Source organism: Pantoea latae (assembly GCF_002077695.1).
Lineage (GTDB): Bacteria > Pseudomonadota > Gammaproteobacteria > Enterobacterales > Enterobacteriaceae > Pantoea > Pantoea latae.
On the sequence record NZ_MWUE01000013.1, the window covers coordinates 57672 to 173014 of the forward strand.

A 115343-nucleotide genomic window follows, 5' to 3' on the forward strand; every position below is an offset into this window, starting at 1 on the left:
TCATCGCCCGCTATAAGCGTTTTCTCGCCGACGTGGTGACGCCGGAAGGGGAAACCCTGACCATCCACTGCGCCAACACCGGCGCCATGACCGGCTGCGCCACGCCGGGCGATACGGTGTGGTACTCCACCTCGGACAACCTGACGCGCAAATACCCACACAGCTGGGAGCTGACCGAAACGCAACAGGGCCACTGGATCTGCGTCAATACGCTGCGCGCCAACCAGCTGGTGAAAGAGGCGCTGGCGGCGGATCTCATCCCGGCGTTATCCGGTTATCAACGCTGCCAGGCGGAAGTGAAATATGGCGCGGAGAAAAGCCGCATCGATTTTCTGCTTCAGGCAGGCGACAGGCGCAACTGCTATATTGAAGTCAAGTCCGTGACCCTTTTACATCAAGGAAAAGGCTATTTTCCGGATGCGGTGACGGTTCGAGGCCAGAAGCACCTGCGCGAGCTAAGCGCCGTCGCGGCTGCCGGCCACCGGGCTGTTTTGCTGTTTGCGGTTCTGCACTCGGGGATTGAGGACGTTTCCCCCGCGCGCCACATCGACGCACGTTACGCAGACCAACTGGTCCAGGCGCAGCAGGATGGCGTAGAGATCCTGGCGTATCGCGCGGATTTATCGCCGGCAGGCCTGTTTCTGAAAATGCCGGTTACCGTAACCTTGTAATATCTTTTGCAAATTGTTGTGGTATGAATGGTTAACGCGAGGCGCCAAATACGCTGTTCCTCACAGGCTTGTCAAGGTGCGATCATCAATAATTGCCAACCTTGACTGCTTCTGTTATTTATAGCGGCCTGTTTTTCCCCGTAGGGGGATCGATGTACCCATTTGTGGCAACGCGGCGAAAGTTGCCAGGCAAAATGTAGCGCACTGACTACACTCAACCGCCTGACGCTTAATCGCCGTCGCTGAACCACAAAAGGTATAGTGCGTGTTATCCAGGAGAAACAACATGCAAGAAGGGCAAAACCGTAAAACATCGTCCCTGAGTATTCTCGCCATCGCTGGGGTGGAGCCATACCAGGAGAAGCCGGGCGAAGAGTATATGAACGAAGCCCAGCTGCAACATTTTCGCAAGATTCTGGAAGCCTGGCGCAATCAGCTGCGTGATGAAGTTGACCGCACCGTCTCGCATATGCAGGACGAAGCAGCGAACTTCCCCGATCCGGTTGACCGCGCCGCGCAGGAAGAGGAATTCAGCCTCGAACTGCGTAACCGCGACCGCGAGCGTAAGCTGATCAAGAAGATCGAGAAAACGCTGAAGAAAGTCGAAGATGACGACTTTGGCTACTGCGAGTCTTGCGGCGTGGAGATCGGCATCCGCCGTCTCGAAGCGCGTCCGACCGCCGATCTCTGCATCGACTGCAAAACGCTGGCTGAAATCCGCGAGAAACAGATGGCTGGCTAATGCCACGCCTGATCTCACCGCACTGCGGAACAGCATGCTGTCGCCCCGCTGTGCGGTGAACTTTACCGCCTATGTCTACGCTTCCCTGCATCGGGCGTTTCGCCCCCTCTCCGTCTGGCGAACTGCATTTCGGCTCGCTGATTGCCGCCCTTGGCAGCTATCTTAGCGCGCGCGCGCAGCACGGCCGCTGGCTGGTGCGCATCGAGGATATCGATCCGCCGCGTGAAGTCGCCGGCGCCGCCACGCGCATTCTGCATCAGCTGGAGCACTACGGCCTGCACTGGGACGGCGACGTCTTGTGGCAGTCGCAGCGCCATGCAGCCTACCGCGAGGCGCTCGCCTGGCTGCAGGCGCATCGCCAGAGCTACTACTGCACCTGCACGCGTCGCCGCATCCAGCAGATCGGCGGCTTTTACGACGGCCACTGCCGCGATCGCCAGCTGCCAGCGGACAACGCCGCGCTGCGTTTGCGCCAGCATGCGCCGGTTTTCAGCTTTGACGACCAGCTGCGCGGTCATTTGTCGGTGGATGCGCGCCTGGCGCAGGAAGATTTTATTATTCATCGTCGCGACGGCCTCTTCGCCTATAACCTGGCGGTGGTGGTGGACGATCACTTCCAGGGCGTCACAGAGATTGTGCGCGGCGCCGACTTAATTGAGCCGACGGTGCGGCAGATCGCGCTCTACCAGCAGTTCGGCTGGCCGGTGCCGGCATATCTGCATCTGCCGCTGGCGATCGCTGCCGACGGCAATAAGCTGTCGAAGCAGAATCACGCGCCGTCGCTGCCCGCTGGCGACCCGCGTCCGCTGCTGGTGCAGGCGCTGCGCTTTCTCGGGCAGCCGGTCGTGGCGGGTTGGGAGAGCGAAACGCAGGAGAAACTGCTGGAAAGCGCCATCTCACAGTGGAATATCGCTTTGATACCCCGTGAGAACGCCCTGAAACCGGCAGAGCCGACAACACCATTCCTAAATGATTCGCAACAGGCTATGATTAGCCGCTGATTTTATTTACACCACTTTACGTCGCTGTCGAGGTGTCCCATTTTTACCCGAGTTGCTAATTTTTGCCGGAAAGTCCTCATGCGTGATGAGGAGGCGCCCGTCGAGGTTGAAGCTGAGCGTCATCAGATGACCATTATCCCTCGTGAGAGCCATAACATCTCGCGCAAAGACATTAGCGAAAATGCCCTCAAGGTACTCTATCGCCTGAACAAAGCAGGCTATGAAGCCTATCTGGTGGGCGGTGGCGTTCGCGACCTGCTGCTGGGTAAAAAGCCCAAGGACTTTGACATCACCACCAACGCCACGCCAGAGCAGATGCGCAAGCTGTTCCGCAACTGCCGTCTGGTCGGGCGTCGCTTCCGTCTGGCGCACGTCATGTTCGGTCCTGAAGTAATTGAGGTCGCCACCTTCCGCGGCCATCATCAGGCCGAAGAGGATGCCGAAGAAGATCGCAATCAGTCGCAGCGCGCCCAGAGCGGCATGCTGCTGCGCGACAATATCTTCGGCAGCATCGAAGATGACGCCCAGCGTCGCGACCTGACCATCAACAGCCTCTACTACAATGTCGCCGACTTTACGGTGCGCGACTACGTGGGCGGCCTGCAGGATCTGCAGCAGGGCGTGATCCGCCTGATTGGCGATCCTGAAACGCGCTACCGCGAAGATCCGGTGCGCATGCTGCGCGTGGTGCGCTTCGCCGCCAAGCTGGAGATGTCGATCGCCGCAGAGACCGCCGAGCCGATCCCGCGCCTCGCCACGCTGCTGCGCGACATTCCGCCGGCGCGCCTGTTCGAAGAGTCGCTGAAGCTGCTGCAGGCGGGCTACGGCTACAGTACCTATATCAAGCTGCGTGAATTCCAGCTGTTCCAGCCACTGTTCCCCACCATTACGCGCAACTTCACCGATGAGGGCGACAGCTTTATGGAGCGTATGGTGGCGCAGGTGCTGAAAAACACCGACACCCGCATCCATAACGATATGCGCGTCAATCCCGCCTTCCTGTTCGCGGCGATGTTCTGGTATCCGCAGCTCGAAGCGGCGCAGCGCATTGCTCAAGAGAGCGGCCTGACCTATTTCGACGCCTTTGCCATGGCGATGAACGATACGCTGGATGAAGCCTGCCGCGCGCTGGCGATCCCAAAACGTATCACCACGCTGATCCGCGATATCTGGCAGCTGCAGCTGCGCATGTCGCGCCGTCACGGCAAACGCGCCTGGAAGCTGATGGAGCATCCGAAGTTCCGCGCCGCCTACGATTTGCTGGCGCTGCGCGCTGAAGTCGAGAACAACCCGGAGCTGATCCGCCTTAGCCACTGGTGGGGCGAGTTCCAGGCCGCCGCGCCGACCCAGCAGAAAACCATGCTCAATACGCTGGGTGACGACCCGGCGCCGCGCCGCAAAACGCGTCGTCCGCGCCGCCGTCCCGCCGCGCCGCGCCGCGACAGCCAGAACGCCTCGTGACCCGCGTCTACCTGGCGCTCGGCAGCAACCTTGCCGATCCGCTGCATCAGGTCGACGCGGCGCTGCGGGCGCTGGACGCGCTGCCTGACACCGCGCGCGTCGCCACCTCCGCTTTCTACCGCACGCCGCCTTACGGTCCACCGGATCAGCCGGATTACCTGAACGCGGCGGTGGCGCTGGAGACCGCGCTGACGCCGGAAGCCCTGCTGGATCACACCCAGCGCATCGAGCTGGAGCACGGCCGCGTGCGCAAAGCGGAGCGCTGGGGACCGCGCACGCTCGATATCGATATCCTGCTGTTCGGCGCGCAAATCATCAACACGCCGCGCCTGACCGTGCCGCACTACGATATGCACAACCGCGCCTTTATGCTGGTGCCGCTGCTGGCCATCGCGCCCGACGTGACGCTGCCAGACGGCCGCCCGCTGCGCGACCTGCTGGCGCGCCTCGACGCCAGCGCCATCTGTCCCTGGCACGGCTGACGCCGCACAGATTGATACGCAGGAGATTCCGCTCTCCCGCGCTATCCAGTACACTGCGCCCATCTGAAATACCTGAGTTGAGAGCGCAATGAAACCCACCACTATTTCTCATCTGCGTCAGTGGAAAGCCGCCGGACGTAAGTTCGCCACCCTGACCGCCTACGATTTCAGCTTCGCACGCCTGTTCGCCGACGAAGGCATTCAGGTGATGCTGATCGGTGATTCCCTCGGCATGACCGTGCAGGGCCATGAGTCGACGCTGCCGGTGACCGTCGCCGATATCGCCTATCACACCGCCGCCGTGCGTCGTGGCGCGCCGCAGGCGCTGGTGATGGCCGACCTGCCTTTTATGAGCTACGCCACGCCGCAGCAAACCTTCGACAGCGCCGCGCAGCTGATGCGCGCCGGCGCCAATATGGTGAAGCTCGAAGGCGGCGCCTGGCTGGCGGAGACGGTGCGTATGCTCACCGAGCGCGCGGTGCCGGTGTGCGGCCATCTCGGCCTGACGCCGCAGTCGGTGAATATCTTCGGCGGCTATAAGGTACAGGGCCGCGACGAGGCGGCCGCCGAACGGCTGCTGGCCGACGCGCTGGCGCTGGAAGCCGCAGGCGCGCAGCTGATGGTGCTGGAGTGCGTGCCGGTTTCGCTGGCGCAGCGCATCACCCAGGCATTGACCATTCCGGTGATCGGCATCGGCGCAGGCAACGTAACCGACGGCCAGATTCTGGTGATGCATGACGCCTTCGGCATTACCGGTGGCCATATCCCGAAATTCGCGAAAAACTTTCTCGCCGAGGCGGGCGACATCCGCGCCGCCATCCGTCACTATATCGCCGAAGTCGAAGCGGGAACCTATCCTGCGGCTGAACACAGTTTCCAGTAATAAGGGAGCCTTACCGTGCTGATCATTGAAACGCTGCCGATGCTGCGCCGTGAAATCCGTCGCTGGCGTCAGGCAGGAAAACGCATCGCGCTGGTGCCGACCATGGGCAATCTGCATGACGGTCATCTGACGCTGGTGGACGAGGCGCGCGAACGCGGCGACATCGTCGTCGTCTCTATTTTCGTTAACCCGATGCAGTTCGATCGCCCCGACGATCTGGCGCGCTATCCGCGCACGCTGCAGGAGGATTGCGAGAAGCTGAATCGCCGCAGCGTCGACGTGGTGTTCGCGCCAGCGCCTGCGGAAGTCTATCCGCAGGGGCTGGAGAACCAGACCTTCGTCGAGGTGCCTGGCCTCTCGTCGCTGCTGGAAGGCGCCAGCCGTCCCGGCCATTTTCGCGGCGTCGCCACCATCGTCAGCAAGCTGTTTAATCTGGTGCAGCCCGATATCGCCTGCTTCGGCGAAAAGGATTTTCAGCAGCTGGCGATTATCCGCAAAATGGTGGCGGATATGGGCTTCGATATCGAGATTGTCGGCGTGCCGACGGTGCGCGCCAAAGATGGTCTGGCCCTCAGCTCGCGCAACGGCTATCTCAGCGCGGAAGAGCGTCAGCTGGCGCCCGTGCTGGCGCAGGTGATGAACGGCATGGCGGCGCGCCTCGCCAACGGCGAACGCCATATTGAAGAGATTATCGAGGCCGCCGAGGCGGAGCTTAGCGAGAAAGGATTGCGCCCGGACGGGCTGGCGATTTGCGACGCCAGCACGCTGGAGCCGCTGACGGTAGAGAGCCGTCGCGCGGTGATCCTGATGGCCGCCTGGCTGGGCAAGGCGCGTCTTATTGATAATCAACAGGTCGACCTGACGCAGTAAGCGGGGTCGTTTTCAGGCAGAACAACAAGGTCTTCTGGTTATGATTCGTACCGTTTTACAAGGCAAGCTGCACCGCGTGAAAGTGACCCAGGCGGATTTGCACTATGAAGGTTCCTGCGCCATCGATCAGGATTTCCTCGACGCGTCCGGCATCCTGCAGTATGAGGCCATTGATATCTATAACGTCACCAACGGCCAGCGTTTCTCTACCTACGCTATCGCCGCCGAACGCGGGTCGAAGATTATTTCGGTGAACGGCGCCGCCGCGCGCTGCGCCTGCGAAGGAGATATCCTGATTATCTGCTCTTACGTGCAGGTGGAAGATGCAGAGGCGCGCCAGTGGCAGCCGAAGGTCGCCTATTTTGAGGGTGACAACGAGATGAAGCGTCTGGCGAAGGCGCTGCCGGTGCAGGTCGCCTGAGGGTAATGTGCTTACGTGGGCGACGTGAACCGATCGCAAAGACGCAAAAGACGGGATCCCTGCCCGCTCGGCACACGCCTTCCATGGCGTGGGACGCTTTGCTCTTCGGTTCACGTCGCCCACTTGTCAGGCTACTGAGCCGTCTGAAAAAAAAGCAGCCATCCGGCTGCTTTTTTTATCAGGTGCGCAGGCCGCGTCCGCGCTGGATCAGCGTGTAGACCAGTATGTAAAACACCAGGATAAAGGCGATCAGCACCGACAGGGTAAACACCAGCGGCACATCGTTGATGCCGAGGAAGCCGAAGCGGAAGCCGCTGATCATATAAACAATCGGATTCAGCTTTGACACCGCCTGCCAGAACGGCGGCAGCAGCGTCAGCGAGTAGAACACCCCGCCCAGATAGGTCAGCGGCGTCAGCACGAAGGTCGGGATCAGACTGATATCGTCAAAGGTGCGGGCGAACACCGCGTTCAGCAGCCCGGCCAGCGAAAACAGGATCGCCGTCAGCAGCAGCGTCAGCGCCACCATCGACCAGGAGTGGACGTGGAACGGCACGAAAAACAGCGAAATCGCCGTCACCAGCACCCCGACGCAGAGGCCGCGCGCCACGCCGCCGCCGACATAGCCAGCGATAATGATATGTGTCGGCACCGGCGCCACCAGCAGCTCTTCGATATTACGCTGAAACTTGGCGCTGAAGAACGACGAGGCGACGTTGGCGTAGGCGTTGGTGATCACCGCCATCATAATCAGACCCGGCACGATAAACTGCATATAGCTAAAGCCGTGCATATCACCGATGCGCGAGCCGATCAGATTGCCGAAAATAATAAAATAGAGCGTCATGGTGATCACCGGCGGCACCAGCGTCTGGATCCAGATGCGGGCGAAACGGTTAATCTCTTTGGCCCAGATGCTCTTCAGCGCCACCCAGTACAAATGCGTCATGCTCTCACTCCTTTGCCCTGCACCAGGCTGACAAACAGCTCTTCCAGGCGGTTCGCTTTATTACGCATGCTCAGAACCTGCACGCCCTGCGCGCTGAGCTGGCCGAACACGCTGTTCAGACCCTGCTCGCGCATCACTTCCACTTCCAGCGTCGCACCATCCACCAGTCGATACTGAAACCCTTCCAGCGTCGGCGGCGCGCTGCCCGGCGCGAGATCGAGAATAAAGGTTTCCGACTGCAGCTTGGCCAGCAGCCCCTTCATCGAGGTGTTCTCCACCAGCTCGCCGCTCTGGATAATGCCGATGTTGCGGCACAGCATCTCCGCCTCTTCCAGATAGTGCGTGGTCAGAATAATGGTGGTGCCCTTTTCGTTCAGCTCTTTGAGGAAGGTCCACATCGAGCGGCGCAGCTCGATATCCACCCCCGCCGTCGGTTCGTCGAGGATCAGCAGCTTCGGCTCATGCATCAGCGCGCGCGCGATCATCAGACGGCGCTTCATGCCGCCGGAGAGCATGCGCGCGCGCTCGTTGCGCTTGCCCCAGAGATCGAGCTGCGTCAGATACTTCTCCGCGCGCTGCTGCGCGTCGCGGCGCTCAACGCCGTAGTAGCCCGCCTGGTTAACCACGATCTGCAGCACGGTCTCGAACGGGTTGAAGTTAAACTCCTGCGGCACCAGACCCAGCTGGCGTTTGGCGTTGACCACCTCTTTCTCCAGGTCGTAGCCGAACACGCGCACGCTGCCGCCTGATTTATTCACCAGCGAACTGATAATCCCGATGGTGGTCGATTTACCCGCGCCGTTTGGTCCCAGCAGCGCATAAAAATCGCCGGCTTCGACGTTAAGATCTATGCCTTTCAGCGCCTGCACGCCGCCGGAATAGGTCTTGGTCAGCCGGGAAAGTTCCAGTGCATAAGTCATTCCGAATCCATATCCTGTTTTAATGTCGGTGTGTCGCGATGGACATAGCGAGCCGCTGGCTGACGCGATGTCGCCGCAACGTTGCTACTTATGATGAGCCACCCTGAGCGTAAAATCTTCCTGGATGGGCACTTTTTTGCGGAGGTGAAGGCTGAACTCCTGAATCGGAGCACAGCCTACACCAGGCCGACGCGGTCGGCCTTGGAAGATTGTGCGGTCAGGCTCAGGATTCGAGCGGCACCACTTTGCCGATATAGGGCAGATGACGATAGCGCTGGGCGTAGTCGATGCCGAAGCCGACCACGAACTCGTCAGGAATGGCGAAACCGACATACTCCACCTGCACCTCGACTTCGCGTCGCTCGGGCTTATCCAGCAGCGTGCAGATGGCGAGAGACTTCGGTTCGCGCAGGCGCAGGATCTCGCGCACCTTGCTCAGCGTGTTGCCGGAGTCGATGATATCTTCCACAATCAGCACATCTTTGCCGCGAATATCTTCGTCGAGATCCTTAAGGATTTTCACGTCGCGCGAGCTGGACATGCCGCTGCCGTAGCTGGAGGCGGTCATAAAATCGACTTCGTGGGGCACCTCGACGGCGCGGCAGAGATCGGCCATAAACATAAAGGAGCCGCGCAGCAGCCCGACCAGCACCATCTCGCTGCCGCTGTCGCGATAGCGCTCGGAAATCTCTTTACCCAGTTCGGCAATGCGCGTCGCGATCGCCTCTTCGGAAATCATCACTTCAACAGTATGTTTCAAAACCTGTACTTCTCGTTGATTTTAAAGGGATCGTTCATCCTCAGCAGCGGATGAACAGAGAGAACCCGCTCAGATCTGAGCGGGGCGATTCGCAGGAGAGTATCACAGCTTGCCAGACGCGGCGAGATGCGGCGCGACGCCGCGGGCGACCGCGGGGTGAGCGGAAGGTATAAACTTAGAACTTACCGGCCTTTAACAGAACAATTCGCTACGTGTTAGCCTGTGCTCAACATATCCTTACCTTACATCTGCCCTGAGCAGGAGATCCCATGTCCCATAACTCCAGTAAAAAAAACCATATTGGCGATCGCAAGCTGCATCCTGAAACCCAGATGCTCAACTACGGCTACGATCCGCGCCTGTCGGAGGGCGCGGTCAAACCGCCCGTCTTCCTGACCTCGACCTTTGTCTTCAATAGCGCCGAAGAGGGACGCGACTTCTTCGATTACGTGGCGGGACGCCGCGAGCCGCCGGAAGGCAAAAGCGGCGGCCTGGTCTATTCGCGCTTCAACCATCCCAACAGCGAAATCGTCGAAGATCGGCTGGCGATCTATGAAGAGGCGGAGAGCTGCGCCCTCTTCTCGTCGGGCATGTCGGCCATCTCCACCACGCTGCTGACCTTTGCGCGCCCCGGCGATGTGATCCTGCACTCGCAGCCGCTCTACGGCGGCACCGAGACGCTGCTGAGCAAAACCCTGCACAACCTGAATATCGAGCCGGTGGGCTTCAGCGACGGCACCGATGAGGAGAAGGTGCGCGCCGCCGCGCAGAAGGCGCTGAGCCTCGGCCGCGTCGCGCTGATCCTGATTGAAACCCCGGCCAACCCCACCAACAGTCTGGTGGACATCGCGCTGATTGCACGCATCGCCGACGAGATTGGCCAGCAGCAGGGATCGCGTCCGGTGGTCGCCTGCGACAACACGCTGCTCGGCCCGCTGTTCCAGCGTCCGCTGAATTTCGGCGCCGATATCTCGCTCTACTCGCTAACTAAGTATGTCGGCGGCCACTCCGACCTGATCGCCGGTGCGGCGCTGGGCAGCAAGGCGCTGATTAGCCAGGTGCGTTCGCTGCGCAGCGCCATCGGCACCCAGCTCGATCCGCACTCCAGCTGGATGATCGGCCGCTCGCTGGAGACGCTGTCGCTGCGTATGGAGAAGGCCTGGCAGAACGCCGAGGCGGTGGCCGCCTTCTTACGCGGCCATGAGAAGGTGGCGAAGCTGCAGTGGCTGCCCTACCTCGACGAAAACAGCGCCGAAGGACGCACCTTCCGCCAGCAGTGCAGCGGCGCCGGCTCGACCTTTTCGTTCGATATCGTCGGCGGACAGCCCGCCGCGTTCCGCTTCCTTAACGCGCTGGTGCTGTTTAAACAGGCGGTGAGCCTGGGTGGCACCGAGTCGCTGGCCAGCCATCCCGGCAGCACCACCCATTCCGGCGTGCCGGAGGCGGTCAGAGAGCGCATTGGCATCAGCGACGCCACCATTCGCCTCTCGATCGGCATCGAGAACGCCGGCGATCTGATAGAGGACATTCGCCTGGCGCTGGCGCAGGCCTGATCAGCCGACGCTGAAGCCCAGCATCATGCCGGTGTCTTCATGCTCCAGCAGATGGCAGTGCGCCATATAGGCGTGTTCGGCGGCGGCGCGGTGGTCAAAGCGCACCAGCACTTCGCTGCGCCAGCCGTCGACATTGACCATATCTTTCCAGCCCTGACGGTGCGGCGCAGGCGGCTTGCCGTTTTCCGACAGAATACGGAACTGCGTGCCGTGGATATGAAAAGGATGCAGCATCTTGTCGCCTTCGCCGGAGATGGTCCATTTTTCCAGCTGGCCGGGCGTGACGTTGAACATTGGCTTCGCCATGTTAAAGGCCTGGCCGTTGATCTTGTTGCCGTTGTGGAAGTCATAGCCTGCGCCGTGCGCGCTATGCATCCCCGCCATATCGTGGCCCGCCATCTTCATCGCGTCGCCGCCGTTTGACGACATGGCGTGATCGCCGTGCGACGCACCCATCGCTTTATCGCCGTAGCGCTGCATCAGCGCCGCCATGCCCTGCCGATCGAGCTGCGGATCCATCATCAGCTGCAGCCAGCGCGCGTTGGCGCCTTCCGCCGAAGGCACCGGCGGCAGCTTCACCAGACTATCTGGCAGCGTGGCGCTTGCCATCACGCGCAGCGGCAGGATCTGCACCAGCGGCAGCGGCTGGTCGAACGGCGCCAGCGTCATGCCCATCTGCTCGACCGGCAGCGTGACGATATCGAAGCTTTTGCCGTCGGAGGTATCGACCATCACCTCGAAGCGCTCGCCTGGCAGCAGCGGCAGCGAGGCGACCTTGACCGGCTCCGCCAGCAGGCCGCCGTCGCTGCCGATCACATAGAGCGGACGGTTGTCGCTGGCGGCGATATGCAGCGAGCGCGCGTTGCAGCCGTTCAGCAGGCGCAGGCGCAGCCAGCCGCGCGGCACCGCCTGCTGCGGATACTGCACGCCGTTGGTCAGCATCATGTCGCCGAACCAGCCTACCGCGGCGCTCATGATGTCGAGCTGGTAGTCAATGCGGCCGCCGTCCTGCGTCAGTCGCTTGTCCTGAAAAATCAGCGGTACGTCGTCCGAGCCCCACTGCGAAGGCAGCCGCAGCTTGTCGGTTTCCTCGTCCTGCAGCAGGATCAGCCCCGCCAGCCCCTGCGCCACCTGATGCCCGGTTTTGCCATGCAGATGCGGGTGGAACCAGCAGGTGGCGGCGGGCTGATCCGGGGTAAAACTCACCTGTCGCGTCGCACCGGGTTCGATACGCGCCATCGGCCCGCCGTCGACGTCGCCGGGGATCGCCAGCCCGTGCCAGTGCAGCGTGGTCGCTTCTGGCAGCCGGTTAAGGATATTGACCGTCGCCGGTTTGCCGCGCCGCAGCACGATGGCTGGCCCCAGCAGCGCGCCGTTGTAGCCCCACGTCGGCACATCCTTGCCCTGCCACTGGCTGGTGCCGGTCATGGCGGTGATCTGGATCTGCCCGCGCGGATCGGGCTCCAGCCGGGAAGGAACCGGCAGCAGCGGACGGCTGGCGGCCATCAGGGAGCGGCTCCAGAGCGGCAGCGCCCCGGCCGCGCTCAGCGCTGCGGTCAGTTTAAGAAAGTGGCGACGATGCATAGCTTATTCATCCGTGTGATAAGAAGCCTACAGCCTAAACCCTTCCCCTGCGGGAGGGTCAAGCCTTGATAGCGGAAACGCCTGAAAAAAGTGCTGGCGCGGGCGGCCGCGGCAAAATAATCGGAATCCTGCCAGTCACTGTGCTATCGTCACATGATGATTAATGAGTGAGAATAACTATGAAGAAAAGCATCAGGATCCTGTTACTGGCAGGACTCTTTGGCTTCTCCTCCACCAGCTTTGCCCTGAGCGAATCCGAAGCAGAAGATCTGGCCGATCTCACCGCGGTGTTCGTTTATCTGAAAAATGATTGCGGCTATCAGGATCTGCCTGATGCGCAAATCCGCAAAGCTCTGGTGTTTTTCGCCCAGCAGAACCGCTGGGATTTGAGCAATTACGCCACCTACAATATGAAGGCGCTCGGCGAAGCGAGCTACAAAGATTTGAGCGGCATCGCCATCACCAACGACAAAAAGTGCAAGTCGCTGGCGCGTGACTCCCTCAGCCTGCTCGCCTACGTTAAATAATCTGCGCCCCGCCTCTCTGCCGATCATTCGACCGTGCATGCACGGTCACTCCTGGTTATGATGTGCCGCTCTTTTTCATGGCGACGTCAGCAGAGAGGAGCCCACCATGGCGCACAAAGAAATGTGGTATGAAACCCTTCATGCCGGTTTCGGACAATATTTCACGGTCGACAACGAGCTTTACCGGGAAAAGACCGCGCATCAGGATTTGATCATCTTCGAAAACGCGCAAATGGGCCGCGTAATGGCGCTGGACGGCGTGGTGCAGACCACCGAGCGCGACGAATTCATCTATCACGAAATGATGACGCATGTGCCGCTGCTGGCGCACGGCGCGGCGAAGCGCGTGCTGATTATCGGCGGCGGCGACGGCGCGATGTTGCGCGAGGTGTCGCGTCATCAGCAGCTGGAAAGCATTACCATGGTAGAGATTGACGCCGGCGTGGTGACCTTCTGCCAGCAATATCTCCCCAACCATAGCCAGGGCGCGTATAACGATCCGCGTCTCAATCTGGTGATCGACGACGGCGTAAACTTCGTCAACCAGACGCAGGATAAATTCGACGTGATCATTTCCGACTGCACCGATCCTGTCGGTCCGGGCGAGAGTCTGTTCACCTCGGAATTTTACGCGGGCTGTAAAAAGGCGCTGAATCCCGGCGGAATTTTCGTGGCGCAAAACGGCGTCTGCTTCCTGCAGCAAGAGGAGGCGATCAACAGCCATCGTAAACTAAGCCACTATTTCAGCGACGTCAGTTTTTATCAGGCGGCGATCCCCACCTATTACGGCGGCATTATGACCTTCGCCTGGGCGAGCGACAATGCGGCGCTGCGTCAGCTCGATCTCGCCACATTGCAGACGCGTTTCGCTGAGGCTGGCCTGCCGTGCCGCTACTACAATCCAGCGATCCATGTCGGCAGTTTCGCGCTGCCGCAATACCTGCTGAACGCCCTTTATAAGGAGGTGAACCAAATTGCAAAAGCTTAAACTGCATGGCTTCAACAACCTGACCAAAAGCCTGAGTTTTTGTATTTACGATATTTGCTATGCGAATACTGAAGCCGAGCGCGATGGCTATATCGCCTATATCGACGAGCAGTACAACGCCAATCGTCTGACGGAGATCCTGACGGAGACCTGTTCGATCATCGGCGCGAACGTGCTGAATATCGCGCGCCAGGATTATGAACCGCAGGGCGCCAGCGTCACCATTCTGGTGAGCGAAGAGCCGATCGATCCCAAAGATATCGACAACTCGGAGCATCCTGGCCCGCTGCCTAATTCCGTGGTGGCGCACCTCGATAAAAGCCATATTTGCGTGCACACCTACCCGGAAAGCCATCCTGAAGGCGGACTCTGCACCTTCCGCGCCGATATCGAAGTCTCCACCTGCGGCGTAATCTCTCCGCTAAAGGCGCTGAATTACCTGATCCACCAGCTGGAATCCGATATTGTCACCGTCGACTATCGCGTGCGCGGTTTTACCCGCGACGTTAACGGCGTAAAACACTTTATCGACCATGAGATTAATTCGATCCAGAACTTTATGTCGGAAGATATGAAGGCGATGTATGACATGGTGGATGTGAACGTTTATCAGGAAAATATCTTTCACACCAAGATGTTGCTGAAGGAATTTGACCTGAAGCACTACCTGTTTAATACCCGCCCGGAGGATCTCAGCCCGGCCGAGCATAAGCGGATTACCGACCTGCTGTGGAAGGAGATGCGCGAGATTTACTACGGCCGCAATATTCCGGCGGTGGGGTTGAAGACGGTGTAATCGTGGGCGCGCGCAATGTGGGATAAGGATGCCGGGCGCGCGCCGTTTTGTTGGTTGGGATGTTAGGGTGAGTGTTAATCGCTTGCCGGGCTGTGGCCATGGGGTTGATGGGGTGCCTGTGCGGCAGAGTACTCCGGTTACATGCTCAAACCTGCTTTGTAGTTTTTTCTAAGCTGCCTGTACGGCAGTGCACTTCAGGCCAGTTAGATCCGGCTCATTCCCGTTTTTCTAAGCTGCCTGTACGGCAGTGAACTGTTACCTTACCAAACTAACCTACTCATATCTCGATAAAAAAACAGCACTATTGGCGCTATACCCCTTTTATTTGGTACGCACTTCCACACCTTATTTTTCAATAAGTTATATCCGGTCGCCAAAAAAGGGTTTGGAAAAGTATTCCGGATTAAAAACCCAAGCGGGAAATGCCTCTCACTCTCGCAAAAAAAGCAGGATTACCTTTGTCAGCGTCAGCGCTTAACCCCACTCACACGCGTAATATTCCCCGCGCATCTCTCTTATTGAGCTCAACCAGTGAAAAGCTGACGCAGCCCGTTCAGCAAACCTAATCCGTCAGCGTCAGCGCAATCCCGCGCTCGCGCAGCGTGCGGCACACCTCATCGTCTAAGCGGCTGTCGGTCACTACATCGGTCAGCTCATCCACCGGCGCGGCGCAGAACAGCGACCAGGAGCCATACTTGCTGCTATCCGCCAGCAGGATACGGCGCCCCGCATTCGCCAGCAGATCCCGCTTCAGCCCGGCCTTCTCTTCTGTCGGCGTGGTAATGCCGCGCTCCAGGCTCCAGGAGTTGCAGCTGACGAATGCGATATCGGGGTTAATGCTGCGCAGCAGACGACGCCCGTGCTCGCCGATACAGGACTGGCTAGAGTCGTCGATGCGGCCGCCGATGATGGTCACTTCAATCTGTTTGAATTCGGAAAGAAACAGCGCGATATGCAGATCGGCGGTGATCACGCGCAGCGGCAGATGCGTCAGCTGACGCGCCAGCTCCAGCATGGTGGTGCCGGCGTCCAGCACCACCGCGTCGCCCGACTGTACAAACGTAGCGGCGTGATGGGCAATCGCCTGCTTCTCTGCCAGATTACGCTGCATCTTCTCCAGCGTAGTGGGCTGCGCCGGAATAAAGCGATTCAGCGTGACGCCGCCGTGGCTGCGGCTAATCACCCCTTCCTTATCCAGCTTAATCAAATCACGTCGAATGGTTGCTGGCGAGGCGGAGATCGCACTCACCAGCTGATCAACAGTCACCAGATTATGGCTTTTCAGATAGTCCATAATCTGGTCAAGGCGACTTTGTCCCTTCATATTTCCCTATGCTAGCTGCATCGCGAGTTTAATGGAGATCGCCATGCTCTCAGACTTCGCTTTTCCTGTCCATGCGATATCAAAAGCGGTGCCGTGGTCCGCAGAGGTGCGGATAAACGGCAAACCGGCAGTGATATTGACGCCGTCGTAAAAGCCAAGCAGTTTCAACGGGATATGCCCCTGATCGTGATACATCGCCACCACAATGTCATACTGCCCTTCCTGACACTGCAGGAACACCGTATCCGGCGGACAGGGACCGAAAACCTCGATGCCCTGCTCCTTCATCGCCTTCACCGCTGGCGCGACGGTGGTGATCTCCTCGTCGCCGAACAGGCCGTTTTCGCCGGCGTGCGGGTTGACGCCAGCCACCGCGATACGCGGCTTTTCAAAGCCGACGCGGCGAAGGAAGGTGTCCGCCATGCCGATCACCGTTTTAATGCGCGTCTGGTTCAACGTGTCGAGGAACTTGCGCAGCGCGATATGGGTGGTGACGTGAATAACCTTTAGCTTATCGGTGTAGAGCACCATCGCGTAATCTTTGGTGTCGGTCAGATGCGCCAGCAGCTCAGTGTGGCCGGGATAGAGATGACCCGCCGAGTGCAGCGCCTCTTTATTCAGCGGCGCGGTGGCGATCGCCTGGACTTCGCCCGCCAGCGCCAGCTCGGTGGCGCGCTTTACGCAGCGCCAGGCGAGATCGCCCGCCTGCTTCTGCACCACGCCGGGCTTCAGGGTGTCTGGATCGGCCAGTGGCTCATCGATCACGTTGATGATGCCCGGCGCAAAGTGCGCCTCTTTTACGCTATCCAGCACGCGCAGCTCCACCTGCGGCGTAATATTCAGGGCAAGAATACGACGCAGCGTCGCCGCGCATCCCACCACCACCGCCGGCGCGCCGTTAAGGTCGCCTTCCGCCAGCGCTTTGATGATGATCTCCGGGCTGATGCCCGCCGGATCGCCCATGGTCACCGCAATAATTTTACTCACTCGACTTCTCCTCAATAAAACGAATGGCTGCTACCAGGGTGTTTTCGTCGCCAAAACCGCCCGCTTTGGTCATCACCGGCAGGGTAAATTCACTGTTAAGCAGGACGCCGTGCGGCACGCAGCCCGCCACGATGCCCTGAATCTGAAAGCCGCTGGCGCCCAGCGCCTGCGCCACCGCAATCGCCACGTCGCCGCCGGAAAGATAGAGCCCGGCAGGCCGCTGCGCGCGGCAGATGGTCAGGATCAGCTCGCCTAAAAACCGGCAAATCGCCTCGCCAAGCTGCTGACGCGTGATCTGCTGCTGCTGACAAAGCGCGTCGATCTCATGCCGCTGATCGGCGCGCTGACAGGTGCGGAGCACCGTATGACGCCCGTCGCGCAGCGCGGCGATGGCCTGCGCGGCCCACTGTGCGCCGTCTGGCCAGCGCGGCTGGCCAAACAGCTGGCGGATATCCACCTCCACCAGCGTAATCTCTCGCTGTGCAGCCAGCCGGGCGATCTGCTGCTGCGCGCTGGCGCTCATCGATCCGATGGCCGCCAGCACCGGCGCGGCATCGCGTGCGGCAAGCTGCGCGCCGAGCGCGTCGCTCAGACCGGCGGCGCCGACCAGCAGCGGGGTGTCGTCAAGCTGCGCGGCAGCGGCCAGGATGCGTGCGATATCGCTTTCGTGCTCTGCATCGATCACCACCGCGCCCTCTGCCTCAGCCAGCCGCGCAGGAAAGCGATCGCTGCGCAGCGTGGCGAGATCGATTTCACTGCCGTCGATCCCCAGCTGCGTTAAGACGCGTCCGCTGATCACTGGCGTTTTCGGATCGCTGGCGTATTCGGTTTCGAGCAGCGGCACGCCGTTCACCCGCACTTCACCGCCAAGCGTGACGCGCCCCAGCCGCGGCACGGCAGGCACAATCAGCGCCCGCTGTTTGCCGCTGGCGGTCAGCGCGGCGCGCACCTCTGCGCCGATGTTGCCGCGCAGCGTGGAGTCGATCTTTTTAAACAGCCAGCCCTGCGCAATAAAAGCCTGATGCCGACGCACCACCGCTTCCGTGCGCGCGGCTGCCTCTTGCGCGTTGAGGGCACGGCTGTCGGTGCTGATCACCCAGACGTCGGCGGCGTCTGCCTCCAGCGGCGTCTCGCTGCTGAACAGCACATGCACGCGCGCCCCCGCCTGGGCCAGTCCGCTGCCCGCGTCGTTGGCGCCGGTAAAATCATCCGCGATCACCAGCACCGGCGTTTTCCAGGACTTCTGCGTCATTTTCTCTCCCGATTCGACTCTGTGCCGCTGTTAATGATTATATTCAATCATGATTGATTATATGTGAGCAAGATCAAATTAATCGAAATCAATATGCCCTATAAATTGAGGCACAGTAAGTGACAGACATCGCACTGACGTGAGCAAAACCAATCATTCAGTCTGGAACCGCAGTAATAAGGGTATGAAATGAACATCAACAGCACGGTAATTAGCGGCTATCAGGCGCTGAACGACATTAGCTATCTGCTGAAAGAGAAGGCCAGCGCGCTGCTGGTGACCGACAAGAATATTGAAACCATTCCGGCGGTGCAGACGCTGATCGCCCAGCTGAAGCAGCACATCGCCAGCGTTAGCGTGATCAACAGCGTGCCGCCGGAGCCGAGCCAGCACGACGTCGCCGCTATCCTGGCGGCGCTGCCCACGCGTGACGTAGATCTGGTGATTGGCGTCGGTGGCGGCAGCGTGCTGGATGTTGCCAAGCTGCTGTCGGTGCTCTGCGTCGACCACGCCCCATCGCTGGAGGCGCTGCTGGCGGGCGAAAAACCGGTGACGCGCACCACCTCGCTGCTGATCCCGACCACCGCAGGCACCGGTTCGGAAGCGACGCCGAACGCCATTCTGGCGATCCCGGAACGCGAAACCAAAGTCGGCATTATCTCGCCGGTGATGCTGCCCGACTTCGTGGCGCTGGTGCCGGAGCTGACCACCAGCATGCCGGCGCATATCGCCTCTTCCACCGGCATCGACGCCCTGTGCCATCTGATCGAATGCTTCACCGCCACGGTGTCGAATCCCGTCAGCGACAACTACGCGCTGATCGGCATGAAAAAGCTGTTCGCCAGCCTCGAAACCGCCGTTGCCGAGCCACATAATCTGCAGGCGCGTCTGGATATGCTGTGGGCCTCTTATTACGGCGGCGCGGCGATCGCCCACGCGGGCACGCATCTGGTGCACGCCATGTCCTATCCGCTGGGCGGCAAATATCATCTGCCGCACGGCGTCGCCAACGCCATTCTGCTGGCGCCCTGCATGACCTTCGTTCGTCCCTCCGCGGTGAGCAAATTCGCTCAGGCCTACGATCTGCTGCCCGACGCCGATCTCGCGCTGGACGACGAGGCGAAATCGCACGCGCTGGTGGCTTACTTCACCGCGCTGGTTAAACGTCTGCGGCTGCCCGCCAGCCTTGAAGAGCTTGGCATCGGCCCGGATCACCTGCCCTATTTAGTGGAAGCGGCGCTCGACGTGCAGCGTCTGATGAAGAACGTGCCTGCTGCCGTCAGCGCGAATGACGTCCGTGACGTCTACCTGACGCTGTTCCCTTCACACCAGGAATAAAGAGGATTGTATGAGCCAGAAAATTACCGGCGTATTGACCGCCATTGTCACCTGTTTCGATCGGGAAGGCGCCTTTAACCCGGCCGCCCAGCGCGAGCAGGTAAAACGCCAGCTGGATGCGGGCAACGGCATCTTCTGCGGCGGCACCAACGGCGAATTCTTTGTGCTGAACGAGCAGGAGAAGGTCGCGGTGACTGAAACCTGCGTCGATGAGGTTAACGGCCGCGCGCCGGTCGTGGCGCATATCGGCGAGATCTCGACGCGTGAGACCATTCGCCTCGGCAAACAGATTGCGAAGCTGGGCGTCGATGCCGTTTCCGTGATCACTCCCTATTTTGTGCCGCTCAAGCAGGACGAGCTGATCTACCACTACCAGACGGTGGCTGACGCCCTTGAGGTGCCGCTGTTCCTCTACAACATTCCGGCGCGCACCGGCAACACGCTGCAGCCGGAAACCGTGCGCGCGCTGGCGTCGCATCCCAATATTATCGGCATCAAAGATTCGGCAGGCAGCTATGAGAGCCTGAGCGGCTTTATTAAGGCAGCGGAAGGCATCGAGAACTTTGACGTGCTCAATGGCCCCGACTCGCTGATCCATCAGGGCTTCGTCGACGGCTGCTCCGCCTGTATCTCCGGTCTGGCCAACGCCGCGCCGAACGAGATCAACGCCATCTGGGCGCGCTTCAACGCGGGCGATATCGAGGGTTCACGCGCGGCGCAGGAGAACGTGACCGGCCTGCGCACCGACCTCTACAGCATCGGCTTCTCGCCGGCGGCGGTGAAGAAAGCGGTGGCGCTGCTCGGCTACGACGTCGGCGAGAGCCGCTACGCGGTGCGCTTTAGTGCCGACGAAGAGCAAAAAATCCGTCAGGTCGTCAATCAGTACCTGAAGTAATGGCCGTCAGGGCAGCCGTTGCTGCCCTTGCCTGTTCGACTTACACACCGGGAAACGCGATGAAAGTAATCTGCACCTCGCCGTCGTTCGCGAAATATGACGCGGCGCCAATTGAAATCCTCAACCAGCACGGCTTCGAGCTGGTGACTCTGCCCGCCGACGCGTCGCCTGAGGCGCTGGCGCCACACCTGCCGGAAACGGTGGCGATGATCGTTGCCTTTACCGAGGTAAACGAGGCGCTGCTGGCGCAGGCGCCGCAGCTGAAGATCGTCTGCAAGCACGGCGTCGGCGTCGACAATATCGACCTTGACGCCACGCGCGCGCGCGGCATCTACGTTACCAACGTGCCGGACGCCAACAAGCACGCCGTCGCCGACTTCGCCTTTGCGCTGATCCTCAACGCCGCGCGTCAGGTGACGCAGGCGGCGACGGAAACGCGCGCCGGAAGCTGGCCGCGCATTTTCGCCACCGACGTCTACGGCAAAACCCTGGGCATTATTGGGCTAGGCAATATCGGCAAGCAGGTGGCGCTGCGCGCGAAAGGCTTCAACATGCGCGTCATCGCCTTTGATTTCTATCCCGACGAGGCGTTTGCCGCCGAGCACGGCATTACCTTCGTCAGCCTCGATCGGCTGACGGAAGAGAGCGACTTCATCACCCTGCATACGCCGTTAACCGACCAGACGCGCAACCTGTTCGACGGCGCGCGCCTGCGTCGCATGAAGAAGAGCGCCTTTTTGATCAACGTGTCGCGCGGCGGCGTGGTGAATGAAGAGGATCTCTTCCAGGCGCTGCAGGACAACGTGATTGCGGGTGCGGCGGCTGACGTCTTTGTTCAGGAGCCACTCACCACCCATCCGCTGTTTAGCCTGAGCAACTTTATCCCGACCTCGCATATCGCCGGCTATACCGACGGTGCCATCAGCGCCATCGGCGAACGCTGCGTATCGCAGATCCTGCAGTGCGTTCAACAGCATGAGCGGCCGGTCAACGTGATGAACGGGCTGGCGTAAGCGCCGCCCTCGCCTGCAACCTGATTCGAGTGGAAAACAATGATGAACCCTACGCTGCGCTCGACCAAAATTCGCTGGTGGATCGCTGGCCTGATGTGGCTGGCGGTTGCCATTAACTATATTGACCGGACCGTGCTCTCCGCCGCCGCGCCGCATCTGATCACCGAGCTGGAGATCAACCCAGAGATGATGGGCCTGATTATGGCCGCCTTCTTCTGGTCCTATGCGCTGCTGCAAATCCCGGCGGGCTGGTTCGCCGACCGCTTCGGCCAGAAAAAGGGGCTGGGCATCGCCGTCGGCTGGTGGTCGATCGCCACTATGGCGATGGGCCTGGCAACCGGCTTTAAATCGCTGCTGGCGCTGCGTCTGGCGCTGGGCGTCGGCGAAGCGGCCGCCTATCCCAGCAACGCGGGCATCGCCGCGCGCTGGTTCCCGGATCGCGAACGCGCCACCGTCTCCGGGCTGTTCGACAGCGCCTCGAAATTCGGCGGCGCGGTGGCGATGCCGCTGATCGTCTGGATGATCGCCATGGTGGACTGGCGCATTACTTTTCTGGCGATCGGCGCCATCGGCCTGTTCTGGGTGATCGCCTGGTACTTTATCTACGCCGAGAACCCGGAAGATCATAAAAAGATCGATCGGAACGAGGTGCGTCTGATCCGCGACGGCCAGGCGCAGAAGCACGGCGAGAAAGGCGTGCGCCCGATGAAGTGGTACAAGCTGCTGCGCTATCGCAACATCTGGGCGATGTGTATCGGCTTTTTCACCATTAACTACACCTCCTACTTCTTTATTACCTGGCTGCCGACCTATCTGGTGAAAGACAAAGGCATGGACTTTCTCAAGATGGGCTTCGTCGCCGCGCTGCCGCTGATCTGCGGCATGGTGATCGAAGTGCTGGCGGGCTGGGCGTCGGATCGCATCGTGCACAAAAAGCTGCTGTCGCTGACCGCTACGCGCAAGCTGTTCCTGACCATCGGCCTGCTGATGGCGCTCTGCATCGGCTTCGCGCCCTTTACCGAATCGGTGTTTATGACCGTGCTGCTGCTCTGTATCGCCAAGTCAGGCACCACCGTCGCCGCCTCGCAGGTCTGGGCGCTGCCGGGCGACGTCGCGCCGAAAAACAGCGTCTCGATCGTCGCCGGTTTGCAGAACACGGTGTCGAATATGGGCGGCGCGGTCGGCCCGATTATTACCGGCGCGATTGTTGGCGCGACCGGTAACTTCACCTGGGCGCTGGTCTTCTCCGCCGTGCTGGTGGTGATCGGTATTCTTAACTACCTGTTCCTGATGGGCAAGGTGGAGCCGATCGTCGATGAAGAGCAGGTGCATGAGCCACGTGCGGTGACCAGCGGCGTGTGACGGTGTCGCTGAAAAAAGGCGCCGAGGATAAGGCGCCTTTTTTTGCTACTGACGCACGGCGGCGAAAATCGCCTTGCCGATGCGGGCAATCGCCGCGTTGCTCTGCGCCAGCGTTGCCTCTGTTTGCGTAACATAGACAGACACAATCAGCGGCTTGCCGTTTTCCGGCCACACCACGCTGACGATCGAGCGCGATCCATACTCGCCCGCACCGGTTTTGTCGGCAATGCGCCATCCCGCCGGTAACACCGAGCGCAGCAGCGCATCCGCCACTTTGTCATCATGCATCCACTGCAGCAGCTGCGCGCGCGACACAGGCGTTAGCGCCTCGCCCAGCGTCAGCTTGCGCAGCGTCTCGCTAATGGCGAGCGGCGTGGTGGTATCGCGCACATCGCCGGGAATGGCGCTGTTCAGCTCAGGCTCATGACGATCCAGACGCGTGACTTTGTCGCCCAGGTGCGCGAAGAACCGGGTAACCGCTGCCGGTCCGCCCAGCTTTTCTGCAATCAGATTCGCCGCCGTGTTGTCACTGTAGCTTATCGCCGCGCTGCAGAGCTGCTGCAAGCTCATATCGGCAGGCGCGACAAACTTTTCGCTAACCGGCGAATAGGTGACCAGCGCGGCTCGGTCGAACTGCGTGCGCTCTGTAAGCCGCAGTTTGCCTTTCTCCTGCTCGTTAAGCAGCATGCCGCACAGTAGCGCTTTATGAGTGCTGTTCAGCGGAAAACGCTCGTTGCCGCGGTAGCTGGCGACGTGTGACGTGCCGGTGTCGATCACGGCGATACCGATACGTGCCTTCAGCGTCTGCTCCTCCTGCTGCGCGACCGCCGCCAGGCGGGCGTTATCCATGTCTGACGCCTGTGCGGAAACCATATTCAGCAGAAACGTAATAGTGATGCATGTTGTAATGAAACGCATAAAGATCATCCGTAATGTTTAAGTCGGTCACAGCTTGCCTTTTTGCGCGCCGGGACGCAAAGCCTAAACAAAACATTCGTTAACCGCCTTTTGCGACGCTATATTCTTGCTGTCCGCTGGTTGAAAAAACAGCAGCCCTTGCTAGAATGTAGCAACATCACTACAAAAGCGGAGGCGCGCGATGAAAATCTTCACGCTGTCGAGCAGAGAGTTTAACCAGCAGGTGTCGAACGCCAAAAAAGCGGCGGAGGAAGGGCCGGTCTACATCACCGATCGCGGCAAACCCGCCCATGTTCTGCTGACCTTTGAGGCGTATAAAAAGCTGACCGGAACGCGCCGCAATATTCAGGATGCGCTGGCGATGCCGGACGTGGCGGAAATTGAATTCGAGCCGGAACGCGGCAACGTGGGCTTCAGGGACGTCGATTTTTCATGAGATATTTGCTGGACACCAACGTGATTTCCGAACTGCGCAAGGCGCGTACGCGCGCTATCGATACTGCGGTCTCCGCCTGGACCGATAGCGTCGACGCCGGCGATATGTTTCTTTCGGTCATCACCATTATGGAGATCGAGAAAGGCATCGCGCAGATGGCGCGCCGCGATCTTGCTCAGGCAGCCCGGCTGCGAACGTGGTTCGAAACGGCGGTGCTGAGGGAGTTTAACGATCGTATTCTTCCCTTTGACGTCGACGCGGCGCGCTACTGCGCACGCCTGCACGTGCCGGATAAACGCGCCGCAAATGACGCCATTATCGCCGCGATCGCCTGGCAGCACGATATGGTGCTGGTGACGCGCAACCTGAAGGACTTTACCGGCATGGGCGCGCAGCTGCTCAATCCCTGGGAATGGCCCTGACTCAGCGCCCCTGCAAAAACTGGCGGTAGGCGTTCATCACGGCGAGAAAATCCTCAACGCCGCAGAAAGAGAGGCTCTCTTCGTCGTAGTAGTTCATGCCCTCTTCCAGCCCATCATCCTCTAAGGCGAGATGGTTGGCGCGGATCATGATCTCTTCATCGTCCATCCACAGCGTATATTCGTGGCCGATACGCTGCCACTGGCGCTCGCTGCCCTTGATAGCGCGCATCGCGGCTTCGACTTCATCCAGCAGCGCCAGGTTTTCTTTCACTTCTTCGTTGAACCAGTGGCCCACCGCTTCATGATCCATCGACATGCGGACTTTCACCTGCCCGGTGAGGTCGCGTAAAAATTCGTATTCCATGGGTAACCCTGTGGTTAATGACGCGAGTGGATCCGCACCCAATGAGTGTGTGCGCATCATCAACGCTAAAGTGAGATCGGGGCGACATTATTGCGGGGAAACGAGAAAAGAAAAAGGGGCGATTATCGCCCCTTTGTTTTTAGCGCAGAACTCAGACCGCTGTCTGGAAAATCACGTTGTCCGCTTTATCGGTGTACTGATTCAGCTGATCAAAGTTGAGGTAGCGGTAGGTGTCGCTGGCGGTTTTATCCACCTGCACCATAAACTGCTGGTACTCGTCCGGCGTCGGCAGTTTGCCGAGCAGCGAAGCGACCGCAGCCAGTTCCGCCGACGCCAGATAGACGTTGGCGCCGGTGCCGAGACGGTTCGGGAAGTTACGGGTCGAGGTGGAGACCACCGTCGCGCCGTCCTGTACGCGCGCCTGGTTACCCATGCAGAGCGAACAGCCCGGGATCTCGATGCGCGCGCCGCTCTTGCCGAAGACGCTGTAGTAGCCCTCTTCGGTCAGCTGCGCCGCGTCCATCTTGGTCGGCGGCGCCACCCACAGACGGGTCGGCAGCTGGCCTTTGTGGCTGTCGAGCAGTTTACCCGCTGCGCGGAAGTGACCAATGTTGGTCATGCACGAACCGATAAACACTTCGTCGATCTTCTCGCCCTGCACGTCGGAGAGCAGACGCGCGTCGTCTGGATCGTTCGGCGCGCAAAGGATCGGCTCTTTGATGTCCGCCAGATCGATCTCGATCACCGCCGCGTACTCCGCGTCGGCGTCCGCTTCCAACAGCTGCGGATCCGCCAGCCATTTTTCCATGCCCTGAATACGACGCTCCAGCGTACGGCGATCGCCGTAGCCTTCCGCGATCATCCACTTCAGCAGCACGATGTTGGAGCTGAGGTATTCGATAATCGGCGCTTTATCCAGCTTGATGGTGCAGCCCGCCGCTGAACGTTCGGCCGAGGCGTCAGTCAGTTCGAAAGCCTGCTCGACCTTCAGATCCGGCAGACCTTCGATCTCCAGGATGCGGCCAGAGAAGATGTTCTTTTTGCCTTTCTTCTCAACGGTCAGCAGACCCTGTTTGATAGCGTACAGCGGGATAGCGTGCACCAGATCGCGCAGGGTGATACCCGGCTGCATTTTGCCTTTAAAGCGCACCAGCACAGATTCCGGCATATCGAGCGGCATCACGCCGGTCGCGGCGGCGAAGGCCACCAGGCCAGAGCCGGCCGGGAACGAGATACCGATCGGGAAGCGGGTGTGCGAGTCGCCGCCGGTGCCGACGGTGTCCGGCAGCAGCATGCGGTTCAGCCACGAGTGGATCACGCCGTCGCCCGGACGCAGCGAAACGCCGCCGCGGTTCATAATAAAGTCCGGCAGCGTGTGGTGCGTGTTAACGTCGACCGGCTTCGGATAGGCAGCGGTGTGGCAGAACGACTGCATCACCAGATCGGCGGAGAAGCCGAGGCACGCCAGATCTTTCAGCTCGTCGCGCGTCATCGGACCGGTTGTGTCCTGCGAGCCAACCGAGGTCATCTTCGGTTCGCAGTACGCGCCCGGACGAACACCCGCCACGCCGCAGGCGCGACCGACCATTTTCTGCGCCAGCGAGTAGCCGCGCGCGCTTTCCGCCACGTCTTTCGCCTGACGGAACACGTCGCTGTGCGGCAGGCCCAGCGATTCACGCGCTTTGCTGGTGAGGCCGCGACCGATAATCAGCGGGATACGGCCACCGGCGCGCACTTCGTCGATCAGCACGTCGGTTTTCAGGGTAAAGCTGGCCAGCAGCTCGCCGGTTTCGTGGTTGCGCACTTCGCCTTTATACGGGTAGACGTCAATCACGTCGCCCATGTTCAGCTCGCCCACGTCCACTTCGATCGGCAGCGCGCCCGCATCTTCCATGGTGTTGAAGAAGATCGGTGCGATTTTGCTGCCCAGCACCAGACCGCCACCTTTTTTGTTCGGGACGTTCGGAATGTCGTCGCCCATGAACCACAGCACGGAGTTGGTCGCGGATTTACGGGAAGAGCCGGTGCCGACCACGTCGCCGACGTAAGCCAGCGGATAGCCTTTGGCCTGCAGCGCTTCAATCTGCTTGATCGGGCCGACGTTGCCCGGCTCATCCGGATGAATGCCTTCACGGGCGTTTTTCAGCATCGCCAGCGCGTGCAGAGGAATATCCGGGCGTGACCAGGCATCCGGCGCCGGAGAGAGGTCGTCGGTGTTGGTTTCGCCGGTCACTTTGAACACGGTAACGGTGATTTTTTCTGCCAGCTCGGGGCGTGACAGATACCACTCGGCATTCGCCCAGGATTGCATTACCTGCTGCGCATGAGTATTGCCCGCTTTCGCTTTCTCTTCAACGTCGTAGAAGTTGTCAAACATCAGCAGCGTATGCGACAGCGCTTTGGCGGCAATCGGCGCCAGCTTCGCGTCGTCCAGCGCGTCAATCAGCGGATGAATGTTGTAACCGCCTTGCATGGTGCCCAGCAGTTCAATCGCTTTTTCGGGGGATACCAGAGGAGAGGTCGTTTCGCCTTTAGCGACTGCGGCAAGGAAACCCGCTTTAACGTAGGCGGCTTCATCAACGCCGGGTGGGACACGGTTGACCAACAGATCGGTCAGGAATTCTTCTTCACCCGCTGGCGGGTTTTTCAGCAGTTCAACCAGCGCGGCCATCTGGGAAGCATCTAACGGCTTAGGTACGATCCCCTGGGCAGCACGCTCGGCAACGTGCTTACGGTATTCTACTAGCACGACGTTCTCCTCGCTCACATTGTATGGGTTTCCGGTGCACCCTGGTGACAACAGCATTCCATGAGTAGGGTAAGGTGCCCGGTTCCGCGTGGGGCAGCATAGCAGGGTTCAGGCTGTTTGTTAATCTGTTTACAAAAACACAACATAATTAACCGGGTAAAAAAGTGCGGTTTTTCGGTTTTTGGGCTAGCTGGGGCGAGAGGGCATGGTGTGAAGAAGAGTTTGTTAATTTGTTCTGGTTTGACGTCGCTGTTTTAAGGAATGGCACGGAGAGGATTAAGGTTGAGATATAACTTTTTGGCTAGCTTTTGCTGAGAATATGAGTGTGTGGGTTATGGGGTTGGCTGTGTTGGGGAGGAATGGGCTGGAGGCTAGAGAAAAGATAGTCGTGCCTATCGAGACTGCTTGTACGGCAGTGAACAGCTGCTGGCGTTGGTCGCTTGCCCACAGAGTTTTCTGAGCTGCCTGTACGACAGTGAACTTGGAGATTGCACTCCCTGTGCTGGAGCAGCATTTCTAAGCTGCCTGTACGGCAGTGAACGGTTCTGCCGTTAACATTACCGTTCCGATTAATTTCTAAGCTGCCTGTACGGCAGTGAACTTACTGTAGTTCGCGTGCTGCTCGGGGATGGCTTTCTAAGCTGCCTGTACGGCAGTGAACTGTTACCTAGCCATCCTAACCCATTCATAAACTACTATTTTTGACGAAAATCTGATAAAAACCCTTTTATTGAACACTCTAAAAAAGCAATTTAAAATCAACCCCAGAAAAAGGGTATCAACACACTCTTCATCTCTCATCCTCGCCGCATCTACTTCCTCTATCTCATTCGCTATTACCTTTAAGCACCAGTAAAAAGCAATCACAGCCTAAAGCTAACCAGCACCGTGCAGCGCACAGCTGATGAGTCAGATAAAACTCTTTTGAAAAAGCGGCCTCAGGCGAACTGGACGCGCAAAATGAACTGATATGTTCACTATTCAGCCAATAAAAAAGCCCCCTTCCGGAGGCTTTCTCTTTCTCAGCAAAAGAAACTTACTTCTTCTTCGCTTTCGGGTTCGGCAGGTCGGTGATGCTGCCTTCGAAGATCTCAGCCGCCAGGCCAACCGACTCGTGCAGCGTCGGGTGCGCGTGGATAGTCAGCGCGATATCTTCTGCGTCGCAGCCCATCTCGATCGCCAGACCGATTTCGCCTAGCAGCTCGCCGCCGTTGGTGCCGACAACCGCGCCGCCGATAACGCGATGCGTCTCTTTGTCGAAGATCAGCTTGGTCATGCCGTCAGCGCAGTCAGAGGCGATAGCGCGGCCAGAGGCTGCCCACGGGAAGGTCGCCGTCTCGTAGCTGATGCCCTTCTCTTTCGCTTCTTTTTCGGTCAGGCCAACCCATGCTACTTCCGGCTCGGTGTAGGCGATAGACGGGATCACTTTCGGATCAAAGTAGTGCTTCATGCCGGCGATAACTTCTGCCGCCACGTGGCCTTCGTGCACGCCTTTATGCGCCAGCATCGGCTGGCCGACGATATCGCCGATAGCGTAGATGTGCGGCACGTTGGTGCGCATCTGCTTGTCGACGCGGATAAAGCCGCGATCGTCCACTTCCACGCCCGCTTTGCCTGCATCCAGACCTTTACCGTTCGGCACGCGGCCGATCGCCACTAGCACCGCGTCGTAACGCTGCGGTTCAGCCGGCGCTTTTTTGCCTTCCATCGTCACGTAGATGCCGTCTTCTTTGGCTTCGACCGCGGTGACTTTGGTTTCCAGCATCAGGTTGAACTGTTTGGCGATACGCTTGGTGAAGACTTTCACCACGTCTTTGTCGGCCGCCGGGATAACCTGATCGAACATCTCAACCACGTCAATCTGCGAACCCAGCGCGTGGTAAACGGTGCCCATTTCCAGACCGATAATACCGCCGCCCATCACCAGCATGCGCTCCGGCACTTCTTTCAGCTCCAGCGCATCGGTAGAGTCCCAGACGCGCGGATCGTCGTGCGGAATAAACGGCAGCGTGATCGGACGCGAGCCGGCCGCGATAATAGCGTTGTCGAAGTTGATGGTGGTCGCGCCGCCTTCTCCTTCCACAACCAGAGTATTGGCACCGGTGAATTTGCCCAGGCCGTTAACCACCTTGACTTTACGCCCTTTCGCCATACCTGCGAGGCCGCCGGTCAGCTGGTTAATGACTTTTTCTTTCCAGGTGCGGACTTTGTTGATGTCCGTAGAGGGCTGACCAAACACGATGCCGTGCTCTTCCAGGGCTTTCGCCTCTTCGATCACTTTAGCAACGTGCAGCAGCGCTTTTGACGGGATACAGCCCACGTTCAGACAGACACCGCCGAGGGTGCTGTAACGCTCTACCAGTACGGTTTCCAGACCTAAATCAGCGCAACGGAAGGCTGCAGAGTAACCTGCAGGACCAGCCCCAAGTACCACGACCTGGGTTTTAATCTCTGTACTCATCATGACCTCTTAGTTGTGATCCGGCGGGTCAGACGTAGAGCGTTTTTCATCAGGCTGGTCGGCCACTTGCATCCGGGCAGTGCGCGACGCCTCGCGTATCTTAAGTACGCTGCGGGTGCTGCGCGCTGGGCGTCAACAACTGACTGAGTCAGTTACGCCTGACGAAACAGGCTCACGATGTCCTTTGCTCCACCGGGACATTTTTCACCGCAAGAGTTTACAGAATTGTTAATAAACTGCAAACCGCGATGCCACGAATCTTTACAACAAGGCCGGCGATTGCCGGCCTTGAGTGTACTTACATCACCAGACGGCGAATATCGGACAACATATTGCCAATGATGGTGATGAAACGCGCACCATCCGCTCCGTCGATCACGCGGTGGTCGAAGGAGAGCGAGATCGGCATCATCAGACGCGGCACGAACTCTTTACCGTTCCACACCGGTTCCATCGCCGACTTGGAGACGCCGAGGATAGCCACTTCCGGCGCGTTGACGATCGGCGCGAAGTGCGTGGTGCCGAGGCCGCCCAGGCTGGAGATGGTGAAGCAGCCGCCCTGCATATCGCTGGCGGTCAGCTTGCCGTCGCGCGCCTTCTTCGAGGTCGCCATCAGCTCGCGAGACAGCTCAGTGATGCCTTTCTTGTTCACGTCTTTAAAGACCGGAACCACCAGGCCGTTCGGCGTATCGACCGCCACGCCGATGTTGATGTACTTCTTCAGCGTCAGGCGCTGCGCATCTTCCGACAGCGAGCTGTTGAAGCGCGGCATCTGCTCCAGCGCGGCCGCGACCGCTTTCATGATGAACACCACCGGGGTGAACTTCACGTCCAGCTTGCGCTTCTCCGCTTCGGCGTTCTGCTGCTTGCGGAACGCTTCGAGATCGGTGATATCGGTTTTGTCGAAGTGCGTAACGTGCGGGATCACCACCCAGTTACGGCTCAGGTTTGCGCCAGAGATTTTCTGGATGCGGCCCAGCTCTACTTCTTCCACTTCGCCGAACTTGCTGAAGTCCACTTTCGGCCACGGCAGCAGGCCTGGCAGGCTTCCGCCGCTGGCGGCCGCCGCTGGCGCCGCTTCGGCGCGTTTTACCGCGTCCTTCACATAGCTCTGCACGTCTTCTTTCAGGATGCGACCTTTACGGCCGGTGCCTTTGACCTTCGCCAGGTTAACGCCGAACTCGCGCGCCAGACGACGGATAACCGGCGTGGCGTGCACGTAGGCATCGTTCTCGGCGAAGTCGCCTTTCGCGTCAGCCTTCGGCGCAGCGGCCGCGGCAGGCGCTTCCGCTTTCGCCGGTGCCTGCGCGGGCGCGGCTTCCTGCTTCGGCGCTTCGGCTTTCGCCGCGCCTTCCACTTCGAACACCATGATCAGCGAGCCGGTGCTGACTTTATCGCCGGTCGCGACTTTCAGCTCTTTGACGGTGCCGGCGAACGGCGCAGGCACTTCCATAGAGGCTTTGTCGCCTTCAACCACGATCAGCGACTGCTCGGCTGCTACTTTATCGCCGACTTTCACCAGCACTTCGGTGACTTCCACTTCGTCGCCGCCGATATCCGGCACGTTGACCTCTTTCGCGCCCGCGGTTGCCGCCGGTGCTGAGGTCGCCGCTTCTTTCACTTCCGGCTTCGCCGCCGCTGCCGGCGCTGCGCCTTCCGCTTCGAAGATCATGATCAGCGAGCCGGTGCTGACTTTCGCGCCGGTTTCGATTTTGATCTCTTTGACGGTGCCCGCGAACGGCGCAGGCACTTCCATTGAGGCTTTGTCGCCTTCGACCACGAGCAGCGACTGCTCGGCTTCGATTTTGTCGCCGACTTTCACCAGGATCTCGGTGACTTCCACTTCGTCGCCGCCGATATCCGGTACGTTAACCTCTTTGGCTGCGGTAGAGGCGGCCGCCGGCGCCGGAGCGGCTTCGGCTTTCTTCTCTTCCGCCGCTGGCACCGCGTCTGCTGCGCCCTCTGCGTCAAAAATCATGATCAGCGAGCCGGTTTCGACTTTGTCGCCGGTCGCGATTTTGATCTCTTTCACCACGCCCGCCTGCGGCGAGGGGACTTCCATAGAGGCTTTGTCGCCTTCTACGGTGATCAGCGACTGCTCGGCTTCCACCTTGTCGCCAACCTTCACCAGGATCTCGGTGACTTCAACTTCATCAGACCCGATATCCGGTACCTTAATTTCAGTAGCCATTACTCTCTTACCTCTTAAGCCAGACGCGGGTTAACTTTATCGGCATCGATGTCGAACTTAGCGATCGCGTCCGCCACCACTTTCTTGTCGATTTCGCCACGTTTAGCCAGTTCGCCCAGCGCAGCCACCACCACGTAGGAGGCGTCCACTTCGAAGTGGTGACGCAGGTTCTCACGGCTGTCGGAGCGGCCGAAGCCGTCGGTGCCCAGCACGCGGTAGTCGCTGGCCGGCACATAGCTGCGAACCTGTTCAGCGAACAGCTTCATGTAGTCGGTCGATGCCACCGCCGGCGCGTCGTTCATCACCTGAGCGATGTACGGCACGCGCGCTTCTTCGGTCGGGTGCAGCATGTTCCAGCGCTCGCAGTCCTGGCCGTCGCGCGCCAGTTCGGTGAACGAGGTGACGCTGTAGACGTCGGAGCCGATGCCGTAATCTGTCGCCAGGATCTGCGCCGCTTCGCGCACGTGACGCAGGATAGAGCCTGAGCCCAGCAGCTGCACTTTGCCTTTGCTGCCTTCCACGGTTTCCAGCTTGTAGATACCCTTACGGATACCCTCTTCAGCGCCTTGCGGCATCGCTGGCATGTGGTAGTTTTCGTTCAGCGTGGTGATGTAATAGTAAACGTTCTCTTGCGCTTCGCCGTACATACGCACCAGGCCGTCATGCATGATGACCGCCACTTCATAAGCGTACGCCGGATCGTAAGAGATACAGTTCGGGATGGTCAGCGACTGAATATGGCTGTGACCATCTTCGTGCTGCAGACCTTCGCCGTTCAGCGTGGTACGACCGGAGGTGCCGCCGACCAGGAAGCCGCGCGCCTGCTGATCGCCCGCCAGCCACATCAGGTCGCCGATACGCTGGAAACCGAACATGGAGTAGTAGATGTAGAACGGGATCATCGGCAGGTTGTTGGTGCTGTAAGAGGTCGCCGCCGCCAGCCAGGATGAACCTGCGCCCAGCTCGTTGATCCCTTCCTGCAGAATCTGGCCTTTCTCGTCTTCTTTATAGTAAGCAACCTGCTCGCGGTCCTGCGGAGTGTACTGCTGACCGTTCGGGCTGTAGATACCGATCTGACGGAACAGACCTTCCATACCGAAGGTGCGGGCTTCGTCCGCGAGGATCGGCACCAGACGATCTTTGATCGACTTGTTTTTCAGCATCACGTTCAGGGCGCGCACGAAGGCGATAGTGGTCGAGATCTCTTTGCTCTGCTCATCCAGCAGCGCCTTGAACTCTTCCAGCTTCGGCATTTCCAGTTTTTCAGTGAACTGCGCCTGACGGGTCGGCAGATAGCCGCCCAGCTTTTCGCGCTGGCCGTGCAGGTAGTTGTACTCTTCGGAGCCTTTCTCGAAGGTGACGTACGGCAGCTCTTCGATTTTCTCGTCGGCCACCGGCACGTTGAAGCGATCGCGGATGTAGCGAACGCCATCCATGTTCATCTTCTTGACCTGGTGCGCGATGTTTTTGCCTTCCGCGGTGTCGCCCATACCATAGCCTTTGATGGTATGCGCCAGAATCAGCGTCGGCTGACCTTTGGTCTCCTGCGCTTTCTTCAGTGCCGCGTAGATTTTCTTCGGATCGTGGCCGCCGCGGTTCAGGGCGAAGATCTCTTCGTCTGACCACTCTTTAACCAGTTCCGCCGTCTCCGGGTATTTGCCGAAGAAGTGCTCGCGCACGTAGGCGCCGTCGCGGGATTTAAAGGTCTGATAGTCGCCGTCAACGGTTTCGTTCATCAGCTGGATCAGCTTGCCGCTGGTGTCTTTCTTCAGCAGCTCGTCCCAGCGACCGCCCCAGATCACTTTGATCACGTTCCAGCCGGCGCCCGCGAAGATGCCTTCCAGTTCGTTAATGATCTTGCCGTTGCCGGTGACCGGTCCATCCAGACGCTGCAGGTTGCAGTTGATGATGAACACCAGGTTGTCCAGCTTCTCGCGGGTGGCGATGGTGATCGCGCCTTTGGATTCCGGCTCGTCCATCTCGCCGTCGCCGAGGAAGGCGTAAACGGTCTGGTTAGAGGTGTCTTTCAGGCCGCGGTGCTCCAGATACTTCAGGAACTTCGCCTGATAGATGGCGTTCAACGGACCCAGACCCATTGAAACGGTCGGGAACTGCCAGAAGTCCGGCATCAGTTTCGGGTGCGGATAAGATGAGAGGCCGTTGCCGTGCACTTCCTGACGGAAGTTGTTCATCTGCTCTTCGGTCAGGCGGCCTTCCAGGAAGGCGCGTGAGTAGATACCCGGAGAGATATGACCCTGGAAATAAACCAGATCGCCGCCGTCTTTGTCGCTGCGCGCGCGGAAGAAGTGGTTAAAGCACACTTCATAGATGGTTGCGGAAGACTGGAATGAGGAGAGATGACCGCCCAGCTCCAGATCTTTCTTCGAGGCACGCAGCACCGATACGATGGCGTTCCAGCGGATCGCGGAACGGATACGACGTTCCAGAGACGTGTTGCCCGGATACTCCGGCTCGTCTTCAACGGCAATAGAGTTGATATAGTTGCTGACGGCGTTACCGCCTGCCGCCACTTTAACGCCGCCTTTGCGGGCCGCGCTCAGCACCTGATCGATCAGATACTGCGCACGCTCAACACCTTCTTCACGGATGACCGATTCGATCGCCTGTAGCCAGTCACGAGTTTCGATCGGATCCACGTCATTCTGTAAACGTTCTGACATGGGGGGTATTCCTTATCTGTGTCTAATACGTTGAATTGTCAGGAGCCTGTCTCCCTGTACTCTGCTGCCAAAGCACAAGGAGACAGGCCCGTCGTTAATGTCCGCGCGTTCGTTGCCGCGCGTTATTCCTTACGTTGCTGTAAACGACGCAGGGAGCGTTCACGACGAGTTTGCTCCCGACTTCTGTCCAGCAAGATTTCCTCTATGAACGCCAGGTGACGATGCGAAGCCTCGCGCGCCTGTTCCGGCTCGCGAGCGACAATCGCCTCGAAAATACTGGCGCGGTGACCGCTCACCTTCGCCAGCATTTCCCGGCGCGAGTAGAGCAATTCAAAATTCTGTCGAACGTTTTGTTCCAGCATCGGCCCCATCGATCGCAGCAAATGCAGCAGCACCACATTATGGGCGGCTTCTGTGACAGCGATCTGATACTGCATCACTGCATTCGCCTCGGCGTCGAGGTCGCCGCTCTCCTGCGCCTGCTGTATCTGCACATGGCAGTGGCGGATACGTTCGATATCCTCTTCCGTGCCGCGCAGCGCCGCGTAATAGGCCGCGATGCCCTCAAGGGCATGGCGCGTTTCCAGCAGATCGAACTGAGATTCCGGATGCTTGGTAAGCAGGCTGACGAGCGGATCGCTGAGGCTTTGCCAGAGATGCTGCTGGACGAAAGTGCCACCGCCCTGACGGCGCAGCAGCAAGCCTTTCGCTTCCAGCCGCTGTATCGCTTCGCGAAGGGATGGACGTGAGACATCGAACTGTTTAGCGAGTTCACGTTCGGGAAGCAGCTTCTCGCCAGGACGTAGCGTCCCTTCCATGATCAGAGATTCCAGCTGCTGCTCTATGGCATCAGAGAGCTTGGGTTGGCGAATCTTACTGTAAGCCATCTTCCCTTCTTATCAAGCTGCTGTCCGAAGTAAATTGGTAATACCAATTCCAAAAAGTTGGCCGTAAAGTAACAAAGTATTCACCTTGTGTCTATATGACGCCGGTCACAATCCCTGGGATACAGGGCGCTGCGCGCGCTTAAGTGACCGCCGGAAAACCGGAAACAGGACAATGCGCCTGCGGTTAATTCCCGTTACTTTTACCAAACCTTACACAGCGTTAAGCGCGCTTTTCGCGCAGACCATAAGACAACCTTATTCGTCTTTCGCGTTAATTCGTGGCAGAACAGGCGCAGGCGTCAGTGTGACGGCGGCGATGCTTTTTCAGCTGTTTCTTAGCACGAAAAGCGAAAGCAGGTGCAAAGCGCACCGCATATCACTATTCTTGTCGCCAGGGTAGCATCCGCTTACAGAGAAGGCGCCTGATACCGTAAATAAATCAGTACGTTATTGTAACCACTTCCTGACAGCCATCGCGCTGCAACAGAAGAATTAAAACAACATGAGGTTTGTATGGAACAACAGCACGGCGACACGCTGAAGCGCGGGTTGAAAAACCGCCATATTCAGCTGATCGCGCTGGGCGGCGCGGTAGGTACCGGCCTGTTTCTGGGCAGCGCATCGGTGATCCAGGCCGCCGGTCCGGGCGTGATCCTCGGCTACGCCATCGCCGGATTTATCGCCTTCCTGATTATGCGTCAGCTGGGAGAGATGGTGGTCGAAGAGCCGGTCGCCGGCAGCTTTAGCCACTTCGCCTACAAATACTGGGGCAACTTCGCCGGCTTCGCGTCGGGCTGGAACTACTGGGTGCTCTACGTGCTGGTGGCGATGGCCGAGCTGACCGCAGTCGGCAAATATATTCAGTTCTGGTGGCCGGACGTGCCCACCTGGATTACCGCCGCTGTGTTCTTCGTGCTGATCAACGCCATCAACCTGACCAACGTCAAAGTCTATGGCGAGATGGAGTTCTGGTTCTCGATCGTTAAAGTGGTGGCGGTTATCGGCATGATCCTGTTCGGCGGCTGGCTGCTGTTCAGCGGCACAGGCGGCCCGCAGGCGAGCGTCTCCAACCTCTGGGCGCAGGGCGGTTTTCTGCCGCACGGCTTCAGCGGGCTGGTGATGATGATGGCGATCATTATGTTCTCTTTCGGCGGCCTGGAGCTGGTCGGCATTACCGCCGCAGAAGCGGATAACCCGGAGCAGAGCATTCCCAAAGCCACCAATCAGGTGATCTACCGCATCCTGATTTTCTATATCGGCTCGCTGGCGGTGCTGCTGTCGCTGATGCCCTGGACGCGCGTCACGGCGGACACCAGCCCCTTCGTGCTGATTTTCCACGAACTGGGTGACGCGCTGGTGGCGAACGCGCTGAACGTGGTGATCCTGACCGCCGCGCTATCGGTCTACAACAGCTGCGTTTACTGCAACAGCCGTATGCTGTTTGGCCTGGCGCAGCAGGGCAACGCGCCGAAAGCGCTACTGAAAGTGGACCGCCGCGGCGTGCCGGTGGCCACCATTCTGGTTTCCGCCGCAGCGACCGCGCTCTGCGTGCTGATTAACTACCTGATGCCTGGCGATGCCTTTGGCCTGCTGATGTCGCTGGTGGTCTCCGCGCTGGTGATTAACTGGGCGATGATCAGCATGGCGCACCTGAAATTCCGCCGTAAGAAAGATCAGCAGGGCGTGACAACGCGCTTTAAAGCCCTGCTCTACCCCTTCGGCAACTGGCTTTGCCTGGCGTTTATGGCGGCCATTCTGGTGATTATGCTGATGACGCCGGGTATGGCGATCTCGGTCTGGCTGATCCCGGTCTGGCTGGTTATCCTCGCCATCGGCTACGCCGTTAAAAACAAGGCGCAGCGCGCCTGACATTCAGCCCGTCGACCTGGTCGGCGGGCGGTTTTCCCTCTCGATCCAGTTCACACTTTTCCCGCCGCGCCTGTTTTGTCCATCTTACTGACTATTTGCTCCCAGCCATCCTGCTGATTCAGCACCGATAATTCTCTGCTCTTACCCAACGCGCAGGATAACCACCATGAAGGATTCCGCCCTCTCTTTTCGCGAAAAGCTGGGTTACGGCATGGGCGATGCAGGCTGCAATATGATCGGCGGCGCCATCATGCTGTTTCTTAATTACTTTTATACGGATGTTTTTGGCCTGGCGCCTGCGCTGGTGGGCACGCTGCTGCTCTCAGTGCGCGTGCTGGATGCGGTCACCGATCCCATTATGGGCGCTATCGCTGACCGCACCCAGAGCCGCTGGGGCCGCTTCCGTCCCTGGCTGCTGTGGGTGTCGGTGCCCTACGTGCTGTTCAGCGTGCTGATGTTCACCACGCCGGACTGGAGCTACGACAATAAAGTGATCTGGGCTTTCATCACCTACTTCCTGATGTCGCTGACCTATACCGCCATCAATATCCCTTACTGTTCGCTCGGCGGCGTGATCACCAACGATCCGGGCGAGCGCGTCTCCTGTCAGTCCTACCGTTTTGTTATGGTTGGCATCGCCACGCTGATCCTCTCGCTGTCGCTGCTGCCGATGGCGGAGTGGTTCGGCGGCGCGGACAAGGCGCGCGGCTATCAGCTGGCGATGAGCGTGCTGGCGCTGATTGGGCTGGGGATGTTTCTCTTCTGCTTCGCCACGGTGCGCGAGCGTATTCGGCCAGCGGTGCCGACCCATGACGACCTGAAAAACGACCTGCGCGACGTGTGGAAAAACGACCAGTGGGTGCGCATTCTGCTGCTCACCTTCTGCAACGTCTGTCCCGGCTTTATCCGCATGGCCGCCACCATGTACTACGTCACCTGGGTAATGGGCCAGAGCACGCACTTCGCCACGCTGTTTATCAGCCTCGGCGTGGTGGGCATGATGCTGGGCAGCACGCTGGCGAAGCTGCTCACCGACCGCTGGTGCAAGCTGAAGGTCTTTTTCTGGACCAACATCGCGCTGGCCCTCTTCTCCTGCGGGTTTTACTGGATCGATCCCCACGCCACCGTCGCGGTGATCGTCGCCTACTTCCTGCTGAACATCCTGCATCAGATCCCGTCGCCGCTGCACTGGTCGCTGATGGCCGACGTCGATGACTACGGCGAGTGGAAAACCGGCAAGCGCATTACCGGCATCAGCTTCTCCGGCAATCTGTTTTTCCTCAAGGTGGGACTGGCGGTCGCGGGCGCGATGGTCGGTTTTTTACTCTCGATTTACGGCTACGACGCGGGCACGAAACAGCAGTCGCCGCAGGCGGTGAACGGCATTATGCTGCTGTTCACCGTGATCCCCGGCGTAGGCTATCTGATTACCGCAGGCGTTGTGCGCCTGCTCAAGGTGGACCGCGCGCTGATGCGCACCATTCAGGACGATCTCGCGCTGCGTCGCGCCAACTTCCGCGAACTGCATGATATTCGTCAGCGCGACGGCGCCGTCACCCAACCCGGAGAAGCGAAATGAGCACAGCCTGGCCGAACCCCTTTATTGAACAGCGGGCCGATCCCTTTATCCTGCGCCATGAGCAGCACTACTACTTTATCGCCTCGGTGCCCGCCTATGACCGGCTGGAGCTGCGTCGCGCCAGCACGCTGCTGGGGCTGCGCCATGCCGAGCCGGTCGCCGTGTGGCATAAGCCGGAAACCGGCCCCTGCAGCGAGCTGATCTGGGCGCCGGAGCTGCACCGCATCGACGACCAGTGGGTGATCTATTTCGCCGCCGCGCCGACGCGCGACATCAAAGACGGCCTGTTTCAGCATCGCATGTACGCGCTGGTGTGCGACGACGCCGATCCGCTCAGCGGACGCTGGCAGGCGCCGCGCCGGGTGTTCAGCCAGTTCGACAGCTTCGCGCTCGACGCCACGCACTTCGTGCATCAGGGCAAAAACTGGTATCTGTGGGCGCAGAAAGATCCGGCGATTCCAGGCAACTCCAACCTCTATCTGGCGGAGCTGCTTAATCCCTGGACGCTGAAAGGCACGCCGGCGATGCTGAGCCGGCCGGAGTATGAGTGGGAGTGCGCCGGCTTTAGCGTCAATGAGGGACCGGCGGTGATCAAGCATGGTGACCGGCTGTTCGTCACCTATTCCGCCAGCGCCACCGACGAAAACTACTGCATGGGGCTGCTGTCGATCGACGACGAGCAGGATCTGCTCAATCCCGCCAACTGGCATAAATCGGCGCGGCCGGTCTTTACCTCAAACTGGGATAATCACCAGTACGGACCGGGCCACAACTGTTTTACGCAGGATGAAAACGGCGATGACCTGCTGGTCTATCACGCCCGCAACTACACGGAAATCGAAGGGGATCCGCTGTGGGATCCCAACCGTCATACGCGGCTGAAAAACTTTAGCTGGCGCGACGACGGCACGCCCGATTTCGGCGTGCCGCCTGCGGATTACACCAGCGTGCCGTAAATGGTCAGCAGCGCCACCACCACCACCAGCACCAGCGAGATGCGTTTCGCCAGCGCCACCGCGATGCGGGGCGTTTCGACTTTATCCATGTGCGGATCGCGCTCCAGCGAAAACTGCGCCAGGCTGGTCAACACCTGATACTGCGAACGGTGACGATCGGTCAGCGCGGCAAACCAGGCGGGCAGCGCCTTTTCGCCATGACCCAGCAGCGCATAGGCGACGCCCGCCAGCCGCGCCGGTATCCAGTCGACCACGTGCAGCAGGCCGTCAACGCCTGACTGCGCGCGCGCCAGCGGCGACTGATGCTTCGCCAGCCAGCTCTGCCAGGCGCGCAGAAAAGCGTAGCCCACCAGCAGCACCGGCCCGTATGAGCCGCCCGCCACCAGCCAGAACATCGGCGCCAGATAGAAGCGGAAGTTAATCCAGATCAGCGCGTTTTGCAGCTCGCGCAGAAACTCGCGTTCGCTGCACTCCACCGGCACGCCGTGGATCAGCGTCAGCTCGGCCGCCATTGCCTGATGGGCCGCCACATCGTCATGGCTCGCCGCTTTCAGATAGGCGTGATAGTGCAGGCGCGCCGATCCGGCGCCGATGCAGAGCAGGCCGATCAGGATCCACAGCAGCAGCTGCGCGACGCCGAACAGCACGCCTTTCAGGCTCCAGATCACCAGCGCGGCGATCGCCATCGCCAGCAGGGTCATCCCCAGCGTGCGCAGCAGCGAAAAACGGCGGCGACGGCGGAACAGCGGCTCCAGCCGATGATCGAGCTGCCAGTGCTCGCCCAGTTTAAACAGCCGTTCCCAACCTAATACCAGTAACAAGGAAAACAACGTCATACCCGCTCCGGGAAATCAAAATGAAGTCTGCGCCAACAGTTGCTGATAGTGCGGCCAGTCAAAAGCGGGCCCCGGATCGCTTTTGCGCGTCGGGGCGATATCGCTGTGGCCGGTAATGCGTGAAGGCGTAATGGGATAGTGCTGCAGCAGCAGCTGCGTGACGGCGGCCAGCGCCTGATACTGCGCATCGGTATAGGGCAGCTCGTCGGTGCCTTCCAGCTCAATGCCAATGGAAAAATCGTTGCAGTTTTCGCGCCCCTGATAGCAGGAAACGCCAGCGTGCCAGGCACGATCGTCGAAAGAGACGTACTGCACAATTTCGCCGTCGCGGCGGATCAGGCAGTGCGCCGCTACCTGCAGATGGGCGATATCGGCGAAATAGGGATGCGCGTCCGGCGGCAAGGTGCCGGTAAACAGCCGATCGATCCACGGCCCGCCGAATTCGCCCGGCGGCAGGCTGATATTGTGGATCACCAGCAGCGAGGGCGACTCGTCGCTGGGGCGTTGATTAAAATGCGGCGACGGCACCTGACGGATGTCGGTCAGCCAGCCCTGTTGCAGTTTCATACTGTTTTTCCCTGGCAGAGTCGGGCTGAGAATAACATGATTTATGATAATTTTTTGCAGCTTAATGCCGCGAAGGCGTGGCAACGCCCGCGCCATGTTCAGGATACTAAACAAAATAGCCATTCCATCTGGCGAACGCGCCGGTTTCGATCTATTGTGGCACTCTCTTTGTTCAGGTCATCTGGAGCGCAATCGCTATGCCAACCCGCCGTTATGATGCCGACAGCCGCCGACAGGCGCTGATTGCCCGCATTGAACAGGATATTCCCGCTACCGTCGCCCGCGCTTTGCAGGAGGATCTCGGCGGCGAAATCGATGCCGACCGCGACATCACTGCACAACTGCTGCCAGCTGACAGCCAGGCGCAGGCGCAGGTCATTACGCGCGAAGCGGGTGTTTTCTGCGGTAAACGCTGGGTGGAAGAGGTGTTTAACCAGCTTGGCGGCCATGTGACGCTGGGCTGGCAGGTTGAAGATGGCGACCGCGTGTCGCCCGATCAAACGCTGTTTACCCTCAGCGGCCCTTCTCGCCGCCTGCTGACCGCAGAGCGCACCGCGCTGAATTTTGTGCAGACGCTGTCGGGCGCCGCCACCGAGACCAGCCGCTACGTTAAGCTGCTGGAAGGCAGCAACACGCAGCTGCTGGACACGCGCAAAACCGTGCCGGGGCTGCGCACGGCTCTGAAATATGCCGTGCTGTGCGGCGGCGGTGCCAACCATCGCCTCGGCCTCTCGGACGCGTTTTTAATTAAAGAGAACCATATTATCGCCAGCGGCTCGATTCAGCAGGCGGTGGAAAAAGCGTTCTGGCTGCACCCGGACGTGCCGGTAGAAGTAGAAGTGGAATCACTGGCGGAGCTGGACCAGGCGTTAGCCGCCGGCGCCGATATCGTCATGCTGGACAACTTTACCCTCGACGACATGCGTGACGCGGTACAGCGTACCCAGGGGCGCGCGCAGCTGGAGGTCTCAGGCAACGTGACCGAAGCGACGCTGGCGCAGATTGCGCAAACCGGCGTCGACTATGTCTCTGTCGGCGCGCTGACCAAGCATGTCCGCGCGCTCGACCTCTCGATGCGCTTTACCACGCTGTAGAACCGAGCTGCCGTGCCGTTGCGCACGGCAGCTTTGCGTACCTGCTTCCACATTATTGTTGTTCCCGCTGCAATCCCTCTTTTTCACTGCGTCGCCTTTTCCAGCCTTAAAATCCACCGCTGGGTTTCACCTCTGCGCTTTTTTACTCTGCCCTCTCCTGTTTACCGAGAGGAGAACGAGATGACGAATCAACAGGGATTTACCCTTGTCGAGCTGATGATTGTGGTGGGGATCGTGGCGATCCTCAGCGCCATTGGTCTGCCGGCGTATCAGAACTACCTCCAGCGCGCGGCGCTTACCGATATGCTGCAAACCATGCTGCCCTATAAAACCGCCGTCGAGCTGTGCGCCATGGAGCGCGGCGGTCCAGAGCCTTGTCAGGCGGGCGAGAAAGGGATACCGGCGGCGAAAGGTTCGCGTTATGTCTCCGCGCTGAGCGTCGTCAACGGCACTATTACCTTAACCGGCCAGGAGAGCCTGAATGGGCTGAGCGTCGAAATGACGCCGGTGTGGGACAGCGGCGATGGCAGCCTGAAGTGGCAGCGCAGCTGTACCAGCAGCAGCAACAGCCTGCGCGACAACTGTCTGGAACAGTTCCGCTTCGACGACAAAGGAGCCGACAATGGCAACGCCTGACGCCACTCTCCACGCCATCTGCCAGCGCTACCGCGCCGTCCTGCTGCATCATGACGCGACGCGGCTGCGCGTCGCCGTGGCGGAACCGATGCCGGAGGGATTACACGAGGCGCTCGCGTTCGCCAGCCAGTGCCAGATTGAGGTGGAGTGCTGGCCGCAGGCGCGGCTCGATCTCCACCAGCACGGCGGCGCCTCTGCGCCTTCGCCGCGTGACCTTCAGCCCGAATCGGCGGTGGAAACCGTCGATCAGATGCTGCGCCAGGCGCTGCGCCGGCGCGCCTCCGACATTCATATTGAACCGCAGCGCGACGGCCTGCGGATACGGCTGCGCATCGACGGCGTTTTACAGCCCTTTACGGCCTTAACCGAGGCGCCGCCCGCCGCGCTGCTCGCCAGGCTGAAAATTCTGGCCGGGCTCGATATCGCCGAGCGCCGGCTGCCCCAGGACGGGCAGTTTACCCTGACGCTGGAGGAGAAACCCGCCGCTTTTCGGCTCTCCACGCTACCGGTGCAGCATGGTGAAAAAGCGGTGATCCGCCTGCTACAGAGCGAAAGCAGTACCCTGTCGCTGGATAAGCTGGGCTTGCCCGCCGCGCAGCGCCGCCTGCTGGCGGCCGCGCTGGCGCAGCCGCAGGGGCTTATCCTGGTGACCGGCCCGACCGGCAGCGGCAAAACCTTTACGCTCTATAGCTGCCTGAGCACGCTGAACCGGCCGGAAATGAACGTCAGCAGCGTGGAAGATCCGGTGGAGATCCCGCTGGCTGGCATTAACCAGACGCAGATCAACCCGAAATGCGGGCTCGACTTCAACCGCGTGCTGCGTGCCCTGCTGCGCCAGGATCCAGACGTTATTATGGTGGGCGAAATCCGCGATGCAGAAACGGCGGAGATAGCGGTCAAAGCGGCGCAGACCGGCCATCTGGTGCTCTCGACGCTGCACACTAACTCGACGGCGGAAACCCTGACGCGGCTGCGTCAGATGGGTATTCCCGGCTATCTGCTCGGCCCGGCGCTGCGGCTTATTATTGCGCAGCGGCTGGTGCGGCGGCTTTGCCCCCACTGCCGTCAGCCCGCCCAGGCGGTGGCGCACTTTCCGCCGGACATCTGGCCCGGCACGCTGCAGACCTGGCGCGCCCCCGGCTGCGATCACTGTTTTTCCGGCTATTTCGGGCGGCTGGCGCTGTTTGAAATATTGCCGGTGGGCGCGAAACTGCAAAACGCCATCGCCGCTGAGATGCCGCTCGACAGCGTGCTGGCGCTGGCGAAAAAACAGGGCATGCGGACGCTGTTTAGCGCCGGGCTGGAGGCGGTCAGCCGCGGCGAGACGTCGCTGGAAGAGATGCAGCGCGTCACGGGCCTGGAAGATGGCCACGCTTAGCCTGTTTCGCTGGCAGGCGGTCGACGGTCAGCAGCAGCTGCACGAGGGCGAGAGCCTGGCGGCGGATGAAGAGAGCGTGCTGCGCCAGCTGGCTGAACAGGATCTGCTGCCGGTCAGCTGGCGCCGCGCCAGAACCTGGCGCACGCGCCACTGGCAGTGGCAGCAAAAGATCGATTTTGTCCGGCAGCTGGCGACGCTGCTGAAAGCGGGCCTGCCGCTGGCGCAAGGGCTGGCGCTGCTGGCGCAAGGCCATCCGCATACCGGCTGGCGCCTGCTGCTGCACGCGCTGCGGCTGCGGGTCGTTAGCGGCGTGCCTTTTTCGCAGGCGCTAGGCCAGTGGCCGCAAATCTTCCCGCCGCTCTTCTGCGCCCTGATGCAGGTCGGCGAGCTGACCGGCCAGCTTGACGTCTGCTGCGCGCAGCTGGCCGAACAGCAGGCGCGGCAGCGTTATTTATGGAATAAGGTGGTGAAGGCACTGCGCTATCCGCTGTTTATTCTGCTGGTAGCGATCGCCGTCAGCGGCGGCATGCTGTTATTCGTGCTGCCGGAGTTCGTCTCGGTCTACGCCTCGTTCAATGCGCCGCTTCCCGCGTTTACGGCAGCGGTGATGGCGCTGTCAACCGGGCTGCAGCGCTGGGGTGGCTGGCTCGCTATCCTGCTGGCGTTGTCGGCGGCGGGCTGGCAAGCGCTGCGGCGACGCTCGCCTGCCTGGCAATTGTGGGAACAGCGCCTGATGCTGCGCGTGCCGCTGCTCTGCGACCTGTGGCGCGGCAGCCAGCTCAGCCAGATCTATGCCGTTTTGCAGCTGACGCAACAGGCGGGCATTACGCTGCTGCAGGGACTGCAGGCGGCGGAGGCGACGCTGACGACGCGCTTATGGCGCGACGCCCTGGTTGCGCTGCAGCGCCATATCGCGCAGGGGCAGCCGCTGCATCTGGCGCTACAAGACCATCCGCTGTTTACGCCGCTCTGTATGCAGCTGGTGCACGTCGGGGAAGAGGCCGGGGCACTGGACACCATGCTGGCGCGCCTGGCGGAGTGGCACGAAGCGCAAACTCTGGCGCTGGCCGATACGCTTGCCGCCTCGCTGGAGCCGGCGATGATGGTGGTGATCGGCGCGATTGTCGGCACGCTGGTGATCGCCATGTATCTACCGGTATTTGGGCTGGGAGACGCCATCCACTAGGGTGCGCGAGGCACCCTGATGGCAGAAAAGATTAGCGGTTGAAAACGCGGTTTTCCTGCTCGGCAACGCGGATAAAGGTGGTTCGCTTGGTCAGCTCCTTCAGCCGCTCCGCGCCGACATAGGTGCAGGCTGAGCGCAGGCCGCCAAGAATGTCGCGCGCCGTCTCTTCCACCGGCCCGCGCAGCGGCAGTTTTACTGTCTTGCCTTCCGCCGCGCGATACTGCGCAACGCCGCCGACGTGGCGCTTCATCGCCGATTCAGAACTCATGCCATAAAACAGCATAAACTGCTCGCCGTTCTCTTCGACCACGGTGCCCTCGCACTCATCGTGCGCCGCCAGCATGCCGCCCAGCATCACGAAATCGGCGCCGCCGCCGAACGCCTTGGCGATATCGCCCGGCACCGCGCAGCCGCCGTCGCTGACGATCTGTCCGCCCAAACCGTGTGCGGCATCCGCGCACTCGATCACCGCCGAGAGCTGGGGATAGCCGACGCCGGTTTTGACGCGCGTGGTGCAGACCGAGCCTGGCCCAATGCCAACCTTAACGATATCGGCGCCGGAGAGGATCAGCTCTTCCACCATCTCGCCGGTCACCACGTTGCCTGCACAGATAGTGCGATCCGGAAACAGCTCGCGCGCACGCTGCAGGAAGGTGACAAAGTGCTCGGAATAGCCGTTCGCCACGTCGATACAGATAAATTTGAGGTCGGCGGAGAGCGCCAGAATCGCCGTCAGCTTTTGCAGATCGGCTTCAGAGGTGCCGGTCGACACCATAATGTGGTGTAGCACTGCAACCGACGAGCGCTGGATAAAGGCGCGCCACTCTTCCACGCTGTAGTGCTTGTGCACCGCCGTCAGAATGTCGAAGCTGGCCAGCGCCTCCGCCATGCTGAAGGTGCCGACGGTATCCATGTTAGCGGCAATAACCGGCACGCCGTGCCAGTTCAGGCCTGAGTGCTTAAAGGTAAAGCTGCGTTCAAGTTCGACCTGAGAGCGGCTTTTCAGCGTGGAGCGTTTCGGACGGATCAAGACGTCTTTAAAACCCAGCTTTAAATCTTCTTCAATACGCATACAAAATATGTCCTGGTAAGTGGCAGCAAATCACCGTTCGGGTAGCGCGCACGGCTCCAGTGAACTCATCATACGCGCCGTACGCGCCGCGACAAGACTGCGAATTTCACTTTATTTAAGCTACAATCCGATAAATTTAGCTGAGAATATTCATTGTGATCGCGCACACAGTTTCGCGCTTCGACCTGCCTGCTGTGATGCGTGCCTGAGAGAGTGATATGCCCTATACCGTGGCGCTGACCGGTGGAATCGGCAGTGGAAAAAGCACGATTGCCAATGCTTTCGCGGCGCTTGGCGTGCCCCTCATCGACGCGGACCGCATCGCGCGCGAGGTGGTCGAGCCGGGATCGCCGGCGCTACAGCGCATCGTCGAGCGGCACGGCCCCGACATTCTGACCGATCAAGGCGCGCTCAATCGCGCCCGACTGAGAGAAATTATTTTCCAGTCGCCCGAAGAGAAAAGCTGGCTGAATAATCTGCTTCATCCCCTGATCAACGCCCGCACGCAGCAGCTTAAAGCGCTGACTACGGCGCCCTACGTACTGTGGGTGGTGCCGCTGCTGGTGGAAAATGGCCTGCAGCGCCAGGCGGATCGCGTGCTGGTGGTGGACGTCGATGAGGCGACGCAGATTGCGCGCACCATTCAGCGCGACGGCATCGATCTTCAGCAGGCGAAAAATATTCTGTCCGCTCAGGCGACGCGCAGCGCGCGCCTCGCCGTAGCCGACGACGTTATTAATAACAGCGGCGCGCCAGCTGACGCGCTGCCGCAGGTTGCCGCCCTGCACCAGCGCTATCTGACGCTGGCGGCAACGCAACAGGATTAACGCTATGAGCACAGTCGTTCTGTTTGAACATCCCCTGAATGAGAAAATGCGCACCTGGCTGCGCGTCGAGTTTTTAATCCAGCAGCTGCATGAGACCGTGCCGGTGGCCCGCACGTCGTCAGCGCTGACCTTTTTTCGCATCATCGGCGAACTGCTGGATATTTTCGAGCGCGGCGACATGCGCACCGAACTGCTGAAAGAGCTGGAGCGGCAGCAGCAGAAACTGCGCGCCTGGGCCGACGTGCCCGGCGTGGATATGGCGCTGGTCGACGCGCTGCGCGAGAAGCTCAGAGCGCAGTCGGTGCAGCTCAACGCCGCGCCGCGCATGGGTCAGCAGCTGCGTGAGGATCGCCTTATCGGGCTGGTGCGCCAGCGCCTCAGCATTCCCGGCGGATGCTGCAGCTTCGATCTGCCAGGCCTGCATATCTGGCTGCATCAGCCGCAGGAGGTGCGAGATAGTCACGTCGCCGCCTGGCTGGAGACGCTGGAGCCGCTCAACCAGAGCCTGGCGATGGTGCTCGACCTGATCCGTCAGTCGGGTGCGTTTCGCCATCAAACCAGCCTGAATGGCTTTTATCAGGACAATGCGGAAGGCGCCGATCTGCTACGCCTGCAGCTGCAGCTGGAAGACGCGCTTTATCCCCAGGTTTCGGGCCATAAAAGTCGTTATGCCATCCGTTTTTTGCCGCTCGACAGCGAACGCGGCGAAGTGCCTGCCCGACTTAATTTTGAACTGGCCTGTTGTTAGAGGTAGCTATGCAAGACGAAGTGATTACCGTGCCCTGTCCACACTGCGGCAAAGATGTGATTTGGGATGAGCTCAGCCCGTGGCGTCCTTTTTGCAGCAAGCGCTGTCAGCTGATTGATTTAGGCGAATGGGCGGATGAAGAGAAGCGTATTCCCAGCGAGGGCGATCAGAGCGATAGCGATGAGTGGAGCGAAGAGCAGCATTAACAGCAGGGGCGCACGCCCCTGAGGTTACAGCTCGTCGGCGACCAGGCGCGCAATCAGCGCATGGTTAGCCGGCGGGAACTCCTCCGCCACCAGCGCGCGCTGCGCCACCCAGCGCTGCGGTTGACCTTCACGTCCCCACGGCTCGCCCTTCCAGCCCTCGACCAGAAAGAAATTCAGCGTGACGCGCAGATCGTCATAGGTATGGTCCGCCGCGCCGATTGCCGTCGCCTGCGTCACCTCAATGCCGGTCTCTTCCAGCAGCTCGCGCGTTAACGCCTCTTCCGCGCTTTCGCCCGCTTCGATTTTGCCGCCAGGAAACTCCCACATATTCGCCATATGCGACGAGGCTGGCCGCTGAGCCAGGAAGATCTGTTTATCGGCGTTACGGATGATGCCTACGGCAACCTGCAGGTGCTTCATAAATATGTTCCACGTCGGATGGGTGAATGAGCGCTGATTCTAAAGCATGGGCGGCGCAAAGTTAATCTGTCGCCGCGGGAAAGAAAAAAGGAGCCGAAGCTCCTTTTTCTCAGGTTTGTCAGGCCAGGCGACCGTGACACTGCTTATATTTTTTGCCGGAGCCGCACGGGCAAGGATCGTTGCGACCCACTTTACGCTCGCCGCCCTGCGCCGCCAGCGATGCCGCTGCCGCCGCTTCATCGTCGACGTGGCTGAGCTGCTGCTGCTGCGCCAGACGCTCCGCCTCTTCGCGACGCTGCTGCTCCATCGCCTCGACTTCTTCCGGCATGCGCACCTGAACCTTGCTCAGGGTGCTGACCACTTCATACTTCAGCGACTCCAGCATCGCCGCGAACATGGCAAAGGATTCGCGCTTGTACTCCTGCTTCGGATCTTTCTGCGCATAACCGCGCAGGTGGATGCCCTGACGCAGGTAGTCCATCGCCGCCAGATGCTCTTTCCACAGCGAGTCCAGCGTCTGCAGCATCACGCCTTTTTCGAAGTTGCGCATCATCTCGACGCCGACCACTTCTTCTTTGCTGGCGTAGCTTTCGCGGGCCTGCGTCATAATGCGCTCGCGCAGCGTCTCTTCATGCAGATCCGGCTCTTTATCCAGCCACTCGGCGATCGGCAGATCGAGATCGAAGTCGTTGCGCAGGCGCTCTTCCAGGCCCGGCACGTCCCACATCTCTTCCAGCGACTGTGGCGGAATGTAGCTGTCGATGGTGGTTTTGAACACGTCTTCGCGAATGCTGTTGATGGTTTCGCTCACGTCGGAGACGTCCAGCAATTCGTTACGCTGGCTGTAGATGGCGCGACGCTGGTCGTTCGCCACGTCGTCATACTCCAGCAGCTGCTTACGGATATCAAAGTTGCGGCTTTCAACTTTGCGCTGCGCGTTGGCGATCGCCTTGGTCACCCACGGATGCTCAATCGCTTCCCCTGGCTTCATCCCCAGTTTACGCATCATGTTAGAGACGCGATCCGAGGCGAAAATACGCATCAGCGCATCTTCCATCGACAGATAGAAACGGGAAGAACCGGCGTCGCCCTGACGACCGGCGCGACCGCGCAGCTGGTTATCGATACGGCGCGACTCGTGGCGCTCGGTGCCGATGATGTGCAGGCCGCCCGATGCCAGTACCGCATCGTGACGCTGCTGCCACGCCGCTTTGATCGCCTCGATCTGCGCCTCGGTCGGCGCTTCCAGCTCGGCGACTTCCGCGTGCCAGCTGCCGCCCAGCATAATGTCGGTGCCGCGGCCCGCCATGTTGGTGGCGATGGTAACCGCGCCCGGCTGACCCGCCTGCGCCACGATATCCGCTTCACGGGCGTGGAATTTGGCGTTCAGCACGTTGTGCTTGATGCCCGCGCGCGTCAGCTCGTTAGAGACCACTTCCGATTTTTCAATGGAGATGGTTCCCACCAGCACCGGCTGGCCGTTGGCGGTACGCTCGCGGATATCTTCGATAATGGCGTCGATCTTCTCTTTCTCGGTCATATAAACCAGATCGGGCAGATCTTTACGCACCATCGGACGGTTGGTCGGCACCACGATGGTGTCGAGTTTGTAGATAGAGCTGAACTCAAACGCCTCGGTGTCCGCCGTACCGGTCATACCGGCCAGCTTATCGTAGAGACGGAAGTAGTTCTGGAAGGTGATGGAGGCCAGCGTCTGGTTCTCGTTCTGGATCTCCACGCCCTCTTTGGCTTCAATCGCCTGATGCAGACCGTCCGACCAGCGGCGGCCCTGCATAGTACGGCCGGTGTGTTCGTCGACGATCACCACTTCGCCATCTTTCACGATGTAGTCCACATCGCGGGTAAACAGCGCGTGGGCGCGCAGCGCCGCGGTCACGTGGTGCATCAGCATGATGTTGGTCGGCGAGTAGAGCGACTCGCCCTCTTCCATGATGTTCTGGCTCACCAGCAGCTCTTCGACCTTCACCAGGCCGCGCTCGGTCATATGCGCCTGACGCGCTTTCTCGTCGACCCAGAAATCGCCTTCGCCCTGGAAGTTGTCGGAATCTTCTTTCTCCTGACGCACCAGGCTCGGGATGATTTTGTTGACCCTGGTGTACATCTCGGAGCTGTCTTCCGCCGGACCGGAGATAATCAGCGGCGTACGCGCTTCATCGATCAGGATGGAGTCCACCTCATCCACCAGCGCATAGTTCAGCTTGCGCTGTACGCGCTCTTCCGGGCTGAAGGCCATGTTGTCGCGCAGGTAGTCGAAGCCATATTCGTTGTTGGTGCCGTAGGTGATATCGGCCGCGTAGGCTTCACGCTTCGCCACCGAGGGCATGCCCGGCAGGTTAATGCCGACGCTCAGACCGAGGAACTCGAACAGCGGACGGTTATTTTCCGCATCGCGCTGCGCCAGATAGTCGTTGACGGTCACCACGTGAACGCCTTTGCCGCTCAGAGCGTTGAGATAGGCAGGCAGGGTGGCGGTCAGGGTTTTACCTTCACCGGTACGCATCTCGGCGATGCAGCGATCGTTGAGCACCATGCCGCCGATCAGCTGGACGTCGAAGTGACGCATGCCGAAGACGCGCTTGCTCGCTTCACGCACGGTGGCGAACGCTTCCGGGATCAGGCTCTCCAGCGTCTCGCCCTTTTTCAGGCGCTCGCGAAACTCATCGGTTTTCGCCTTCAGCTCATCGTCTGAAAGTTTCTCAAAATCCGGCTCCATCTTGTTGATGACGTCTACTGCTTTGCGCATACGGCGCAGAGTACGATCGTTGCTGCTGCCAAATACTTTCGTTAACAGTTTGATTAACATATTAAAAACTTCTCAATTCAGCCGCCTGACGCGGACTGCGATAATGAAATAAAGGTATTTTTGATGTGTGTCAGACAAGCAGCGTAGACGGTCCAGCGCGAATTGCATGGGTTTTGCTGCGCCAGTTGCTCAGCGAAGTCGCAGGTGCGAGCGCATCACGCGGCGTTTCCGCCTGTTGCGACGGCTGCGGCAGAGAGCCAGGCGCGGTGAGCAGCGCCTGAAGCGAGTCGATCAGCGCCAGCTTATGCGCCGCCAGCGGCAGGGCTTCCGCCGTTTCCGCCTGCGGCGTCAGAGTAAAGGAGAGATGGCGGATAACGGTGCGAATGGCGTGCTGATGCCAGTAATCGATAGTAAAGCTGGGACGTCGCGCCGTTTCCTGCAGGCGGATCAGCTGGTCGAAGCGCGCGGCGTTGCCGACAAACAGGCTGCTGGAAGAGGATTCGGAGGAGGCGTTAAGCTCCGCGCTCTGCGCGCAGACAGGCAAGCCAAGGCTGGCCGCCACCATCCCCAACAGGAGATGAGGCCAGAAATAGCGTCTGCCTAATTGTCGCCAGCGTAGAAAAATTCCGATCACAACTCTTCCATTGCGAATCAACGATCGCGTCGTTGTCAGGGGTTTACCGCTCGTCTTTGAACAGCGGCGCTCAGCTTTTCAGAGCGCCTGATAGTACCACTAATGTGGGACGACCACATCAGTGTTTAAAGTGGTGCTGGAATAAAACGCGCGTGTTTGTTCAGCGTTTCAGCAACGTTGCAGAAATGCATGCGAGGCAGCTTGCAGATTTTTAGCGGCGGAAAGAGAGACAATAAAAAACGGCTGGCGCCGCTGACCGGAGAGGGGTGTCAGCATAACCAGCCGTTTCACGTTCTGGGGTAATTAAGCCAGAACCAGATTCGGTGCCTTGAACGCCAGCGGAAGTTGCGCTTCGTCTTCGAAGGTCGCCCATTCCCAGGCTTCCTGCTTAGCGAGAACCGCCTGCAGCAGCTTGTTGTTCAGTGCATGGCCTGATTTGAACGCGGTAAACGCGCCGATAATATTGTGGCCGCACATAAACAGGTCGCCGATCGCGTCGAGCGTTTTGTGACGAACGAATTCATCTTCAAAACGCAGCCCTTCTTCATTCAGCACGCGGAAATCGTCGAGGCCAATGGCGCAATCCAGACTACCGCCCAGGCACAGGCCTTTGGATTGCAGGTACTCGATTTCCCGCATAAAGCCGAAGGTGCGGGCGCGGCTGATCTGACGAACAAAAGAGTCGGCAGAGAAGTTCAGCTGATAGCGCTGCGAGCTGGAGTCGATCGCCGGATGCTTGAAGTCGATGGTGAAGTCGAGAGAGAAACCGTTGTACGGCTTGATCTCGGCCCACTTGTCGCCATCTTCCACGCGCACAGTCTGTTTCACGCGCACGAACTTCTTGGCGCTGTTCAGCTGTTCGATGCCTGCATCCATCAGCAGATAGATGAAGGGCGCGGCGCTGCCGTCCATAATCGGGATTTCCGGCGCATCCACTTCAACAATAATGTTGTCGATACCCAGGCCAGCCAGCGCGGCGTTCAGGTGTTCAACCGTCGAAATACGCACGCCTTCATCATTCACCAGGCAGGTACTCAGCATGGTGTCGCGCACGTATTTTGCATCAGCCGGGAAATCAACCGGTGGATTCAAGTCAGTGCGACGATAGATGACCCCGGTATTCGCCGGCGCAGGGCGTAATGTCAGCGTGACTTTCTTGCCGGTATGCAAACCGACGCCAGTCGCCTGAACAATACGTTTTAATGTCCTTTGTTTGATCATCGTATTATCTCGCAATATTACCCATCCGACCGCCAGTATACTTTACCGGCGGGCGAACACTTTAGCACAAAGAGCGGAGAATCCCAATTCTCAGGTTATTCCTAGTCGGCCTGCTTACGCAGAAACGCTGGAATATCAAGGTAATCGGGCTCTTTGTTTGACTGCGCGCTCTGGTCGTTGACCACTTTCGCTGCCGGTTTCTGCTCCTGCGGCAGCGGCGACATGCCGTGCTGCTGGTAGCGATGATCCATAACCGGCTGGCTGGCTGGCTTGGTGGTGACCAGGGTGATTTCTGGACGCTTGTCCATGCCGATGCCGGTGGCGACCACGGTCACGCGCAGTTCGTCATTCATTTCTGGATCCAGCGAGGTGCCGATAACCACGGTCGCGTTGTCTGAGGCGAAGGCGCGGATAGTGTTACCCACGGTTTCGAACTCATCCAGACGCAGGTCGAAGCCCGCCGTGATGTTGACCAGCACGCCGCGCGCGCCGGACAGGTCGATATCTTCCAGCAGCGGGCTGGAGATCGCCATTTCGGCCGCTTCTTCCGCGCGGTCTTCACCGCAGGCGACGCCGGAACCCATCATGGCGTAGCCCATTTCAGACATCACGGTGCGCACGTCGGCGAAGTCGACGTTCATCAGGCCCGGACGCGTAATCAGTTCGGCGATGCCCTGAACCGCGCCTTTCAGCACGTCGTTGGCCGCGCCGAAGGCGTCGAGCAGAGAGATGCCGCGACCCAACACTTTCAGCAGCTTGTCGTTCGGGATAGTGATCAGCGAGTCCACGTGCTTCGACAGCTCGGCGATGCCCTGCTCGGCAAAGGCCATGCGCTTCTTGCCTTCGAAGTTGAACGGCTTGGTCACGACCGCAACGGTCAGAATGCCCAGGTCTTTAGCGACTTCCGCCACTACAGGTGCCGCGCCGGTACCGGTACCGCCGCCCATACCTGCAGCGATAAACACCATGTCTGCTCCCTCCAGCGCAGAACGCAGTGCTTCGCGATCTTCTTCTGCAGAGGTCCGACCCACTTCCGGATTTGCCCCTGCGCCCAGACCTTTGGTGATATTGGTACCGATCTGGATCGTCTGGCCAACCGCTGTTTTACGCAACGCCTGAGCGTCGGTGTTCACAGCGAAGAATTCCACACCTTCGATACGCTCGCGTACCATGTGCTCTACGGCGTTGCCGCCGCCACCGCCGACGCCGATGACTTTAATCACCGCGTCATTGGTTAATTCCATCGGTTCAAACATGATTTCTCTCCGTTATGTGCCTGTCGCCTGGAGACCATAAACAGTGCCAGCATGGTCTCCTTTCTAAAATCAAAATTCTTTCTTCAACCAGCTATTGATGCGCTTGAACCAGTTGCCCACCGATGCGCGTTTTTCCGTCTCTGCATCGCCGTTCATATGGGACTCTTTGCCATAGTGCAGCAGTCCCACTGCGGTTGAGTAATAAGGTTCCTGCGCGTAATCCGTCAATCCTGTGATATTGAGCGGCTGCCCGATGCGCACCTGCGTATGAAAAACGCGCTGCGCGCAGGCGGCCAGCCCTTCAATCTGCGCCGCGCCCCCGGTCAGCACGATCCCGGCTGCCAGATGGTGCTTAACGCCCTGCTGACGCAGTTGTTCCTGAAGCTGCAGAATCTCGTCGTTGACCAGATTCAGTAATTCGGTGTAACGCGGCTCGATCACCTCTGCCAGCGTCTGTCGCTGCAGACTGCGCGGCGGACGCCCGCCGACGCTCGGCACTTCGACATTTTCGTCTTTGCCGACAATCGAGCCCAGCGCGCAGCCGTGGCGGACCTTAATGGCCTCCGCGTCGGTCGGCGGCGTGCCGAAAGCGTAGGCGATATCGCTGGTGACCACATTCCCCGCGTAGGGGATCACTTTAGTGTGGCGCAGCGCGCCGCCCGTGTAGACCGCGATATCCATTGTACCGCCACCGACGTCGACAACACAGACGCCAAGCTCACGTTCATCTTCCGTCAGCACGGCGAAACTGGACGCCAGGCCGGCAAAAATCAGTTGGTCAACTTTCAGACCGCAACGTTCAACGGCTTTGACGATATTTTTCGCCATATCGTTGTGACATGTGATCAGGTGCACTTTTGCCTGCATGCGCACGCCGGAAAGTCCGACCGGATTTTTGATGCCTTCCTGATAATCGATAGCGTATTCCTGAGGAATAACATGCAGGATGCGGTGCTCGTCACGCACGCGCACTGATTTCGCAGTGTGTACGACGTTTTCCACATCATCCTGAGTCACCTCCTCTTCGGAAATCGGAACCATCCCGATTTCGTTCTGACAGCTGATATGTTTGCCCGATAAGGCAAGATAGACGGAGGAGATCTGGCAATCCGCCATCAGCTCGGCCTGGTCGATGGCGCGCTGCACGCACTTCACCACCGACTCCAGATCGTTTACGCCGCCTTTATCCATACCACGAGACGGGCAGCTGCCCACCCCGATAATGTTGACCATACCATCGGGCAGAATTTCCCCAACCAGGGCGGCAACCTTCGCGGTGCCAATTTCGAGTCCAACTACCAGTTTTCTGTCCGTTGCCTTGATCATTGTTTAGCCTGTGCCTGGTTCTGTTGCTGATTACTGTCCTGGAGCTCCACCGGCTCCGGCGTCCAGCCCACGGCTGCGCCCGAGTCGTACCGCAAATCGACGTAGCTGATACGTTTGTGCTCGTTCTGCCCCTGCTGCTGCAACGCCGGATAGAGCTCAATAAATCGGTTAAGACGTTTCATCGGCTCGCCGCGCCCCAGTTCGATGCGCACATCGTCGCTGGTGACCAGCTGCCATGACCGCCGCGCCGTCATCGACGCTACCTTCAGGGTAAACTTGTTGGCTTTCAGCACGTCGCTCATGCTGTGGTAACCCGCCAACACCTCTTTCTCGCTGCCTTCTGGTCCATAGAGCATCGGCATCGCCGCTTTGCCGACATGGCTGGCCGGCACGCTGAAGGAGACGCCGTCCGCGTCCACCATATGGAGATCGTTCCAGCGCGCCACCGGCACATACTCCACCAGATGGATCTTCAGCTCGTCGGGCCACTGCTTGCGCACGCTGACCTGTTTAATCCACGGCAGCCGTTCGATCTGCTGCTGGATAATGTCGACATCCTGCGACATAAAGGTGCCCGGCGCGCCCAGCGACAGAATCGCCTGGCGAATATCATCGTGCGTGGTGTAGTGGGTTTCGCCCGTCACCACCAGCCGGGAAAGCGGCAGGCGCGACGCGTCGTTCATCCACTTCAGCACCACCAGCCCGCCGAAAATCATAATGCCAATGACCATCAGCAAAAAAACGATGCCGAAAAGTCTGGCCCCGTTGCTGCGCCCCGAGCGCGTGCGCTCCTGGGGTTCGCGGTTCCGTGCGTTCAGTGCCGCCTGTGACATATCAGTCGGCCAGCTCCAGAATACGCGCCACCAGCTGGGAGAAGCGCATTCCCGCTTCCTTTGCCGCCATCGGCACCAGGCTGTGGCTGGTCATGCCCGGCGAGGTGTTCACCTCCAGCAGCTGGAAGTTGCCCTCGCCGTCGGTCATCACGTCGACGCGACCCCATCCGCTGCAGCCCAGCGCACGCCATGCATCCCAGACCAGACTCTGCAATTCCGCTTCTCGTTCCGCGCTCAATCCTGCAGGGCAGAAGTATTGAGTATCGTCAGAAATGTATTTTGCTTCATAGTCATAAAACTCGCTGGCGGTCTGAATGCGTATTGCAGGCAGAATTTGATCGCCCACAATGCCCACCGTGTACTCCGCGCCGCTAAGAAACGCCTCGATCAGCACGTCGTCGTCATGACGGAAGGCTTCGTCCAGCGCGGCCGGCAATGCCTCTGCCGCGTTGACGCGGCTGATGCCGACGCTGGAGCCTTCGCAGCTCGGCTTGACGAACAGCGGCAGGCCGAGCGCGGCAATGGCGTCGCGCGTTTCCGCCGTCAGGCCCGCCTGATACTGCTGACGCGTCAGCCAGACAAAGCGTCCTGACGGCAGGCCGCGACCCTGCCACAGCAGTTTGGTGCGCAGCTTGTCCATGGTGATGGCCGACGCCATCACGCCGCTGCCGGTATAGGGCAGCTGTAAGAATTCCAGCACCGCCTGCAGCGTGCCATCTTCGCCGCCGCGCCCGTGCAGCGCGATGAAGGCGGCGTCGAAGCCCTGCTCTTTCAGCGTCAGCACCGACACGTCGCGCGTATCAATCGGGTGCGCGTTAACTCCGGCTTCACGCAGTCCGGCCAGCACTGCGCTGCCGGACATCAGCGAAACATCGCGCTCCGCCGAGGTGCCGCCCATCAGGACGGCGACTTTATTAGCCATGACGATCCTCCGCTTTACGCTCGGGCTGCAGTTTGCACTCCGCCAGCTTGCGCGCCACTTTGCCGACGTTGCCCGCGCCCTGCACCAGAATCAGGTCGTTGCCCGACAGCAGCGGCGCCAGCATTTCCGGCAGCGCGTCATGCTCCGGCACCAGCACCGGATCGACCTTGCCGCGGCCGCGAATAGAGCGGCACAAGGCGCGGCTGTCCGCGCCGGGGATCGCCGTTTCGCCCGCCGAGTAGACATCCAGCATCAGCAAGACGTCGACCTGCGACAGCACGTTGGCGAAGTCGTCGAACAGATCGCGCGTGCGCGTGTAGCGGTGCGGCTGAAACACCATTACCAGTTTTTTATCCGGCCAGCCGGCGCGCGCCGCCTCGATGGTGGCGTCGACCTCGGTCGGATGATGGCCGTAATCGTCCACCAGCATCGCCGTGCCCGGATTGCCGTTGACCGGCTCGGTCGGGTATTCGCCCAGCAGGTCAAAGCGGCGTCCGGTGCCCTGGAAGCTCTCCAGCGCGGCGAGGATGGCGTTGTCGTCAATGCCCTCTTCGCTCGCCACCGCCACCGCCGCCGCGGCGTTAAGCGCGTTATGGCGGCCCGGCGCGTTCAGCGTCACCTGCAGGCGTGGCCTGTCGTGACGCACCAGCGTAAAGTGCCCCTGCGCGCCGCGCTGCTCGTAGTGCTCGATGCGCACGTCGGCGTCGTCGCTGAAGCCGTAGGTGGTGATGTGACGGCCCACGCGTGGGATTAGATCGCGGATCACCACGTCGTCGATGCACATCACCGCACGACCGTAAAACGGCAGGTTGTGCAGAAAATTGATAAAGGTCTGTTTCAGGTTCTCGAAGTCGCCCTGGTAGGTGTCCATATGGTCAGCTTCGATATTGGTCACCACCGCCACCATCGGCTGCAGATGCAGGAAAGAGGCGTCGCTCTCGTCCGCTTCGGCAATCAGGTAGCGGCTGCTGCCGAGACGCGCGTGCGTGCCCGCCGCCTTCACCAGCCCGCCGTTGACGAAGGTAGGATCGAGCCCGCCTTCGGCATAGATGCTCGACACCATCGCGGTGGTGGTGGTTTTGCCGTGCGTGCCGGCAATGGCGATGCCGTGACGAAAACGCATCAGCTCCGCCAGCATTTCGGCGCGACGGATCACGGGAATACGTTGTTCGCGCGCCGCGACCAGTTCCGGGTTGTCCTGCGCTACCGCGCTGGAGACCACCACCACGCTGGCGTCGGTGACGTTTTCCGGGCGATGGTTGAAATAGATGGTGGCGCCCAGCGCCGCCAGATGCTGCGTTACCGCGTTCGGCGCCAGATCGGAGCCGCTGATGTGGTAACCCTCATTCGCCAACACTTCGGCAATACCGCCCATGCCGGCACCGCCGATGCCGACAAAGTGAATGTGCCGGACGCGACGCATCTCGGGCACAATGGAGCGCAGTTTTGCCAGTTGTTGTGTATTCATCGTTCTCAGTTACCTGTCATCTTAATGCGTGCCCTTTGCGGCACCGGTCAGCCATGCTGACCCGATTATTCATTTCGCGGCGCGCGCCACTTCCCGCGCGACCCGTTCGGTCGCATCGGGGATCGCCACCTGGCGGGCTTTTTCCGCCATGCTCAACAGCGTGGGGCGATCCCAGCGGCGCAGCGTCTCCGCCACGGCATCCGCGGTAAACTGCGGTTGCTCAAAAATTTTGGCTGCGCCCGCTTTCTCCAGCGGCAGCGCATTCCAGTACTGCTGACGATCTTTATGCTGAAAAGGCACGAAAATCGCCGGCAGGCCGGCGGCGGCGATTTCGCTGACGGTCAGCGCGCCGGAGCGGCAAACCACCACGTCCGCCCAGGCGTAGGCGGCGGCCATATCATCGATAAACTCCGTGACCTTGTGCTGCGTCTGCCCGCGCTGCTGATACGCCCCGAGCACCTCCTGCAGCGCGCCTTTGCCGGTCTGATGCCACAGCGTGATGCTGTCGCCCAGCGCGGCCGCCACCTGCGGCAGCGTCTGGTTCAGCACGCGCGCGCCCTGGCTGCCGCCGACCACCAGCACGCGGATCGGACCGCTGCGGTTGGTCAGACGCGCCTCCGGCAGCGGCAGCGCCAGCACGTCGGTGCGCACCGGATTCCCCACCACGTCCGCATGGGGAAAGGCGCCGGGAAACGCCTGCATCACCTTGCTGGCGATCTTTGCCAGCCACTTGTTGGTCAGGCCGGCGATGCCATTCTGCTCGTGCAGCACCACCGGGATGCCGCAGCTCCAGGCTGCCAGGCCGCCGGGACCGGACACGTAGCCGCCCATGCCCAGCACCACGTCCGGCTGCCAGGCGCGCATAATGGCGCGCGCCTGCCGCCAGGCGTTGAAAATACGCATCGGCGCCAGCAGCAGCGCCTTAATGCCTTTGCCGCGCAGCCCGCTGATGCGGATAAAGTCAATCTCAATGCCGTGCTTCGGCACCAGATCCGCTTCCATTCTGTCGGCCGTGCCGAGCCAGCGAACCTGCCACCCCTGCTCCATCAGATGATGGGCGACGGCCAGACCGGGGAAAACATGCCCGCCGGTCCCGCCCGCCATCACCATCAAACGCTTCCCACTCATCGGGCACCTCGGGTAAACGCCTGCGCTTTGGTCAGGCGCGTTTCATAATCAATACGCAGCAAAAACACGATGGCGGTCGACATAATCAGCAAACTGGAGCCGCCGTAGCTGATCAGCGGCAGCGTCAGGCCTTTGGTCGGCAGCATACCCGCCGCCGCGCCGACGTTGACCAGCGCCTGAAAGCTGAACCATACGCCGATAGAGCAGGCGAGAAAGCCAGAAAAGCGCTGGTCGATCTCCAGTGCGCGGCGACCAATCGACATCGCACGAAAAGCCACGAAGAATACCATCAACAAGGCCAAAACCACACCGATATAACCCAGTTCCTCACCGATGATGGAGAAGATAAAGTCGGTGTGCGCTTCCGGCAGATACTCCAGTTTTTGCACCGAGTTGCCGAGCCCCTGCCCCCAGAATTCGCCGCGGCCGAAGGCCATCAGCGACTGGGTCAGCTGGTAACCGCTGCCGAAGGGATCTTCCCAGGGATTCCAGAACGAGGTGACGCGACGCATACGGTAGGGTTCGGCGATAATCAGCAGCACCACGGCGAAGATGCCGGAGCCGATGATCGCCAGGAACTGCCACAGCTTTGCGCCCGCCAGGAAGAGCATCGCCAGGGTAGTGACGAACAGCACCACCACGGTGCCGAGGTCAGGCTGCGCCAGCAGCAGCACCGCCAGCACCACCATCACACCCATCGGTTTGCAGAAGCCCCAGAAGTTGTTGCGCACCTCTTCCACCTTTCGCACCAGATAGCTGGCGAGATAGCAGAAGAGCGACAGCTTCGACAATTCCGCCGGCTGAATACGCAGCGGGCCGAGGGCGATCCAGCGCGAGGCGCCGTTAACCGAACTGCCGACCACCAGCACGATAAGCAGCATCACCACCGTGGCCAGCAGCATTGCGTTGCTGTAGCGCTGCCAGAAATCCATCGGCACGCGCAGCGTGACCAGCGCGATGCCAAGCCCCAGCACGATATAAAAGGCGTCGCGCTTGGCAAAGTAGAAGGGATCGTCGTTGAGACGCTGGCCGACCGGCATCGAGGCCGAGGTCACCATCACGAAGCCGACTATCGCCAGGCCAAAGGTGAGCCACAGCAGCGTGCGGTCATAGAGCACCAGCGCAGAGTCGTCGCTTTCGCGCGCGCCCATCACCCAGTCCTTCAGGCGCGTGGCGATAAAGGTGAAGAGTCCAACAATCAGTCCGCCGCCAGGAATACGCATCAGCCTAACTCCTTCGCCAGCTGCGCGAAGCGGTCGCCGCGCTGTTCAAAATTGCGAAACTGATCGAGGCTGGCGCAGGCGGGTGACAGCAGCACCATATCACCAGGCTGAACCTGCGGTGCGATAAGCGCCATCGCCTGATCCATCGTCTCGGTGCGCACGGCGTTGTCGGGGCGCAGCGCCGCCAGCGCGTCGCCGTCACGGCCGAAGCAGTAGAGGCGAACCTTCTCGTCCTGCACGTAGCGCGCCAGCGGAGTGAAATCCGCGGATTTGCCGTCGCCGCCCAGCAGCAGCCAGAGTCGGCCGTTCACCTGCAGACCGTTCAGGGCCGCTTCGGTGCTGCCGACGTTGGTGGCTTTAGAGTCGTTGATCCAGCGTACGCCGTTGGCCTCGTGCGCCAGCTGGAAACGGTGCGCCAGTCCGGTAAAGCTGGTCAGCGCCGCCAGGCTGGAGGCGCGCGGCAGCCCGACGGCGTCCGCCAGCGCCAGCGCCGCCAGCGCGTTGGTGTAGTTGTGCTGGCCCACCAGCTTCATCTCATCGGTGTTCAGCACCTTCTCACCCTTCACGCGCAGCCAGGTCGCGCCCTGCTGGCGGTTGAGGTGGTAGTCGCCGAAATCGACGCCGAAGCTGACGCAGCGCGCGTCGGCGCCGCGCACCGGCATGGTCATCCCATCGTCGGCGTTCACCACGCAGACGCGCGCGTTTTCATAGATGCGCAGCTTCGCGGCGCGATACTGCTGCATGCCGAGCGGATAGCGATCCATATGATCTTCGGTGACGTTGAGAATGGTCGCCGCCGCCGCTTTCAGGCTAAAGGTGGTTTCCAGCTGGAAGCTGGAGAGCTCCAGCACGTAAAGCTGGGCGGGCGACTTCAGCAGCGACAGCGCCGGCAAACCGATATTGCCGCCGACGCCCACCTGCCAGCCAGCGGCGCGCGCCATTTCGCCCACTAACGTGGTGACCGTGCTTTTACCGTTGGATCCGGTGATCGCCACGATCGGCGCCTGCGCCTCGCGGCAGAACAGTTCGATGTCGCCGACGATCTCCACGCCTGCGTCCGCCGCCTCGCTGAGCGCGGGATGCGCCAGCGCCATGCCCGGGCTGGCGACGATCAGATCCGCCGCCAGCAGCCAGTCGCTGTTCAGCCCGCCAGTGTAGCGCTCAACCTGCGCAGGCAGTTTGTCGAGCCCCGGCGGCGACACACGGGTATCCATCACGCGCGGCGTCACGCCTTGCGCTAAAAAGAAATCAACACAGGAGAGACCGGTCAGGCCCAGCCCGATAATGACCACTTTTCTGCCCCGATAGTCAGCCATAATTAGCGCACCTTCAGCGTTGCCAGGCCAATCAGCACCAGCATCAGCGAAATAATCCAGAAGCGCACAATGACGCGCGGCTCCGGCCAGCCTTTCAGTTCATAGTGATGATGGATCGGCGCCATGCGGAAAATACGCTGACCGCGCAGCTTGAACGATCCCACCTGCAGGATCACCGACAGCGTCTCAACGACAAAAACGCCGCCCATGATCACCAGCAGGAACTCCTGACGCAGCAGCACGGCCAGCGTGCCGAGCGCGCCGCCCAGCGCCAGCGATCCGACGTCGCCCATAAAGACCTGCGCCGGATAGGTGTTGAACCACAGGAAGCCGAGCCCTGCCCCGACGATGGCGGTGCAGACGATCACCAGCTCGCCCGCGTGGCGCAGATAGGGAATATGCAGGTATTCAGCGAACTTCACGTTGCCGGTCGCCCAGGCGACCAGCGCGAAGCCTGCCGCGACAAACACGGTCGGCATAATCGCCAGGCCGTCAAGACCGTCAGTCAGGTTGACCGCGTTGCCGGTGCCGACAATCACGAAGTAGGCCAGTACCACGTAAAACAGCCCCAGCTGCGGCATGATGTCTTTAAAGAAGGGCACCACCAGCTGCGTGGCGGGCGTGCCGTTGCCGGCGGCGTAGAGCGCGAACGCCACGCCGAGCGAGATCACCGACATCCAGAAATATTTCCAGCGCGCGATCAGCCCTTTGGTGTCTTTGCGCACCACTTTGCGGTAGTCGTCGACAAAGCCGATTACGCCAAAGCCCACCAGCACCACCAGCACGCACCAGACATAGGGGTTAGAAGGATAGGCCCACATCAGCACCGACACGGTGATAGAGGTGAGGATCATAATGCCGCCCATGGTCGGCGTGCCGCGCTTGCTGAAGTGCGACTCCGGGCCGTCGTTGCGCACCACCTGGCCGATCTGCAGCTTCTGCAGCCAGGCGATCAGGCGCGGCCCCATCCATAAAGAGATAAATAACGCGGTCAGCAGGCTGACAATGGCGCGAAACGTCAAATACGAAAAGACGTTGAAGCCGGAATAAAAAGCGACCAGATGTTCGGCCAGCCAGACTAACATGTTCCCATCTCCTGTAGGTTCTGCACGACCTGCTCCATGGCAGCACTCCGCGAACCTTTAATCAAAACGGTTAATTCCCGATGTTCGGACAACAGCGTCCGTAAACGTTCCGTCAGCGCGGTTTTGTTGCTGAAATGTTCGCCAACGCCGCTGCTTTCGCTGATATGCGCGCTCAACAGGCCGACGCTCAGCACGCGATCGACGCCTGCGGCTTTCGCCGCCAGGCCGACTTCGCGATGGCACTGCTCCGCCTCTTCGCCCAGCTCCGCCATATCACCGACCACCATCACGCGGTAGCCGGGCATTTCGCCCAATACCTGCGCGGCGGCGGTCATCGAGCCGACGTTAGCGTTGTAGCTGTCGTCAAGCAGCAGCTGATGTTCGGCCAGGCGAATGGGGAACAGTCGGCCAGGCACCGCCTGCAGGTTTTTCAGGCCGCTTTGAATAGCGCTGAGCGGCGCATCCACCGAGAGCGCCAGCGCCGCGGCGGCCAGCGCGTTGGCGATGTTGTGGCGGCCCGGCAGCGGCAGCGTAATGGCGATGTCGCCCGCTGGCGTTTGCATAGTGAAATGGGTGCCGTCGACGCTGAGTCGGATATCGCGCGCCGCGAAGTCGCTGTCGGTGGCCTGCGGCGAAAAGCGCCAGACGCGTTTGCCGTGCAGATTCGCCTGCCAGTGCGGCCAGTCGTTGCTGTCGGCGTTAAGAATAGCGGTGCCGTTAGCCGGCAGACCGTTGAAGATCTCCCCTTTCGCCTTCGCCACGCCCGCCAGCGAGCCGAAGCCTTCCAGATGCGCCGCCGCCAGGTTATTCACCAGCGCGCTCTCAGGGCGCGTCAGCTCGGTGGTATAGGCGATTTCACCCTGATGATTCGCGCCCAGCTCGATCACCGCATACTGATGCTGCGGCGTCAGGCGCAGCAGCGTCATCGGCACGCCGAAGTCGTTATTGAGATTGCCCGCGGTGTAGAGCGTCTCGCCGCACTGGCGCAGAATGGCCGCGGTCATCTCTTTGACCGAGGTTTTGCCGGAGGAGCCGGTCAGCGCCACCACGCGCGCTTTCGCCTGCTGGCGCACCCAGGCGGCCAGCTTGCCGAAGGCGATGCGCGTGTCAGTGACCACCACCTGCGGCACGGAGACAGGTAAATACTTACTCACCAGCAGCGCCTGTGCGCCGCTGGCGATAGCCTCAGCGGCAAAGTCATGGGCGTCGAAGCGCTCGCCGACCAGCGCGACGAACAGGCTACCCTGCGTCACCTTGCGCGTGTCGGTGGTCACGTCGTTCAGGGTCAGGTCGCTGCCGTGCAGCGCGCCGCCGCTGATTTCAGCCAGAGTGGTAAGGGAAACCGGGATCATGCCGTGACTCCTAATAACGCGGCAACCGTGGCGCGGTCGGAGTAATCCAGACGACGCTGCCCCACGATTTGATAATCTTCATGACCTTTGCCCGCCACCAGCACGATGTCGTCAGGCTGCGCCTGCAAAACGGCATGCGTGACCGCCTGCGCACGACCCGCCATGACGCGCGCGCGATGCGGCTCAAGCAGTCCGGTCAGAATGTCGTTGACGATAGCCTGCGGATCTTCGCTGCGCGGGTTGTCGTCGGTAATCACCACCACATCGGCGAACTGTTCGGCAATGGCGCCCATCAGCGGGCGTTTGCCTTTATCACGGTCGCCGCCGCAGCCGAACAGGCACCACAGCTTGCCTTTGCAGTGCAGGCGTGCGGCTTCCAGCGCTTTTTCCAGCGCGTCCGGCGTATGGGCGTAATCCACCACCACGGTCGGTTTGCCCGGCGCGCTGAAGACTTCCATGCGGCCGCACACCGGCTGCAGCTGCGGCGCGGTGCGCACCAGATCGGCGAGCGGATAATCGAGCGCCAGCAGCGTGGCGCAGGCGAGCAGCAGATTGCTGACGTTGAAGGCGCCCATCAGGCGACTCTCAATCTCCCCTTCGCCCCAGCTGGAGCGGAAGCGAATATGCGCGCCGTTGTCGCGGTAGGTCACCTCTTCGGCTTTCAGCCAGCGGCCGTGGCAGCCCGGCTGGAGATTATTCTCCATGGTCACCGCGACGGCGTCGGGCAGCGTCGCCAGCCAGCGGCGGCCCACCTCGTCATCGGCGTTCAGGATCATTTCGCCGACCTGATGTTCGGTGAACAGCAGCTTTTTCGCCGATTCGTAGCTCTGCATGTCGCCGTGATAGTCGAGATGGTCGCGGCTCAGGTTGGTAAAGACGGCAGCGGCGAACGGCAGCGCCGCCACGCGGTGCTGCACCAGACCGTGGGAGGAGACCTCCATCGCGGTCAGCGTCGCGCCCTGCTGCGCCAGTTCGTGCAGCAGATGCTGAACGTCGACGGCCGAGCCGGTGGTATTTTCAGTAGCGCTGAGCTGTCCGAGCAGGCCATTGCCCACCGTGCCCATCACCGCGCCGGTTTCGCCCAGCAGCTGCGCCCACTGCGCCAGCAGCTGCGTCGTGGTGGTTTTACCGTTGGTGCCGGTCACGCCCACCAGCTTCTGTTTGTCGCCCGGCTGGCCGTAAAAACGTCCCGCCAGCGCCGAGAGCCGCTGTTGCAGCTGCGCCAGGTAGATAACCGGCACGCCGTGCATCTCGCGAATATCGCCATCGCTGGCTTCGCCTTCGGCTTCCGCAATCACGGCGGCCACGCCCTGCGCGATCGCCTGCGGAATAAAACGCCGTCCATCGGCGTGGTGGCCTGCGACCGCCACAAACAGATCGCCGGCGGCCGCTTTACGGCTGTCCAGTGTCATGTCTCCCAGGGGACGCGCCGGCGCGCCTGGCACCCAGGGGGCCAGCAGGTCGCGCAGGTTACGATCTGTCACTTTTTTCCTCACTTCTGTTGGTCGCCAGCTCGTTTTTATCATTGGTCGGCAACGCGTCCGGCTCGATGTTCATGGTGCGCAATACGCCGCCCATGATGGCACCGAACACCGGCGCGGAGACCGCACCACCATAATATTTGCCGGCCAGGGGATCGTTGATCACCACCACCAGCGCGAAACGAGGGTGACTGGCAGGCGCGACGCCTGCGGTGTAAGCAATATATTTATTGACGTAACGACCGTCCGGCCCGACTTTTTTCGCCGTGCCGGTTTTGATCGCGATGCGGTAGCCTTTAATCGCCGCTTTCACGCCGCCGCCGCCTGGCAGCGCGACGCTTTCCATCATATGCACCACGGTTTTCACCAGCGATTCCGGGAAAACGCGCTCGCCCGCGACGGGCGGATCGACCTTGGTGATCGACAGCGGGCGATGAATGCCGTAGCTGCCGATGGTCGCGTAGACACGTGCTAACTGTAACGGCGTTACCATTAGCCCGTAACCGAAAGAGAAGGTGGCCCTCTCTATGTCAGACCACCGTTGTTTTTGAGGGTATAAGCCACTACTTTCCCCGACCAGCCCCAAATTGGTCGGTTTACCCAACCCAAAGCGCGCGTAAGTATCTACCAGCGCTGAGGAGGGCATCGCTAACGCCAGTCGTGAAACACCGACGTTACTCGACTTCTGCAGAACCCCGGTAAGGGTCAGTTCGTTGTAGCGCGCCACGTCTTTGATCTCATGACCATTAACGCGATACGGCACGGTATTCAGCACGCTGTTCTCTCGCACCACGCCGCGCTGCAGCGCCGTCATCACCACCATCGGCTTCACGGTTGAGCCGGGTTCGAAAATATCGGTGATGGCGCGGTTGCGCATCATCTCTTTCGGCGTGTTGCTGAGGTTGTTGGGGTTGTAGGCCGGGCTGTTGGCCATCGCCAGCACTTCGCCGGTGTTCACGTCCACCAGCACGGCCGTGCCCGATTCAGCTTTGTTGAACGCGACGGCGTTATTGAGTTCACGGTAGACCAGCGCCTGCAAACGTTCGTCGATGCTCAGCGTCAGGTTATGGGCGGCGCGGCTGTCGACAGAGGAGATATCTTCTATGACGCGGCCGTTGCGGTCTTTACGCACCGTACGCTCGCCCGGCGCGCCGGTCAGCCACTTATCGAAGCTCTTCTCGATGCCTTCGATGCCCTGGCCGTCGATATTGGTAAAGCCGATCAGGTGAGAGGTCACCTGACCGGCCGGATAGTAGCGGCGCGACTCTTCGCGCAGATGGATGCCGGGCAGCTTGAGCTTTTTAACGTAGTCGCTGATAGCGGGGCTGACCTGGCGCGCCAGGTAGATAAAGCGCCCTTTTGGGTTGGCGTTGACGCGCGTCGCCAGCTGATCGAGCGGGATAGAGAGCGCGTCAGAGAGCGCTTTCCAGCGGCTGTCGAGGGTTACGCCGCCCGCGTCATGCAGCTCTTTCGGATCGGCCCAGATGGCGTTGACCGGCACGCTGACCGCCAGCGGACGCCCGGCGCGATCGCTGATCATGCCGCGCGCGGTCGGGATCGCCTGCACGCGCAGAGAGCGCAGATCGCCCTCTTTCACCAGCTTATCCGGGCTGATGACCTGGAGCCAGGCGACGCGCGACAGCAGGCCGCCCAGCGCCAGTAAAATACAGCCGCACAGCAACGCAAAACGCCAGCTTACAAAGCTGGCTTTATCTTCCTGTTTTCTCACCTTCAGCGTTTTGCTTGCGCCGCTCATTGCGATTTAGCGTTCCTTATTTCTGTACTACGATGTTTTCCTGTGACGGATCAACATGCTGCAGCTGTAGCTTCTCGGTGGCGATGCGCTCCACCCGGCTATGATCGCCCAGCGCGTTCTCTTCAAGGATCAGGTTACGCCATTCAATGTCCAGCGCGTCGCGCTCCAGTACCAGCTGCTCGCGCTGCGCGGTCAGCAGACGCGTTTTGTGCGTCGTGGTGACCACCGTCACGGCCGACACCAGCACGGCGATCAGCAGGATCACCGGGATTTTGCCGAAGCGCAGCAGGTCGCCACCAATGACGCCCGGCAGGCTGTGACGTTCGTTGCCGATCATGCGTCGGTTCTCTCAGCGATGCGCAATACCGAACTGCGCGCGCGCGGGTTATCCGCCACTTCCGCCTCGCCCGGCGTCATTTTGCCGAGCAGCTTTAGCTGACGTCCGCCCAGCGCTTTCAGCTGCGCTTCAGTCATCGGCAGGCCGGCCGGCACCTGCGGGCCGCGGCTCTGGTCGCGCATAAAACGCTTCACCAGGCGATCTTCCAGCGAGTGGAAGCTGATGACGGACAGACGCCCTTCCGGCGCCAGCGCCGACAACGCCCCTTTCAGCGCGGTGTCGATCTCTTCCAGCTCGCTGTTGATCCAGATGCGGATCGCCTGAAAGCTGCGCGTCGCCGGATGCTTGAATTTATCTTTCACCGGCGTCGCCGCGGCGATCACTTCGGCCAGCTCTTTGGTGCGCGTCATCGGCTGCTCGCGATTGCGCTCAACGATGGCGCGCGCGATGCGTTTGGCGAAACGCTCTTCGCCGTAGGTCTTCAGCACAAAGGCGATATCCCCCTCTTCCGCCTGCAGCAGCCACTCGGCCGCCGACTGGCCGCGCGTCGGATCCATACGCATATCGAGCGGTCCGTCGCGCATAAAGGAGAAGCCGCGCTCCGCGTCGTCCAGCTGCGGCGAGGAGACGCCTAAATCGAGCAGGATGCCATTAATTTTGCCGCTGAGTTCCAGCGCCTCGACATACTCCGCCAGCGCGGAGAAAGGGCCATGCACAATCGAGAAGCGCGGGTCCGTGATTTCGGCGGCGGCCGCGATAGCCTGCGGGTCGCGATCGATGGCGATAAGCCGTCCCTGCGCGCCCAGCTGCGACAGAATCAAACGCGAATGTCCGCCGCGACCAAAGGTGCCGTCGATGTAGATGCCGTCTTCCCTGATATTGAGGCCGTTAACCGCCTCGTCCAGCAGCACCGTGGTATGTTTAAAATTTTCCTGCATAGCTATAGCGACAAGTCCTGCAACCGATCAGATAAAGGTTCCTGAGCCGACTGTTCTGCGTCAATGTCATCCTTAACTTGTTGATACCAGGTCTGTTCATCCCACAGTTCAAACTTGTTGAACTGGCCGACCAGCATCACTTCTTTCGTCAGGTGCGCGTGTTGACGAAGGGTATTCGCCAGCAGTAAGCGGCCTGCGTTATCCATCTGACACTCACTGGCATGCCCTAACAGCAGTCGCTGAACGCGACGCTCGACGGGGTTCATGCTGGATAAGCGAGACAGCTTTTTTTCAATGATTTCCCATTCGGGCAGAGGATAAAGGAGCAGGCAGGGTTGATGAAGGTCGATGGTGCATACCATCTGCCCTTGAGATTCCCCGATCAGCTGGTCGCGATAGCGTGTTGGTACGGCCAGTCGCCCCTTGCTGTCGAGATTGACTAACGTTGCTCCACGGAACATGCCAGCCTTCCCCTCAGCTCCCCATTTTCACCACTTTATCCCACTTTTTACCACGCCACGAGTTTACGGAGGCGATGAAATCATTGTCAAGCCGAAGCGCGGCGGGAATATAACTATTTACAAGGGGTAATTTCGCTGATTGAAAAGCAACAAAGCGGGGAAAAGGGCAATTTCAAAAATTAACCTGATGAATAATGGTATAAAAACAGCAAGCCTTAAAAAAATGATTAAAAATAAAGCTGACCGCCTGCGGGAATATTCTTCACGGTTTCTGAGACAGGGGCTGCATTTTAGGGGATTTCTGAACGTCTCGTCGCTGCACCTTACGTGACGAGCACCGTGAGCAAGCGCAAGATCTGGACATTTTACAAACACATCGCGGCTAATGTGTTAGGTAAGGTGTCGCATATTTACGCTTTTTTACCCTAAAAATTGACGAACATTAATGCGAGAAAATTTAAGGGCAGCGGCGTCGCTGCCTGTTGGCTATTTAACTTTGCGGCTCAGCTGACCGCGACGGAATAAATTACGTCGAATACGGGTTAATCCCGGTTTCGGTTTTCGCGGTTCATCAAGCGAAGCCAGAACTAACTCCAGCACGCGCTCCGCCACGTCGCGATGACGCTGCCCAACCGCCAGCACCGGACACTCCAGAAAGTCCAGTAATTCGTGGTCGCCAAATGTGGCGATCGCGAGGTCGGTCGGCAGGCGTCCGTCACGTTTTAGCGTCACGTCCATCACGCCCTGCAGCAGGCCGAACGAAGTAGTAAAAAGCGCCTCCGGCATCTCGTGATCGTCGAGATATTTTTCGAACAGCGCCGCGGCCGCCGTGCGCTCGAAGCTGTTGCAGTAGATATAGTCGACAGGACGCGGATCCTCTTTCCAGGCGTCGCGGAAACCCATTTCCCGCAGAAAACTCACGGAAAGCTCTGGCAGCGCGCCGAGAAACAGCACATTTTTCACCGGAAGCTGACGCAATTCAGCCGCCAGGGTGAAAGAGTCGTCCTGATCGGCGCCAACCACGCTGGTGAAGTGTTCACGATCCAGCGCGCGGTCTAGCGCGATAATCGGCAGCGGATCGTGGATCCAGCGCTGATAGAACGGATGCTCCGGCGGCAGCGAGGTTGAGACGATAATCGCATCCACCTGACGCTGCAGCAGATGTTCGATACAGCGCATCTCGTTGTCAGGCTGATCTTCCGAACAGGCGATTAGCAGCTGATAGCCGCGCTGACGCGCCTGCCGCTCCAGATAGTTGGCGATGCGGGTATAGCTGGTGTTCTCCAGATCGGGGATCACCAGGCCGATAGAGCGCGTGCGGCCGGCCCGCAGGCCCGCCGCCACGGCATTAGGGTGATAGTTATGTTCACGCACCACCGCCATCACTTTCTCGACGGTTTTTTCGCTGACACGATACTGCCGCGCCTTGCCATTGATGACATAACTGGCCGTGGTGCGCGACACGCCTGCCAGACGCGCGATTTCATCCAGTTTCACGATAACTCCATACTTCACGGCAAGCCGAGCTGCGGCAGATGCCCGCAACTAAGCTAAGGGTAACTCGTTTGTCACATCTAACAGCAGAATAGTGCGCCGAGCAACCGCTTTTCACAGCGATCCCTGCATAGCGCATAAAATAAAAAAACCCGGCATTACGCCGGGTTAGAGACAGTCACCTGGCGTGATTAACGCATAATGCGATCGCCGCGCGACACGCCGACGATGCCGGAACGCGCCACTTCAACGATTTCCGCCACTTCGCGTACCGTACTGAGGAAGGCGTCGAGCTTGTCACTGGTGCCCGCCAGCTGAACCGTGTACAGCGTCGGCGTCACGTCGATAATCTGACCGCGGAAGATTTCAGCGCTGCGCTTCACCTCTTCGCGTCCATAGCCGGTGGCCTGCAGCTTCACCAGCATAATTTCGCGCTCGACGTAGGCGCCCTGCCCCAGTTCACTGACGCGCAGCACGTCCACCAGCTTGTGCAGCTGCTTTTCAATCTGCTCCAGCACTTTTTCGTCGCCGACCGTTTGAATTGTCATGCGCGATAGCGTTGGATCGTCGGTGGGCGCGACGGTCAGGCTCTCGATGTTGTAACCGCGCTGGGAAAACAGCCCCACTACGCGAGACAATGCGCCGGATTCGTTCTCCAGCAGAACCGATAAAATACGACGCATAATTAAGTCCTCTCCGTTTTGCTCAGCCACATCTCATCCATCGACCCGCCGCGGATCTGCATCGGGTAGACGTGCTCGCTGCCGTCGACGGTAACGTCGACGAACACCAGACGCCCTTTCGCCAGCGAGTCCAGCGCCAGCTGCAGCTTCTCTTCCAGTTCGGAAGGATGCTGAATCGCGATGCCGACATGGCCGTACGCTTCGGCCAGGCGCACGAAGTCAGGCAGCGACTCCATATAAGACTGCGAATGGCGGCCGGAATAGATCATATCCTGCCACTGCTTCACCATGCCGAGCACGCGGTTGTTGAGGCTCAGCACCAGTACCGGCAGATCGTACTGCAGCGCGGTAGACAGCTCCTGGATATTCATCTGGATGCTGCCATCGCCGGTGACGCAGATCACCGTCTCTTCCGGCAGCGCCATCTTAACGCCCAGCGCGGCCGGCAGGCCGAAGCCCATGGTGCCCAGTCCGCCGGAGTTGATCCAGCGGCGCGGTTTATCAAAGGGATAATAGAGCGCCGCGAACATCTGATGCTGGCCGACATCCGAGGTGACGTACGCGTCGCCGTGGGTCAGACGCCAGATAGTCTCGATCACCGCCTGCGGCTTGATCTTGTCGCTGTTGCGATCGAACGCCAGACATTGACGGCTGCGCCAGCCTTCGATGCTCTGCCACCAGTCGCGCAGGCTGTCGAATTCCTGCTTTGTCTCGCTCTGCGCCAGCAGCTCCAGCATCTGCTGCAGCGTCTGTTTCGCATCGCCGACGATAGGAATGTCCGCCGCGACGGTTTTCGAGATCGAGGTCGGATCGATGTCGATATGCAGCACCGTGGCGTTCGGGCAATATTTGGCCAGATTGTTGGTGGTGCGATCGTCGAAGCGCACGCCGACAGCGAAGATCAGGTCGGCGTTGTGCATCGTCATATTGGCTTCATAGGTGCCGTGCATGCCGAGCATGCCCACCGACTGGCGATGGGTGCCGGGAAACGCCCCTAGCCCCATCAGCGAGCTGGTCACCGGGATGTTCAGCGTTTCAGCCAGCTGCAGCAGTTCCGCCTCGCATGAGGAGGTGATCGCCCCGCCGCCAACGTACATCACCGGCTTGTGCGCGGCCAGCAGCGTGTTTAAGGCGCGCTTGATCTGTCCTTTATGCCCCTGAATGGTCGGATTATAGGAGCGCATGCTCACCGAGTCCGGATAGACGTAGGGCAGCTTGTTGGCCGGATTGAGAATATCTTTCGGCAGATCGATAACCACCGGGCCTGGCCGCCCGCTGGCCGCCAGCCAGAAGGCTTTTTTCAGCACCGTCGGGATCTCTTCGGTGCTTTTCACCAGAAAACTGTGTTTCACCACCGGGCGGGAAATCCCCACCATATCGCACTCCTGAAAGGCGTCGTAGCCGATCAGCGAGGAAGGCACCTGGCCCGACAGGATCACCAGCGGAATCGAGTCCATATAGGCGGTGGCGATCCCGGTAATAGCGTTGGTCGCGCCGGGACCCGAGGTCACCAGCACCACGCCGACTTCGCCCGTGGCGCGCGCCAGGCCGTCGGCCATATGCACGGCGCCCTGCTCGTGGCGCACCAGTATGTGATCAATTCCGCCCACGGTTTGCAGCGCGTCGTAAATATCCAGCACCGCGCCGCCCGGATAACCGAACACCTGCTTTACGCCCTGATCGATTAACGAACGGACGACCATTTCGGCTCCTGACAACATCTCCATCTTCTGCCTCCAGGCTTGGGGAGCGGAGGTCGGCAACCTGCGCATTGCAGCGCGCCGCCGATATCCAGCTCTGATTCGCCAGTTAATATCAAAAACTTATGTTTATGCGCAGACAGCGAAGGTGGTTCACGCTGTCCAGATACAGAGAAATCTGTCTGGTTGATTGTTTTAAGAGTTGGTCGATTACCATAACCGTAGAAAACCTGGCAGGCAAACGTCAGACGGCTCTCTTATCGCTAATCTGGCCGTAAAGGCTCTGCGCGATAAGAAATCTGCGCGAGGATTTATCTAATTCGCTGCGATTTAGGTAGAAGAAAATGCTGGGGGTGAAAACATTTTTAGCGGGTTATAAGAAATAACAAAAAATTAATTTCTTTGCTGCTGGCTCACAATCCGCCAGAGAGATTCATTTCTGGCGTGATTAACTCTGAAATAAAGCCAGCACACGATATTGTTCCGCGCTAAACCGCGCGACGCTTTTTACCATCAGGTGAAAAGAACCCAATAAACACATTTAATTCAAACAGATAAAATATTTAGCCTGTGCTTTTGCGGTCGCGGTCGACGCTGGCCGCCGCGCGCGTCGCCAAACCTCGCCGGTTTCACCAGAGCAGCGCTAAATGACAGGATTTTTTTCTTAATGCGCCGGCAAAAATAGCCTTTTACTTATGGTTGACATCCCGACCCGATTCCAGTACCAATATGTGCAGCACAACATTTTACGAGGTTCGAATCCATGTTTCATTCATTCCGCCTACTCGGTCTACTACTTAACGCATTCAGTTTGCGCGGTAGACTCGTGGGCAGAATCAAACACTGATTCGAACCTGCTGAAAGTTAAAAACCCGCGCCCTGCGCGGGTTTTTTTATGCTCGTTGCACGGTGAAGTTAACGCATAAGGATGAATACGATGAGCCAGCAAGTCATTATTTTCGATACCACTCTGCGCGACGGTGAGCAGGCATTACAGGCCAGCCTGAGTGTGAAAGAAAAATTGCAGATCGCACTGGCGCTGGAGCGTATGGGTGTCGACGTGATGGAAGTCGGTTTTCCGGTTTCGTCGCCGGGCGACTTCGAATCCGTACAGACCATCGCGCGCACCATTAAAAACAGCCGGGTCTGCGGACTGGCGCGCTGCGTCGAGAAAGATATCGACGCCGCCTGGGAAGCGCTGCGCGTGGCGGAGGCCTATCGTATCCACACCTTTATCGCCACCTCGCCGATGCATATCGCCACCAAACTGCGCAGCACCCTGCCTGAGGTGATTGAACGCGCGGTGCACATGGTGAAGCGCGCGCGCAACTATACCAGCGACGTCGAATTTTCCTGCGAAGATGGCGGCCGTACGCCGATCGACGACCTGTGTCGCGTGGTAGAAGCGGCGATCAACGCCGGTGCCACCACCATCAACATTCCTGACACCGTGGGTTACACCCTGCCCGGAGAGTACGCCAGCATCATCAGCCAGCTGATCAACCGCGTGCCGAATATCGACAAAGCGATCCTGTCGGTGCACACCCATGACGATTTAGGCATGGCGACCGGCAACGCGCTGGCGGCCGTGCAGGCCGGCGCGCGCCAGGTCGAAGGCACGCTGAACGGCCTGGGCGAACGCGCCGGCAACTGCGCGCTGGAAGAGGTGATCATGGCGATCAAAACCCGCCAGCAGATCCTGAACGTGCACACCAACATCCAGCATCAGGAAATTTACCGCACCAGCCAGATGGTGAGCCAGATCTGCAATATGCCGATCCCGGCCAACAAGGCAGTGGTCGGCTCCAACGCCTTCGCCCACTCTTCCGGCATTCATCAGGACGGTGTGCTGAAGAACCGCGAGAACTATGAAATCCTGACGCCGGAGTCGATCGGCCTGCATAAAATCCAGCTGAACCTGACTTCGCGTTCCGGCCGCGCCGCGGTGAAACACCGCATGGAAGAGATGGGCTATAAAGAGAGCGACTACAGCCTGGACGCGCTGTATGACGCCTTCCTGAAACTGGCCGATAAAAAAGGCCAGGTGTTTGATTACGACCTGGAAGCGCTGGCCTTTATCAACAAACAGCATGAAGAGCCGGAGCATTTCCAGCTGAACGAGTTCAACGTGCAGACCGGCACCAGCGTCACGGCGACCGCCTCGGTGCAGCTGGGCTGCGGCGAAGAGACCAAAGCGGACGCCGCCACCGGTAACGGTCCGGTCGACGCGGTTTATCAGGCGATCAACCGCATTACCGGCTTTGAAGCTGAGCTGATGCACTACAAGTTAACGGCGAAAGGCCACGGCGAGAACGCGCTGGGCCAGGTCGATATCGTGGTCAACTACAACGGCCGCAAATTCCACGGCGTGGGCCTGGCGACCGATATCGTCGAGTCCTCCGCGAAAGCGATGGTGAACGCGCTGAACAATATCTGGCGCGCCAAAGAAGTTGAAAAAGAACTGCAGCGCAAATTTCAGAAGGAAACGGTGTAACTATGTCTACCTCTTCTCATATCGCAGTATTGCCTGGCGACGGCATCGGCCCGGAAGTGATGGCGCAGGCCATGAAGGTGCTGGACGCGATTCGTCACCGCTTTGATATGCGCATCACCACCAGCGAATATGACGTCGGCGGCATCGCCATCGACCGTCACGGCGAACCGCTGCCGCCTGCCACCGTCGCAGGCTGCGAGCAGGCCGACGCCATTCTGTTCGGCTCGGTCGGCGGCCCGAAATGGGAGCATCTGCCGCCCGCGTCGCAGCCAGAGCGCGGCGCGCTGCTGCCGCTGCGCAAGCATTTCAAACTGTTCAGCAACCTGCGCCCGGCCGCGCTCTATCAGGGTCTGGAAGCGTTCTGTCCGCTGCGCGCCGATATCGCCGCGAAAGGGTTCGATATCCTGTGCGTGCGCGAGCTGACCGGCGGCATTTACTTCGGCCAGCCGAAAGGCCGTGAAGGCAGCGGTCCGCACGAGCGCGCCTTCGACACTGAGGTTTACCACCGTTTCGAGATTGAGCGCATCGCCCGCATCGCCTTTGAGTCGGCGCGCAAGCGTCGCAATAAAGTCACCTCTGTCGACAAAGCCAACGTGCTGCAGACCTCGGTGATGTGGCGCGAAATCGTCAATGAAGTGGCGAAAGATTACCCCGACGTGCAGCTGAGCCATATCTATATCGACAACGCCACCATGCAGCTGATCAAAGACCCGTCGCAGTTCGACGTGCTGCTCTGCTCCAATCTGTTCGGCGACATTCTCTCTGACGAATGCGCGATGATCACCGGCTCAATGGGCATGCTGCCCTCCGCCAGCCTGAACGAAGAGGGTTTTGGCCTGTATGAGCCAGCAGGCGGCTCCGCGCCGGACATCGCCGGGCAGAATATCGCTAACCCGGTGGCGCAGATCCTGTCGCTGTCGCTGCTGCTGCGCTACAGCCTGAATGCCGACGCCGCCGCCGACAGCATCGAGCGCGCCATCAGCCGCGCGCTGGAAGAAGGCTATCGCACCCGTGATTTGGCCGGCGACGGCCCCGCCGTCTCCACTGATGAGATGGGCAGCATCATTGCCCGCTTTATCGCCGAGGAAAAATAAAATAATGAAAACTTTATACCAGAAGTTATTTGATGCACATGTCGTTTACGAAGCGCCCAACGAGACGCCGCTGCTCTATATCGATCGTCACCTGATCCACGAGGTGACGTCGCCGCAGGCCTTTGACGGTCTGCGCGCCCACGGCCGCAAGGTGCGTCAGCCGTCGAAGACCTTCGCCACCATGGATCACAACGTCTCGACCCAAACCAAAGACATCAACGCCTCCGGCGAGATGGCTCGCATCCAGATGCAGGAGCTGATCAAGAACTGCGCCGAGTTCGGCGTACAGCTCTACGATCTGAACCATCCGTTTCAGGGCATCGTGCACGTTATCGGGCCTGAGCAGGGCATGACGCTGCCGGGCATGACCATCGTCTGCGGCGATTCGCACACCGCGACCCACGGCGCATTCGGTTCGCTGGCCTTCGGCATCGGCACCTCGGAAGTGGAGCACGTCTTCGCCACCCAGACGCTGAAGCAGGGTCATGCCAAAACCATGAAAATTGAAGTGCTGGGCGACGCCGCAACGGGCATCACCGCCAAAGACATCGTGCTGGCGATTATCGGCAAAACCGGCAGCGCGGGCGGCACCGGCCACGTAGTGGAGTTCTGCGGCCCGGCTATCGAAGCACTGAGCATGGAAGGTCGTATGACGCTGTGCAATATGGCGATCGAGATGGGCGCCAAAGCGGGCCTGGTGGCGCCGGACGATACCACCTTTAACTATCTGAAGGGTCGTCAGTTCGCGCCGCAGGGCGAGAAGTGGGAGCAGGCGGTGGAATACTGGCGCACCCTGAAGTCGGACGAAGGCGCGCACTACGACGCCGTGGTGACGCTGAACGCCGCCGACATCGCGCCGCAGGTGACCTGGGGCACCAACCCGGGCCAGGTGATCGCCGTGGATCAGCTGATCCCCAATCCGGCCTCGTTTGCCGATCCGGTCGAGCGCGCCTCCGCCGAGAAGGCGCTGGCCTATATGAATCTGCAGCCGGGCATTCGCCTGACCGACGTGGCGATCGACAAGGTGTTTATCGGTTCCTGCACCAACTCGCGCATCGAAGATTTGCGCGCCGCAGCGGCCATCGCCAAAGGACGCAAGGTCGCGCCGGGCGTGGTGGCGATGGTGGTGCCAGGCTCCGGTCCGGTGAAAGCGCAGGCGGAAGCGGAAGGTCTGGACAAGATTTTCCTCGAAGCCGGTTTCGAATGGCGCCTGCCGGGCTGCTCAATGTGTCTGGCGATGAACAACGACCGCCTGAATCCAGGCGAGCGCTGCGCCTCGACCAGCAACCGTAACTTTGAAGGTCGTCAGGGTCGCGGCGGACGCACCCATCTGGTCAGCCCGGCGATGGCCGCCGCAGCGGCTGTGTCCGGCCACTTTGCCGATATCCGTGAACTGACAGGAGCTTGATCATGGCGAATAAATTTACTCAGCACACCGGCATCGTCGCCCCGCTGGACGCGGCGAACGTCGACACCGACGCCATTATTCCCAAGCAGTTTCTGCAGAAGGTGACGCGCACCGGCTTTGGCGCGCACCTGTTTCACGACTGGCGTTTCGACGATGACGCCGGCACCGTGCCGACCGCCAGCTTTGTGCTGAACAAGCCAGAGTTTCAGGGCACCAGCATTCTGCTGGCGCGTGAAAACTTCGGCTGCGGCTCCTCGCGCGAGCACGCGCCCTGGGCGCTGACCGATTTCGGTTTTCACGTGGTGATTGCGCCGAGCTTCGCCGACATTTTTTACGGCAACAGTTTCAACAACCAGCTGCTGCCGGTGCGCCTCAGCGATGAGCAGGTCGACGAGATGTTCCAGCTGGTGGCGGCGCAGCCGGGCATCCGCTTTACCGTCGATCTGGAAGCGCAGACGGTGACGGCGGGCGACAAGGTCTATTCGTTCGAGATCGACAGCTTCCGTCGCCACTGCATGCTGAACGGCCTCGACAGCATCGGCCTGACGCTGCAGCACGAAGCGGCGATTACCGACTACGAACAGCGCCAGCCTGCGTTTCTGAATTAAGGCTTACTTCCAGACAGCACTAAAGTCAAAACGAGGGTGGCATGGGCAGAAGAGCAAAGCGTACCGCGACAGGGATGTCGCGGGCCGAGCGAGCATGGATGCCTTGAGCGCCTTTGCGATCGGCCCATGCCACCCTCGTTAGCACCGGTCCTGTTTAAGGGCGACCACCGCGTCGCCCTTCTCTTTTATACGTTCTTCACGCGCGTCGACATGGCGAACGCCGCGACGGCCAGCCCCAGCGCCAGCCAGTACACCGCAATATGCCCGAAGCGCTCGCTGAGCGTGCCCTGAATTACCCCCGCCAGAATCATTCCGGTGGAAATTGAGTTGGTGAACATCGTGGTCGCCGCTCCTGGCCTGCCCGGCATCAGATCCTGAAACCACAGCATGCCGATGCCGGCGATAATGCCGATAAACACCGCGTTAAACAGCTGCAGCGCCATCAGCGCGGTCTGCGAGGCGAATATCACCAGCCCGGCGTAAAACAGAATGCCCGCCGCCAGGGCGACCAGCATCAGATTGCGCTTGCCGACGCGCTTCGCGTAGTGCCCGGCCAGCAGCATCACCGGGATCTCCAGCCCGGCAGCGGTGCCCATCAGCAGCCCCGCCAGCTTCTCTGGCAGCCCCAGCGTCACGCTGATATAGAGCGGCATATCGATGATATACATGGTGTTGCAGGTCCACATCGTCACCGAGGCGATAAACAGCAGGCGCACGTCGCGGTCGCGCCAGCCGCTCAGCGGCATGCCGCCGCTCCTCATCAGCGGCTGGGCGCGCGGCACCGACGGCAGGGTGAATTTGATCAGCACAATACAGACCAGAAACAGCGCGGCCGCCACCAGAAACAGCGTCACGAAGCCGAAGTTAAGCGCCAGCGCGAACGACAGCGGCGGACCGATTACCCAGGCGAGCGACAGCTGCGCGCGCATCACCGAACTGAACATCACCGCTTCGCGCGCCGACTGGTCGGCATACTCGCGCGCCAGCGCGAAGATCTGCGGCATTGACACGCTGGCCAGCGCCGAGAGCAGCACGCCCAGGGTGATCAGCGTCAGATAGTGGCGGGTAAAGGCGAACAGCAGCGCGTTGCAAAAGGCCATCACACAGCAAAAGAGGATCAGCGTGCGGCGATCGCCGCGGCTGTCGGAGCGCTTCGCCACCAGCATGCTGACGGCAATGCCCGCAATGGCGTTGACGGTGAAAAAGAGCCCGACCCAGAAGGGGCGCGCCTGCACCTCGCGCGTCAGAAACAGGCTCAGCGTCGGCGCCTGCAGCGCGCCGGCGACGCCGATCATAAAAGAGGCCGCCATAAAAGCGAGGAAGACCGGATTGATACGGCGCGTCCGGGTTAACAGCGACTTCATAGCGACATCCCTTTCAGGTAATAAAGCGGGAAAAACAAGAGAAAGGATTCTAGCGCAACAGAAAAAAGCCAGCAGAGAAAATCACTGCTGGCGGTGTAATTGCACCCTACTCAGAAAAGATCCCGCCGCAGCGGCATCATGGTCGAGCGCCATTCAGTGCTGAATGCCTCCCGCTCTTCCAATAGCGCTAAGTTTGCCCGTAATATGAGGCAGGAAAAACTGAGCGCTTTTCACAAGGAGTTCCTCATTTATGTCCTCATCGCGCCTTAAGCAGCAGTTCATCCGCCTGTGGCAAAGCTGTCACGGCGAGAGCCAGTTGGTCACGCTGAGCGAGCTGGCCGAGCGGCTGCACTGCTCGCGTCGCCATATGCGCAACCTGTTGAATGCGATGCAGGAGGCGGGCTGGCTCACCTGGCAGGCGGAGGCGGGACGCGGCAAGCGCTCGCAGCTCAGCTTCTGCTACACGGGGCTGGCGCTGCAGCAGGAGCGCGCCGAAGATCTGCTGGCGCAGGATCGCATCGATCAGCTGGTGCAGCTGGTCGGCGACAAGGCGGAGGTGCGCCAGATGATCCGCGCCCACCTTGGCCGCAGCTTTCGTCAGGGCAAACATATTTTGCGCGTGCTCTACTACCGGCCGCTGCTTAACCTGCTGCCTGGCTCGCCGCTGCGCCGCTCGGAAACCCATCTGGCGCGGCAAATTTTCAACGGCCTGACGCGTATAAATGAGGAAAACGGGGAAATCGAAGCGGATATCGCCCATCACTGGCAGGCGATCTCGCCGCTGCACTGGCGCTTCTACCTGCGCCCGGCGATCCGCTTTCACCACGGCCGCGAGCTGGAGATGGCGGACGTGATTTCAAGCCTGGAGCGCCTGCGACCGCAGCCGCTCTTCTCCCATATCCGTGAGATTGATTCGCCCGCGCCCTGGACGCTGGATATTCACCTCAGCGAACCGGACAGCTGGCTGCCGTGGCTGCTCGGCAGCGTCAGCGCGATGATCCTGCCGCGCGAGTGGCCGCAGATGCGCGACTTTGCCCGCCAGCCCGTCGGCACCGGCCCCTATCGCGTGGTACGCAACCAGCAGAGCCAGCTGAAAATCGAAGCGTTCGACGACTACTTCGGCTTTCGCGCGCTGATCGACGACGTCTCTATCTGGGTGCTGCCGGAGATCAGCGACGAGCTGGTCTATTCCGGCGTGCGGCTGCAGGGCGACGGCGAGGATGAAAAATCAGAAGAGAGCCGCCTTGAAGAGGGCTGCTATTTCCTCTTGTTCGACCAGCGCTCCGCGACAGGTCGCGACGCGGCCATCCGCCGCTGGCTCGGCTATCTGCTTAATCCCATCGCCCTGCTCAACCATGCGGAGATGGGCTATCAGCGCTACTGGTATCCCGCCTACGGCCTGCTGCCGCGCTGGCATCACCGCCGCGACCTGACGCCGGTGGAGAAGCCGGCGGGGCTGGAGAGCCTGACGCTGACCTGGTACAGCCAGCATGTGGAACATCACGGCATCGCCAGCGCGCTGCGTCCGCTGCTGGCGCAGCATCAGGTGCAGCTGATTACCCGCGAGGTCGACTACGAAACCTGGCATCAGGGCGAGGCGGAGAGCGACGTCTGGCTCGGCAGCGTCAACTTCACTCTGCCGCTGGAGTATGCGCTGTTCGCCCAGCTCTACGAGATCCCGCTGCTGCATCACTGTCTGCCGCTCGACTGGCAAGGCGACGCCTCGCGCTGGCGGCGCAAAGCGCTGCCGCTCGCCGAATGGAGCAAGCGGCTGCTGGACGCGGGCGGTTTGCATCCGCTGTTCCATCACTGGCTGCTGCTGGAAGGCCAGCGCAGCATGCGCGGCGTGCGGCTTAACACCCTCGGCTGGTTCGACTTTAAATCCGCCTGGTTCGCGCCGCCGACGCTGTGACGCTTTCCCCCTGGCGTCGAAATGTCTAGAATGAGCCGTTCTCAACGGGGTGCCTGCAAAAGGCTGAGATAAACCCGTCGAACCTGATTCGGTTAATACCGACGTAGGGATTTGAGAGGCTGCTACGCTCAGATCCTTTGCGACTCATAACAACTCTCCCCTGGAGCGCAAAGTGGTTAAACAGATTCTCCCTCTGCTGATGTTGCTGTCCGTGCCGGCGCTGGCGGCCAAACCTGCCCTGACCGTCTATACCTACGACTCGTTCTCCGCCGAATGGGGCCCCGGCCCGGCGGTTAAAAAAGCGTTTGAAGCGCAGTGCGGCTGCGAGCTGAACTATGTGGCGCTGGAAGATGGCGTCTCGCTGCTGAACCGCGTGCGCATGGAGGGCAAGAACAGCAAGGCCGACGTGGTGCTCGGCCTCGATAACAATCTGCTGCAGGCGGCGCAGCAGACCGGCCTGTTCGCCAAAAGCACGGTCGATCTCCATAGCCTGACGCTGCCAGGCGGCTGGCAGGATCAGACCTTCGTGCCCTTCGACTATGGCTACTTCGCCTTCGTCTACGATAAAACGCGCCTGAAAAACCCGCCCACCAGCCTGAAAGAACTGGTAGAGAGCCCGGAAAAGTGGCGTGTCATCTATGAAGATCCGCGCACCAGCACCCCAGGTCTCGGCCTGCTGCTCTGGATGCAGAAGGTCTACGGCGACAAGGCGCCAGAGGCCTGGCAGAAGCTGGCGCAGAAAACCGTCACCGTGACCAAAGGCTGGAGCGAAGCCTACGGACTGTTCCTGAAAGGCGAAGGGGATCTGGTGCTGAGCTACACCACCTCGCCCGCCTATCACCTGATTGAAGAGAAGAAAGCGAACTACGCCGCCGCGCCGTTCGCCGAAGGCCACTACCTGCAGGTAGAAGTCGCCGCGCAGCTCGCCAGCAGCAAGCAGCCGAAACTGGCGCAGCAGTTCATGCAGTTTATGCTGACGCCCGCCTTCCAGAACGCCATCCCGACCGGCAACTGGATGTATCCGGTGATCAAAAGCGATCTGCCCGCCGGTTTCCAGACGCTGAGCGTGCCGCAAACCGCGCTGCACTATAGTCCGCAGGACGTGGCGCAGCAGCGCGCCAGCTGGATTAGCGCATGGCAACGCGCCGTCAGCCGTTAATCCCGCTGTGGCTGGCGCCGGGCGGCGCTGCCGCGCTGCTGCTGCTCGCCGTGGCGCTGCTGGCGTTCGGCGCGCTCTGGTTCAGCGCGCCGACGGGCGACTGGCGTGGGCTGCTGCACGACAGCTATCTGCGCCATGTGGTGCGCTTCTCCTTTACCCAGGCGCTGCTCTCCGCGCTGCTGTCGCTGCTGCCGGCGATCCCGCTGGCGCGCGCGCTTTACCGGCGCCGGTTTCCCGGCCGCCAGCTGCTGCTGCGCCTCTGCGCCATGACGCTGGTGCTGCCGGTGCTGGTGGCGGTATTCGGCCTGCTGACGGTCTATGGCCGGGTCGGCTGGCTGGCGCAGCTCTGCCAGCTGCTCGGCGTTGACTACCGCTTTTCGCCCTATGGACTGCAGGGCATTCTGCTGGCGCACGTTTTTTTCAACCTGCCGCTGGCGACGCGCCTGATGCTGCAGGCGCTGGAGAGCATTCCCGGCGAGCAGCGTCAGCTCGCCGCCCAGCTCGGCCTGCGCGGCTGGCATCTGTTCCACCTGCTGGAGTGGCCCTGGCTGCGCCGTCAGCTGCTGCCGACCGGCGCGCTGATTTTTATGCTCTGCTTCGCCAGCTTCGCCACCGTGCTGTCGCTCGGCGGCGGCCCGCAGGCCACCACCGTTGAACTGGCGATCTTTCAGGCGCTGAGCTACGACTACGATCCCGGCCGCGCCGCGCTGCTGGCGCTGATCCAGCTCGCCTTCTGCCTGACGCTGGTGCTGCTGAGCCAGCGCTTCAGCAAGGCGATCCCAGCGGGCAGCACGCCGCTGCGCGGCTGGCGCGATCCGCAGGATTCGCGGCGCGCGCGCTTTGCCGACACGCTGATTATCACGCTGGCCCTCTTGCTGCTGCTGCCGCCGCTGCTGGCGGTGGTGGTTGACGGGCTGCGCGGCGCGTCGGGCGGCGCGCTGGCGCAGCCGGCGCTGTGGCAGGCGACCCTGACCTCGCTGCGCATCGCTGTCGGCGCTGGCGTGCTCTGCGTCACGCTGACCATGATGCTGCTGTGGAGCAGCCGCGAGCTGCGCCTGCGTCAGCGCCTGCTGCCTGCGCAGCTTATAGAAACCAGCGGCATGCTGATCCTGGCGATGCCGGGCATCGTGCTGGCGACCGGCTTCTTTCTGCTGTTCAACGCCACCACCGGCCTGCCCGACTCGCCCGACGGGCTGGTGATCTTCGCCAACGCGCTGCTCGCCGTGCCCTATGCGCTCAAGGTGCTGGAAAATCCGATGCGCGATCTTGCCGAGCGCTATACGCATCTCTGCGCCTCGCTGGGCGTCAGCGGCTGGAACCGGCTGCGGCTGATTGAACTGCGCGCGCTGAAGCGTCCGCTGGCGCAGGCGCTGGCTTTCGCCTGCGTGCTCTCTATCGGCGACTTCGGCGTGGTGGCGCTGTTCGGCAGCGCCGACTTCCGCACCCTGCCCTTTTACCTCTATCAGCAAACCGGCGCCTACCGCGGCGCAGACGGCGCGGTCACCGCGCTGCTGCTGCTGGCGCTCTGTTTGCTGCTGTTTACCCTGATGGAATCCCTTCCTGGCCGCCATGCTGACACTGACTAATCTGACCTATCTCTATCAACATCTGCCGATGCGTTTCAGCCTCAGCGCCGCGCGCGGCGAACGGCTGGCGGTGCTGGGGCCAAGCGGCGCGGGCAAAAGCACACTGCTGAGCCTGATCGCCGGCTTTCTGCCGGTCAGCCAGGGCGCGCTGCGCATCGACGGCGCGGATCACACCCACAGCGTGCCGTCGCAGCGTCCGGTGTCGATGCTGTTTCAGGAGAACAACCTGTTTCCACACCTTAACGTGCAGCAGAATATGGCGCTGGGCCTGCATCCGGGGCTGAAGCTCAACGCCGCGCAGCGGCGCCAGCTGGAGGAGATTGCCGATCAGGTGGGGTTAAGCGATCTGCTGACGCGCCTGCCGGGCCAGCTCTCCGGCGGTCAGCGGCAGCGCGCGGCGCTGGCGCGCTGTCTGCTGCGCGAGCGTCCGGTGCTGCTGCTCGACGAGCCCTTTTCGGCGCTCGATCCGGCGCTGCGTAACGAGATGCTGCAGCTGGTGCGGCGCGTCTGCGAGGCGCGGGCGATCACCCTGTTGATGGTGTCGCACAGCCTGGAGGATGCGCAGCAGATTGCGCCGCGCAGTCTGGTGATCGTCGACGGCCGCGTCTACTGGGACGGCGCGACCGAGGCGCTGTTGTCGGGCAATACGCGCGAAGCCGAGGTGCTCGGCATCGCGCGCGCGTCAGGCAAAAAAGACCTGCCATAGCAGCCGACGGAACATCGGCATCATCGGATGGAACTGGATGGCGGCGAAGGCGGCCACCGCGACGATCATGCCCAGCGGCGCCAGCCAGCGCAGGCGCGCAGGTGGCAGATACGGCGTCGCCCAGTCGCGGCTTTTGCCGCTGCGCCACCAGCGCCAGCCGAGCCAGCAGCCCAGCCACACCAGCAGCGCCACCAGCAGCAGCAGCCACTTAAAGGCGCCGCTCTGCGCGTCCTTCGGCACGTCAATCGCCACGCCCGCCAGAATGCCCGGCAGCAGATAGAGCGGCGGCCACAGCAGGCAGCCGATCAGGTTCGGCGGCAGAAATTTGCGCACCGGCAGTTCAAGCATGCCCGCCGCCAGTGGGATCAGCGGACGCGTCGGCCCGACAAAGCGCCCGACCAGAATGGTAAACATGCTGTGCTGATGCAGCGCGTGCTCGGTTTTATCCAGCAGCCCTTTGTATTTTTGCAGGTATTTCCAGCGGTGCAGCGGCCCCTGAAACTTCCAGCCGATGCCGTAAGAGAGCCAGTCGCCCAGCAGGCAACCGACAATGCCCGCCGCCCAGGCGGGATAGAGCCCAATCTGCCCGCTGCCCACCAGCGCGCCCAGGCTCGCCATCATCACGGTGCCCGGTAGCAGCAGGCCGACAAAGGCCAGCGATTCAAGAAAGGTCACCAGCGCAACGGCGATCAGCGCGTACTCCAGCGACTGCGTAAACAGATGTTGAATCCAGGCTTCCATAACCGTCCTTCTCAGATTTCGGATGCTGGATTGTCCAGAGGCGGCGCGGCAGCGTCAAGGTAAGAATTGTAGGGTGATATTGACAAAAGCGCGCCCGCGCGCACTGGATAAATAACCATGATATACTCTGGCTGTTTTTTCCTCTGGAGCCGATGTGAATACGCCGCGCGCAGGATTCCTGCTTACCCGTCACTGGCGCGACAGCGCTCAGGGCACTGAAATCATCTTCTGGCTGGCCACCGACAGCGGCGCGCAGCGTCTGGTGCTGCCCGCTCAGGAGGCGGTGGCCTTTATTCCGCGCGACTATCAGCCGCAGGTGGAAGCGCTGCTGCGCGACGAGCGCCAGGTGCGCTTCCAGCCGCTGGCGCTGAGGGATTTTCGCCGTCGCCCGGTGTTCGGCCTCTACTGTCGCCAGCATCGCCAGCTACAGCGGCTGGAGAAGCTGCTGCGCGAACAGGGCATTCCGGTTTATGAAGCGGATATCCGGCCGCCGGAGCGTTTCCTGATGGAGCGCTTTATCACCGCGCCGGTCTGGTTCAGCGGCGAGCCGCAGGGCGACACGCTGGTCAACGCCCGCCTGAAGCCGCATCCCGACTACCGTCCGCCGCTGAAGTGGGTGTCGCTGGATATTGAAACCACCCAGCACGGTGAACTTTACTGCATCGGGCTGGAGGGCTGCGGCCAGCGGCAGGTCTTTATGCTGGGCCCGCCCAACGGCGACGCCAGCGCGCTCGACTTCGAGCTGACTTATCTCGATACGCGCCCGCAGCTGCTGGAAGCGCTTAACGCCTGGTTCGCCGAACACGATCCCGACGTGCTGATCGGCTGGAACGTCATTCAGTTCGATCTGCGCGTGCTGCAAAAACACGCCGATCGCTACGGCATCCCGCTGCGCCTCGGCCGGCAGAATACGCCGCTGGAGTGGCGCGAGCACGGCTTCAAGCCTGGCGTCTTTGCCGCCGGCGCACCGGGCCGTCTGATTATCGACGGCATCGAGGCGCTGAAATCCGCCTTCTGGATGTTCCCCTCTTTTAGCCTCGAGTCGGTGTCGCAAACCCTGCTGGGCGAAGGCAAGGCGATCGACAATCCCTGGCACCGCATGGAGGAGATCAACTGGCGCTTCGCCAATGATAAGCCGGCGCTGGCGCGCTACAACCTCAAAGACTGCGAGTTGGTCACGCGCATCTTCCATAAAACCGAGATTATGCCGTTTCTGCTGGAGCGCGCGTCGGTAAACGGCCTGGCGGCGGATCGCCACGGCGGATCGGTGGCGGCCTTTAACCATCTTTATATTCCGCGTATGCACCGCGCCGGCTTTGTCGCGCCAAATCTCGGCGAGATCGCGCCGGAGGCGAGCCCAGGCGGCTACGTGATGGATTCGCGTCCCGGCCTCTACGACTCGGTGCTGGTGCTCGACTACAAAAGCCTCTATCCGTCGATTATCCGCAGCTTCCTGATCGATCCGGTTGGCCTGGTGGAAGGGCTGGCGCATCCCGACGACGCCGATTCCGTGCCTGGCTTCCGCGAGGCGCGCTTCTCACGGCAAACACACTGTCTGCCCGCCCTTGTTGAGCAGATCTGGCAGGGACGCGAAGCGGCCAAACAGCAGGGCAATCAGCCGCTGTCGCAAGCGCTAAAGATCATTATGAACGCCTTTTACGGCGTGCTCGGCACCAGCGCCTGCCGTTTCTTCGATCCTCGCCTCGCCTCCTCAATCACCCTGCGCGGCCACGCCATTATGCAGCAGACGCGCCAGCTCATTGAAGCGCAGGGCTTTGATGTGATTTACGGCGATACCGACTCGACCTTCGTCTGGCTGAAAGCGCCGCACGGCGAGGCGGAGGCGGCCGCCATCGGCCGCGCGCTGGCGGAGCAGATCAACGTCTGGTGGCGCGAGCATCTGCAGCAGCAGTACGGCCTAACCAGCGCGCTGGAGCTGGAGTATGAAAACCACTTCAGCCGCTTCCTGATGCCGACCATTCGCGGCGCCGAACAGGGCAGTAAAAAACGCTACGCCGGGCTGATCCGCGACGGCGCCAGCGAGCGCATGGTGTTCAAAGGGCTGGAGTCGGTGCGCACCGACTGGACGCCGCTGGCGCAGCAGTTTCAGCAGGCGCTCTACGGCCGCATCTTTCGCGGCGAACCCTGGCAGGATTACGTGCGCGACACGGTGGCGCGCCTGCTGGCGGGCGAGCTGGACGACCAGCTGGTGTATAAAAAACGGCTGCGCCGCCCGCTGGCCGACTATGAGCGCAACGTGCCGCCGCACGTGCGCGCCGCGCGGCTGGCGGACGAGCAGAACCGCAAGCTGAACCGGCCGCTGCAGTACCAGAACGGCGGCTCCATTCGCTACGTAATGGCGACGGCCGGCCCCGAGCCGCTGGAGGCGCGCGTCACGCCGCTGGACTACGATCACTACGTCAGCAAGCAGCTGCAGCCGGTGGCTGACGGCATTTTGCCTTTCGTCGACGGCGACTTTGCTACACTGATTACTGGGCAGCTGGGGCTTTTTTGACAGGTGACGAACGGCCTGCCTTCCAGTACCATAGCGCCCTTCCTGCATCTCACCGCTCTTATAACCTGACCAGACGCCTCTTTGTCTGGGGAAAAGGTATTGCCTGTGGTCGGGGATCATCACCAAAAATTCATTAAAAATTCGAGCTAAAAAGATATGGTTTTTACATTAGGTCAACGCTGGATTAGTGATACGGAAAGTGAACTGGGACTGGGCACGGTAGTGGCGGCAGACGCCCGCATGGTTACGCTGCTGTTTCCGGCGACAGGCGAAAACCGTCTGTACGCCCGTAACGACTCCCCGGTGACCCGCGTAATCTTTAATCCGGGCGATACGGTGACCAGCCACGAAGGCTGGCAAATGCGCGTCGATGAAGTCCGCAATGAAAATGACCTGATGACCTATATCGGCACGCGTCTTGATACCGAAGAAAGTGACGTCGTGCTGCGGGAAGTGATGCTCGACAGCAAGCTGGTGTTCAGCAAACCGCAGGATCGCCTGTTCGCCGGCCAGCTCGACCGCATGGATCGCTTCGCGCTGCGCTTTCGCGCGCGCAAATATCAGAGCGCCCAGTATCGCCTGCCGGTCAGCGGCCTGCGCGGCATGCGCACCAACCTGATCCCGCACCAGCTGCATATCGCCCACGACGTGGGCCGCCGCCATGCGCCGCGCGTGCTGCTGGCGGACGAAGTGGGCCTCGGCAAAACCATCGAGGCGGGCATGATCATCCAGCAGCAGCTGCTGGCCGGACGCGCCGAGCGCGTGCTGATCATCGTGCCGGAAACCCTGCAGCATCAGTGGCTGGTGGAGATGCTGCGCCGCTTTAACCTGCGTTTCGCGCTGTTTGACGACGATCGCTACGCCGAAGCGCAGCACGACAGCGACAACGCCTTTGAGACCGAACAGTTAATTATCTGCTCGCTCGATTTCGTGCGCCGCAACAAGCAGCGCCTCGAGCAGCTGGCGGACGCCGAGTGGGACCTGATGGTGGTCGACGAAGCGCACCATCTCGCCTGGAGCGAAGGCGCGCCGAGCCGCGAATATGCGGTTATCGAGCAGCTGGCGGAGCAGATCCCCGGCGTGCTGCTGCTGACCGCGACGCCGGAACAGCTGGGCATGGAGAGCCATTTCGCCCGTCTGCGCCTGCTCGATCCCAACCGCTTCCACGACTTTGCGCAGTTCGTCGACGAGCAGCAGCACTATCGTCCGGTCGCCGACGCGGTCTCTTCGCTGCTGGCCGACAACGCCATCTCGCAGGATGAGATGAACATCATCAACGACCTGGTGGGCGAGCAGGATATCGAGCCGCTGCTGCAGGTCGCCAACAGCGATCGCGACGGCAAGCTGGACGCGCGCAAAGAGCTGATCGCCATGCTGATGGATCGCCACGGCACCAGCCGCGTGCTGTTCCGCAACACGCGCAACGGCGTGAAAGGCTTCCCGAAACGCGAACTGCATCAGATCCGCTTGCCGCTGCCCGCGCAGTATCAGACCGCGATCAAAGTCTCTGGCATTATGGGCGCGCGCAAAAGCGCCGAGGAGCGCGCACGCGACCTGCTCTACCCCGAGCAGATTTATCAGGAGTTCGAAGGCGACACCGGCACCTGGTGGAACTTCGATCCGCGCGTCGAGTGGCTGCTCGGCTACCTGACCAGCAATCGCAAAGAGAAGGTGCTGGTGATCTGCGCCAAAGCGGCCACCGCGCTGCAGCTGGAGCAGGTGCTGCGCGAGCGTGAAGGCATCCGCGCGGCGGTGTTCCATGAAGGGCTGTCGATTATCGAACGCGACCGCGCCGCCGCCTGGTTCGCCTCGGAAGAGAACGGCGCACAGGTGCTGCTCTGCTCCGAGATCGGCTCAGAAGGACGCAACTTCCAGTTCGCCAGCCGGCTGGTGATGTTCGATCTGCCGTTTAACCCGGATCTGCTGGAGCAGCGTATCGGCCGTCTCGATCGCATCGGCCAGGCGCACGACATTCAAATCCTCGTGCCCTGGCTGGAGAAAACCGCCCAGGCGGTGCTGCTGCGCTGGTATCACGAAGGGCTGGATGCCTTCGAGCACACCTGTCCGACCGGCCGCACCATCTACGACAGCGTGCATCAGCCGCTGATCGACTTCCTCGCCGCGCCGGAAAACAGCGAAGGCCTGGATGAATTTATCGCCGACTGCCGCAAGCAGCACGAGTCGCTGAAGGCGCAGCTGGAGAACGGACGTGACCGCCTGCTGGAGCTGAACTCCAACGGCGGCGAGTCGGCGCAGGCGCTGGCGGCGGAGATCGCCGCGCAGGACAACGACACCGAGCTGGTGAACTTTGCGCTCAACCTGTTCGATATCGTCGGCATCAATCAGGAGGATCGCAGCGATAACCTGATCGTGCTGACGCCGTCCGACCATATGCTGGTGCCCGATTTCCCGGGTCTGCCGGAAGATGGCTGCACCATTACCTTTAACCGCGACCAGGCGCTGTCGCGCGAAGATACCCAGTTCATCACCTGGGAGCATCCGCTGATCCGCAACGGTCTGGATCTGATCCTCTCCGGCGACACCGGCAGCTGCGCGCTGTCGCTGCTGAAGAACAAGGCGCTGCCGGTCGGCACGCTGCTGGTGGAGATGATCTACGTGGTTGAGGCGCAGGCGCCGAAGCATCTGCAGCTGACCCGCTTCCTGCCGCCGACGCCGATCCGCATGCTGCTGGATCGCAACGGCACCAACCTCGCGGGCAAGGTGGAGTTTGAGAGCTTCAACCGCCAGCTTAACGCGGTGAACCGCCACACCGGCAGCAAGCTGGTCAACGCGGTGCAGCAGGATGTGCACGCCATTCTGGTGCAGGCCGAAGAGAAAGTGGTGCCGGAAGCGCAGGCGCTGATCGCGGCGGCGCGCGCCGAAGCGGACGAGAAGCTGGGCGCCGAGCTGTCGCGTCTGGAGGCGCTGAAGGCGGTGAACCCGAATATCCGCGAGGATGAGATCGAGGCGCTGGAGAGCAACCGTCAGCAGGTGCTGGAGAGTCTGAGCCAGGCGAACTGGCGTCTCGACGCGCTGCGTCTGATCGTGGTGACGCATCAGTAATCTATCGGGGCCGTTGGCCCCTTAAGACTGCAACAAACTCAAAATGCGGGTGACATAGACCGAAGAGCAAAGCGTCCCGCGCAAGGGACTGCGCGGGCCGAGCTGTCAGGGATGACGCTTTTTGCGTCTTTGCGATCGGTCTATGTCACCTGCATCAGCACCTTGTTAACAATCTCTGGGGCCATACAGCTCCCTTTTACTTTAGACAGAAAGCGAATAAATGATGGAACCCTATAATCCGCCGCGCGAACCCTGGTTGCACATCCTCTATCAGGATGCGCACATTATGGTGGTCAATAAGCCAAGCGGGCTGCTGTCGGTGCCTGGCCGTCTGGAAGAGCACAAAGACAGCGTGATGACGCGCGTGCAGCGCGACTATCCGCAGGCGGAATCGGTGCATCGCCTTGATATGGCCACCAGCGGCGTGATCGTGGTGGCGCTTACCAAGGCGGCCGAGCGCGAGCTAAAGCGACAGTTCCGCGAGCGCGAGCCGTCAAAAAGCTATGTGGCGCGCGTCTGGGGCCATCCGGCGGCGGAAAAAGGGGTCATCGATTTGCCGCTGATCTGCGACTGGCCGAACCGGCCGAAACAGAAAGTCTGCTTTGAAACCGGCAAAGCGGCGCAGACCGAGTATGAAGTGCTGGCGTATCTGGACGACAACAGCGCGCGCGTGGCGCTGAAGCCGATCACCGGCCGCTCGCACCAGCTGCGCGTGCATATGCTGGCGCTGGGCCATCCTATCTTAGGCGACGGCTTTTACGCCCATCCCGAGGCGAAAGCCCGCGCGCCGCGCCTGCTGCTGCATGCCGAGTCGCTCACCATCACCCATCCGGCGTTCGGCAACAGCATGACCTTCCGCCAGCCCGCGGACTTTTAAGCGGGCGGGCCCGCTACTTAAAGCCTTTCTCGCGGCGGATCAGATCGTACGCCGCCTGAATCTCCTGCGCCTTCTGCTTCGCCATCTCCATCATCTCCGGCGGCAGCCCTTTCGCCACCAGCTTATCGGGATGATGCTCGCTCATCAGCTTGCGGTAGGCGCGTTTAATGGTGGTGGCGTCATCGCTGCTCTTCACGCCCAGCACGCTACAGGCATCCTCCAGCGTCGGCCCGCGCTGCGCCTGCTGATAGCCGCCGTAGCCTGCGCCCTGACCGCCGCCAAACTGCTGACCGCCCTCCATCATGCGCAGAAACTGATCGAACTGAACGCGCGAAATCCCCAGCTCTTCGGCGATGACGTAGAGCACCTGACGCTCGTTGGGATGCAGCGAACCGTCGGCGAACGCTGCCTGTATCTGAATTTCCAGAAACATCCGAATCAGATCGAAGCGGCCAAAACAGGCGCTGCGCAGCTCGCGCAGCTTGGCGCGCAGCGGATAGTCGCCCTGCTTGCCCTCGCGGAAGGCGCGCTGCGCCGCGCTGCGCGCGTCGCCGTGCAGCTGCATGCGATCCATTAATAAAGAAGCGATTTGAATATCGGCCTCGGTCACGCGCCCCTTCGATTTGGTAAGGTGGCCCATCACCTGAAACGTGGTCTGAAAAAAGAGCGTCTGACGGGTTTGATTATTGGCAAACCAGGCCTGTCCTTTTGCGCTGCGCACCTTGTCAACGAGATGGCCAATCAGCAGGCCGAATACAATGCCCCAAAAACCGGCGCCGGAAAGCAACCCCAGCACCAGCCCGATAACTTTTCCCCAGTAGCGCATAAACTCCTCAATTCGCCATGCTTGCGGCTGAAAATTGCATTATCATACCTGTCATTTATCCCAGCGCCTAACGGCAACGCGGACAGACACGGATTAACACTGGCACAACGCCGGGCAGTACGTTAGTCTCTGAGCCGATTGTCGGCATGATGCCAGTTTTCATGGAATTCTCGATACCGCGTATGAATAAACGACTACCTACCCTGCTGGCCACCATGATTGGCGCAGCGATATCCAGCCAGTCCGCTCTGGCCGACGATCTTATGTCGCAGTGTATGCTGGGCGTACCGAGCTATAATCGTCCGCTGGTCACTGGCCAGACGAACCAGCTGCCGGTGACGATTCATTCCGACGCGGCGAAAGGAAACTATCCAGACGACGCGGTATTCACCGGCAATGTAGAGGTTCAGCAGGGCAACAGCCGCCTGCAGTCGGATGAGATGCAGCTGCATCAGCGCCAGCAAGAGGGGCAGACCACGCCGGTTCGCACCGTCGACGCGCTGGGTAATGTGCACTACGATGACAATCAGGTCATCCTGAAAGGTCCGAAAGCCTGGTCCAACCTGAATACCAAAGACACCAACGTCTGGAACGGCAACTACCAGATGGTGGGCCGTCAGGGCCGCGGCGACGCCGACCTGATGAAGCAGCGCGCCGACAACCGCTACACCATTCTGGAAAACGGCAGCTTCACCTCCTGTCTGCCCGGCTACAACAGCTGGAGCGTGGTGGGCTCGGAAGTGATCCAGGATCGCCAGGAAGAAGTGGCGGAGATCTGGAACGCGCGCTTTAAGCTCGGCGCGGTGCCGATCTTCTACAGCCCCTATCTGCAGCTGCCGATTGGCGATCGCCGCCGCTCCGGCTTCCTGATCCCGAACGCGAAGTATGGCAGCAGCAAAGGGTTCGAATTTGTTCTGCCCTACTACTGGAACATCGCGCCGCAGGCGGATGCCACCATTACGCCGCACTATATGTCGAAGCGCGGCATGCAGCTTGAGAACGAATTTCGCTATCTGACGCAGTTCGGCGCCGGTCTGATGGAGTTCGACTATCTGCCGTCTGATAATCAGTACGATAAAGACAAAGCGGCGCGCGGCATCGCCGAGGATAAAAGCAACGACCGCTGGCTCTTCTACTGGCAGCACGCCGGCGTCTATGACCAGCACTGGCGCTTCAACGCCAACTACACCAAGGTCAGCGATCCTTACTACTTCAACGATCTCGACTCGAAATATTACAGTTCGACCGACGGCTATGCGACGCAGAAGTTCAGTATCGGCTACGCCGACACCAACTGGGACGCCACGCTCTCCAGCAGGGATTTCCAGGTCTTCGGCGACACCAGCAGCACCAACGTCTATCGCGCGCAGCCGCAGCTGGACCTGAACTTCTACCAGAACGATATGGGTCCGTTCGACGGCCGTATCTACGCGCAGGCGGTGAAGTTCACCAACGTCAACGACAACTATCCCGAAGCGACGCGGTTACATATCGAACCGACGCTCGATCTGCCGCTGTCCAACGGCTGGGCCAGCCTGGATACCCAGGCGAAGTTCCTGGCGACGCACTATCAGCAGGATTCGCTGGAGTATTACAACGCGAATATAGCTGGCACCGACAACAGCCAGAGCGGCCAGCTGAAAAGCTCGGTAAACCGCACCATGCCGCAGTTCAAGGTCGACGGCCGTCTGGTCTTCGATCGCGATATGGACTGGGCGGAGGGCTATACCCAGACGCTGGAGCCGCGCATCCAGTACCTCTATATTCCCTATCGCAACCAGAGCGATATCTATCCGTACGACTCGACGCTGCTGCAGACCGACTATACCGGCCTGTTCCGCGACCGCACCTATAGCGGCCTGGATCGTATCGCTTCCGCCAATGAAGTGGCGACCGGCGTCACCACGCGTATTTATGATCAGGATCTGGTTGAACGTTTTAACGTTTCCGTGGGTCAAATCTACTCGTTTACGCCTTCCCGTACCGGCGTAAACCAGACCAACAAAGAAGATGACACCGGCAGCCTGATTTGGGCCGGCGACACCTACTGGAAAGTGAGCGATCGCTGGGGCGTGCGCGGCGGGCTGCAGTATGACACCCGCCTCAACAACGTCGCCCAGGGCAATACCGTGCTGGAGTATCGTCGCGATGCCGACCGCGTCCTGCAGCTGAGCTACCGCTACAGCAGCCCGGAATATGTGGCCAGCGCGCTGAACAACTCCGATCTGGTGAACAACCCGATCTACAAAAACGGTATTTCTCAGGTAGGCGGCACCGCCAGCTGGCCGATTGCTGACGCCTGGTCGGTGGTGGGCGCGTATTACTACGATACGCGCAACAAAAAACCGGCCTCGCAGCTGGTTGGTCTGCAGTACAGCTCTTGCTGCTACGCGATCCGCGTGGGTTACGAACGCAAGATCAACGGTTGGGAAAATAACGACAGTAAGTACGACAATCAAATCTCATTCAACATTGAGCTGCGTGGTTTGAGTTCCGGTTACGGCTTAGGCACCGACCAGATGCTGCGTCAGGGTATTATCCCTTACCAGCGCGCTTTCTGATGTTGCGATGTTTGACTGGTCATTCCCGCACTGCGGAAACAACAATGGATAAAGTATGAAGAACTGGAGAATGCTGATTCTGGGTGTGGCGATCGCCGCCAACACCGCGTTCGCAGCACCACAAGTGGTTGATAAAGTCGCTGCCGTTGTTAACAACGGCGTCGTTCTCGAAAGTGACGTAGATAATATGCTGCGCACCGTGAAGGCGCAGGCGCAACAGGCTGGCCAGCAGTTGCCGGACGACAAAACCCTGCGTCACCAGATCCTTGAACGCCAGATCATGGACAACATCATCCTGCAGATGGGCGAAAAAGCGGGCCTGCAGATCAACGATCAGCAACTCGACCAGGCGATCGGCAATATCGCCGCGCAGAACCATATGAGCCTCGACCAGCTGCGTAGCCGTCTCGCCTACGACGGCGTCAACTACAGCGACTATCGCGGACAGATCCGCAAAGAGATGCTGATCGCCGAGGTGCGCAACAACGAAGTGCGTCGTCGCGTCACCATTCTGCCGCAGGAAGTCGACACGCTCGCCACCCAGGTTGGCGCGCAAAACAGCCAGGGCACCGAACTCAACGTCAGCCAGATCCTGCTGCCGCTGCCGGAAAACCCGTCGCAGCAGCAGGTCGACGATCAGGAAGCGCTGGCTAAGCAGCTGGTCGGCGAACTGAAAGGCGGCGCAGATTTCGGCAAGCTGGCCGTCACCTACTCCGCCGATCCGCAGGCGCTGAAAGGCGGCAACATGGGCTGGGGCAAAATTGAAGAGCTGCCGACCCTGTTCGCCCAGGCGCTCTCCACCGCGAAGAAAGGCGATATCGTCGGTCCGATCCGCTCCGGCGTCGGCTTCCATATCCTGAAGGTCAACGACCTGCGCGGCGAGAGCAAAAACATCTCTGTCACCGAAGTGCACGCGCGCCATATTCTGCTGAAGCCGTCGCCGATCCTCACCGACGACCAGGCGCGCGCGAAGCTGGAACAGATCGCCGCCGATATTCGCAGCGGCAAAACCAGCTTCGCCGCCGCGGCGAAACAGTTCTCTGACGATCCAGGCTCCGCCAACCAGGGCGGCGATCTGGGCTGGTCTTCGCCGGAAGCGTTCGATCCCGCCTTCCGCGACGCGCTGCTGAAGCTGCAGAAAGGCCAGACCAGCCAGCCGGTTCACTCTTCGTTCGGCTGGCACCTGATCCAGCTGCTGGACACCCGCCAGGTCGATAAGACCGATGCGGCGCAAAAAGAGCGCGCCTATCGCCTGCTGTTCAACCGCAAGTTTGCGGAAGAAGCGCAAACCTGGATGCAGGAGCAGCGCGCCAGCGCCTACGTGAAGATTCTGGACGGCAATGCGCAGTAATTTTCGCGTCGTTATCACCCCCGGCGAACCCGCCGGAATTGGTCCCGATCTCGCCATTCAACTGGCTCAGCAGAGCTGGCCGGTTGAACTGGTGGTGTGCGCCTCGCCGCAGCTGCTGCGCGAGCGCGCCGCCCTGCTCGGCCTGCCGCTGACGCTGCGCGACTATCAGCCTGGCGTCGCGGCACAGCCGCAGCAGGCGGGCACGCTGACGGTGCTGCCCGTCGACACCGCGCAGCCGGTGACGCCGGGTGTCCTTCAACCGGCCAACAGCCCCTACGTGCTGGCGACGCTGGCGCGCGCCTGCGACGGCTGTCTGAACGGCGAGTTTGCCGCCCTGATCACCGGACCGGTGCATAAAGGCGTGATAAACGATGCTGGCATCCCCTTTACCGGCCACACCGAGTTTTTCGCCGATCGCGCCGGCGGTCATCGCGTGGTGATGATGCTGGCGACCGAAGAACTGCGCGTGGCGCTGGCTACCACCCATCTGCCGCTGAAAGATGTCTCCGCGGCGATTACCCACGCCAGCCTGCGCGAAGTGATCACCATTCTGCACCGCGACCTGCAGCAGAAGTTCGCCATCGCGCAGCCGCATATTTTTGTCTGCGGGCTAAATCCCCATGCGGGCGAAAGCGGCCATATGGGACGCGAAGAGATCGATACCATTATTCCGGCGCTCGACTCCCTGCGCGAACAGGGCATTCAGCTGACCGGACCGCTTCCCGCCGACACCCTGTTCCAGCCGAAATATCTGCAGCACGCCGATGCGGTGCTGGCGATGTATCACGATCAGGGTTTGCCGGTGCTAAAATTTCAGGGGTTTGGCCGCGCGGTGAATATCACGCTTGGTCTGCCCTTTATCCGCACCTCCGTTGACCACGGCACCGCGCTGGAACTGGCCGGTCTGGGTCAGGCGGAGCCGGGCAGCTTTATTACGGCGCTTAACCTCGCCATCACTATGATCAAGAGCAGTAATGAATAATCGCGTCCATCAGGGGCACTACGCCCGTAAACGTTTCGGGCAGAACTTCCTGAACGATCAGTACATTATCGACAGCATTGTTTCCGCCATCCATCCGCAGCGCAGCGAAGCGCTGGTGGAGATCGGCCCAGGCCTCGGCGCGCTGACTGAACCGGTCGGCGAACGCCTCGACGCCTTAACGGTGGTCGAGCTGGACCGCGATCTGGCTGCGCGTCTGCAGACCCATCCGTTCCTCGGCCCCAAGCTGACGATCTATCAGCAGGATGCGATGACCTTCGATTTCGCCGCGCTGGCCAAAGAAAAAGGGCAGCCACTGCGCGTATTTGGCAACCTGCCCTACAATATTTCGACCCCGCTGATGTTCCACCTTTTCAGCTATACTGGTTCGATTAAAGATATGCACTTCATGCTGCAGAAAGAGGTGGTCAACCGCCTCGTCGCCGGGCCTGGCAGCAAAGCCTACGGCCGCCTCAGCGTGATGGCGCAGTACTACTGCCAGGTGATCCCGGTGCTGGAAGTGCCGCCGCACTCTTTTACGCCGCCGCCTAAAGTGGATTCGGCCGTGGTGCGTCTGGTGCCGTTTGTCGAGCCGCCGTATCCGGTAAGCGATATTCGCGTCCTGAGCCGCATCACCACCGAAGCGTTCGGCAAGCGCCGCAAAACGCTGCGCAACAGCCTCGGCTACCTGTTCGCCGCCGGCGCGCTGGATGAGCTGGGCATTGATGCAGGACTCCGCGCGGAAAACGTGTCGGTGGCGCAATACTGTCAGTTAGCCAACTGGCTGGCGACGCATAACGTTGAACCGCTGGAGTAATGCATGAGTGAATCGGCCCGGATGTCTATTCAGGTACAAAGTCTCTATATCGCCTCTCAGTCTTCGCCGGAAGAAGAGCGCTACGTCTTTGCTTATACCATCACCATCCGCAATCTGGGCCGTACCGCTGTGCAACTGCTGGGCCGTTACTGGCTGATCACCAACGGCAACGGACGCGAAACCGAAGTTCAGGGCGAAGGCGTGGTCGGTGAGCAGCCCTTTATCGCGCCCGGCAGCGAATTTCAGTACACCAGCGGCGCGATTATCGAAACGCCGATGGGCACCATGCAGGGCCATTATGTGATGCAGGATGAAGAGGGTGAAACCTTTAACATCGACATCCCGGTATTCCGACTCGCCCTGGAAACCCATATACACTGATCTTTTTACCCTCCGCCCGGCTCTGCCGGGCGCGGTTTTTTATAGCGGATAACTTCTCTATGAGCACATATCTGATTGGCGACATCCACGGCTGTTACGATGAGCTGCGCGCGCTGCTGGAGCAGGTCGATTTTTCGCCTGAACAGGATACGCTGTGGCTGACCGGCGATCTGGTGGCGCGCGGTCCGAACTCGCTTGAAGTGCTGCGCTACGTGAAATCCCTCGGCCAGAGCGTGCGTATGGTGCTGGGCAATCACGATCTGCATCTGCTGGCGGTCTTTGCCGGCATTAGCCGCAACAAGCCGAAGGATCGCCTGACGCCGCTGCTGGAAGCAGAAGATGCCGACGAGCTGATCAACTGGCTGCGCCGTCAGCCATTGTTGCAGGTTGATGAAGAGAAGAAGCTGGTGATGGCGCACGCCGGCGTCACGCCGCAGTGGGATCTGGAGACGGCGCAAGCCTGCGCGCGCGAGCTGGAAGCGGTGCTCTCCAGCGACAGCTACCCGCTATTTCTCGACGCGATGTATGGCGACATGCCCAATAACTGGACGCCGGAGCTGAGCGGGCTGGCGCGCCTGCGCTTCTCCGCTAACGCCCTGACGCGCATGCGCCTCTGCTTTCCCAACGGGCAGCTCGATATGATCTGCAAAGAGGCGCCCGATTCCGCGCCGCCGCCGCTGAAGCCCTGGTTCGCCATTCCCAACAGGCTGCCCGAAGGCTACACGCAAATCTTCGGCCACTGGGCGTCGCTGGAAGGCAAAGGCACGCCGCCCGGCGTGATCGGACTGGATACCGGCTGCTGCTGGGGCGGCGTACTGACGCTGCTGCACTGGGAAAGCCAGCGCTACTTTACCCAGCCGTCCAGCCGCCAGCCGTCGATGACGGAAACGCTGCCGCCGCAGCAGTCCGCCTGAGCGACACATAAAAAAAGGCCTTGTCCACGGACAAGGCCTTTTTACTTTCTCGTGCTTAGCGACGATCGAGAATTTCGAAGCAGTAGCTGTGAGAGTTCTGCTCGTCAGCGTCATGGAATTCGCTGAAGGTCGACTGCCACTCATCCGGCTCGTAGTCCGGGAACTGGGTGTCCCCTTCGACTTCGGCGTCGATATGGGTGAGATAGAGACGATCGGCGCGCTTGAGCATCTGCTCATAGATGCGCCCGCCGCCAATCACCATGATCTCCGGCACATCGCCAGCCGCTTTAATCGCCTCGTCGAGCGACGTCACCCAGGTGACCCCTTCGGCCGTGCCGGGCTTGCTGCTGACGACGATATTCAGCCGTCCGGGCAGCGGACGACCGATGGATTCAAAGGTCAGGCGACCCATAATAACCGGTTTATTCAGGGTGTTGCGTTTGAACCACGCCAAATCTGCAGGCAGGTTCCACGGCATGGCACCTTCCATACCAATGACGCGATCCGCTGCTAATGCCGCGATCAGACTAATCATGTTAAGAGACTCACAGTAAAAAATTGGCGCCATCATACGTAAAGGCGAAACTTTCGTCGATAGCGGGAAGAGTCTTATTACGTAAAGGGCTTTTGCCACCGCCTTTTGCGGGTTGCGCAGAGTTTTAAACCGCTTTTTCCCGGCGCGACCCCGCAAGCCGCCAGATAAAATCGGTTAGCCGATACAAGGCGGGAAACCGGCGCTTATTTGCGGCGCGGCGGCCAAAAAAAACGGCTCCCGCAGGAGCCGTTTCACGCTTCAGACCGTTAGAAATCGTAGCGCAGACGCACCAGGTTGATATCGCCCAGGTTGTCGGTGCTGGAGGTAAAGACGTGTTCGTAATCGACGCGGAAGCCGTAGTCGAGGAACAGCGTCACGCCCAGGCCGTTGTCGATACGCTGATAGTTGCGACCGTTGACGTACTCCAGACGGTCGCCCATCACGTAGGGCTGAATCGCTTTCAGGCCGTACTGCTTAACCGGGATCTTATAGCCAGCGAAGTATTCCAGGCCCCAGGCGTCGTCGGCGAAGTAGTCGTTGACGTTGCTGCGCCTGGTCAGCAGGAAGTTCTGATACCAGCCGCCGCCAGCAGAGAGCGTCCAGTTGCCCGGCTTCCAGCTCAGTGCGGTGCCGTAGATATTCTGGTTGTAGTCGCCGCTGTCGCCATTGCCCGGATTACGCATCTCCGCGCGGGTATAGTTCCACGCCGTGCCCCAGGTCAGGTCGTCGGTGATGTGATAATCCACGCCCAGCGAGCCGCCGCCTTTGCGCTTGTAGCGCAGGCCATTGCCCGGCAGGTATTCGTTGTCGCTGAACAGGTAAGAGGCATACAGGTCGACCGCGCCGAAGCTGTTTTTATACTTCAGCTGTTTGCGTGAGCGGTATGAACCGTCGTAGTCGCCGTTGATGCCGTTGCCCGGCGCCTGGCCTTTCATGTCGTAATCCCAGATATCGGTTTTCGCGCCGACTACATCATAGAATACGCTGTTCTGCTGGCCGAAATAGATTTCGCCCCAGGTTTTGCTTTTCAGACCGGTGTAAAGCTGGCGACGCGTGGTGTCGTTAGCGCCATCTTTATAGTGATTGTCCCAGTCGAATACCGCGGGAATATTTACGCCGACTTCGTAATAGCTCGCCCAGCTAATATCGTCGAACAGATAATAGTCAGCGGCGAAGCGGAAACGGGTGCCGCCGTCAAAGCCATTACGCTTGTAGGATTTGTCGTTAACGCCGGTTTGATGTTCGAACTGCGGACGAATGCTACCGCCAACGGTGAAGTTCAGTCGGCTCAGCGGATCGCCCGCCTGCGGATCTTGTTTAAGCAGAGTAATTTCGGCCTGGCTGGCAAATGGCGCAGCCGCCATTAATGCAGCGATGGCGCTCAGTGTGAAAGCACGCATTTTCATTTTTTTATAGGTTCCTGATTGGCCCGGAATAATAGGCGGCGAAATATTACGTCGTGCCGATACGCTTTCGCTTTATAAATTTGTGCGGTTTTTAAAGGAAATGAGAATTACCGCATTCCGCGCTAAGCCTAAAGACAAACCCGCAAAACTTTAATCGTTTTTAGTTATTTATTATTGAGGATCGGTTTAAAAAAATAAAAAAAACGGCCCCGCAGGGCCGTTTAATTATGCACCGAAATTAACCGTTAATCAGTGCGTGCATTTCCTGTACGGAAATAACCTGCTCTGTCGGGTCGGCATTCAGCGACATGGCGGTGGCGAAACCGCCGTTCAGCGTGGTGTCGTAGTGCACTTTATACTGCAGCGCGCTGCGACGGATGACGCGTGAATCTTCAATCGCCTGACGGCCGGCGGTGGTGTTGACAATATAGGTATATTCGCCGTTCTTCAGGCGATCCTGAATATGCGGACGACCTTCGTGCACCTTATTCACCAGACGCGGATTGATACCCGCCTCGCCCAGCACCACGGCGGTGCCGTGAGTGGCATCCAGCTCAAAGCCGAACTTCAGCAGCTTGGCCGCCAAATCGACGATGCGCTTTTTGTCCCCTTCGCGCACCGAGAGCAGCGCGCGGCCGCTCTTCTTCATGTTGCTCTGCGCGCCCAGCATCGCTTTAGAGAAGGCTTCGGCGAACGTGCGTCCAACGCCCATCACTTCGCCGGTGGAGCGCATTTCCGGGCCGAGGATTGGGTCCACGCCCTGGAACTTGTTAAACGGCAGCACCACCTCTTTCACCGAGTAGTAAGGCGGGATCACCTCTTTGGTGACGCCCTGCTCCGCCAGAGTTTTGCCCGCCATCACGCGCGCCGCGACTTTCGCCAGCGGCACGCCGGTGGCTTTGGAGACAAACGGCACGGTACGGGCGGCGCGCGGGTTGACCTCAATCAGGTAAACCTCATTGTCCTTCACCGCGAACTGCACGTTCATCAGGCCGCGCACGTTGAGTTCAAACGCCAGGCGCTCGACCTGCTGGCGCATCACGTTCTGGATCTCCTGGCTCAGCGTGTAGGCCGGCAGCGAACAGGCGGAGTCGCCCGAGTGCACGCCAGCCTGCTCGATATGTTCCATGATGCCGCCAATCAGCACGCGCTCGCCGTCGCAGATGGCGTCGACGTCCACTTCCACCGCATCGTCCAGGAAGCGATCCAGCAGCACCGGCGCGTCGTTAGAGACGGAGACGGCGGTCTGGAAGTAGCGCTTAAGGTCGATCTCGTCATAGACGATCTCCATGGCGCGGCCGCCCAGCACGTAGGAGGGGCGCACCACCAGCGGGTAGCCGAGGCTGGCCGCTCTCTCCACCGCCTGCTCCAGCGTGGTGACGGTGGCGTTGGCCGGTTGCTTCAGGTTGAGGCGATCGACCGCCTGCTGAAAGCGCTCGCGGTCTTCGGCGCGGTCAATGGCGTCCGGGCTGGTGCCGATAACCGGCACGCCTGCGGCTTCCAGCGCGCGCGCCAGCTTCAGCGGCGTCTGGCCGCCGTACTGCACGATCACCCCTTTCGGCTGCTCGATGCGCACGATTTCCAGCACGTCTTCCAGCGTCACCGGCTCGAAGTAGAGACGGTCGGAGGTGTCGTAATCGGTAGAGACGGTTTCCGGGTTGCAGTTCACCATAATGGTTTCGAAGCCGTCTTCGCGCAGCGCCAGCGCGGCGTGCACGCAGCAGTAGTCGAACTCGATGCCCTGGCCGATACGGTTCGGTCCGCCGCCCAGCACCATGATCTTGTCGCGATCCTGGTTCGGGTTCGCCTCGCACTCCTCTTCATAGGTGGAGTACATGTAGGCGGTATCGGTGGCGAACTCGGCGGCGCAGGTGTCGACGCGCTTGTAAACCGGGTGCAGGTTGTACTGCTGACGCAGCTTACGGATCTCGCCTTCCGAGACGCCCGCCAGCGTCGCCAGACGCGCGTCGGCGAAGCCTTTGCGCTTCAGCGCGCGCAGGAACGGCTGGCTCAGGCTATTGACGCCTTCGCGCGCCACCTGCTCTTCCAGACGCACCAGCTCTTCGATCTGCACCAGGAACCAGCGGTCGATATTGGTCAGGTTAAAGACGCCGTCGACCGACATACCGGCACGGAACGCGTCGGCGATGTACCAGATTCGCTCGGCGCCGGCATCTTTCAGCTCGCGGCGGATGCGGGTCAGCGCGTCGGCGTCGTCGAGATGCACTTTCGGGTCAAAGCCGTTGGCGCCCACTTCCAGCCCGCGCAGCGCTTTCTGCATCGACTCCTGGAAGGTGCGGCCAATCGCCATGACTTCGCCTACCGACTTCATCTGCGTGGTGAGACGGTCGTTGGCACCGGCGAATTTCTCGAAGTTAAAGCGCGGGATCTTGGTGACAACGTAGTCGATTGAGGGTTCGAACGACGCCGGGGTCAGGCCGCCGGTGATATCGTTCATCAGCTCGTCGAGGGTAAAGCCGACCGCCAGCTTGGCCGCCACTTTAGCGATCGGGAAGCCGGTCGCCTTAGAGGCGAGCGCCGAGGAGCGCGACACGCGCGGGTTCATCTCGATAACGATCAGGCGCCCGTCCTTCGGGTTAACCGAGAACTGCACGTTAGAGCCGCCGGTTTCTACGCCGATTTCACGCAGCACCGCCAGCGAGGCGTTACGCATGATCTGATACTCTTTATCGGTCAGCGTCTGCGCCGGGGCGACGGTAATGGAGTCGCCGGTGTGGATGCCCATGGCGTCAAAGTTTTCGATAGAGCAGACAATGATGCAGTTGTCGTTCTTGTCGCGCACCACCTCCATCTCATACTCTTTCCAGCCAATCAGCGACTCATCGATCAGCAGCTCGTTGGTCGGCGAGAGATCCAGACCGCGCTCGCAAATCTCTTCAAACTCTTCGCGGTTATAGGCGATGCCGCCGCCGGTGCCGCCCATGGTGAACGAGGGACGGATAATGCACGGGAAGCCGACATCTTCCGCCACGGCCAGCGCCTCTTCCATGGTATGGGCGATGCCTGAACGCGCCGTATCCAGTCCGATGCTTTTCATCGCCACGTCGAAGCGACGACGATCTTCTGCTTTATCGATGGCATCGGCGGTGGCGCCAATCATGGTGACGCCGAACTCTTCCAGCACGCCCTGACGCTCCAGCTCCAGCGCGCAGTTCAGCGCCGTCTGGCCGCCCATGGTCGGCAGCACCGCGTCCGGACGCTCTTTTTCAATAATTTTGCGCACCACTTCCCAGTGAATCGGCTCGATATAGGTCGCATCGGCCATTTCCGGGTCGGTCATGATGGTCGCCGGGTTAGAGTTAACCAGAATGACGCGGTAGCCCTCTTCGCGCAGCGCTTTACACGCCTGCGCGCCAGAGTAGTCGAACTCACAGGCCTGGCCGATAACAATCGGGCCTGCGCCAAGGATCAGGATGGATTTTATATCAGTACGTTTTGGCATTTTCAGGCTCCTGATTACTTAGCTTTCGAACGATAGGCGTCGATCAGTTCAATAAAGTGATCGAACAGCGGCGCGGCGTCGTGCGGACCCGGACTCGCTTCCGGATGTCCCTGGAAGCTGAACGCCGGTTTGTCGGTGCGGTGAATACCCTGCACCGTTTTGTCGAACAGTGAAATGTGCGTCACGCGCAGATTCGCCGGCAGGCTGGCGTCATCGACGGCGAAGCCGTGGTTCTGCGCGGTGATCATCACCGTATTGTTGTCGAGATCCTGCACCGGATGGTTGCCGCCGTGGTGGCCGAGCTTCATTTTCACGGTTTTCGCGCCGCTCGCCAGCGCCAGCAGCTGATGGCCGAGGCAGATGCCGAACACCGGGATGTCGGTGTCGAGGAACGCCTTAATGGCGCTGATGGCGTAATCGCACGGCTCCGGGTCGCCTGGGCCGTTGGAGAGGAAAATGCCGTCTGGATTGAGCTTCAGCACCTCTTCGGCAGGCGTCTGCGCCGGCACCACCGTCAGGCGACAGCCGCGATCCACCAGCATGCGGAAGATGTTGAACTTGACGCCGTAGTCGTAGGCCACGACGTGGTACGGCAGCGCTTCCGCGCTCTTTGGCTGCGGCAGGCCTTCGTTCAGCGTCCAGGAACCCTGCTGCCAGCTATAGGTTTCCGCCGTTGTGACCTCTTTCGCCAGATCCATCCCTTTCAGCCCCGGGAATGCCTGCGCTTTCTGCAGCGCCAGCGCCGCGTCCGGGTTGTCGCCCGCGATGATGCAGCCGTTCTGCGCCCCTTTTTCGCGCAGCAGACGCGTCAGCTTGCGGGTGTCGATATCGGCGATGCCCACCACGTTATTACGCTGCAGGTAGGCTGACAGGCTCTCTTCGCTGCGGAAGTTGCTGACAATCAGCGGCAGGTCGCGAATGACCAGGCCTTGCGCGTGAATTTGGGTCGATTCTGCGTCAGCGGCGTTGACGCCGACATTGCCGATATGGGGATAAGTGAGGGTGACGATCTGGCGGGAATAGGAGGGATCAGTGAGTATTTCTTGATAACCGGTCATTGACGTATTGAAAACGACCTCCCCCACTGCCGATCCCGTTGCCCCGATGGCCCGACCGTGGAATTGGGTTCCGTCTTCCAGAACCAAGAGCGCTGACTTAATCAAAACATCCTCCAGGGAATAAACAGTCACAATATTTGCATATTAATTCAAAATTTGGCCCTGAATCAAGGCAAAAACCGCCTGAGTGGTCGATTTTTGGCAAATTGCGCGCATTCTAATGATCCCCCTGCGGCTTGTCTACCCTGCAAGACGATTTTTTAGCTGTTTTCGCGTCACTGACGGATAAAACCAGGAATAAGTCGCAAAAAAGCGACATTAGCGGCGGGAATAAACGGTTGCCTGGGTGAAATAAAATAAAAGTGCGGCCCGCAGGCTGCTATTTTTGACCAAATGGTCAAAAAAGCTCTTTTTTTAACCGCAACGGCAGAAAAAACCTACTATTTTGGATACTTCACATCTTTTAAATAAAGAAACACTCATTTTAAATAAAAATAAAGGGCGATAACGCTATCGCCCTGTTCAATCAATCTGTTACCGATTGAAATAACCACATCACAATGGTTCACAACACTCACAACATCGAGAGATCCAGCACATCTCGCATATCATAAAGCCCGTTTTTCTTCTCTTTCAGCCACAATGCTGACTTAACCGCGCCTTTTGCAAAGGTCATACGACTTGAGGCCTTGTGGGTAATCTCAACGCGCTCGCCGATATCCGCAAACATCGCGGTATGCTCGCCGACGATATCGCCCGCGCGCACCGTGGCGAAACCAATGGTCTGCGGCTGACGCTCGCCGGTGTGCCCTTCGCGCGCGTAGACGGCGTGCTGGTCTAAATTCCAGTTCATGGCGTCGGCGATCGCTTCGCCCATCGCCAGCGCGGTGCCGGAAGGGGCATCAACTTTGTGTCGATGGTGCGCTTCGACGATTTCGATATCGGCGTAGTCGCCCATTACCTTCGCTGCCTTCTCCAGCAGCTTCAGCACCAGGTTGACGCCGACGCTAAAATTAGCGGCAAAGACGATGGGGATTTCGGTCGAGGCTGCCTGAATGGCCGCTTTGCCCGCCTCATCGAAGCCGGTGGTGCCGATCACCATCGCTTTTTTATATTCACGGCACAGCGCCAGATAGTGCAGCGTGCCTTCGGGACGGGTGAAATCCACCAGCACGTCGAAATCATCCATCACGCTGCGTAAATCGTCGGTGATGATCACCCCGTTTTTGCCCGTTCCGGCCAGCTCGCCTGCGTCGCTGCCCACCAGCGAAGAGCCGGGACGCACCAGCGCGGCGCCGAGTTCAACACCCTCCGCCTGCTGCGTCGCCTCAATCAGATTGCGCCCCATACGGCCCGGCGCGCCCACGATGGCAATGCGGTAATTCTTCATATTTATTCATTCCTGATACAAAACTATGCATGCAAAGCGCAATCAGGTTAACGATCAGTTAACAGTCACGCCACTACTAATGCGGGATAATTAGAATTTCAGGGTAGCGCTTAGTGATTATCAGTAAAAGCAATTCCGCTGGCTGGAACTTAACCTTTTTGCCCATGAAAAAGGCCGACTTATGTCGTAATGCTTGTCAGTTAAGCAGGGGGTGATAACGCAGGCTGGTGCCGCTCAGGAACGGGCGGTCCTCGCGCCGCTGACGCGGTACCTTCACGTCATTCGTCTGCCTGACGGACCGGCGGGGATGGAACATCCCTGTTCCAGCCCCACCTTTCGCCCGCATCCCTGCGGGCTCTCCTGGCAGCCTCATTCTGTTCAGCGCTGCGAAATGCCCGCCCCTGAGCAGCCCCAGCCGGCTGGCAAGCTTCTGTGTACGCTGCTGGAAAAGAACGGCAGCGCTTTTACTGCTGCAAAGGGCACCCTGTCTGAGGCCAGTGCGCCTCCTCTGCTGTTGAGGGCTATTCGCAGCGCTGAGGCGGAAACGTTGTGCCAGGAGCCGGTCGCAGGGATGCGACAGGCAGTTCGGGTAGGCCTGGATGGCCGTACCCGAACGGTCCGTCCGGCGCGACGTTGCAGCCGAAGGCACCGTGCAGCGGCGCGAGGACGGCCCGGCAGCAGAGGAGGTGCTGTGGCCCGCACCAGCACACGCATAAAACAAAGGCCGCCGTTTTGAGAAAAACGCGGCCTTACCTGAACATGACTTTAACTGACAAGCATTAAGACTGATGTCGGCCTGTCTGCAAAGGATAATGCGCGGTTACTGCACGTTGCGTACCTCGACGCGCAGCTCTTTCGGCACCTCGAACACGATATTCTCTTCGCGCCCAATCAGCTCGATCGCCGCGTCGCCACCCAGCTCGCGCAGCCGCTGGATCACCTGCTGCACCAGAATATCGGGCGCCGAGGCGCCTGCGGTGACGCCGATGCACTCGACGCCCTTCACCCACTCTTCCTGGATGTCGTCCGCCGAGTCGATCAGCTTCGCCAGCTTGCCGGCGCGCTGCGCCAGCTCCGCCAGACGATTGGAGTTTGACGAGTTCTTCGAGCCGACCACCAGCACCACCTCCGCGTCGCGCGCCAGCACGCGCACCGCTTCCTGACGGTTGGTGGTGGCGTAGCAGATGTCATCTTTGCGCGGGCCGATAATCGCCGGGAACCGCGCGCGCAGCGCGTCGATCACCTCAGAGGTGTCGTCAACCGACAGCGTGGTCTGCGTCATAAAGCAGAGATTGCTCTCATCCTTTACCTGCAGCTTAAACACGTCCTCGGGCGACTCTACCAGATACATGCCGCCGTTCGGGTTGCTGTACTGGCCCATAGTGCCTTCGACTTCGGGATGGCCCGCATGGCCGATCAGGATCGCTTCCACGCCTTTACGGCTGGCGCGCGCCACTTCCATATGCACCTTGGTCACCAGCGGACAGGTGGCGTCGAACAGCATGGTCAGGCTGCGCGCTTTGGCTTCGGCGCGCACCGCCTGCGACACGCCGTGCGCCGAGAAAATCAGGATAGCGTTATCCGGCACTTCGCCGATCTCTTCGATAAAGATCGCGCCGCGCTCGCGCAGGCTGTTGACCACGTAGCGGTTATGCACCACCTCATGGCGCACGTAGATCGGCGCGCCGTACATCTCCAGCGCACGCTCGACAATGCTGATGGCGCGATCGACGCCGGCGCAGAAGCCGCGCGGGTTAGCCAGCAGGATTTGCATCGTTTGCCTCCAGTACCGGATTGACTTCCAGCACGTCGATATCGAAATGAACCTGATGGCCGGCCAGCGGATGGTTGAAATCCACCGTGATGGAATCGCCGGAGATTTCGCGGATCACGCCCGGCATCTCACTGCCGCCCATGCCGGTAAACAGCATGATGGCACCGACTTCCGGCTCGCCCGCCTGCATAAAGTCGCGGCGCGAGAAGTACTGGATCAGATCCGGGCTGACGGTGCCGAACGCCGCTTCCGGCGCCAGCGTAAAGGCGTGCTTGTCGCCCGCCTTCAGTCCCAGCAGCTCCTGCTCCAGCGCGTCGGAAAGGCTGCCGTCGCCGAGGCGGAACAGCGCCGGTTTGCCGGAAACAGAAGTAGACTCCGCGACGGAACCATCCTCCAGCTTCAGCGTGAAATGCAGCAGCACCGCGCTGTCGCGCTCTACAGAGACTGTCATGACTTACCCTTGTTTTGCCTGTTTGCCCGAGGGGCTGAAAAAGCCCTCCAGCACCACTAACGCGGCGCCGATACAGATGCCGCAGTCAGCGATATTAAAGGTGGCGAAGTGCCAGTCACCGATATAGAAGTCGATAAAGTCGACAACGAATCCGTGATAGGCACGATCGAACAGGTTGCCTGCCGCGCCGCCGATAATCAGCGCGTAGGCGATATTAACGATCTTCTGGCTGGCGCGGCTGCGGTACATCATCACCAGCAGCGCCACCACGATGGCGATGGCGATGCCGGCGAAGAACCAGCGCTGCCAGCCGCCTTTGTCCGCCAGGAAGCTGAACGCCGCGCCGTAGTTGTGCGCGTAGAACAGGTTGAAGAACGGCATCAGCGGCTGCGTTTCATGCAGCATCATGTTGTTCATCACCCACTGCTTGCTGCCGAAATCGATCAGGATCACCGCCAGCACCAGCCATACCCAGCGTAAGCCGGTTGAGAGAATAGGTTTACGCATCAGGCAAATTTACGCTCTTCGCCGTTGCCGGCCAGGTTGGTGTAACAACGACCGCACACCGCAAGATGCTCCGGGTTCTGGCCGACGTCGGTAGTGTAGTGCCAGCAGCGCGGGCATTTCTCGCCTTCTGCCTTATGCAGCGCGATTTTCAGACCTTTCACCAGCTCGCTCTGCTGCGCTTCTTCGCTCGCCAGCGCATAGTCCGCCACCGTCGCGCCCGAGGTCAGCAGCACAAAGCGCAGCTCGTCGCCCAGCGCCTGCAGCTTCGCCGCCAGCGTCGCGTCCGCATAGAGCGTGACGGTCGCTTCCAGCGCGCCGCCGATACGCTTGTCGCTGCGCGCCTGCTCGATCGCCTTGTTGACTTCGCCGCGCACCTTCAGCAGCTCTGCCCAGTAGTCGTCGTTCAGCGCTTCGCCCTGCGAGAGACCGAACAGGCCGCTATACCACTCTTCGGTAAAGACGTACTGCGCGCGCTCGCCCGGCAGATAGCCCCAGATTTCGTCGGCGGTAAAGGACATGATCGGCGCCATCCAGCGCACCAGCGCCTCGACGATGTGCCACAGCGCGGTCTGACAGCTGCGACGCGCCAGGCTGTCGCCCTTCGCGGTGTACTGGCGATCTTTAATAATATCGAGATAGAACGAGCCCATCTCCACCGAGCAGAACTGCATCAGGCGCTGGATAACTTCGTGGAAATCGTAGTTTTCGTAAGAGGCGACGATATCCGCCTGCGCCGCCTGCGCGCGGCCGACTGCCCAGCGATCCACCACCACCATCTCTTCCGGCTTGACCCTATCGGTTTCCGGGTTGAAACCGTTAAGGTTCGCCAGCAGGAAGCGCGCGGTGTTGCGGATGCGACGATAGGCGTCGGCGGAGCGCTTCAGGATTTCGTCGGAAACCGCCATCTCGCCGGAGTAGTCGGTCGAGGCGACCCACAGGCGCAGGATATCCGCGCCCAGCTTGTTCATCACGTCCTGCGGCGAAACGGTGTTGCCGATCGATTTGGACATTTTGCGGCCCTGACCATCGACGGTGAAGCCGTGGGTCAGCACCTGGCGATAAGGCGCTTTGCCCTTCATCGCGGTCGAGATCATCAGCGAGGACATAAACCAGCCGCGATGCTGGTCGGAGCCTTCCAGATACATATCGGGCGTGTGGCCGCCAAATTCCGGACGCGCGTCGACCACCGCATAGCTGGTGGAGCCAGAGTCGAACCAGACGTCCAGCGTATCCGGCACCTTCACGTAGCTGTCGGCGTCATCGCCCATCAGCTCGCGCGGGTCGAGATCCCACCACGCCTGAATGCCATCCTGCTCAACGCGCTGCGCCACTTTCTCCATCAGCGCCAGCGTGTCGGGATGTAGCTGCTCGGTCTCTTTGTGCACGAACAGCGCCATCGGCACGCCCCAGGTGCGCTGACGCGAGATGCACCAGTCGGGACGGTTCGCCACCATCGCTTCGATACGCGCCTGGCCCCAGTCCGGGATCCACTGCACGCCTTTGATCTCTTTCAGCGACTGCGCGCGCAGGCCTTTCTGATCCATGCTGATGAACCACTGCGGCGTGGCGCGGAAGATGATCGGTGTTTTGTGACGCCAGCAGTGCGGGTAGCTGTGCAGCAGTTTTTCCACGTGCAGCAGCGCGCCCTTCTCTTTCAGCAGCTCAACGATGACGTCGTTGGCCTTGAAGACGTTCAGGCCGTCCAGCGTCGGATAGGTGCCTGGCAGATAGGTGCCGTCCGGACCAACCGGGTTCGCCACTTCGATGCCATATTTCTGGCCGATGACATAGTCGTCCGGGCCGTGGCCCGGCGCGGTATGCACGGCGCCGGTACCGGCTTCAAGCGTTACGTGCTCGCCCAGCACCACCGGCGACTGAATGTTCACCAGGAAAGGATGCTGGAACGTCAGACGCTCCAGCGCCGCGCCTTTGCATTCGCCCAGCACGGTCCACTCGGCGACGCCGGCGCGCTTCAGCACGCTCTCTACCAGCTCTTTCGCCAGGATCAGCGCGCGGCCGTCGATCTGCACCAGCTGATAGTCGAACTCCGGATGCAGCGAGATGGCGCGGTTGGCCGGCATGGTCCAGGGCGTCGTGGTCCAGATCACCAGCGAGATCGGGCCGTTGGCCGGCGCGTCGCCAAATTTTGCGCGCACCGCGTCGCGGTCTACCGCGTTAAACATCACGTCGATAGAGGGCGAGGTTTTGTCGTAGTATTCCACTTCCGCTTCCGCCAGCGCCGAACGGCAGTCCAGGCACCAGTGCACCGGCTTTGCGCCCTTGTGCAGGTGGCCATTGCCGATGATTTTGCCCAGCGCGCGGATGATGTTGGCTTCGGTCTGGAAGTTCATCGTCAGGTAGGGACGATCCCAGTCGCCCAGCACGCCAAGACGGATAAAGTCCGCCTTCTGGCCTTCGACCTGCTCGGCGGCGTATTTGCGGCACGCTTCGCGGAACTCAGCCGGCGTCACCTTCTCGCCCGGCTTGCCGATCATCTGCTCGACCTTATGCTCGATCGGCAGGCCGTGACAGTCCCAGCCCGGCACGTAAGGCGAGTCGAAGCCCGCCATGCCTTTCGACTTGACGATAATGTCTTTCAGAATCTTGTTAACTGAGTGACCAATATGGATGCTGCCGTTCGCATAGGGAGGGCCGTCATGCAGAATAAAGGTTTTTTTCCCTTTTTTGGCTTCGCGGATGATGCCGTACAGGTTGTCATCATACCAGCGTTGCAGCATTCCCGGTTCGCGTTTGGCAAGATCG

The 115343-nt window shown here is 60.3% G+C and carries 97 protein-coding genes and 1 riboswitch (2 of these 98 cut by a window edge); of the genes, 46 read left to right on the forward strand and 51 right to left on the reverse strand.

Annotated features, from left to right (window positions below):
* The 8 genes from sfsA to panD all read left to right on the forward strand — a co-directional run.
* Positions 1–671: the 3' portion of a DNA/RNA nuclease SfsA gene (sfsA, locus tag B2J69_RS09075; RefSeq protein WP_081138469.1), read on the forward strand. It extends 34 nt beyond the left edge of the window; the window shows 671 of its 705 coding nt (coding positions 35–705); the start codon falls outside the window, past its left edge; its stop codon occupies positions 669–671.
* A 286-nt stretch (positions 672–957) separates the two neighbouring features.
* Entirely contained in the window at positions 958–1413 is a 456-nt protein-coding gene (gene dksA, locus B2J69_RS09080; RefSeq protein WP_033749555.1) for an RNA polymerase-binding protein DksA, read from the forward strand.
* Positions 1414–1484: 71 nt separating this feature from the next.
* Complete coding sequence (gluQRS, locus tag B2J69_RS09085; protein ID WP_081138471.1) at positions 1485–2414, forward strand: tRNA glutamyl-Q(34) synthetase GluQRS; 930 nt, start codon at positions 1485–1487, stop codon at positions 2412–2414.
* Positions 2415–2453: 39 nt separating this feature from the next.
* On the forward strand, positions 2454–3875 hold the full coding sequence (gene pcnB, locus B2J69_RS09090) for a polynucleotide adenylyltransferase PcnB (RefSeq protein ID WP_236722701.1): 1422 nt from the start codon (positions 2454–2456) through the stop codon (positions 3873–3875).
* Complete coding sequence (folK, locus tag B2J69_RS09095) at positions 3872–4357, forward strand: 2-amino-4-hydroxy-6-hydroxymethyldihydropteridine diphosphokinase (RefSeq protein WP_081138475.1); 486 nt, start codon at positions 3872–3874, stop codon at positions 4355–4357. The genes pcnB and folK overlap by 4 nt, the downstream gene beginning before the upstream one ends.
* Positions 4358–4445: 88 nt before the next feature.
* A complete protein-coding gene (gene panB, locus B2J69_RS09100; protein ID WP_081138477.1) occupies positions 4446–5240 on the forward strand; it encodes a 3-methyl-2-oxobutanoate hydroxymethyltransferase in 795 nt (264 codons plus the stop codon).
* Between the two features lie 15 nt (positions 5241–5255).
* Positions 5256–6110, forward strand: a complete 855-nt coding sequence (gene panC / locus B2J69_RS09105; RefSeq protein WP_081138480.1) for a pantoate--beta-alanine ligase — start codon at positions 5256–5258, stop codon at positions 6108–6110.
* 40 nt (positions 6111–6150) lie between these two features.
* Positions 6151–6531 (forward strand): aspartate 1-decarboxylase, encoded by a 381-nt coding sequence (gene panD / locus B2J69_RS09110; RefSeq protein WP_033793535.1) that lies wholly within the window; start codon positions 6151–6153, stop codon positions 6529–6531.
* A gap of 178 nt (positions 6532–6709) precedes the next feature.
* Here the strand turns inward: panD and B2J69_RS09115 are convergent, their stop codons facing one another.
* The 3 genes from B2J69_RS09115 to hpt all read right to left on the reverse strand — a co-directional run bounded on the left by B2J69_RS09115 (position 6710) and on the right by hpt (position 9160).
* Positions 6710–7480, reverse strand: coding sequence for an ABC transporter permease (locus B2J69_RS09115; protein WP_081138483.1), 771 nt, complete (start codon positions 7478–7480; stop codon positions 6710–6712).
* A complete protein-coding gene (locus B2J69_RS09120) occupies positions 7477–8400 on the reverse strand; it encodes an ABC transporter ATP-binding protein (RefSeq protein WP_081138485.1) in 924 nt (307 codons plus the stop codon). Before B2J69_RS09120 ends, B2J69_RS09115 begins: the two co-directional genes overlap by 4 nt.
* A gap of 223 nt (positions 8401–8623) precedes the next feature.
* Entirely contained in the window at positions 8624–9160 is a 537-nt protein-coding gene (gene hpt / locus B2J69_RS09125; protein ID WP_081138488.1) for a hypoxanthine phosphoribosyltransferase, read from the reverse strand.
* Positions 9161–9429: 269 nt separating this feature from the next.
* Between hpt and B2J69_RS09130 the strand changes: the two genes are divergently transcribed.
* Positions 9430–10713, forward strand: coding sequence for a cystathionine gamma-synthase family protein (locus tag B2J69_RS09130; RefSeq protein WP_081138490.1), 1284 nt, complete (start codon positions 9430–9432; stop codon positions 10711–10713).
* On the opposite strand, the gene cueO is transcribed toward B2J69_RS09130, so the two are convergent.
* Positions 10714–12297: a multicopper oxidase CueO gene (gene cueO / locus B2J69_RS09135; RefSeq protein ID WP_081138493.1), complete on the reverse strand. Its 1584-nt coding sequence runs from the start codon at positions 12295–12297 to the stop codon at positions 10714–10716.
* 179 nt (positions 12298–12476) lie between these two features.
* On the opposite strand from cueO, the gene B2J69_RS09140 reads away from it, so the two are divergent.
* The 3 genes from B2J69_RS09140 (at position 12477) to speD (ending at position 14608) form a co-directional block, all read left to right on the forward strand.
* Positions 12477–12824 (forward strand): YacC family pilotin-like protein, encoded by a 348-nt coding sequence (locus tag B2J69_RS09140; protein ID WP_081138496.1) that lies wholly within the window; start codon positions 12477–12479, stop codon positions 12822–12824.
* Between the two features lie 106 nt (positions 12825–12930).
* Positions 12931–13812, forward strand: coding sequence for a polyamine aminopropyltransferase (gene speE / locus B2J69_RS09145; RefSeq protein ID WP_081138498.1), 882 nt, complete (start codon positions 12931–12933; stop codon positions 13810–13812).
* On the forward strand, positions 13799–14608 hold the full coding sequence (speD, locus tag B2J69_RS09150) for an adenosylmethionine decarboxylase (RefSeq protein WP_081138501.1): 810 nt from the start codon (positions 13799–13801) through the stop codon (positions 14606–14608). The genes speE and speD overlap by 14 nt, the downstream gene beginning before the upstream one ends.
* A gap of 562 nt (positions 14609–15170) precedes the next feature.
* On the opposite strand, the gene B2J69_RS09155 is transcribed toward speD, so the two are convergent.
* From B2J69_RS09155 to dtnK, 3 genes are read right to left on the reverse strand one after another with little or no spacing between them, the layout of a single operon-like run.
* Positions 15171–15932: a DeoR/GlpR family DNA-binding transcription regulator gene (locus tag B2J69_RS09155; protein ID WP_081138504.1), complete on the reverse strand. Its 762-nt coding sequence runs from the start codon at positions 15930–15932 to the stop codon at positions 15171–15173.
* A 6-nt stretch (positions 15933–15938) separates the two neighbouring features.
* Complete coding sequence (locus B2J69_RS09160; protein WP_081138506.1) at positions 15939–16919, reverse strand: D-threonate 4-phosphate dehydrogenase; 981 nt, start codon at positions 16917–16919, stop codon at positions 15939–15941.
* Complete coding sequence (gene dtnK / locus B2J69_RS09165) at positions 16912–18171, reverse strand: D-threonate kinase (protein ID WP_081138509.1); 1260 nt, start codon at positions 18169–18171, stop codon at positions 16912–16914. Before dtnK ends, B2J69_RS09160 begins: the two co-directional genes overlap by 8 nt.
* Before the next feature lie 189 nt (positions 18172–18360).
* Between dtnK and B2J69_RS09170 the strand changes: the two genes are divergently transcribed.
* Genes B2J69_RS09170 through B2J69_RS09185 form a run of 4 tightly spaced genes read left to right on the forward strand, consistent with a single transcriptional unit; the run spans position 18361 to position 22779 of the window.
* The gene (locus B2J69_RS09170; RefSeq protein ID WP_081138511.1) at positions 18361–19509 is read left to right on the forward strand and encodes an iron-containing alcohol dehydrogenase; all 1149 of its coding nucleotides are present in this window, start codon (positions 18361–18363) and stop codon (positions 19507–19509) included.
* A 10-nt stretch (positions 19510–19519) separates the two neighbouring features.
* Complete coding sequence (locus B2J69_RS09175; protein ID WP_081138514.1) at positions 19520–20404, forward strand: dihydrodipicolinate synthase family protein; 885 nt, start codon at positions 19520–19522, stop codon at positions 20402–20404.
* 59 nt (positions 20405–20463) lie between these two features.
* Positions 20464–21417 carry a phosphoglycerate dehydrogenase gene (locus B2J69_RS09180; RefSeq protein ID WP_081138517.1) on the forward strand — a complete coding sequence of 318 codons (954 nt, stop codon included), beginning with the start codon at positions 20464–20466 and terminating at the stop codon, positions 21415–21417.
* A 42-nt stretch (positions 21418–21459) separates the two neighbouring features.
* The gene (locus B2J69_RS09185) at positions 21460–22779 is read left to right on the forward strand and encodes an MFS transporter (protein ID WP_081138519.1); all 1320 of its coding nucleotides are present in this window, start codon (positions 21460–21462) and stop codon (positions 22777–22779) included.
* A gap of 45 nt (positions 22780–22824) precedes the next feature.
* Here the strand turns inward: B2J69_RS09185 and bla are convergent, their stop codons facing one another.
* Positions 22825–23628: a class A beta-lactamase gene (gene bla, locus B2J69_RS09190; protein ID WP_236722699.1), complete on the reverse strand. Its 804-nt coding sequence runs from the start codon at positions 23626–23628 to the stop codon at positions 22825–22827.
* Between the two features lie 250 nt (positions 23629–23878).
* Between bla and B2J69_RS09195 the strand changes: the two genes are divergently transcribed.
* Positions 23879–24133 (forward strand): type II toxin-antitoxin system Phd/YefM family antitoxin, encoded by a 255-nt coding sequence (locus B2J69_RS09195; RefSeq protein WP_081138522.1) that lies wholly within the window; start codon positions 23879–23881, stop codon positions 24131–24133.
* A complete protein-coding gene (locus tag B2J69_RS09200) occupies positions 24130–24555 on the forward strand; it encodes a type II toxin-antitoxin system VapC family toxin (RefSeq protein ID WP_081138524.1) in 426 nt (141 codons plus the stop codon). The genes B2J69_RS09195 and B2J69_RS09200 overlap by 4 nt, the downstream gene beginning before the upstream one ends.
* A gap of 1 nt (position 24556) precedes the next feature.
* Here the strand turns inward: B2J69_RS09200 and yacL are convergent, their stop codons facing one another.
* The 6 genes from yacL to pdhR all read right to left on the reverse strand — a co-directional run bounded on the left by yacL (position 24557) and on the right by pdhR (position 35888).
* The gene (gene yacL, locus B2J69_RS09205; RefSeq protein WP_081138527.1) at positions 24557–24919 is read right to left on the reverse strand and encodes a protein YacL; all 363 of its coding nucleotides are present in this window, start codon (positions 24917–24919) and stop codon (positions 24557–24559) included.
* A 151-nt stretch (positions 24920–25070) separates the two neighbouring features.
* Positions 25071–27668 carry a bifunctional aconitate hydratase 2/2-methylisocitrate dehydratase gene (acnB, locus tag B2J69_RS09210; RefSeq protein WP_094078496.1) on the reverse strand — a complete coding sequence of 866 codons (2598 nt, stop codon included), beginning with the start codon at positions 27666–27668 and terminating at the stop codon, positions 25071–25073.
* 1036 nt (positions 27669–28704) lie between these two features.
* Positions 28705–30129 carry a dihydrolipoyl dehydrogenase gene (gene lpdA / locus B2J69_RS09215; RefSeq protein ID WP_081138533.1) on the reverse strand — a complete coding sequence of 475 codons (1425 nt, stop codon included), beginning with the start codon at positions 30127–30129 and terminating at the stop codon, positions 28705–28707.
* Positions 30130–30427: 298 nt separating this feature from the next.
* Positions 30428–32320, reverse strand: coding sequence for a pyruvate dehydrogenase complex dihydrolipoyllysine-residue acetyltransferase (gene aceF / locus B2J69_RS09220; RefSeq protein WP_081138536.1), 1893 nt, complete (start codon positions 32318–32320; stop codon positions 30428–30430).
* A gap of 14 nt (positions 32321–32334) precedes the next feature.
* On the reverse strand, positions 32335–35001 hold the full coding sequence (gene aceE, locus B2J69_RS09225) for a pyruvate dehydrogenase (acetyl-transferring), homodimeric type (protein WP_081138539.1): 2667 nt from the start codon (positions 34999–35001) through the stop codon (positions 32335–32337).
* A gap of 122 nt (positions 35002–35123) precedes the next feature.
* Entirely contained in the window at positions 35124–35888 is a 765-nt protein-coding gene (gene pdhR / locus B2J69_RS09230) for a pyruvate dehydrogenase complex transcriptional repressor PdhR (protein ID WP_081138542.1), read from the reverse strand.
* A gap of 513 nt (positions 35889–36401) precedes the next feature.
* Here pdhR and aroP point away from each other — a divergent pair.
* From aroP to B2J69_RS09245, 3 genes are all read left to right on the forward strand, one after another.
* Positions 36402–37757, forward strand: coding sequence for an aromatic amino acid transporter AroP (aroP, locus tag B2J69_RS09235; protein WP_081138544.1), 1356 nt, complete (start codon positions 36402–36404; stop codon positions 37755–37757).
* A 166-nt stretch (positions 37758–37923) separates the two neighbouring features.
* Positions 37924–39336 (forward strand): glycoside-pentoside-hexuronide (GPH):cation symporter, encoded by a 1413-nt coding sequence (locus B2J69_RS09240; protein WP_081138547.1) that lies wholly within the window; start codon positions 37924–37926, stop codon positions 39334–39336.
* The gene (locus tag B2J69_RS09245) at positions 39333–40292 is read left to right on the forward strand and encodes a glycoside hydrolase family 43 protein (protein ID WP_081138550.1); all 960 of its coding nucleotides are present in this window, start codon (positions 39333–39335) and stop codon (positions 40290–40292) included. The genes B2J69_RS09240 and B2J69_RS09245 overlap by 4 nt, the downstream gene beginning before the upstream one ends.
* Here B2J69_RS09245 and ampE read toward each other — a convergent pair.
* Both ampE and ampD read right to left on the reverse strand, forming a co-directional pair.
* Positions 40274–41128: a beta-lactamase regulator AmpE gene (gene ampE / locus B2J69_RS09250; protein ID WP_081138553.1), complete on the reverse strand. Its 855-nt coding sequence runs from the start codon at positions 41126–41128 to the stop codon at positions 40274–40276. The two genes, B2J69_RS09245 and ampE, sit on opposite strands and share 19 nt — an antisense overlap.
* 15 nt (positions 41129–41143) lie before the next feature.
* The gene (ampD, locus tag B2J69_RS09255) at positions 41144–41695 is read right to left on the reverse strand and encodes a 1,6-anhydro-N-acetylmuramyl-L-alanine amidase AmpD (protein ID WP_081138555.1); all 552 of its coding nucleotides are present in this window, start codon (positions 41693–41695) and stop codon (positions 41144–41146) included.
* Positions 41696–41892: 197 nt separating this feature from the next.
* On the opposite strand from ampD, the gene nadC reads away from it, so the two are divergent.
* From nadC to hofC, 4 genes are all read left to right on the forward strand, one after another.
* The gene (nadC, locus tag B2J69_RS09260; RefSeq protein ID WP_081138558.1) at positions 41893–42789 is read left to right on the forward strand and encodes a carboxylating nicotinate-nucleotide diphosphorylase; all 897 of its coding nucleotides are present in this window, start codon (positions 41893–41895) and stop codon (positions 42787–42789) included.
* Positions 42790–42969: 180 nt separating this feature from the next.
* Positions 42970–43425: a prepilin peptidase-dependent pilin gene (gene ppdD / locus B2J69_RS09265; RefSeq protein ID WP_081138560.1), complete on the forward strand. Its 456-nt coding sequence runs from the start codon at positions 42970–42972 to the stop codon at positions 43423–43425.
* Entirely contained in the window at positions 43412–44803 is a 1392-nt protein-coding gene (gene gspE / locus B2J69_RS09270; protein ID WP_081138562.1) for a type II secretion system protein GspE, read from the forward strand. The genes ppdD and gspE overlap by 14 nt, the downstream gene beginning before the upstream one ends.
* Complete coding sequence (gene hofC, locus B2J69_RS09275; RefSeq protein WP_081138565.1) at positions 44790–45989, forward strand: protein transport protein HofC; 1200 nt, start codon at positions 44790–44792, stop codon at positions 45987–45989. Before gspE ends, hofC begins: the two co-directional genes overlap by 14 nt.
* A 31-nt stretch (positions 45990–46020) precedes the next feature.
* Here the strand turns inward: hofC and B2J69_RS09280 are convergent, their stop codons facing one another.
* Positions 46021–47061, reverse strand: a complete 1041-nt coding sequence (locus B2J69_RS09280; protein ID WP_081138567.1) for a GMP reductase — start codon at positions 47059–47061, stop codon at positions 46021–46023.
* Between the two features lie 218 nt (positions 47062–47279).
* Between B2J69_RS09280 and coaE the strand changes: the two genes are divergently transcribed.
* From coaE to yacG, 3 genes are read left to right on the forward strand one after another with little or no spacing between them, the layout of a single operon-like run.
* On the forward strand, positions 47280–47888 hold the full coding sequence (gene coaE, locus B2J69_RS09285; protein WP_081138570.1) for a dephospho-CoA kinase: 609 nt from the start codon (positions 47280–47282) through the stop codon (positions 47886–47888).
* A gap of 4 nt (positions 47889–47892) precedes the next feature.
* Positions 47893–48636: a cell division protein ZapD gene (zapD, locus tag B2J69_RS09290; RefSeq protein WP_081138573.1), complete on the forward strand. Its 744-nt coding sequence runs from the start codon at positions 47893–47895 to the stop codon at positions 48634–48636.
* Positions 48637–48644: 8 nt separating this feature from the next.
* Complete coding sequence (yacG, locus tag B2J69_RS09295) at positions 48645–48842, forward strand: DNA gyrase inhibitor YacG (RefSeq protein WP_081138575.1); 198 nt, start codon at positions 48645–48647, stop codon at positions 48840–48842.
* Positions 48843–48866: 24 nt separating this feature from the next.
* On the opposite strand, the gene mutT is transcribed toward yacG, so the two are convergent.
* From mutT to ilvI, 22 genes are all read right to left on the reverse strand, one after another.
* Complete coding sequence (gene mutT / locus B2J69_RS09300) at positions 48867–49262, reverse strand: 8-oxo-dGTP diphosphatase MutT (RefSeq protein ID WP_081138577.1); 396 nt, start codon at positions 49260–49262, stop codon at positions 48867–48869.
* Between the two features lie 118 nt (positions 49263–49380).
* Positions 49381–52086 (reverse strand): preprotein translocase subunit SecA, encoded by a 2706-nt coding sequence (gene secA, locus B2J69_RS09305; protein ID WP_081138579.1) that lies wholly within the window; start codon positions 52084–52086, stop codon positions 49381–49383.
* Positions 52087–52156: 70 nt separating this feature from the next.
* Positions 52157–52660, reverse strand: a complete 504-nt coding sequence (gene secM / locus B2J69_RS09310; protein WP_236722700.1) for a secA translation cis-regulator SecM — start codon at positions 52658–52660, stop codon at positions 52157–52159.
* 303 nt (positions 52661–52963) lie between these two features.
* Positions 52964–53881, reverse strand: coding sequence for a UDP-3-O-acyl-N-acetylglucosamine deacetylase (gene lpxC, locus B2J69_RS09315; protein WP_081138581.1), 918 nt, complete (start codon positions 53879–53881; stop codon positions 52964–52966).
* 101 nt (positions 53882–53982) lie between these two features.
* Positions 53983–55137, reverse strand: a complete 1155-nt coding sequence (ftsZ, locus tag B2J69_RS09320; protein WP_081138583.1) for a cell division protein FtsZ — start codon at positions 55135–55137, stop codon at positions 53983–53985.
* A 69-nt stretch (positions 55138–55206) separates the two neighbouring features.
* Complete coding sequence (gene ftsA / locus B2J69_RS09325; RefSeq protein WP_033749492.1) at positions 55207–56463, reverse strand: cell division protein FtsA; 1257 nt, start codon at positions 56461–56463, stop codon at positions 55207–55209.
* Positions 56460–57296, reverse strand: a complete 837-nt coding sequence (gene ftsQ, locus B2J69_RS09330) for a cell division protein FtsQ (RefSeq protein WP_081138585.1) — start codon at positions 57294–57296, stop codon at positions 56460–56462. The genes ftsA and ftsQ overlap by 4 nt, the downstream gene beginning before the upstream one ends.
* A 1-nt stretch (position 57297) precedes the next feature.
* Positions 57298–58218, reverse strand: coding sequence for a D-alanine--D-alanine ligase (locus B2J69_RS09335; RefSeq protein WP_081138588.1), 921 nt, complete (start codon positions 58216–58218; stop codon positions 57298–57300).
* Positions 58211–59686 (reverse strand): UDP-N-acetylmuramate--L-alanine ligase, encoded by a 1476-nt coding sequence (gene murC / locus B2J69_RS09340; protein ID WP_081138589.1) that lies wholly within the window; start codon positions 59684–59686, stop codon positions 58211–58213. The genes B2J69_RS09335 and murC overlap by 8 nt, the downstream gene beginning before the upstream one ends.
* 69 nt (positions 59687–59755) lie before the next feature.
* The gene (murG, locus tag B2J69_RS09345; RefSeq protein WP_081138590.1) at positions 59756–60814 is read right to left on the reverse strand and encodes an undecaprenyldiphospho-muramoylpentapeptide beta-N-acetylglucosaminyltransferase; all 1059 of its coding nucleotides are present in this window, start codon (positions 60812–60814) and stop codon (positions 59756–59758) included.
* Positions 60811–62037 carry a cell division protein FtsW gene (ftsW, locus tag B2J69_RS09350; RefSeq protein ID WP_081138591.1) on the reverse strand — a complete coding sequence of 409 codons (1227 nt, stop codon included), beginning with the start codon at positions 62035–62037 and terminating at the stop codon, positions 60811–60813. Before ftsW ends, murG begins: the two co-directional genes overlap by 4 nt.
* Complete coding sequence (gene murD, locus B2J69_RS09355; RefSeq protein ID WP_081138592.1) at positions 62037–63353, reverse strand: UDP-N-acetylmuramoyl-L-alanine--D-glutamate ligase; 1317 nt, start codon at positions 63351–63353, stop codon at positions 62037–62039. The genes ftsW and murD overlap by 1 nt, the downstream gene beginning before the upstream one ends.
* 2 nt (positions 63354–63355) lie before the next feature.
* The gene (gene mraY, locus B2J69_RS09360) at positions 63356–64438 is read right to left on the reverse strand and encodes a phospho-N-acetylmuramoyl-pentapeptide-transferase (protein WP_081138594.1); all 1083 of its coding nucleotides are present in this window, start codon (positions 64436–64438) and stop codon (positions 63356–63358) included.
* On the reverse strand, positions 64432–65790 hold the full coding sequence (gene murF, locus B2J69_RS09365; RefSeq protein WP_081138596.1) for a UDP-N-acetylmuramoyl-tripeptide--D-alanyl-D-alanine ligase: 1359 nt from the start codon (positions 65788–65790) through the stop codon (positions 64432–64434). The genes mraY and murF overlap by 7 nt, the downstream gene beginning before the upstream one ends.
* On the reverse strand, positions 65787–67274 hold the full coding sequence (gene murE, locus B2J69_RS09370; RefSeq protein WP_081138602.1) for a UDP-N-acetylmuramoyl-L-alanyl-D-glutamate--2,6-diaminopimelate ligase: 1488 nt from the start codon (positions 67272–67274) through the stop codon (positions 65787–65789). The genes murF and murE overlap by 4 nt, the downstream gene beginning before the upstream one ends.
* A complete protein-coding gene (locus tag B2J69_RS09375) occupies positions 67261–69027 on the reverse strand; it encodes a peptidoglycan glycosyltransferase FtsI (RefSeq protein WP_081138608.1) in 1767 nt (588 codons plus the stop codon). The genes murE and B2J69_RS09375 overlap by 14 nt, the downstream gene beginning before the upstream one ends.
* A gap of 16 nt (positions 69028–69043) precedes the next feature.
* Positions 69044–69364 (reverse strand): cell division protein FtsL, encoded by a 321-nt coding sequence (ftsL, locus tag B2J69_RS09380; protein ID WP_081138610.1) that lies wholly within the window; start codon positions 69362–69364, stop codon positions 69044–69046.
* Positions 69361–70302, reverse strand: coding sequence for a 16S rRNA (cytosine(1402)-N(4))-methyltransferase RsmH (gene rsmH / locus B2J69_RS09385; RefSeq protein ID WP_081138612.1), 942 nt, complete (start codon positions 70300–70302; stop codon positions 69361–69363). Before rsmH ends, ftsL begins: the two co-directional genes overlap by 4 nt.
* Before the next feature lie 2 nt (positions 70303–70304).
* Complete coding sequence (gene mraZ, locus B2J69_RS09390) at positions 70305–70763, reverse strand: division/cell wall cluster transcriptional repressor MraZ (RefSeq protein ID WP_081138615.1); 459 nt, start codon at positions 70761–70763, stop codon at positions 70305–70307.
* 486 nt (positions 70764–71249) lie between these two features.
* On the reverse strand, positions 71250–72260 hold the full coding sequence (gene cra / locus B2J69_RS09395; protein WP_081138617.1) for a catabolite repressor/activator: 1011 nt from the start codon (positions 72258–72260) through the stop codon (positions 71250–71252).
* Positions 72261–72448: 188 nt separating this feature from the next.
* Entirely contained in the window at positions 72449–72940 is a 492-nt protein-coding gene (ilvN, locus tag B2J69_RS09400) for an acetolactate synthase small subunit (protein ID WP_081138620.1), read from the reverse strand.
* Positions 72941–72942: 2 nt separating this feature from the next.
* Positions 72943–74667, reverse strand: a complete 1725-nt coding sequence (gene ilvI, locus B2J69_RS09405) for an acetolactate synthase 3 large subunit (protein WP_081138623.1) — start codon at positions 74665–74667, stop codon at positions 72943–72945.
* Between the two features lie 736 nt (positions 74668–75403).
* Here ilvI and leuL point away from each other — a divergent pair.
* From leuL to leuD, 5 genes are all read left to right on the forward strand, one after another.
* Complete coding sequence (gene leuL, locus B2J69_RS24520) at positions 75404–75487, forward strand: leu operon leader peptide (RefSeq protein ID WP_127908400.1); 84 nt, start codon at positions 75404–75406, stop codon at positions 75485–75487.
* Positions 75488–75577: 90 nt separating this feature from the next.
* The gene (leuA, locus tag B2J69_RS09410; protein ID WP_081138625.1) at positions 75578–77134 is read left to right on the forward strand and encodes a 2-isopropylmalate synthase; all 1557 of its coding nucleotides are present in this window, start codon (positions 75578–75580) and stop codon (positions 77132–77134) included.
* 2 nt (positions 77135–77136) lie between these two features.
* The gene (gene leuB / locus B2J69_RS09415) at positions 77137–78228 is read left to right on the forward strand and encodes a 3-isopropylmalate dehydrogenase (protein ID WP_081138628.1); all 1092 of its coding nucleotides are present in this window, start codon (positions 77137–77139) and stop codon (positions 78226–78228) included.
* Positions 78229–78232: 4 nt separating this feature from the next.
* Positions 78233–79636, forward strand: a complete 1404-nt coding sequence (gene leuC, locus B2J69_RS09420; protein ID WP_081138630.1) for a 3-isopropylmalate dehydratase large subunit — start codon at positions 78233–78235, stop codon at positions 79634–79636.
* 2 nt (positions 79637–79638) lie between these two features.
* Positions 79639–80244 (forward strand): 3-isopropylmalate dehydratase small subunit, encoded by a 606-nt coding sequence (gene leuD, locus B2J69_RS09425; RefSeq protein WP_081138633.1) that lies wholly within the window; start codon positions 79639–79641, stop codon positions 80242–80244.
* A gap of 185 nt (positions 80245–80429) precedes the next feature.
* Here the strand turns inward: leuD and B2J69_RS09430 are convergent, their stop codons facing one another.
* Positions 80430–81608 (reverse strand): MFS transporter, encoded by a 1179-nt coding sequence (locus B2J69_RS09430; RefSeq protein WP_081138635.1) that lies wholly within the window; start codon positions 81606–81608, stop codon positions 80430–80432.
* A gap of 250 nt (positions 81609–81858) precedes the next feature.
* Between B2J69_RS09430 and sgrR the strand changes: the two genes are divergently transcribed.
* The 4 genes from sgrR (at position 81859) to thiQ (ending at position 86971) form a co-directional block, all read left to right on the forward strand.
* Positions 81859–83520 carry an HTH-type transcriptional regulator SgrR gene (gene sgrR / locus B2J69_RS09435; protein WP_081138638.1) on the forward strand — a complete coding sequence of 554 codons (1662 nt, stop codon included), beginning with the start codon at positions 81859–81861 and terminating at the stop codon, positions 83518–83520.
* A 35-nt stretch (positions 83521–83555) separates the two neighbouring features.
* Positions 83556–83648, forward strand: a riboswitch (TPP riboswitch).
* A 44-nt stretch (positions 83649–83692) separates the two neighbouring features.
* Positions 83693–84679 carry a thiamine ABC transporter substrate binding subunit gene (gene thiB / locus B2J69_RS09440; protein ID WP_081138641.1) on the forward strand — a complete coding sequence of 329 codons (987 nt, stop codon included), beginning with the start codon at positions 83693–83695 and terminating at the stop codon, positions 84677–84679.
* Entirely contained in the window at positions 84655–86265 is a 1611-nt protein-coding gene (gene thiP / locus B2J69_RS09445; protein ID WP_081138644.1) for a thiamine/thiamine pyrophosphate ABC transporter permease ThiP, read from the forward strand. The genes thiB and thiP overlap by 25 nt, the downstream gene beginning before the upstream one ends.
* Positions 86249–86971: a thiamine ABC transporter ATP-binding protein ThiQ gene (thiQ, locus tag B2J69_RS09450; RefSeq protein WP_081138646.1), complete on the forward strand. Its 723-nt coding sequence runs from the start codon at positions 86249–86251 to the stop codon at positions 86969–86971. The genes thiP and thiQ overlap by 17 nt, the downstream gene beginning before the upstream one ends.
* On the opposite strand, the gene B2J69_RS09455 is transcribed toward thiQ, so the two are convergent.
* Positions 86948–87712 carry a DedA family protein gene (locus B2J69_RS09455; RefSeq protein WP_081138648.1) on the reverse strand — a complete coding sequence of 255 codons (765 nt, stop codon included), beginning with the start codon at positions 87710–87712 and terminating at the stop codon, positions 86948–86950. The two genes, thiQ and B2J69_RS09455, sit on opposite strands and share 24 nt — an antisense overlap.
* A 154-nt stretch (positions 87713–87866) precedes the next feature.
* Here B2J69_RS09455 and polB point away from each other — a divergent pair, with 154 nt between their 5' ends.
* The 3 genes from polB (at position 87867) to rluA (ending at position 94167) form a co-directional block, all read left to right on the forward strand.
* Positions 87867–90227 (forward strand): DNA polymerase II, encoded by a 2361-nt coding sequence (gene polB / locus B2J69_RS09460; protein ID WP_081138651.1) that lies wholly within the window; start codon positions 87867–87869, stop codon positions 90225–90227.
* A 156-nt stretch (positions 90228–90383) separates the two neighbouring features.
* Positions 90384–93290, forward strand: a complete 2907-nt coding sequence (gene rapA, locus B2J69_RS09465) for an RNA polymerase-associated protein RapA (protein WP_081138654.1) — start codon at positions 90384–90386, stop codon at positions 93288–93290.
* A 223-nt stretch (positions 93291–93513) separates the two neighbouring features.
* Entirely contained in the window at positions 93514–94167 is a 654-nt protein-coding gene (rluA, locus tag B2J69_RS09470; protein WP_371824385.1) for a bifunctional tRNA pseudouridine(32) synthase/23S rRNA pseudouridine(746) synthase RluA, read from the forward strand.
* 13 nt (positions 94168–94180) lie between these two features.
* Here the strand turns inward: rluA and djlA are convergent, their stop codons facing one another.
* Positions 94181–94993: a co-chaperone DjlA gene (djlA, locus tag B2J69_RS09475; RefSeq protein ID WP_081138659.1), complete on the reverse strand. Its 813-nt coding sequence runs from the start codon at positions 94991–94993 to the stop codon at positions 94181–94183.
* A 182-nt stretch (positions 94994–95175) separates the two neighbouring features.
* Between djlA and lptD the strand changes: the two genes are divergently transcribed.
* Genes lptD through apaH form a run of 6 tightly spaced genes read left to right on the forward strand, consistent with a single transcriptional unit; the run spans position 95176 to position 101996 of the window.
* Positions 95176–97554 carry an LPS assembly protein LptD gene (gene lptD / locus B2J69_RS09480; protein ID WP_081138661.1) on the forward strand — a complete coding sequence of 793 codons (2379 nt, stop codon included), beginning with the start codon at positions 95176–95178 and terminating at the stop codon, positions 97552–97554.
* 55 nt (positions 97555–97609) lie between these two features.
* Positions 97610–98905: a peptidylprolyl isomerase SurA gene (gene surA / locus B2J69_RS09485; protein WP_081138664.1), complete on the forward strand. Its 1296-nt coding sequence runs from the start codon at positions 97610–97612 to the stop codon at positions 98903–98905.
* Complete coding sequence (gene pdxA / locus B2J69_RS09490) at positions 98895–99887, forward strand: 4-hydroxythreonine-4-phosphate dehydrogenase PdxA (protein ID WP_081138667.1); 993 nt, start codon at positions 98895–98897, stop codon at positions 99885–99887. Before surA ends, pdxA begins: the two co-directional genes overlap by 11 nt.
* On the forward strand, positions 99880–100701 hold the full coding sequence (gene rsmA, locus B2J69_RS09495; protein WP_081138670.1) for a 16S rRNA (adenine(1518)-N(6)/adenine(1519)-N(6))-dimethyltransferase RsmA: 822 nt from the start codon (positions 99880–99882) through the stop codon (positions 100699–100701). Before pdxA ends, rsmA begins: the two co-directional genes overlap by 8 nt.
* A gap of 3 nt (positions 100702–100704) precedes the next feature.
* Positions 100705–101082: a Co2+/Mg2+ efflux protein ApaG gene (gene apaG / locus B2J69_RS09500; protein ID WP_081138672.1), complete on the forward strand. Its 378-nt coding sequence runs from the start codon at positions 100705–100707 to the stop codon at positions 101080–101082.
* 59 nt (positions 101083–101141) lie between these two features.
* Positions 101142–101996, forward strand: coding sequence for a bis(5'-nucleosyl)-tetraphosphatase (symmetrical) ApaH (apaH, locus tag B2J69_RS09505; protein ID WP_081138675.1), 855 nt, complete (start codon positions 101142–101144; stop codon positions 101994–101996).
* A gap of 55 nt (positions 101997–102051) precedes the next feature.
* On the opposite strand, the gene folA is transcribed toward apaH, so the two are convergent.
* The 9 genes from folA to ileS form a co-directional block, all read right to left on the reverse strand.
* Positions 102052–102531 carry a type 3 dihydrofolate reductase gene (folA, locus tag B2J69_RS09510; protein ID WP_081138678.1) on the reverse strand — a complete coding sequence of 160 codons (480 nt, stop codon included), beginning with the start codon at positions 102529–102531 and terminating at the stop codon, positions 102052–102054.
* A gap of 266 nt (positions 102532–102797) precedes the next feature.
* On the reverse strand, positions 102798–103937 hold the full coding sequence (locus tag B2J69_RS09515; RefSeq protein WP_081138680.1) for a porin: 1140 nt from the start codon (positions 103935–103937) through the stop codon (positions 102798–102800).
* Positions 103938–104175: 238 nt separating this feature from the next.
* Positions 104176–107400, reverse strand: coding sequence for a carbamoyl-phosphate synthase large subunit (gene carB, locus B2J69_RS09520; protein WP_081138682.1), 3225 nt, complete (start codon positions 107398–107400; stop codon positions 104176–104178).
* A 14-nt stretch (positions 107401–107414) separates the two neighbouring features.
* A complete protein-coding gene (carA, locus tag B2J69_RS09525) occupies positions 107415–108563 on the reverse strand; it encodes a glutamine-hydrolyzing carbamoyl-phosphate synthase small subunit (protein WP_081138685.1) in 1149 nt (382 codons plus the stop codon).
* Positions 108564–109032: 469 nt separating this feature from the next.
* Positions 109033–109848: a 4-hydroxy-tetrahydrodipicolinate reductase gene (gene dapB / locus B2J69_RS09530; protein ID WP_081138688.1), complete on the reverse strand. Its 816-nt coding sequence runs from the start codon at positions 109846–109848 to the stop codon at positions 109033–109035.
* Positions 109849–110668: 820 nt separating this feature from the next.
* Positions 110669–111622 (reverse strand): 4-hydroxy-3-methylbut-2-enyl diphosphate reductase, encoded by a 954-nt coding sequence (ispH, locus tag B2J69_RS09540; protein ID WP_081138690.1) that lies wholly within the window; start codon positions 111620–111622, stop codon positions 110669–110671.
* Positions 111603–112073 (reverse strand): FKBP-type peptidyl-prolyl cis-trans isomerase, encoded by a 471-nt coding sequence (gene fkpB / locus B2J69_RS09545; RefSeq protein WP_081138693.1) that lies wholly within the window; start codon positions 112071–112073, stop codon positions 111603–111605. The genes ispH and fkpB overlap by 20 nt, the downstream gene beginning before the upstream one ends.
* A 3-nt stretch (positions 112074–112076) precedes the next feature.
* On the reverse strand, positions 112077–112580 hold the full coding sequence (gene lspA / locus B2J69_RS09550) for a signal peptidase II (RefSeq protein WP_081138696.1): 504 nt from the start codon (positions 112578–112580) through the stop codon (positions 112077–112079).
* Positions 112580–115343, reverse strand: the 3' portion of a protein-coding gene (gene ileS, locus B2J69_RS09555; RefSeq protein WP_081138779.1) for an isoleucine--tRNA ligase. Its footprint extends 56 nt past the window's final position; 2764 of the gene's 2820 nt are visible here — the last part of the coding sequence; the start codon falls outside the window, past its right edge; it ends in the stop codon at positions 112580–112582. The genes lspA and ileS overlap by 1 nt, the downstream gene beginning before the upstream one ends.

Bases quoted from the DNA above. Each gene is read 5' to 3' on its own strand.
- panB (WP_081138477.1), top strand. From the start codon at position 4,446: ATGAAACCCACCACTATTTCTCATCTGCGTCAGTGGAAAGCCGCCGGA.
- ilvN (WP_081138620.1), bottom strand. From the start codon at position 72,940: ATGCGTCGTATTTTATCGGTTCTGCTGGAGAACGAATCCGGCGCATTG.
- yacL (WP_081138527.1), bottom strand. From the start codon at position 24,919: ATGGAATACGAATTTTTACGCGACCTCACCGGGCAGGTGAAAGTCCGC.
- aceE (WP_081138539.1), bottom strand. From the start codon at position 35,001: ATGTCAGAACGTTTACAGAATGACGTGGATCCGATCGAAACTCGTGAC.
- B2J69_RS09185 (WP_081138519.1), top strand. From the start codon at position 21,460: ATGAACCCTACGCTGCGCTCGACCAAAATTCGCTGGTGGATCGCTGGC.
- B2J69_RS09455 (WP_081138648.1), bottom strand. From the start codon at position 87,712: ATGGAAGCCTGGATTCAACATCTGTTTACGCAGTCGCTGGAGTACGCG.
- ftsW (WP_081138591.1), bottom strand. From the start codon at position 62,037: ATGCGTATTCCTGGCGGCGGACTGATTGTTGGACTCTTCACCTTTATC.
- ppdD (WP_081138560.1), top strand. From the start codon at position 42,970: ATGACGAATCAACAGGGATTTACCCTTGTCGAGCTGATGATTGTGGTG.
- leuA (WP_081138625.1), top strand. From the start codon at position 75,578: ATGAGCCAGCAAGTCATTATTTTCGATACCACTCTGCGCGACGGTGAG.
- zapD (WP_081138573.1), top strand. From the start codon at position 47,893: ATGAGCACAGTCGTTCTGTTTGAACATCCCCTGAATGAGAAAATGCGC.
- murD (WP_081138592.1), bottom strand. From the start codon at position 63,353: ATGGCTGACTATCGGGGCAGAAAAGTGGTCATTATCGGGCTGGGCCTG.
- hofC (WP_081138565.1), top strand. From the start codon at position 44,790: ATGGCCACGCTTAGCCTGTTTCGCTGGCAGGCGGTCGACGGTCAGCAG.
- dapB (WP_081138688.1), bottom strand. From the start codon at position 109,848: ATGAAGAATTACCGCATTGCCATCGTGGGCGCGCCGGGCCGTATGGGG.
- thiQ (WP_081138646.1), top strand. From the start codon at position 86,249: ATGCTGACACTGACTAATCTGACCTATCTCTATCAACATCTGCCGATG.
- panD (WP_033793535.1), top strand. From the start codon at position 6,151: ATGATTCGTACCGTTTTACAAGGCAAGCTGCACCGCGTGAAAGTGACC.
- lpdA (WP_081138533.1), bottom strand. From the start codon at position 30,129: ATGAGTACAGAGATTAAAACCCAGGTCGTGGTACTTGGGGCTGGTCCT.
- thiP (WP_081138644.1), top strand. From the start codon at position 84,655: ATGGCAACGCGCCGTCAGCCGTTAATCCCGCTGTGGCTGGCGCCGGGC.
- mraY (WP_081138594.1), bottom strand. From the start codon at position 64,438: ATGTTAGTCTGGCTGGCCGAACATCTGGTCGCTTTTTATTCCGGCTTC.
- apaH (WP_081138675.1), top strand. From the start codon at position 101,142: ATGAGCACATATCTGATTGGCGACATCCACGGCTGTTACGATGAGCTG.
- B2J69_RS09155 (WP_081138504.1), bottom strand. From the start codon at position 15,932: ATGAAGGGACAAAGTCGCCTTGACCAGATTATGGACTATCTGAAAAGC.
- rsmA (WP_081138670.1), top strand. From the start codon at position 99,880: ATGAATAATCGCGTCCATCAGGGGCACTACGCCCGTAAACGTTTCGGG.
- speE (WP_081138498.1), top strand. From the start codon at position 12,931: ATGGCGCACAAAGAAATGTGGTATGAAACCCTTCATGCCGGTTTCGGA.
- lspA (WP_081138696.1), bottom strand. From the start codon at position 112,580: ATGCGTAAACCTATTCTCTCAACCGGCTTACGCTGGGTATGGCTGGTG.
- B2J69_RS09175 (WP_081138514.1), top strand. From the start codon at position 19,520: ATGAGCCAGAAAATTACCGGCGTATTGACCGCCATTGTCACCTGTTTC.
- B2J69_RS09195 (WP_081138522.1), top strand. From the start codon at position 23,879: ATGAAAATCTTCACGCTGTCGAGCAGAGAGTTTAACCAGCAGGTGTCG.
- yacG (WP_081138575.1), top strand. From the start codon at position 48,645: ATGCAAGACGAAGTGATTACCGTGCCCTGTCCACACTGCGGCAAAGAT.
- rluA (WP_371824385.1), top strand. From the start codon at position 93,514: ATGGAACCCTATAATCCGCCGCGCGAACCCTGGTTGCACATCCTCTAT.
- dtnK (WP_081138509.1), bottom strand. From the start codon at position 18,171: ATGACGCAGAAGTCCTGGAAAACGCCGGTGCTGGTGATCGCGGATGAT.
- djlA (WP_081138659.1), bottom strand. From the start codon at position 94,993: ATGCGCTACTGGGGAAAAGTTATCGGGCTGGTGCTGGGGTTGCTTTCC.
- nadC (WP_081138558.1), top strand. From the start codon at position 41,893: ATGCCAACCCGCCGTTATGATGCCGACAGCCGCCGACAGGCGCTGATT.
- B2J69_RS09375 (WP_081138608.1), bottom strand. From the start codon at position 69,027: ATGAGCGGCGCAAGCAAAACGCTGAAGGTGAGAAAACAGGAAGATAAA.
- rsmH (WP_081138612.1), bottom strand. From the start codon at position 70,302: ATGCAGGAAAATTTTAAACATACCACGGTGCTGCTGGACGAGGCGGTT.
- B2J69_RS09140 (WP_081138496.1), top strand. From the start codon at position 12,477: ATGAAGAAAAGCATCAGGATCCTGTTACTGGCAGGACTCTTTGGCTTC.
- dksA (WP_033749555.1), top strand. From the start codon at position 958: ATGCAAGAAGGGCAAAACCGTAAAACATCGTCCCTGAGTATTCTCGCC.
- lpxC (WP_081138581.1), bottom strand. From the start codon at position 53,881: ATGATCAAACAAAGGACATTAAAACGTATTGTTCAGGCGACTGGCGTC.
- pdhR (WP_081138542.1), bottom strand. From the start codon at position 35,888: ATGGCTTACAGTAAGATTCGCCAACCCAAGCTCTCTGATGCCATAGAG.
- fkpB (WP_081138693.1), bottom strand. From the start codon at position 112,073: ATGACAGTCTCTGTAGAGCGCGACAGCGCGGTGCTGCTGCATTTCACG.
- secA (WP_081138579.1), bottom strand. From the start codon at position 52,086: ATGTTAATCAAACTGTTAACGAAAGTATTTGGCAGCAGCAACGATCGT.
- mraZ (WP_081138615.1), bottom strand. From the start codon at position 70,763: ATGTTCCGTGGAGCAACGTTAGTCAATCTCGACAGCAAGGGGCGACTG.
- murF (WP_081138596.1), bottom strand. From the start codon at position 65,790: ATGATCCCGGTTTCCCTTACCACTCTGGCTGAAATCAGCGGCGGCGCG.
- B2J69_RS09515 (WP_081138680.1), bottom strand. From the start codon at position 103,937: ATGAAAATGCGTGCTTTCACACTGAGCGCCATCGCTGCATTAATGGCG.
- B2J69_RS09120 (WP_081138485.1), bottom strand. From the start codon at position 8,400: ATGACTTATGCACTGGAACTTTCCCGGCTGACCAAGACCTATTCCGGC.
- B2J69_RS09335 (WP_081138588.1), bottom strand. From the start codon at position 58,218: ATGGCTAATAAAGTCGCCGTCCTGATGGGCGGCACCTCGGCGGAGCGC.
- murC (WP_081138589.1), bottom strand. From the start codon at position 59,686: ATGAATACACAACAACTGGCAAAACTGCGCTCCATTGTGCCCGAGATG.
- B2J69_RS09170 (WP_081138511.1), top strand. From the start codon at position 18,361: ATGAACATCAACAGCACGGTAATTAGCGGCTATCAGGCGCTGAACGAC.
- leuC (WP_081138630.1), top strand. From the start codon at position 78,233: ATGAAAACTTTATACCAGAAGTTATTTGATGCACATGTCGTTTACGAA.
- ampE (WP_081138553.1), bottom strand. From the start codon at position 41,128: ATGACGTTGTTTTCCTTGTTACTGGTATTAGGTTGGGAACGGCTGTTT.
- ilvI (WP_081138623.1), bottom strand. From the start codon at position 74,667: ATGGAGATGTTGTCAGGAGCCGAAATGGTCGTCCGTTCGTTAATCGAT.
- B2J69_RS09115 (WP_081138483.1), bottom strand. From the start codon at position 7,480: ATGACGCATTTGTACTGGGTGGCGCTGAAGAGCATCTGGGCCAAAGAG.
- apaG (WP_081138672.1), top strand. From the start codon at position 100,705: ATGAGTGAATCGGCCCGGATGTCTATTCAGGTACAAAGTCTCTATATC.
- surA (WP_081138664.1), top strand. From the start codon at position 97,610: ATGAAGAACTGGAGAATGCTGATTCTGGGTGTGGCGATCGCCGCCAAC.
- aroP (WP_081138544.1), top strand. From the start codon at position 36,402: ATGGAACAACAGCACGGCGACACGCTGAAGCGCGGGTTGAAAAACCGC.
- aceF (WP_081138536.1), bottom strand. From the start codon at position 32,320: ATGGCTACTGAAATTAAGGTACCGGATATCGGGTCTGATGAAGTTGAA.
- leuL (WP_127908400.1), top strand. From the start codon at position 75,404: ATGTTTCATTCATTCCGCCTACTCGGTCTACTACTTAACGCATTCAGT.
- B2J69_RS09240 (WP_081138547.1), top strand. From the start codon at position 37,924: ATGAAGGATTCCGCCCTCTCTTTTCGCGAAAAGCTGGGTTACGGCATG.
- ftsA (WP_033749492.1), bottom strand. From the start codon at position 56,463: ATGATCAAGGCAACGGACAGAAAACTGGTAGTTGGACTCGAAATTGGC.
- pdxA (WP_081138667.1), top strand. From the start codon at position 98,895: ATGCGCAGTAATTTTCGCGTCGTTATCACCCCCGGCGAACCCGCCGGA.
- rapA (WP_081138654.1), top strand. From the start codon at position 90,384: ATGGTTTTTACATTAGGTCAACGCTGGATTAGTGATACGGAAAGTGAA.
- ispH (WP_081138690.1), bottom strand. From the start codon at position 111,622: ATGCAAATCCTGCTGGCTAACCCGCGCGGCTTCTGCGCCGGCGTCGAT.
- ftsQ (WP_081138585.1), bottom strand. From the start codon at position 57,296: ATGTCACAGGCGGCACTGAACGCACGGAACCGCGAACCCCAGGAGCGC.
- leuB (WP_081138628.1), top strand. From the start codon at position 77,137: ATGTCTACCTCTTCTCATATCGCAGTATTGCCTGGCGACGGCATCGGC.
- gluQRS (WP_081138471.1), top strand. From the start codon at position 1,485: ATGTCTACGCTTCCCTGCATCGGGCGTTTCGCCCCCTCTCCGTCTGGC.
- cueO (WP_081138493.1), bottom strand. From the start codon at position 12,297: ATGCATCGTCGCCACTTTCTTAAACTGACCGCAGCGCTGAGCGCGGCC.
- carB (WP_081138682.1), bottom strand. From the start codon at position 107,400: ATGCCAAAACGTACTGATATAAAATCCATCCTGATCCTTGGCGCAGGC.
- B2J69_RS09430 (WP_081138635.1), bottom strand. From the start codon at position 81,608: ATGAAGTCGCTGTTAACCCGGACGCGCCGTATCAATCCGGTCTTCCTC.
- B2J69_RS09245 (WP_081138550.1), top strand. From the start codon at position 39,333: ATGAGCACAGCCTGGCCGAACCCCTTTATTGAACAGCGGGCCGATCCC.
- leuD (WP_081138633.1), top strand. From the start codon at position 79,639: ATGGCGAATAAATTTACTCAGCACACCGGCATCGTCGCCCCGCTGGAC.
- ftsZ (WP_081138583.1), bottom strand. From the start codon at position 55,137: ATGTTTGAACCGATGGAATTAACCAATGACGCGGTGATTAAAGTCATC.
- folA (WP_081138678.1), bottom strand. From the start codon at position 102,531: ATGATTAGTCTGATCGCGGCATTAGCAGCGGATCGCGTCATTGGTATG.
- gspE (WP_081138562.1), top strand. From the start codon at position 43,412: ATGGCAACGCCTGACGCCACTCTCCACGCCATCTGCCAGCGCTACCGC.
- B2J69_RS09280 (WP_081138567.1), bottom strand. From the start codon at position 47,061: ATGCGTATTGAAGAAGATTTAAAGCTGGGTTTTAAAGACGTCTTGATC.
- sgrR (WP_081138638.1), top strand. From the start codon at position 81,859: ATGTCCTCATCGCGCCTTAAGCAGCAGTTCATCCGCCTGTGGCAAAGC.
- coaE (WP_081138570.1), top strand. From the start codon at position 47,280: ATGCCCTATACCGTGGCGCTGACCGGTGGAATCGGCAGTGGAAAAAGC.
- lptD (WP_081138661.1), top strand. From the start codon at position 95,176: ATGAATAAACGACTACCTACCCTGCTGGCCACCATGATTGGCGCAGCG.
- B2J69_RS09130 (WP_081138490.1), top strand. From the start codon at position 9,430: ATGTCCCATAACTCCAGTAAAAAAAACCATATTGGCGATCGCAAGCTG.
- mutT (WP_081138577.1), bottom strand. From the start codon at position 49,262: ATGAAGCACCTGCAGGTTGCCGTAGGCATCATCCGTAACGCCGATAAA.
- ftsL (WP_081138610.1), bottom strand. From the start codon at position 69,364: ATGATCGGCAACGAACGTCACAGCCTGCCGGGCGTCATTGGTGGCGAC.
- B2J69_RS09200 (WP_081138524.1), top strand. From the start codon at position 24,130: ATGAGATATTTGCTGGACACCAACGTGATTTCCGAACTGCGCAAGGCG.
- bla (WP_236722699.1), bottom strand. From the start codon at position 23,628: ATGGATAACGCCCGCCTGGCGGCGGTCGCGCAGCAGGAGGAGCAGACG.
- B2J69_RS09180 (WP_081138517.1), top strand. From the start codon at position 20,464: ATGAAAGTAATCTGCACCTCGCCGTCGTTCGCGAAATATGACGCGGCG.
- murG (WP_081138590.1), bottom strand. From the start codon at position 60,814: ATGAGTGGGAAGCGTTTGATGGTGATGGCGGGCGGGACCGGCGGGCAT.
- ampD (WP_081138555.1), bottom strand. From the start codon at position 41,695: ATGAAACTGCAACAGGGCTGGCTGACCGACATCCGTCAGGTGCCGTCG.